This is a genomic window from Gordonia phosphorivorans, from assembly GCF_042432625.1.
GTDB classification, from domain to species: domain Bacteria; phylum Actinomycetota; class Actinomycetes; order Mycobacteriales; family Mycobacteriaceae; genus Gordonia; species Gordonia phosphorivorans.
This window is the reverse complement of sequence record NZ_JBHLWV010000024.1, coordinates 1-103,694: the sequence shown is the minus strand read 5'-3', so window position 1 is coordinate 103,694 and position 103,694 is coordinate 1. Positions and strand designations below refer to the sequence as shown.

General features: G+C 70.1%; 84 protein-coding genes, 2 tRNA genes and 2 pseudogenes. 51 read left to right on the top strand and 37 right to left on the bottom strand.

Annotated features, from left to right (window positions below; translation table 11 throughout):
* Positions 1–735 precede the first annotated feature (735 nt).
* Positions 736–1,704 (top strand): YihY/virulence factor BrkB family protein, encoded by a 969-nt coding sequence (locus ACFFJD_RS13950; protein ID WP_382365162.1) that lies wholly within the window; start codon positions 736–738, stop codon positions 1,702–1,704.
* 92 nt (positions 1,705–1,796) lie between these two features.
* The gene (locus tag ACFFJD_RS13945) at positions 1,797–2,891 is read left to right on the top strand and encodes a calcium:cation antiporter (protein ID WP_382365160.1); all 1,095 of its coding nucleotides are present in this window, start codon (positions 1,797–1,799) and stop codon (positions 2,889–2,891) included.
* Here the strand turns inward: ACFFJD_RS13945 and ACFFJD_RS13940 are convergent.
* Positions 2,867–3,178: a 4a-hydroxytetrahydrobiopterin dehydratase gene (locus tag ACFFJD_RS13940; RefSeq protein WP_382365158.1), complete on the bottom strand. Its 312-nt coding sequence runs from the start codon at positions 3,176–3,178 to the stop codon at positions 2,867–2,869. The two genes, ACFFJD_RS13945 and ACFFJD_RS13940, sit on opposite strands and share 25 nt — an antisense overlap.
* Before the next feature lie 94 nt (positions 3,179–3,272).
* Here ACFFJD_RS13940 and ACFFJD_RS13935 point away from each other — a divergent pair, with 94 nt between their 5' ends.
* The 3 genes from ACFFJD_RS13935 to ACFFJD_RS13925 all read left to right on the top strand — a co-directional run bounded on the left by ACFFJD_RS13935 (position 3,273) and on the right by ACFFJD_RS13925 (position 7,206).
* Positions 3,273–5,363, top strand: coding sequence for a sigma factor-like helix-turn-helix DNA-binding protein (locus ACFFJD_RS13935; RefSeq protein WP_382365156.1), 2,091 nt, complete (start codon positions 3,273–3,275; stop codon positions 5,361–5,363).
* A 98-nt stretch (positions 5,364–5,461) separates the two neighbouring features.
* Positions 5,462–6,193, top strand: coding sequence for a hypothetical protein (locus ACFFJD_RS13930; RefSeq protein ID WP_382365154.1), 732 nt, complete (start codon positions 5,462–5,464; stop codon positions 6,191–6,193).
* 8 nt (positions 6,194–6,201) lie between these two features.
* Positions 6,202–7,206, top strand: a complete 1,005-nt coding sequence (locus tag ACFFJD_RS13925; RefSeq protein WP_382365152.1) for an NYN domain-containing protein — start codon at positions 6,202–6,204, stop codon at positions 7,204–7,206.
* 4 nt (positions 7,207–7,210) lie between these two features.
* On the opposite strand, the gene ACFFJD_RS13920 is transcribed toward ACFFJD_RS13925, so the two are convergent.
* Entirely contained in the window at positions 7,211–7,717 is a 507-nt protein-coding gene (locus tag ACFFJD_RS13920) for a GNAT family N-acetyltransferase (protein ID WP_382365150.1), read from the bottom strand.
* 101 nt (positions 7,718–7,818) lie between these two features.
* Between ACFFJD_RS13920 and ACFFJD_RS13915 the strand changes: the two genes are divergently transcribed.
* The 14 genes and pseudogenes from ACFFJD_RS13915 to nuoN all read left to right on the top strand — a co-directional run bounded on the left by ACFFJD_RS13915 (position 7,819) and on the right by nuoN (position 23,611).
* Entirely contained in the window at positions 7,819–8,259 is a 441-nt protein-coding gene (locus tag ACFFJD_RS13915; RefSeq protein ID WP_382365148.1) for a hypothetical protein, read from the top strand.
* Positions 8,260–8,375: 116 nt separating this feature from the next.
* Entirely contained in the window at positions 8,376–8,738 is a 363-nt protein-coding gene (locus ACFFJD_RS13910; protein ID WP_382365146.1) for an NADH-quinone oxidoreductase subunit A, read from the top strand.
* Between the two features lie 15 nt (positions 8,739–8,753).
* Positions 8,754–9,308 carry a NuoB/complex I 20 kDa subunit family protein gene (locus ACFFJD_RS13905; protein WP_382365144.1) on the top strand — a complete coding sequence of 185 codons (555 nt, stop codon included), beginning with the start codon at positions 8,754–8,756 and terminating at the stop codon, positions 9,306–9,308.
* Positions 9,305–9,946 carry an NADH-quinone oxidoreductase subunit C gene (locus ACFFJD_RS13900; protein WP_382365142.1) on the top strand — a complete coding sequence of 214 codons (642 nt, stop codon included), beginning with the start codon at positions 9,305–9,307 and terminating at the stop codon, positions 9,944–9,946. The genes ACFFJD_RS13905 and ACFFJD_RS13900 overlap by 4 nt, the downstream gene beginning before the upstream one ends.
* Positions 9,943–11,238: an NADH-quinone oxidoreductase subunit D gene (locus ACFFJD_RS13895; RefSeq protein WP_382365140.1), complete on the top strand. Its 1,296-nt coding sequence runs from the start codon at positions 9,943–9,945 to the stop codon at positions 11,236–11,238. The genes ACFFJD_RS13900 and ACFFJD_RS13895 overlap by 4 nt, the downstream gene beginning before the upstream one ends.
* Positions 11,235–13,216 (top strand): annotated as a pseudogene (gene nuoF, locus ACFFJD_RS13890) (NADH-quinone oxidoreductase subunit NuoF). The gene ACFFJD_RS13895 and the pseudogene nuoF overlap by 4 nt, the downstream one beginning before the upstream one ends.
* Positions 13,213–15,591: an NADH-quinone oxidoreductase subunit G gene (locus ACFFJD_RS13885; RefSeq protein ID WP_382365138.1), complete on the top strand. Its 2,379-nt coding sequence runs from the start codon at positions 13,213–13,215 to the stop codon at positions 15,589–15,591. Before nuoF ends, ACFFJD_RS13885 begins: the two are co-directional and overlap by 4 nt.
* The gene (nuoH, locus tag ACFFJD_RS13880; RefSeq protein WP_382365136.1) at positions 15,588–16,871 is read left to right on the top strand and encodes an NADH-quinone oxidoreductase subunit NuoH; all 1,284 of its coding nucleotides are present in this window, start codon (positions 15,588–15,590) and stop codon (positions 16,869–16,871) included. The genes ACFFJD_RS13885 and nuoH overlap by 4 nt, the downstream gene beginning before the upstream one ends.
* Positions 16,864–17,373, top strand: a complete 510-nt coding sequence (gene nuoI, locus ACFFJD_RS13875; RefSeq protein ID WP_382365134.1) for an NADH-quinone oxidoreductase subunit NuoI — start codon at positions 16,864–16,866, stop codon at positions 17,371–17,373. Before nuoH ends, nuoI begins: the two co-directional genes overlap by 8 nt.
* The gene (locus tag ACFFJD_RS13870; protein WP_382365132.1) at positions 17,370–18,176 is read left to right on the top strand and encodes an NADH-quinone oxidoreductase subunit J; all 807 of its coding nucleotides are present in this window, start codon (positions 17,370–17,372) and stop codon (positions 18,174–18,176) included. The genes nuoI and ACFFJD_RS13870 overlap by 4 nt, the downstream gene beginning before the upstream one ends.
* Complete coding sequence (gene nuoK, locus ACFFJD_RS13865) at positions 18,173–18,472, top strand: NADH-quinone oxidoreductase subunit NuoK (protein ID WP_382365130.1); 300 nt, start codon at positions 18,173–18,175, stop codon at positions 18,470–18,472. The genes ACFFJD_RS13870 and nuoK overlap by 4 nt, the downstream gene beginning before the upstream one ends.
* Before the next feature lie 5 nt (positions 18,473–18,477).
* Entirely contained in the window at positions 18,478–20,403 is a 1,926-nt protein-coding gene (gene nuoL, locus ACFFJD_RS13860) for an NADH-quinone oxidoreductase subunit L (protein WP_382365128.1), read from the top strand.
* A gap of 2 nt (positions 20,404–20,405) precedes the next feature.
* On the top strand, positions 20,406–21,938 hold the full coding sequence (locus tag ACFFJD_RS13855) for an NADH-quinone oxidoreductase subunit M (protein ID WP_382365168.1): 1,533 nt from the start codon (positions 20,406–20,408) through the stop codon (positions 21,936–21,938).
* Positions 21,935–23,611: an NADH-quinone oxidoreductase subunit NuoN gene (gene nuoN / locus ACFFJD_RS13850; RefSeq protein ID WP_382365126.1), complete on the top strand. Its 1,677-nt coding sequence runs from the start codon at positions 21,935–21,937 to the stop codon at positions 23,609–23,611. The genes ACFFJD_RS13855 and nuoN overlap by 4 nt, the downstream gene beginning before the upstream one ends.
* Positions 23,612–23,617: 6 nt before the next feature.
* Here nuoN and ACFFJD_RS13845 read toward each other — a convergent pair whose 3' ends face one another.
* Both ACFFJD_RS13845 and ACFFJD_RS13840 read right to left on the bottom strand, forming a co-directional pair.
* Complete coding sequence (locus ACFFJD_RS13845) at positions 23,618–25,384, bottom strand: HNH endonuclease signature motif containing protein (protein WP_382365124.1); 1,767 nt, start codon at positions 25,382–25,384, stop codon at positions 23,618–23,620.
* 129 nt (positions 25,385–25,513) lie between these two features.
* Positions 25,514–27,703 (bottom strand): ABC transporter permease, encoded by a 2,190-nt coding sequence (locus ACFFJD_RS13840; protein ID WP_382365122.1) that lies wholly within the window; start codon positions 27,701–27,703, stop codon positions 25,514–25,516.
* A gap of 81 nt (positions 27,704–27,784) precedes the next feature.
* On the opposite strand from ACFFJD_RS13840, the gene ACFFJD_RS13835 reads away from it, so the two are divergent.
* Entirely contained in the window at positions 27,785–28,444 is a 660-nt protein-coding gene (locus ACFFJD_RS13835) for a TetR/AcrR family transcriptional regulator (RefSeq protein WP_382365120.1), read from the top strand.
* A 161-nt stretch (positions 28,445–28,605) separates the two neighbouring features.
* Here the strand turns inward: ACFFJD_RS13835 and ACFFJD_RS13830 are convergent, their stop codons facing one another.
* Complete coding sequence (locus ACFFJD_RS13830) at positions 28,606–29,625, bottom strand: LLM class flavin-dependent oxidoreductase (RefSeq protein WP_382365117.1); 1,020 nt, start codon at positions 29,623–29,625, stop codon at positions 28,606–28,608.
* A gap of 87 nt (positions 29,626–29,712) precedes the next feature.
* Between ACFFJD_RS13830 and cmtR the strand changes: the two genes are divergently transcribed.
* Together cmtR and ACFFJD_RS13820 are read left to right on the top strand one after the other, a co-directional pair.
* Positions 29,713–30,072: a Cd(II)/Pb(II)-sensing metalloregulatory transcriptional regulator CmtR gene (gene cmtR / locus ACFFJD_RS13825; RefSeq protein WP_382365115.1), complete on the top strand. Its 360-nt coding sequence runs from the start codon at positions 29,713–29,715 to the stop codon at positions 30,070–30,072.
* Complete coding sequence (locus tag ACFFJD_RS13820; protein WP_382365113.1) at positions 30,069–31,955, top strand: heavy metal translocating P-type ATPase; 1,887 nt, start codon at positions 30,069–30,071, stop codon at positions 31,953–31,955. The genes cmtR and ACFFJD_RS13820 overlap by 4 nt, the downstream gene beginning before the upstream one ends.
* Before the next feature lie 30 nt (positions 31,956–31,985).
* Here ACFFJD_RS13820 and ACFFJD_RS13815 read toward each other — a convergent pair whose 3' ends face one another.
* The gene (locus ACFFJD_RS13815) at positions 31,986–32,747 is read right to left on the bottom strand and encodes an amidohydrolase family protein (RefSeq protein ID WP_382365111.1); all 762 of its coding nucleotides are present in this window, start codon (positions 32,745–32,747) and stop codon (positions 31,986–31,988) included.
* Positions 32,744–33,259 carry a nuclear transport factor 2 family protein gene (locus tag ACFFJD_RS13810; RefSeq protein ID WP_382365109.1) on the bottom strand — a complete coding sequence of 172 codons (516 nt, stop codon included), beginning with the start codon at positions 33,257–33,259 and terminating at the stop codon, positions 32,744–32,746. The genes ACFFJD_RS13815 and ACFFJD_RS13810 overlap by 4 nt, the downstream gene beginning before the upstream one ends.
* A 94-nt stretch (positions 33,260–33,353) precedes the next feature.
* Between ACFFJD_RS13810 and ACFFJD_RS13805 the strand changes: the two genes are divergently transcribed.
* The 3 genes from ACFFJD_RS13805 to ACFFJD_RS13795 are packed head-to-tail and all read left to right on the top strand — an operon-like array spanning position 33,354 to position 38,061.
* Positions 33,354–35,240, top strand: a complete 1,887-nt coding sequence (locus tag ACFFJD_RS13805; protein WP_382365107.1) for a sphingolipid ceramide N-deacylase — start codon at positions 33,354–33,356, stop codon at positions 35,238–35,240.
* Complete coding sequence (locus tag ACFFJD_RS13800; RefSeq protein ID WP_382365105.1) at positions 35,237–36,568, top strand: MFS transporter; 1,332 nt, start codon at positions 35,237–35,239, stop codon at positions 36,566–36,568. Before ACFFJD_RS13805 ends, ACFFJD_RS13800 begins: the two co-directional genes overlap by 4 nt.
* Positions 36,565–38,061 (top strand): pyridoxal phosphate-dependent decarboxylase family protein, encoded by a 1,497-nt coding sequence (locus tag ACFFJD_RS13795; RefSeq protein ID WP_382365103.1) that lies wholly within the window; start codon positions 36,565–36,567, stop codon positions 38,059–38,061. Before ACFFJD_RS13800 ends, ACFFJD_RS13795 begins: the two co-directional genes overlap by 4 nt.
* A gap of 1 nt (position 38,062) precedes the next feature.
* Here the strand turns inward: ACFFJD_RS13795 and ACFFJD_RS13790 are convergent, their stop codons facing one another.
* From ACFFJD_RS13790 to ACFFJD_RS13760, 7 genes are all read right to left on the bottom strand, one after another.
* The gene (locus ACFFJD_RS13790) at positions 38,063–39,511 is read right to left on the bottom strand and encodes a wax ester/triacylglycerol synthase domain-containing protein (RefSeq protein ID WP_382365101.1); all 1,449 of its coding nucleotides are present in this window, start codon (positions 39,509–39,511) and stop codon (positions 38,063–38,065) included.
* Between the two features lie 10 nt (positions 39,512–39,521).
* Positions 39,522–41,030, bottom strand: coding sequence for an HAD-IB family hydrolase (locus ACFFJD_RS13785; RefSeq protein ID WP_382365099.1), 1,509 nt, complete (start codon positions 41,028–41,030; stop codon positions 39,522–39,524).
* Positions 41,027–43,279: a glycerol-3-phosphate 1-O-acyltransferase gene (locus tag ACFFJD_RS13780; protein WP_382365166.1), complete on the bottom strand. Its 2,253-nt coding sequence runs from the start codon at positions 43,277–43,279 to the stop codon at positions 41,027–41,029. The genes ACFFJD_RS13785 and ACFFJD_RS13780 overlap by 4 nt, the downstream gene beginning before the upstream one ends.
* A 74-nt stretch (positions 43,280–43,353) precedes the next feature.
* Positions 43,354–44,493 (bottom strand): acyl-CoA dehydrogenase family protein, encoded by a 1,140-nt coding sequence (locus ACFFJD_RS13775; protein WP_382365097.1) that lies wholly within the window; start codon positions 44,491–44,493, stop codon positions 43,354–43,356.
* Positions 44,494–44,646: 153 nt separating this feature from the next.
* Complete coding sequence (locus ACFFJD_RS13770; RefSeq protein WP_382365095.1) at positions 44,647–45,870, bottom strand: L,D-transpeptidase; 1,224 nt, start codon at positions 45,868–45,870, stop codon at positions 44,647–44,649.
* A 434-nt stretch (positions 45,871–46,304) separates the two neighbouring features.
* Positions 46,305–46,377: transfer RNA gene (locus ACFFJD_RS13765), tRNA-Lys, on the bottom strand.
* 80 nt (positions 46,378–46,457) lie between these two features.
* On the bottom strand, positions 46,458–47,474 hold the full coding sequence (locus tag ACFFJD_RS13760; protein WP_382365093.1) for an AraC family transcriptional regulator: 1,017 nt from the start codon (positions 47,472–47,474) through the stop codon (positions 46,458–46,460).
* 119 nt (positions 47,475–47,593) lie between these two features.
* Between ACFFJD_RS13760 and ACFFJD_RS13755 the strand changes: the two genes are divergently transcribed.
* From ACFFJD_RS13755 to ACFFJD_RS13745, 3 genes are read left to right on the top strand one after another with little or no spacing between them, the layout of a single operon-like run.
* Positions 47,594–48,088: a 2,4'-dihydroxyacetophenone dioxygenase family protein gene (locus ACFFJD_RS13755; RefSeq protein WP_382365091.1), complete on the top strand. Its 495-nt coding sequence runs from the start codon at positions 47,594–47,596 to the stop codon at positions 48,086–48,088.
* 28 nt (positions 48,089–48,116) lie between these two features.
* Positions 48,117–49,673 carry a long-chain-fatty-acid--CoA ligase gene (locus ACFFJD_RS13750; protein WP_382365089.1) on the top strand — a complete coding sequence of 519 codons (1,557 nt, stop codon included), beginning with the start codon at positions 48,117–48,119 and terminating at the stop codon, positions 49,671–49,673.
* Between the two features lie 14 nt (positions 49,674–49,687).
* Entirely contained in the window at positions 49,688–50,437 is a 750-nt protein-coding gene (locus ACFFJD_RS13745; protein ID WP_382365087.1) for an SDR family NAD(P)-dependent oxidoreductase, read from the top strand.
* A 57-nt stretch (positions 50,438–50,494) separates the two neighbouring features.
* On the opposite strand, the gene ACFFJD_RS13740 is transcribed toward ACFFJD_RS13745, so the two are convergent.
* Positions 50,495–50,719, bottom strand: a complete 225-nt coding sequence (locus ACFFJD_RS13740; RefSeq protein WP_382365085.1) for a DUF3618 domain-containing protein — start codon at positions 50,717–50,719, stop codon at positions 50,495–50,497.
* Positions 50,720–50,855: 136 nt separating this feature from the next.
* On the opposite strand from ACFFJD_RS13740, the gene bcp reads away from it, so the two are divergent.
* Together bcp and ACFFJD_RS13730 are read left to right on the top strand one after the other, a co-directional pair.
* The gene (bcp, locus tag ACFFJD_RS13735; protein WP_382365083.1) at positions 50,856–51,329 is read left to right on the top strand and encodes a thioredoxin-dependent thiol peroxidase; all 474 of its coding nucleotides are present in this window, start codon (positions 50,856–50,858) and stop codon (positions 51,327–51,329) included.
* A 7-nt stretch (positions 51,330–51,336) separates the two neighbouring features.
* Positions 51,337–51,969 carry a TetR/AcrR family transcriptional regulator gene (locus tag ACFFJD_RS13730; RefSeq protein WP_382365081.1) on the top strand — a complete coding sequence of 211 codons (633 nt, stop codon included), beginning with the start codon at positions 51,337–51,339 and terminating at the stop codon, positions 51,967–51,969.
* Between the two features lie 42 nt (positions 51,970–52,011).
* On the opposite strand, the gene acpS is transcribed toward ACFFJD_RS13730, so the two are convergent.
* Positions 52,012–52,401: a holo-ACP synthase AcpS gene (gene acpS / locus ACFFJD_RS13725; RefSeq protein ID WP_382365079.1), complete on the bottom strand. Its 390-nt coding sequence runs from the start codon at positions 52,399–52,401 to the stop codon at positions 52,012–52,014.
* On the bottom strand, positions 52,398–61,607 hold the full coding sequence (locus ACFFJD_RS13720; RefSeq protein ID WP_382365077.1) for a fatty acid synthase subunit beta domain-containing protein: 9,210 nt from the start codon (positions 61,605–61,607) through the stop codon (positions 52,398–52,400). The genes acpS and ACFFJD_RS13720 overlap by 4 nt, the downstream gene beginning before the upstream one ends.
* Positions 61,608–61,929: 322 nt before the next feature.
* Between ACFFJD_RS13720 and ACFFJD_RS13715 the strand changes: the two genes are divergently transcribed.
* From ACFFJD_RS13715 to ACFFJD_RS13700, 4 genes and pseudogenes are all read left to right on the top strand, one after another.
* Positions 61,930–62,691 (top strand): LppX_LprAFG lipoprotein, encoded by a 762-nt coding sequence (locus ACFFJD_RS13715; RefSeq protein ID WP_382365075.1) that lies wholly within the window; start codon positions 61,930–61,932, stop codon positions 62,689–62,691.
* 28 nt (positions 62,692–62,719) lie between these two features.
* The gene (locus ACFFJD_RS13710; protein ID WP_382365073.1) at positions 62,720–63,112 is read left to right on the top strand and encodes a DUF4189 domain-containing protein; all 393 of its coding nucleotides are present in this window, start codon (positions 62,720–62,722) and stop codon (positions 63,110–63,112) included.
* Positions 63,113–63,198: 86 nt separating this feature from the next.
* On the top strand, positions 63,199–63,660 hold the full coding sequence (locus tag ACFFJD_RS13705; protein WP_382365071.1) for an HIT family protein: 462 nt from the start codon (positions 63,199–63,201) through the stop codon (positions 63,658–63,660).
* Between the two features lie 2 nt (positions 63,661–63,662).
* Positions 63,663–64,370 (top strand): annotated as a pseudogene (locus ACFFJD_RS13700) (SIR2 family NAD-dependent protein deacylase).
* An 80-nt stretch (positions 64,371–64,450) separates the two neighbouring features.
* Here ACFFJD_RS13700 and ACFFJD_RS13695 read toward each other — a convergent pair.
* Positions 64,451–66,187 carry a DEAD/DEAH box helicase gene (locus tag ACFFJD_RS13695; protein ID WP_382365069.1) on the bottom strand — a complete coding sequence of 579 codons (1,737 nt, stop codon included), beginning with the start codon at positions 66,185–66,187 and terminating at the stop codon, positions 64,451–64,453.
* A 154-nt stretch (positions 66,188–66,341) separates the two neighbouring features.
* Here ACFFJD_RS13695 and ACFFJD_RS13690 point away from each other — a divergent pair, with 154 nt between their 5' ends.
* From ACFFJD_RS13690 to ACFFJD_RS13680, 3 genes are all read left to right on the top strand, one after another.
* Positions 66,342–68,129, top strand: a complete 1,788-nt coding sequence (locus tag ACFFJD_RS13690; protein WP_382365067.1) for an AMP-dependent synthetase/ligase — start codon at positions 66,342–66,344, stop codon at positions 68,127–68,129.
* 99 nt (positions 68,130–68,228) lie between these two features.
* Complete coding sequence (gene opgC / locus ACFFJD_RS13685; protein ID WP_382365065.1) at positions 68,229–69,362, top strand: OpgC domain-containing protein; 1,134 nt, start codon at positions 68,229–68,231, stop codon at positions 69,360–69,362.
* Between the two features lie 23 nt (positions 69,363–69,385).
* Positions 69,386–70,594, top strand: a complete 1,209-nt coding sequence (locus tag ACFFJD_RS13680) for a trans-sulfuration enzyme family protein (protein WP_382365063.1) — start codon at positions 69,386–69,388, stop codon at positions 70,592–70,594.
* 27 nt (positions 70,595–70,621) lie between these two features.
* Here the strand turns inward: ACFFJD_RS13680 and ACFFJD_RS13675 are convergent, their stop codons facing one another.
* Positions 70,622–72,091, bottom strand: a complete 1,470-nt coding sequence (locus ACFFJD_RS13675) for a DUF7782 domain-containing protein (protein WP_382365061.1) — start codon at positions 72,089–72,091, stop codon at positions 70,622–70,624.
* A 152-nt stretch (positions 72,092–72,243) separates the two neighbouring features.
* On the opposite strand from ACFFJD_RS13675, the gene ACFFJD_RS13670 reads away from it, so the two are divergent.
* Together ACFFJD_RS13670 and ACFFJD_RS13665 are read left to right on the top strand one after the other, a co-directional pair.
* Complete coding sequence (locus ACFFJD_RS13670) at positions 72,244–73,914, top strand: hypothetical protein (protein ID WP_382365059.1); 1,671 nt, start codon at positions 72,244–72,246, stop codon at positions 73,912–73,914.
* Between the two features lie 44 nt (positions 73,915–73,958).
* The gene (locus ACFFJD_RS13665) at positions 73,959–74,486 is read left to right on the top strand and encodes a cupin domain-containing protein (RefSeq protein WP_382365057.1); all 528 of its coding nucleotides are present in this window, start codon (positions 73,959–73,961) and stop codon (positions 74,484–74,486) included.
* Positions 74,487–74,535: 49 nt separating this feature from the next.
* Here ACFFJD_RS13665 and ACFFJD_RS13660 read toward each other — a convergent pair whose 3' ends face one another.
* From ACFFJD_RS13660 to ACFFJD_RS13645, 4 genes are all read right to left on the bottom strand, one after another.
* Entirely contained in the window at positions 74,536–75,528 is a 993-nt protein-coding gene (locus ACFFJD_RS13660; RefSeq protein ID WP_382365055.1) for a carbon-nitrogen hydrolase family protein, read from the bottom strand.
* A 41-nt stretch (positions 75,529–75,569) separates the two neighbouring features.
* Positions 75,570–75,651, bottom strand: a tRNA-Leu gene (locus ACFFJD_RS13655).
* Positions 75,652–75,676: 25 nt separating this feature from the next.
* Positions 75,677–77,170 (bottom strand): ATP-binding cassette domain-containing protein, encoded by a 1,494-nt coding sequence (locus ACFFJD_RS13650; RefSeq protein ID WP_382365053.1) that lies wholly within the window; start codon positions 77,168–77,170, stop codon positions 75,677–75,679.
* Positions 77,167–78,927, bottom strand: a complete 1,761-nt coding sequence (locus tag ACFFJD_RS13645; RefSeq protein WP_382365051.1) for an ABC transporter ATP-binding protein — start codon at positions 78,925–78,927, stop codon at positions 77,167–77,169. The genes ACFFJD_RS13650 and ACFFJD_RS13645 overlap by 4 nt, the downstream gene beginning before the upstream one ends.
* A gap of 77 nt (positions 78,928–79,004) precedes the next feature.
* Between ACFFJD_RS13645 and ACFFJD_RS13640 the strand changes: the two genes are divergently transcribed.
* From ACFFJD_RS13640 to mmsB, 5 genes are all read left to right on the top strand, one after another.
* A complete protein-coding gene (locus tag ACFFJD_RS13640) occupies positions 79,005–79,430 on the top strand; it encodes a transcriptional regulator (RefSeq protein ID WP_382365049.1) in 426 nt (141 codons plus the stop codon).
* Entirely contained in the window at positions 79,427–79,807 is a 381-nt protein-coding gene (locus ACFFJD_RS13635; RefSeq protein WP_382365047.1) for a DUF3817 domain-containing protein, read from the top strand. The genes ACFFJD_RS13640 and ACFFJD_RS13635 overlap by 4 nt, the downstream gene beginning before the upstream one ends.
* Before the next feature lie 68 nt (positions 79,808–79,875).
* The gene (locus ACFFJD_RS13630) at positions 79,876–81,426 is read left to right on the top strand and encodes a CoA-acylating methylmalonate-semialdehyde dehydrogenase (protein ID WP_382365044.1); all 1,551 of its coding nucleotides are present in this window, start codon (positions 79,876–79,878) and stop codon (positions 81,424–81,426) included.
* A gap of 6 nt (positions 81,427–81,432) precedes the next feature.
* The gene (locus tag ACFFJD_RS13625) at positions 81,433–82,605 is read left to right on the top strand and encodes an acyl-CoA dehydrogenase family protein (protein WP_382365042.1); all 1,173 of its coding nucleotides are present in this window, start codon (positions 81,433–81,435) and stop codon (positions 82,603–82,605) included.
* Between the two features lie 11 nt (positions 82,606–82,616).
* Entirely contained in the window at positions 82,617–83,483 is an 867-nt protein-coding gene (mmsB, locus tag ACFFJD_RS13620; protein ID WP_382365039.1) for a 3-hydroxyisobutyrate dehydrogenase, read from the top strand.
* A 43-nt stretch (positions 83,484–83,526) separates the two neighbouring features.
* On the opposite strand, the gene ACFFJD_RS13615 is transcribed toward mmsB, so the two are convergent.
* From ACFFJD_RS13615 to ACFFJD_RS13600, 4 genes are read right to left on the bottom strand one after another with little or no spacing between them, the layout of a single operon-like run.
* The gene (locus ACFFJD_RS13615) at positions 83,527–84,015 is read right to left on the bottom strand and encodes a MarR family transcriptional regulator (RefSeq protein WP_382365037.1); all 489 of its coding nucleotides are present in this window, start codon (positions 84,013–84,015) and stop codon (positions 83,527–83,529) included.
* Entirely contained in the window at positions 84,015–84,647 is a 633-nt protein-coding gene (gene rdgB / locus ACFFJD_RS13610) for an RdgB/HAM1 family non-canonical purine NTP pyrophosphatase (protein ID WP_382365035.1), read from the bottom strand. The genes ACFFJD_RS13615 and rdgB overlap by 1 nt, the downstream gene beginning before the upstream one ends.
* Positions 84,648–84,654: 7 nt before the next feature.
* On the bottom strand, positions 84,655–85,410 hold the full coding sequence (gene rph / locus ACFFJD_RS13605) for a ribonuclease PH (protein WP_382365033.1): 756 nt from the start codon (positions 85,408–85,410) through the stop codon (positions 84,655–84,657).
* A 57-nt stretch (positions 85,411–85,467) separates the two neighbouring features.
* On the bottom strand, positions 85,468–86,247 hold the full coding sequence (locus ACFFJD_RS13600) for a cyclic nucleotide-degrading phosphodiesterase (protein WP_382365031.1): 780 nt from the start codon (positions 86,245–86,247) through the stop codon (positions 85,468–85,470).
* A 242-nt stretch (positions 86,248–86,489) separates the two neighbouring features.
* Between ACFFJD_RS13600 and ACFFJD_RS13595 the strand changes: the two genes are divergently transcribed.
* Positions 86,490–87,374, top strand: coding sequence for a GNAT family N-acetyltransferase (locus ACFFJD_RS13595; protein WP_382365029.1), 885 nt, complete (start codon positions 86,490–86,492; stop codon positions 87,372–87,374).
* Here the strand turns inward: ACFFJD_RS13595 and murD are convergent.
* Genes murD through clpS form a run of 6 tightly spaced genes read right to left on the bottom strand, consistent with a single transcriptional unit; the run spans position 87,322 to position 92,611 of the window.
* The gene (gene murD, locus ACFFJD_RS13590) at positions 87,322–88,638 is read right to left on the bottom strand and encodes a UDP-N-acetylmuramoyl-L-alanine--D-glutamate ligase (protein WP_382365026.1); all 1,317 of its coding nucleotides are present in this window, start codon (positions 88,636–88,638) and stop codon (positions 87,322–87,324) included. The genes ACFFJD_RS13595 and murD overlap by 53 nt on opposite strands.
* Positions 88,619–89,974 (bottom strand): MurL-like N-terminal domain-containing, encoded by a 1,356-nt coding sequence (locus tag ACFFJD_RS13585; protein WP_382365024.1) that lies wholly within the window; start codon positions 89,972–89,974, stop codon positions 88,619–88,621. The genes murD and ACFFJD_RS13585 overlap by 20 nt, the downstream gene beginning before the upstream one ends.
* Positions 89,975–90,013: 39 nt before the next feature.
* Positions 90,014–90,640, bottom strand: coding sequence for a rhomboid family intramembrane serine protease (locus ACFFJD_RS13580; protein WP_382365022.1), 627 nt, complete (start codon positions 90,638–90,640; stop codon positions 90,014–90,016).
* The gene (locus ACFFJD_RS13575) at positions 90,637–91,734 is read right to left on the bottom strand and encodes a P1 family peptidase (RefSeq protein WP_382365020.1); all 1,098 of its coding nucleotides are present in this window, start codon (positions 91,732–91,734) and stop codon (positions 90,637–90,639) included. The genes ACFFJD_RS13580 and ACFFJD_RS13575 overlap by 4 nt, the downstream gene beginning before the upstream one ends.
* Positions 91,731–92,309: an oxidative stress transcriptional regulator AosR gene (gene aosR / locus ACFFJD_RS13570; protein WP_382365018.1), complete on the bottom strand. Its 579-nt coding sequence runs from the start codon at positions 92,307–92,309 to the stop codon at positions 91,731–91,733. Before aosR ends, ACFFJD_RS13575 begins: the two co-directional genes overlap by 4 nt.
* A complete protein-coding gene (gene clpS / locus ACFFJD_RS13565) occupies positions 92,309–92,611 on the bottom strand; it encodes an ATP-dependent Clp protease adapter ClpS (protein ID WP_382365016.1) in 303 nt (100 codons plus the stop codon). Before clpS ends, aosR begins: the two co-directional genes overlap by 1 nt.
* A gap of 19 nt (positions 92,612–92,630) precedes the next feature.
* Between clpS and ACFFJD_RS13560 the strand changes: the two genes are divergently transcribed.
* The 4 genes from ACFFJD_RS13560 to glgB are packed head-to-tail and all read left to right on the top strand — an operon-like array spanning position 92,631 to position 98,465.
* Complete coding sequence (locus ACFFJD_RS13560) at positions 92,631–93,947, top strand: nicotinate phosphoribosyltransferase (protein ID WP_382365014.1); 1,317 nt, start codon at positions 92,631–92,633, stop codon at positions 93,945–93,947.
* Positions 93,944–94,534: an isochorismatase family protein gene (locus ACFFJD_RS13555; protein ID WP_382365012.1), complete on the top strand. Its 591-nt coding sequence runs from the start codon at positions 93,944–93,946 to the stop codon at positions 94,532–94,534. The genes ACFFJD_RS13560 and ACFFJD_RS13555 overlap by 4 nt, the downstream gene beginning before the upstream one ends.
* Positions 94,531–96,627 carry an ATP-dependent DNA helicase gene (locus tag ACFFJD_RS13550; protein WP_382365010.1) on the top strand — a complete coding sequence of 699 codons (2,097 nt, stop codon included), beginning with the start codon at positions 94,531–94,533 and terminating at the stop codon, positions 96,625–96,627. Before ACFFJD_RS13555 ends, ACFFJD_RS13550 begins: the two co-directional genes overlap by 4 nt.
* Positions 96,624–98,465 (top strand): 1,4-alpha-glucan branching protein GlgB, encoded by a 1,842-nt coding sequence (gene glgB / locus ACFFJD_RS13545; RefSeq protein WP_382365008.1) that lies wholly within the window; start codon positions 96,624–96,626, stop codon positions 98,463–98,465. The genes ACFFJD_RS13550 and glgB overlap by 4 nt, the downstream gene beginning before the upstream one ends.
* Positions 98,466–98,498: 33 nt before the next feature.
* Here the strand turns inward: glgB and ACFFJD_RS13540 are convergent, their stop codons facing one another.
* The 3 genes from ACFFJD_RS13540 to ACFFJD_RS13530 all read right to left on the bottom strand — a co-directional run bounded on the left by ACFFJD_RS13540 (position 98,499) and on the right by ACFFJD_RS13530 (position 101,097).
* A complete protein-coding gene (locus tag ACFFJD_RS13540; protein ID WP_382365164.1) occupies positions 98,499–99,359 on the bottom strand; it encodes a tetratricopeptide repeat protein in 861 nt (286 codons plus the stop codon).
* A gap of 50 nt (positions 99,360–99,409) precedes the next feature.
* The gene (locus ACFFJD_RS13535; RefSeq protein ID WP_382365006.1) at positions 99,410–99,835 is read right to left on the bottom strand and encodes a DUF3817 domain-containing protein; all 426 of its coding nucleotides are present in this window, start codon (positions 99,833–99,835) and stop codon (positions 99,410–99,412) included.
* 68 nt (positions 99,836–99,903) lie between these two features.
* Complete coding sequence (locus tag ACFFJD_RS13530; protein WP_382365004.1) at positions 99,904–101,097, bottom strand: acetyl-CoA C-acetyltransferase; 1,194 nt, start codon at positions 101,095–101,097, stop codon at positions 99,904–99,906.
* Positions 101,098–101,185: 88 nt separating this feature from the next.
* On the opposite strand from ACFFJD_RS13530, the gene mce reads away from it, so the two are divergent.
* Complete coding sequence (gene mce / locus ACFFJD_RS13525; RefSeq protein WP_382365002.1) at positions 101,186–101,668, top strand: methylmalonyl-CoA epimerase; 483 nt, start codon at positions 101,186–101,188, stop codon at positions 101,666–101,668.
* Positions 101,669–101,790: 122 nt separating this feature from the next.
* Positions 101,791–102,762 (top strand): DivIVA domain-containing protein, encoded by a 972-nt coding sequence (locus ACFFJD_RS13520; protein ID WP_382365000.1) that lies wholly within the window; start codon positions 101,791–101,793, stop codon positions 102,760–102,762.
* A 94-nt stretch (positions 102,763–102,856) separates the two neighbouring features.
* Here ACFFJD_RS13520 and nucS read toward each other — a convergent pair whose 3' ends face one another.
* Positions 102,857–103,540: an endonuclease NucS gene (nucS, locus tag ACFFJD_RS13515; protein ID WP_382364998.1), complete on the bottom strand. Its 684-nt coding sequence runs from the start codon at positions 103,538–103,540 to the stop codon at positions 102,857–102,859.
* Between the last annotated feature and the right edge of the window lie 154 nt (positions 103,541–103,694).

Genomic DNA, 103,694 nt, shown 5'->3' with positions numbered 1-103,694 from the left:
TCGCGCAAGGCTTCCGCAACCTCGACCACTACATCTTGCGGTCCCTACTGCACTCGGGTCAGCTCACCGAACGAGTCAACGCACTCTGAAATACGAAGAGCCCGTTTACCGTCGCGCCGTCGCTGTAGTCGTCAACAAGCCGGTCGACCTCGGCGGCGGTGAGAAAGGTTTGAAGATGTTCAATCCTCCGAATCACGGTGCCCCGAGGGGCCCATCGGGCCGGTTTCCGGTCGCTGAGACACCCGGCTGTGCTGGCTGGTGGGGATGCGTGGCTGGCACGCTGAGTCCAGGAAGTTCTTTCCGATGGAAGCGGGCAACCGTCTGCCCCTTCGAAGACGACTCTCAGATGGCGCCATTCACTATTAGCCGCAAGAGTGCAGGTCAGAGACACCATATAAGATCAATCATTGATGGCTGTCTGGCGCCGGGCGTGGACTCGCGGGCGGGTGGGCCGAGGTTGCTCGCTTCGAGAGAGAGAAGAACGAACATGGCTAAAGGTCACCAGTGCCCGAACTGCGGAAGGCATACGCTTCAGCCCTACACGACCAACCAACTCCGGTGTTCGAACTGCGACACCGTAGTGAAGAAAGCCCAACTGTAACGACAGTGGCACACAGCGTCGACTTCCGGCGGCGCGGACTGGGCGCGGTGCCCCTGCGGGCCGGAAGTGGATATGCTCGGGGCCGAGCAGCCACGACGGGACGAGACGACGTGCGCGAGTAGCTGGAGGGTGCGTTGTCGGTCGTCGAGCGTCTGGACCGCTTTCAGCGCCGCTACCCCAAGACGGGCTATCCGCTGGCGGTGATCTACAAGTTCGTCGACGACCAGGGCGGCTACCTGGCCGCGCTGATCACCTACTACGGATTCGTCTCGCTGTTCCCGCTCCTGCTGCTGTTCACCACCGTCCTGGGCTTCGTGCTGGAGAACAATCCCGGCCTGCGCGATCAGATCGTCAGTTCCACCCTCAGCGAGATCCCGGTGATCGGCGGCCAGCTCAACGACCCGGCGGCTCTCAGCGGCGGCACGGTGGCCGTCGTCATCGGCCTAGTGGGTGCGCTCTACGGCGGTCTCGGCGTGGCCGTCGCCTCCCAGAACGCCATGAACGCCGTCTGGGACGTCCCGCGCAACAGCCGGCCCAACCCGATCAAGGTGCGACTGCGCGGACTGGTGCTGCTGTTCACCGTCGGCCTGACGATGGTCGCCCTCGTCGCGATCAGCATCACCGCCGCCTCCTTCGACGTGACCGGGCTCGGCGAGCTGTACACGCGCGCAGGCACCCTGCTGCTGGCGTTGGTGGTGTTCACCTTCGCCTTCATCTTCGGCACCGCGCGCAAGGTGCGGGTGCTCGACGTCCTGCCCGGCGCGGCGATCGCGGCGATCGGCTGGCAACTCCTCGAGCACTTCGGCGGCTTCTACATCGAGCGCGTCATCGCGCGCACCGAGAAGATCAACGGCGTCTTCGCCATGGTGCTGGGGCTGATCGCGTTCATCTACCTGGCCGCCGCGATGGTGGTGATCTGCCTCGAGATCAACGCCGTCCGCGTCGACAAGCTCTACCCGCGCGCCCTGCTCACACCGTTCACCGACAACGTGGTGCTCACCGAGGGCGACGAGAACGCCTATCGGCAGCTGGCGCAGGCGCAGCGGCAGAAGGGCTTCCAAACCATCGAGGTCACGTTCGATAATCCGCGCGAGAAGACCTAAGCTGGCGGGGCGCACGCAGCGCCTGCGCCGACCGGGACGACCCGGCCGCCTTCTTCCTCGCGGGGACGACCCCGCCCGGAGTCGACCCCCTCATGTCCGGCCTCGCCCGCATCGTTCTCGGTTGGGGCGCGTTCGTCGCGCTCACCCTCTCCGGCGACCTGCTCGCCGCCCCCGTCCCCGCCCCGCTGCTGATCGCGGCGCTCGCCGGGATCGTCCTGGTCATCGTCATCGCCGCCTTCGGGGTGGTGACCCAGGCCGAGTCGCTGGCCCACCGCCTCGGCGACCCCTACGGCACCCTGATCCTCACGCTGTCGATCGTGCTGATCGAGGTGGTGCTGATCTCGGCGATCCTGCTGGGGCCCGGCGCGCACCCCACCATCGCCCGCGACTCGGTGATGGCCGTGTCGATGATCATCGTGAACCTGGTGGTGGGCGCCGCGCTCGTGGTCGGCGGCCGACGACACCGCGACGGTCTCACGGTCAACCGCACCGGCACGAGGATCTACCTGGTCCTGCTGGTGCTGCTGTGCGCCGTGGCCTTCGCGCTCCCGAAGTTGATCGGCGTCGACGGCTCGTACACCGCGGCGCAAGCCGTCGTCGTCGCCGTCGGCACCCTCGGGCTGTACGCCTTCTTCCTGTACCGGCAGACCGGGCCCGACGCGGATGCCTTCCGCGAACCGGGCGCCGCAGCCGAGCCCAAGCATCCGCCGGCGGGCCGGGTGTGGGCCGAGCACCGCCGCGAGATCCTCACCCGCATCGCGCTGCTGGTGGTCACCGCGATTCCCATCGTGCTGCTCTCGCACGATTTGGCGAGCCTGCTCGACGACGGCCTGGCACGCCTCGGCGCCCCCGAACCGCTGGCCGGCCTACTGATCGCGGCGATCGTCTTCCTGCCGGAATCGCTCACCGCGATCCGGGCCGGCCGCGCCGGCGAGACGACGCGGGTGAGCAACCTGTGCCACGGCGCACTGGTGTCCACCGTGGGCCTGACCATCCCGGCGGTCCTGGTGATCGGACTGCTCACCGGCAAGACGGTGGTGCTGGCCGAGTCCGGGACCCACCTGATTCTGCTGGCCGTCTCACTCGCGTTGTCGTTCGCGACCTTCGGCGCGCGCCGGATCCGTGCCTGGCACGGCGCGCTGCACCTGCTGGTCTTCGCCGTCTACGCGCTGGTGCTGTTCGTGTAGCCCGGGGCCAGTTCGGCGATGCGTCGGGCCAGGGCGACGTCGAGTTCGGTGAGACCGCCGACGTCGTGCGTGGTCAGCGCCACCCCGACGGTGCCGTACCGAAAGTCCAGGTCCGGGTGGTGGCCTGCGGCTTCGGCCGCGTCGACGATCGCCTGCACGAAGGCCAGGCCCCGCACCATCGATCCGGTGCGGTAGTCGGCGCGCAAAACATCGCCGTCCACCCGCCATCCCGCCGGAATCTGTGCGGCGGCGTCGGCGGCGGACAATCGGCGAGGATCGGCACCCATGCCGCGATGCTACGACGCCGCGCGACCCCTGTCGACGCGCAGGGAAATCACCCGATCGATCCATCGACGACCGCCTTCGGTAAGACTGAACGGTATGAGTCCGGATTCCCCAGAAGCCCGCCTCTCCTGGCTCGACGCCGCTCCGTGGCTCACCGAACAGGGCGGCGATCCCGAGTTCTTCTGGATCGACGACCACCCCGCCGACGCCGACCCGGAGGTGGCCCGCGCCCACTGCGACCTGATCGCGGTGCTCATCGCCGAGACGCAGCCCACCGTCGCCCTCGGCGAACTGCTGCCGCTGCTGCCGGGCGGGGTGGACCTGATCCCCGACCCGAACCTGCCCACTCGCACCGCGAACTGGCTGCTCGCCTCCTCTACCTTCACCACCGATCGCATTCGCGACGTCACCACCTCGGCGATCCTGGGTAGCCGCGGCATGGGCATGGGTTCGGTGCTGCCCCTGCTGAGCCGCCTGGTGAAGCTGTCCACCCAGGCGGACCGGGTCGGCGGCGATCATTCCGATGCCCGGCGGCGCGCGGTCGACGACGTGATCCGGGATCTGGAGATCATCGCCCGCTGGTGGCGCGCGACCGGCGACGAGGACACCCCGCTGCTGAGCGAGCTGCCCGCGGCCGCACCCTCGGTGGCCCGCGACGCGCACCGGCGCCTGCACGCCCTCACCGCGGCGGCACCGGCCGTGGCCGCACGCGCGACGAGCGTCGCCGACCAACTCAGCCGACGACTGCAGGACCTGCCCGAACGTGACCTCGAGGTCTTCGTCGAACGCCGCCTCACCGAGGAGCGCACCCGCCTGGAGGCCCTCGGCGAACGGTTCGGCGTCTCCCGCGAACGGGTGCGGCAGTATGAGGCCCGCGCGCTCGACGACCTCTACGACTGGCTGGAGAACAACTCCGATGCGCAGTTCCTGATCGACTCGGCCGTGGTCGTCATGGACGCGGTCCGTCCCCTCGCGCACGTGGTGGCCGCGCTGCCGGCCATCGGCGAGGAGGTCGCCGCCGTCGGTCGGCCGCTGTGGCGGGTCCTGGTCGGAATCGGCGCCCCGTTCGAGGTCGACGGACCCTGGGCCGCCTCCCCCACGCTGCAGAGCGCGCGGGAGAAGACCCAGCAGCTCCTGCTCGACCGCGCCGACGACTACGGCGTGGTCGATCCGGCGGCCCTCGCCGACCTCACCGCCGCCGCACTGCCCGACGAGGACCCGAGGTGGCGCACCGACTGGGTCACCGCGCTGGGCCACGTGGTCAATCGCGAGGCGATCCTGACGCGCACCGGCACCATCGAGGACTATGCGGCGGCGGTGCTGTCGCTGCACGGCGAGCCGATGACCCCGGAGGAACTGGTCGCAAGCTTCCACGTGGAGCGGTCGGCCCGCTCGATGGTCAACCAGATGACCGGTGACGAACGGTTCAGCCGGGTCAGCCGCACCCAGTGGGGTCTGCGCGCATGGGGCGGACGCGAGTACGCCACCATCCGCGGCGCCATCGGCGACCTGCTCGACGAGGTCGGCGGCAGCGCACCGCTGGAACAGCTGGTCGACTCCCTCGCCCCGCGCTTCGACGTGAAACCCGCGAGCATCGTCGCCTACGCCGCCGCCCCGCCGTACCGCACCGACGACGGCATCGTCACGCGCACCGATCACGCCCCGCAGCCGCGCAAGTCGCCCGCGCAGACCCGGCACCTGTACCGCGTCGGGTCGGCGTGGAAGCTGCGGGTGACCGTCAACGCCGAGCACCTGCGCGGCAGCGGTTCGCCCCTGCCGATCGCGCTGACCACCGCGCTCGGGCTCGAGCACGGCCAGTCCCGGCAGCTGTCCTCGGCGCACGGGCCGCAGCTGGTGTCGTGGACGTCCCTGCAGCCCAGTCTCGGCAGCGTCCGCCGCTTCTTCGCCGACACCGCCGACGATCCGCCCACCGAAGTGTTCCTGGTGTTCACCGACGACGGCGGTTTCGACATCGAGGACGCCCGCAGCAGCGCCGAGGACCCCGCGGACCGGCTGCTCGCCGCCGTCGGCGCGCCCGGCTCCGGCGCCCCCGTCGCCGATCCGGCTGCGGCCAGGTCCGTGCTGGCGGTGGCCGTCGGACTGCCCGAGGAAGCCTCCGCCGACACCGTCCGGTCCGCGCTGGTCGCCCGCGGCGAGGAGGACCTCGCCGACCTCGTCGACGGGTGAGACCGCGGCGCTGCGCGCGTGGGACACTCGAAGCAACCGATCAGCCCGTAGGCAACCGATGACCCCGCAGGCAACCGATGACAGGGAGGACTCCCACCATGCCGCCGCGCCGCCGTTCCGCCGTCCCCGCCTCGCTCACCGCCGAGGATCTGGCGGTGCTCGCCGCCGCCGTCGCCGAGGGCCGCCGCGCCACGGTGTACCTGCGGGAGGGCACGCCCAGCCTGGGCCTGCCGCCCGGCAGTTCGGCCCGGGTGATCGCCGTCGAGGGCCAGACCGTGGTGGTGCGTCCCCGCGGCGTGGACGACGAGCTGCCCTACGAGGCCGACGAACTGCGCCGCACCAAGAACCCGCCGCCGGCCCCGGCGCCCAGCAAGTCGGCCGCTCTCAAGAAGACCGCCGCCAAGAAGACCGACGCCACGTCTGCCGCCCCGAAGAAGACTGCGCCCGCGAAGAAGGCGCCCGCCAAGAAGGTTGCCGCCGCCCCGGCCCCGCAGGCCTCCCGAACGCCCGTCCCCCGCACGCCGTCGGCCGGCCCGCCGAAGTCGGTGACCGTGACCCTGTTCGGCTCCCCCGACAACACCTGGTCGGTGGCCGTCGCCCGAGGCGGGCGGAAGCCACAGCGTTCGCGCGAGGTACCGGCCGACGCGGTCGAGTCCGCGGTGGCAGGACTCGGCGACACCTCGGCGATCGAGGCGGTCGGCAGCGTGCTGCACGTCGCGCGCGAACAGGCCCGCGAACGCGTCGCGGCACTCAGCCGGGAACTCGACGAAGCACGCCAGGCGCTGGCGGCCTTGTCAGACACCGATGAACGTCGCACCCCGCTGACATAGTGGGAGGCATGCGATCGACGTGTTCTCTCTACATCGACACCGGCTACCTGCTGGCGTCGGCCGCCCGACGAGTCACCGGGACCTCGCTGCGCAGCGGCATCCACGTGGAGTACCGCCGACTGATCGACTCGCTCATCGCGCTGGTGCAGGACCAGTCCGGGCTGCCACTGCTGCGCGTGCACTGGTACGACTCCGCCCACAACGGCGTGCCCGACTACCAGCAGCAGCGCATCGGTGAACTCGCGAAGGTGAAGCTGCGGCTCGGCCGCGTCGGCTACGAAGGCCAGCAGAAGGGGGTCGATCTGCGGATCGGACTCGACCTGGTGACCCACGCCCGCAACAAGACCTCCGACGTGTTCTTCCTGGTCACCGGTGACGACGACCTGACCGAGGCGGTGGAGGAAGCGCAGGTGCACGGCGTCCAGGTGGTGCTGCTGGCCGTACCGGTCAACGGCGACCGCCCGCACGGCGTCAGCAAGCATCTGCTGCGGGCCGTCGACGATCTGCAAGTGGTCGACGGCGCGATCATCGACGACGCCGCCCTCAAGGTGGAGCTCGACGCCGCGCCGGCCGCCGCCGTCCCGGCGCCTGCGGTCCCCGCTCCCAAGCCCGGTCCGTCCCCGCGGGATCTGGCGACCTCGCGACCCATCGCGACTCCGGCGAAGGCGCCGGCCCCGGTGTTGGCGTACACCTCGTCGACGGGAGCCGACAGCTATGTGGCGGCCGAGTATCAGCGGACCCCGTGCGAGGAGACCGTGCCCGAGGCCCTCACCCCGGACCTCATCGACCGCATCGCCGAACAGGTGGTCAACTCGTTCCTGACCAGCTCCGACGAGAACGCCAAGGCTGCCCTGGCGCACTCGCGCCCGTCGATCCCCCGCGACCTCGATCGGGCGCTGCTGCTGGATGCGTGCGAAGCCATCGACGTCTACGACCTGCCCGAGCAGGCGCGTTTCCGGCTCCGCAACCGCTTCTGGGACCGGCACGACGCACTGTCGGCGGCGGGCCGCTAGCCGATCAGTCGGCGAGGAAGTCGCGCTGGAAGATCGCCATCCGCGTGACGTCCTGGTAGGCGCCGTCGGCGAAGTACTCCTCCCGCAGCACGCCCTCGCTGCGGAACCCGGCCTTCTCGTAGACGTGGATCGCCGCCGCGTTGGCGTTGTCCACCAGCAGGTAGACCTTGTGCATGTTCAGGATCGCGAAGGCGTACCGCAGCACCGACCGCGTGGCGATGCCCGCGTAGCCGTTGCCCTGCGCGTCGGGTGCCACGATGATCTGGAACTCGCAATGACGGTGTCGCACATCGATGTTCACCAGCTCGACGATCCCGCAGCGGCGTCCCGCGTCGTCGATCACGAAGCGCCGCTCCGACTCGTCGTGGATGCGTTGCGAGTACCGGTCCTCCATCGCCGCCAGCGAGTAGGTCGGTTCGACGAACCAGTAGCGCACCACCTCCGGATCGTTGAACAACCCGTGCACAAAGGGCAGATCCGCTCGTTCCAGCGTGCGCAGCGCAGCCGTCATCGGGACGTCTCCTCATTCTCCTCGGGGCCGACACCGCACCGACCGCTGATTCCAGCCTAAGCCCCCCGCTCGCGGACACCGGCGAAGTAGGGTCGGCCACTATGGACCAGCCTTCGGGTGCCCCGCGCGAGAGTCGCCGCGACGACGGCGTGGTGCTCCGCGTCCTGATCTACTCCGACGATCACCGCACGCGCGCCCAGGTGCGCGGGGCGCTGGGCACTCGCCTGCACCCGGAGCTGCCGGAGCTGGAGTTCCTCGACGTGGCGACGGCACCGATCGTGCTGACCGAGCTCGACACCGGCACCGTCGACCTGGTGATCCTGGACGGCGAGACCGCCCCGTACGGCGGTCTGGGCCTGGCCAAGCAGCTGCGCGACGAGTACGACCCGTGCCCTCCGCTGCTGGTGCTGATCGCCCGTGCGGCCGATCGCTGGCTCGCCGACTGGTCCCGCGCCGACGCCAGCGCCACCCTCCCGGTGGACCCGATCGCGCTCTCGCACGAGGTCACCGCGTTGCTGCGTCGCGGACCCGCTCGGGCCTGAGCGTTCCTCCCCACTTCCGCGCCATCCGTGACTAGTGTGTGTGGCAAGTCACATGCGTGGCACTGATCACGCCGAGTAGGCCAATTCAGTTGCGGCACAACGAGGACGGAGGCGACATGAACGCATACGCACCGATCCTGATGCTGGGCGCCGTGGCCCTCGCCTTCGCCCTGGTCTCGGTGGTTCTGGCCTCCGTCGTCGGCCCGCGGCGGCACAATCGCGCCAAGCTCGAAGCCTACGAATGCGGCATCGAACCGCTGCCGCCGACGGCCGGGATGGTGCAGCGTTTTCCGGTGAAGTACTACCTCACCGCCATGCTCTTCATCATCTTCGACATCGAGATCGTCTTCCTCTATCCGTGGGCGGTGGCCGCCGACAGCCTCGGCTGGTTCGGCCTGATCGCGGTGGGCCTGTTCCTGGTCAACGTGTCGGTCGCCTACGCCTACGAGTGGCGGCGCGGCGGACTGCGGTGGGATTGACGGAGGCGAGGCGCAATGGGAATCGAAGAACAGCTGCCGGGCGGGTTTCTGCTGACCACCGTCGAGAAGCTCGCCGGCTACATGCGCAAGGGCTCGCTGTGGCCGGCCACCTTCGGGTTGGCGTGCTGCGCCATCGAGATGATGGCCACCACCTCGGGCAAATACGATCTGGCACGGTTCGGCATGGAGGCCTTCCGCGCCTCCCCGCGGCAGGCGGACCTGATGATCGTCGCCGGACGCGTCAGCCAGAAGATGGCGCCGGTGCTGCGGCAGATCTACGACCAGATGGCCGAACCGAAGTGGGTGCTCGCCATGGGTGTGTGCGCGTCCTCGGGCGGCATGTTCAACAACTACGCCATCGTGCAGGGCGTGGACCATGTGGTGCCGGTCGACATCTATCTCCCCGGCTGCCCGCCGCGCCCGGAGATGCTGCTGAACGCGATCCTGGCGCTGCACGAGCAGATCGCCGCCGAACCCCTGGGCGTGCACCGCGAGCAAGCCGCCCGCGCCGCCGAGCGCGCGGCGCTGGCCGCACCCACCACGCTGGAGCTGAAGGGGCTGCTCCGATGAGCGGGCTGTTCGGGCCGCCCGGGACCGGCGACACGTCCGGCTTCGGCGGACTGCGCACCACCGTCGCCCTGCCGGTGGCCGCGGAGCGTCCCTACGGCGGCTGGTTCGACGAGGTGGTCGACGACCTGATCGCGGGCCTGACCGCGCGCGGGGTGGACCCGACCGCGGCATTGGAGCAGGTGGTCGTCGACCGCGGCGAACTGACCCTGGTGATCGCCCGACGCCATCTGCTCGCCGCCGCGGCCACCCTGCGCGATGAGCCGACGCTGCGCTTCGAACTGTGCCTGGGCGTGAACGGCGTGCACTACCCGCAGCGGACCGGGCGCGAACTGCACGCGGTCTATCCCCTCCGTTCGATCACCCACAACCGGCTGCTGCGGATGGAGACCACCGCGCCCGATGACGACCCGCGCGTCCCGAGCCTGGTCGCGGTCTATCCGACCAACGACTGGCACGAGCGCGAGACCTACGACTTCTTCGGCATCGTCTTCGCCGGCCATCCCTCGCTGACCCGGATCGAGATGCCCGACGACTGGGCGGGGCACCCGCAGCGCAAGGACTACCCGCTCGGCGGCATTCCGGTCGAATACAAGGGCGCCACGGTGCCGCCGCCGGACGAGCGGAGATCGTATCGATGACCCAGCAGAGTTACACCGTCAGCGGCCGGGACTGGAACGATCTGGTGCAGACGCTCGCCGATCGCGGCGCCGCCGACGAGCGCATCGTGGTCAACATGGGCCCGCAGCACCCGTCCACCCACGGCGTGCTGCGTCTGATCCTGGAGATCGAGGGCGAGACGGTCACCGAGGCCCGCTGCGGCATCGGCTACCTGCACACCGGTATCGAGAAGAACCTGGAGTACCGCAACTGGGTGCAGGGGGTCACGTTCGTGACCCGGATGGACTACCTCGCCCCGTTCTTCAGCGAAACCGCCTACTGCCTGGGCGTGGAGAAGCTGCTGGGCATCACCGACGACATCCCGCCGCGCGCCACCGCGATCCGGGTGCTCCTCATGGAGCTCAACCGCATCAGCTCGCATCTGGTGGCCCTGGCCACCGGCGGGATGGAGCTGGGCGCGGTGACCCCGATGTTCCTCGGTTTCGGCGCCCGCGAAACGATCCTGGACCTGTTCGAGGACATCACCGGTCTGCGCATGAACCACGCCTTCATCCGGCCGGGCGGCCTGGCCGCGGACCTGCCCGACGGCGCCGTGGAGGCGATCGCCGCGGTGCTCGACGCCCTGCCCGCACAGATCGCCGAGGTGGAAACCCTCCTCACCCACAATCCGATCTGGAAGGCGCGCACCCGCGGCGTGGGCTACCTGGACCTGACCGGCGCGATGGCGCTGGGCATCACCGGGCCGGTGCTGCGCTCGACCGGACTGCCGCACGATCTGCGCGTCTCCGCCCCCTACTGCGGCTACGAGGACTACGAATTCGACGTCGCCACCGACACCGCGTGCGACTCCTACGGCCGCTACCTGATCCGGGTGCAGGAGATGCACGAGTCGATCAAGATCGCCCGCCAGGCGTTGGCCCGCCTGGAACCGGGACCGGTGATGGTGGGCGACGGCAAGCTGGCCTGGCCGGCCAAGCTCACCGTCGGCCCGGACGGTCTCGGCAACGCGCCCGAGCACATCGCCGAGATCATGGGCGGCTCCATGGAGTCGCTGATCCACCACTTCAAGCTGGTCACCGAGGGGCTGCGGGTGCCGCCGGGCCAGTGCTACGTGGCGGTGGAGGCCCCGCGCGGGGAACTGGGCGTGCACGTGGTCTCCGACGGCGGGACCCGGCCCTACCGGGTGCACTTCCGGGATCCGTCGTTCACCAACCTGCAGGCGGTGGCCGCCATGTGCGAGGGCGGCCTGGTGGCCGACGTCATCACGGCCGTGGCCAGCATCGATCCGGTGATGGGAGGTGTGGACCGATGAGCGAGCCGATTCCCCTGCCGCTGACGTTCTCCGCCTCGCCCGCCCACCCGCGCCTGGAGTTCGGCGGACCCGAACGCTACGACGACGAGACCGCGTCCGCCCTGGCCGCCGACGCCGCGCCGATCGTGGCCCGGTACCCGCAGTCCGGTTCGGCCCTGCTGCCGCTGCTGCATCTGGTGCAGAGCCACGACGGCTACGTCACTCGGGCCGGGATCGACTTCTGCGCCCGCACCCTCGAGCTGACGCACGCGCAGGTGGCGGGGGTGGCCACCTTCTACACGATGTACCGCCGGGAACCCACAGGCACGCATCTCGTCGGGGTCTGCACCACCACCCTGTGCGCGGTGCTCGGCGGCGACGCGATCCTGGCCGCCCTCAGCGACGGCCTGGGGATCGCCGTGGGCGAGACCACCGACGACGGCGCGGTGACCCTGGAGCGGGTGGAGTGCAATGCGGCCTGCGACTTCGCACCGGTGGTGATGGTGAATTGGGAGTTCTTCGACGAGCAGACCCCCGACTCGGCGCAGCGGTTGATCGCCGACCTGCGCGCCGGGGCGCCCGTCGTCCCCAGCCGCGGCGCGTCGTCGCTGTGTACCTTCCGACAGGCCGCCCGCCTGTTGGCCGGGGCCCCGGAGGAGGAGCCATGATCACCGTCGATCTGCCGTCCCCGATCCCCGAGCCGGCGCACGCGCCGGTGCTCAGCCGTCACTGGTCCGACGAGGAGTCGTGGACGCTGCCGAACTACTTGCGGCGCAACGGTTATCAGGGTTTGAAGGCCGCGCTGCGGATGCGCCCGGCCGAGGTGATCGAACTGGTGAAGGACTCCGGTCTGCGCGGCCGCGGCGGCGCCGGCTTCCCGGTCGGCACCAAGTGGTCGTTCATTCCGCAGCCGACCACGACGCCGCACTACCTGGTGGTCAACGCCGACGAGTCCGAGCCCGGCACGTGCAAGGACATGCCCCTGATGCTGGCCGCGCCGCACATGCTGATCGAGGGCATCCTGATCGCCGCGTACGCCATCGACGCCCGCCACGCGTTCATCTACATCCGCGGCGAAGTGGCCTCGGTGGTGCGCCGCCTCCGCGAGGCCGTCCGCGAGGCCTACGACGCCGGGCTGCTCGGCCGCAATGTGCTCGGCTCCGGGCTGGACCTGGAACTGGTGGTCCACGCCGGCGCCGGCGCCTACATCTGCGGCGAGGAGACCGCGCTGCTGGACTCGCTCGAGGGCCGCCGCGGACAACCCCGCCTGCGTCCGCCGTTCCCGGCGACGGCCGGGCTGTACGCCAGTCCCACCGTGGTCAACAACGTCGAATCCATCGCCAGCGTCCCGGCCATCGTGCGCAACGGCGCGGACTGGTTCACGTCGATGGGCACCGAACGCTCCCCCGGTTTCACCCTCTACTCGCTGTCCGGGCACGTCGCGCGCCCCGGCCAGTACGAGGCGCCGCTGGGCGTGACCCTGCGCGAACTGCTCGACCGGGCCGGCGGGATCCGGGCCGGGCACACCCTGAAGTTCTGGACTCCCGGCGGATCGTCGACCCCGTTGCTCACCGCCGAGCACCTGGACGTGCCCCTGGACTACGAGGGGGTCGCCGAAGCCGGTTCCATGCTGGGCACCAAGGCGCTGCAGATCTTCGACGACACCGTCTGCGTGGTCCGGGCCGTGACCCGGTGGACCGAGTTCTACGCCCACGAGTCGTGCGGCAAGTGCACGCCCTGCCGGGAAGGCACCTACTGGCTGGTTCAGATGATGCGGCGGCTGGAGGCCGGGGACGCCACCGAAGCGGACCTGACGACGCTGGTCGACATCACCGACTCCATCGTGGGCAAGGCCTTCTGTGCCCTCGGCGACGCCGCGGGAGCCCCGATCATGAGTTCGCTCAAGTACTTTCGCGAGGAATACCTGGCCCATTTCCCCGGCGGCTGCCCGTTCGATCCCGCGCAGTCGACCGCCTTCGCCGACGGCGGCACACCATGACCGCCCCGGACATGGTCACCCTGACCATCGACGACGTGGAGGTGACGGTGCCCGCCGGCACGCTGGTGATCCGCGCCGCCGAGCTGGTCGGCATCGAGATCCCGCGGTTCTGCGATCACCCGCTGCTGGCCCCGGTCGGCGCCTGCCGTCAGTGCCTGGTGGAGATCTCCGGGCAGCGCAAGCCGATGGCCTCGTGCACCATTCCGGTGGCCGAGGGCATGGTGGTCCGCACGCAGCACACCTCCACCGAGGCCGCCCGCGCCCAGTCCGGGGTGATGGAGCTGCTGCTGATCAACCATCCGCTCGACTGCCCCACCTGCGACAAGGGCGGGGAATGCCCGCTGCAGAACCAGGCGATGTCGGCCGGGCGACCCCGCTCCCGGTTCACCGGGACCAAGCGGATCTACACCAAGCCGGTGCCGCTGTCGTCGGAGATCCTGCTGGACCGCGAACGCTGCGTCCTGTGCGCCCGCTGCACCCGCTTCGCCGACGAGATCGCCGGTGACCCGCTCATCGAACTCGCCGACCGCAGCGCCCTGGAACAGGTCAGCGCCTACGCCGACGAACCGTTCGACTCCTACTTCTCCGGCAACACCGTGCAGATCTGCCCGGTCGGCGCCTTGACCGGCACGGCCTATCGGTTCCGGGCGCGGCCCTTCGATCTGGTGTCCACCCCGAGCGTGTGCGAGCACTGCGCGGCCGGGTGCGCGCAACGCACCGATCACCGCCGCGGCGCCGTGCTGCGCAGGCAGGCCGGCGACGACCCCGAGGTCAACGAGGAGTGGAACTGCGACAAGGGCCGCTGGGCCTTCACCTACGCCCAGGCCGCCGACCGACTCCGGGTGCCGCTGGTGCGCGGCGAGGACGGCGTCCTCGCGCCGGCGTCGTGGTCGCATGCGCTGACGGTCGCCGCCCGCGGGCTCACCGGGGCGGGGGTGCGCGCCGGGGTGCTGGTGGGCGGACGGGCCACCGTCGAGGACGCCTACGCCTACGGCAAATTCGCGCGCACGGTGCTGCACACCAACGACATCGACGTGCGGGTGCGCAGCCACAGCGCCGAGGAGACCGAGTTCCTGGCCGCGCACGTGGCCGGCACCGGGATCGGCGTGACCTGCTCGCGGGTGGAGGCCGCACCGGTGGTGGTGCTGGCCGGGCTGGATCCCGAGGAGGAATGCCCGATCCTGCATCTTCGGCTGCGCAAGGCCGTGCGGCGGGGCGGAATGACGGTCACCACCATCGCGCCGTGGCGCACGCCCGGCTCGGTGAAGACCTCGGCCACCGTGCTGACCTGCGTGCCCGGCGACGAAGCGTCGGTGCTCTCCTCGCCCGCGGTGCACGAGCTGCTGTCGACGCCCGGAGCGCTGCTGCTGATCGGCGAACGCCTGGCCGACGCGCCGGGCGCGTTGTCGGCGGCGGCCGCCGTGGCCGCGGGCACCGGCGCCGGTCTGGCCTGGGTGCCGCGGCGCGCCGGCGAACGCGGCGCCCTCGACGTGGGTGCGGCACCGAACCTGCTGCCGGCCGGCCGGCCGGTGACCTCCGAACGAGCCCGGCGCGACCTCGCCGCGCTCTGGGGCGTGACCCCGCCCGCCGCGCCCGGCCGGGACACCGCCGGGATCCTGGCGGCGCTGCGCGGCGGCGACCTGAACGCCGTGATCACCGGCGCCGTCGACCTGCACGATCTGCCCGACCCGGACGCCGGGCGCCGCGCCCTCGCCGACGCCTTCGTGGTCAGCCTGGAGCAACGCCCGTCGACGGTCACCGAGTTCGCCGACGTGGTCTTCCCCGTCGCGAGCGTCGACGAGAAGGCCGGCACCTTCGTCAGCTGGGAGGGGCGTCCCCGACCGTTCGAGCGGGCGCTGCCGGCCGCGGCCGACGGTCACGCCACCCTCTCCGATCACCGCGTGCTGCACGCCCTGGCCGCGGCGGCCGACACCGACCTCGGCTGCGACAGCGGCGCCGACATCCACCGCGAGTTCGCCGCCATCGGGTCGTGGCGCGGGGAACGGGTCACGCCGCCGGGCTCGACCGCCGCGCCGTCGTCGACGCCCGCGCCCGCCCACGCCGACACCTTCACCTTGGCCACCTGGCGTATGCTGCTCGGCGACGGCCGGCTCCAAGACAACGAGCCGCATCTCGCCGGCACCGCGCGGCGCCCCGTGGTCCGCCTGTCCCCGGCGGCCGCCGCGGCCCTGCACCTGAGCGACGGCGACCCGGTGACCTGCTCCACCGAACGGGGTTCGGTGACCCTGCCGTTGGCGATCACCGACATGCCCGATCGCGTGGTGTGGCTGCCGATGAACGCGCCGCGCGCCCCGCTGCCGCCGGCGCTGGCCGGCCGGTCCGGGATCGACGTGCGGGTGGGGGCGGCCCGATGATTCTCGCGCACACCCCCGACTTTCCCGACCTCGCCGACTTCGGCCACGACCCGTGGTGGCTGATGCTGGCCAAGGCGATCGGCATCTTCGCATTCCTGGTGGTCACGGTGCTCGCGGCCATCCTGGTCGAACGCAAGGCGATGGCGCGCATGCAGAGGCGCCTGGGCCCCAACCGCGTCGGCTGGCACGGCCTGCTGCAGAGCCTGGCCGACGGCGTGAAGCTCGCGCTCAAGGAGGGCATGACGCCGTTCGGCGTGGACAAGCCGCTGTACCTGCTGGCCCCGATCATCGCGGTGGTCCCGGCGTTCCTGGCCTTCGCGGTGATCCCGATGGGACCGTCGGTGTCGGTGTTCGGCCACCACACCCCGCTGCAGCTGACCGACCTCCCGGTGGCGGTGCTCTACGTTCTCGCCGTCACCTCCATCGGGGTGTACGGCATCGTGCTGGCCGGCTGGTCGTCGGGCTCCACCTATCCGCTCCTGGGCGGTCTGCGGTCCACCGCCCAGGTGATCTCCTACGAGATCGCGATGGGCCTGAGCTTCGCCGCGGTCTTCCTGCTCTCGGCCACCATGTCCACCTCCGGGATCGTCGCCGGCCAGCACGGCCGCTGGTACGTGCTGGTGCTGCTGCCGTCGTTCGTCATCTACGCGATCTCCATGGTCGGCGAGACCAACCGGGCCCCGTTCGACCTGCCCGAGGCCGAGGGCGAGCTGGTCGGCGGCTTCCACACCGAGTACTCCTCGCTCAAGTTCGCCATGTTCATGCTCGCCGAGTACATCAACATGGCGACGGTGTCGGCGCTGGCCACCACCCTGTTCCTCGGCGGCTGGCAGGTGCCGTGGCCGCTGAGTCTGATCGGCTCGCTCAACTCCGGGTGGTGGCCGCTGCTGTGGTTCGTCCTCAAGATGTGGTGCTTCCTATTCGTCTTCATCTGGCTGCGCACCACCCTGCCGCGGCTGCGCTACGACCAGTTCATGACGTTGGGCTGGAAGGTGCTGATCCCGTTCGCCCTGGGCTGGGTGATGGTGGTCGCGGTGATCGCGCAGGCCACCCGCGGCATGGCCGCCTGGACCTCGGGCCTGATCTTCGGCGGCGTGGGGCTGGCCGTGACCGCGGCGATGGTGGTCGCGATCGGCCGCGTCGTCGGCGCCGGCTCGTCGTCGATTCCCGACGCCGCGCCGCCGGACCCGAGCGCGCCCTTCGATCCGTTCGCCGGCGGCTTCCCCGTGCCGCCGCTGCCCGGCCAGGTCCTACCCGTGAAGGAGGCCACCGATGCCTGAACTGCCCAAGAGCGTCGCCGGATTCGGCTTGACCCTCGGCGCCATGTTCACCGAGCCGATCACCGAGCAGTATCCCGAGGAGAAGACGCCCACCGCCGCCCGCTACCACGGCCGCCACCAGCTCAACCGCTACGCCGACGGCCTGGAGAAGTGCATCGGCTGCGAACTGTGCGCGTGGGCCTGCCCCGCCGACGCCATCCTGGTGGAGGGCGCCGAGAACACCGACGACGAGCGCTATTCGCCGGGCGAACGCTACGGCCGCGTCTACCAGATCAACTATCTGCGCTGCATCGGCTGCGGGCTGTGCGTCGAGGCCTGCCCCACGCGCGCGCTGACCATGACCGACGACTACGAGATGACCGGTCCCAGCCGCGCCGAAATGATCTACGAGAAGGATCAGCTGCTCGCCCCGCTCGAGGACGGCATGCAACCGCCGCCGCACCCGATGGCGACCGGCACCCGCCCGGAGAACTACTACCGCGGTGAGGTGGGGCCGCAATGACGTCGGCCCTGCTCGCGGCCACCGAACTGACCCGCACCGGTGCCGGCGAAGCGGTCACCTTCTGGGTGCTCGCGACGATCGTGGTGATCGGCGCGCTGGGCGTGGTGCTCAGTCCGCGCGCGGTGTATTCGGCGGTCTTCCTCGCGATGACCATGATCATTCTCGCGGTGTTCTACGTGCTGCAGGGCGCCCTGTTCCTGGGGGTGGTGCAGGTGGTGGTCTACACCGGCGCGGTGATGATGCTGTTCCTGTTCGTGCTCATGCTGATCGGCGTGGACTCGTCGGAGTCGCTCACCGAGACCATTCGCGGGCAACGGTATCTCGGCGCCGGGCTCGGTATCGGGTTCGCGATTCTGCTGGTCGCGGCCATCGGCACCGCCACCCTGACTCCGTTCCGGGGCGCGCCGGACTTCAGCGGGGGCACCGAACCCGGCGGCGGCAACGCGAACATCCGCGCGCTGGCCGAACTGATCTTCGTCGACTACCTGTGGGCCTTCGAACTCACCGGGGCGCTGCTGATCACCGCCACGCTGGGCGCGATGGTGCTGGCCCACCGACAGCGCCTCGGTCCCCGCCGGGGGCAGCGCGAGCTGTCCATCGCCCGCGTGCGGGAGGGACGCCAAGTGACCCCGCTGCCCCCGCCCGGGGTGTTCGCCCGCTACAACGCCGTCGACGTCCCGGCCCGCGAACCGGACGGGCGCCCGTCGAAGGCCTCGGTGAACGCGTTGCTCAACCCGCGTTCCCTGCCGCACCTGCTCGACGAGTCACCCCGCCTGCTTACGCGCCCCGAGGAGGACACGTGAACCCGGCGAACTACCTGTACCTGGCCGCGATCCTGTTCGCCATCGGCGCCTCCGGGGTGCTGCTGCGGCGCAACGCCCTGGTGGTCTTCATGTGCGTGGAGCTGATGCTGAACGCGGCCAACCTGGCGTTCGTCACCTTCGCCCGCATGCACGCCAGCCTGGACGGGCAGGTCATCGCCTTCTTCACCATGGTCGTGGCCGCCGCCGAAGTGGTGGTGGGCCTGGCGATCATCATGATGATCTTCCGCACCCGACGCTCCGCCTCCGTCGACGACGCCGATCTGCTGAGGCGGTGATGGCGGTGACGAGCGGATTCTGGGCCGCGTTGCTGTGGTGGCTGCCCGGCCTGCCGGCGCTGGGGGCGGCCGTGCTGCTGCTCGGCGGTCGCCGCACCGACAGGTGGGGACACCTGCTGGCCACCGCGCTGGCCGGCCTCGCCGCCGTCGCCGCGCTCGCCTCGGTGACTGCGATGATCGGCCGCGACGAGACCGCGCGCACGGTCACCTCCACCGGCTGGCAGGTGATCGAGGCCGGGGACTTCCGCGTCGACGCCGCGTTGCGCCTGGACCAGCTGTCGGTGTGCTTCGTGCTGCTGATCACCGTGGTGGGCACCCTGATCCACGTCTACTCCATCGGCTACATGGCCCACGACGGCGACCGTCGCCGCTTCTTCGCGTACCTCAACCTCTTCCTGGCCGCCATGCTGGTGCTGGTGCTGGCCGACGGCTACCTGGGCATCTACCTGGGCTGGGAGGGCGTCGGCCTGGCGTCGTACCTGCTGATCGGCTTCTGGCAGCACAAACCGTCGGCGGCCACCGCGGCCAAGAAGGCCTTCGTGGTCAACCGCGTCGGCGACTTCGGCTTCGTCATCGCCCTGATGATCATGTTCGCGACCGTCGGCTCGGTGGGCTTCGGCGACGTCTTCGGCGCCGTCGACACCGCGACCGAGTCCACCCTCACCTGGATCTGTCTGCTGCTGCTGTTGGCGGCGTGCGCCAAATCCGCGCAGGTGCCCCTGCAGGCGTGGCTGCTGGACGCGATGGAGGGCCCCACCCCGGTGTCGGCGCTGATCCACGCGGCCACCATGGTCACCGCGGGCGTCTACCTGATCACCCGGTCGGCCCCGCTTTTCGACGCGGCGCCGGGGGCGCAGACCGCCGTGCTCGTCGTCGGCGCGGTGACCCTGCTGTTCGGTGCGATCATCGGGTGCGCCAAGGACGACATCAAGAAGGCCCTCGCCGCCTCCACCATGAGTCAGATCGGCTACATGGTGCTCGCCGCCGGGCTCGGGCCCGCGGGCTACGCGCTGGCCATCGCCCACCTCCTCGGCCACGGCTTCTTCAAGGCCGGCCTGTTCCTCGGCGCCGGATCGGTGATGCATGCGATGGACGACGAGACCGACATGCGCCGCTACGGCGGACTGGCCCGGCTCATGCCCGTCACGTTCGTGACCTTCGGTTTCGGTTACCTCGCGCTCATCGGCATTCCCCCGTTCTCCGGGTTCTTCACCAAGGACGGCATCATCGAGACAGCACTCGCGGCCGGAGGGGTCCGCGGGACGCTGCTCTTCGTGGTGACCGTCCTCGGTGCGGGCCTGACCGCGTACTACATGACGCGGGTGATGGCGATGACCTTCTTCGGCGAGCGCAGGTGGGCCGAGCCGCCCGCCGACACACAGTCCGCAGCACCGGAGCCGGTCGAGGCACCGGCGGTGATGACGGTGCCGATGATCGTGCTCGCGGTCGGGTCGTTGCTGCTGGGCGGTTTCCTGGTGATCGGCGGCACCCTGGCCGACTGGTTGGCACCGGTCGTCGGGGCTCCCGAACATCACGACGGTCCGCTGTCGGCCGCGGCCGTGACGGCCATCGTGCTGGTGGTGGTCGCGATCGGCATCGCGCTGGCGTGGCGCCGGTACGGTACGCGACCGGTGCCGGTGGTAGCCCCGACCGAGGTCGGTGTGCTCACCGTCGCCGCCCGCCGCGACCTGTACGGCGATGCCTTCAACGAGGGCGTCTTCGAGGCGCCGGGCCGGGCGCTCACCGCGGCCGCCGTCCTGGTGGAGGACCGCGCGGTGGCGCGCATCCCGGAGGGGCTGGGTGCGGGCGTGACCGGGCTGTCCCGGCTCAGCCGCGGCCTGCAAACCGGATTCGTCCGCTCCTACGCGGCGTCGATCCTGGTCGGCACCCTGGTGATCGGCGTGCTGACCTGGGTGGTGAGCGCACTGTGACGATGCCCTGGCTCACCGTGCTGTGGTTGATTCCGGCCGTCGCCTCCGTGGCGGCGGTGCTGCTGCCCGCGAGTGCCACCGAGGGGGTCAAACGACTGGGGGTGGGTGCGGCGCTGGTGACCGCGGGCTGGGCCGTGGGTCTCGCGGTGGCCTTCGACGCCGACGGCGGCCGGTTCCAGCTGACCGAGGACGTCAGTTGGATCCCGGCGATCGGCGCGCGCTACTCGCTGGCCCTCGACGGCATCGGGTTGGCGCTGATTCTGCTCACCGCCTGCCTGACGCCCTTGCTGCTGCTGGCCGGCTGGCACGACGGCGGCCGCTCCACCCGCAGCGTGCACGCCTACGTCGCCCTGCTCCTCGCCGTCGAGTCGATGGTCCTGATGAGTTTCGTGGCCACCGATCTGCTGCTGTTCTACCTGGTCTTCGAGGCCATGCTGATCCCGATGTACTTCCTCATCGGCGGCTTCGGGACCGACCGTCCGCATCGCGGGCCGGGCGGTCCGTCGGACACCTTCGGTTCGCGCGCCGCCGTGCGCTTCCTGCTGTACAACCTGCTCGGCGGCCTGGTCATGCTGGCCGCGCTCATCGGCCTGTACGTGGTCTCCGCCCGCAGCGGCGACGGCACGTTCTCGTTCACCGCGCTGCAGGCACTCGCCGCCGGCGAGGGCCTCGACGCGTCGTCGAGCACGCTGAACTGGCTGTTCCTCGGTTTCCTGTTCGCCTTCGCCGTCAAGGCGCCGCTGTGGCCGGTGCACGGTTGGCTGCCCGACGCCGCGGTGGCGGCCACCCCCGCGAGCGCGGTGATGATGATGGCGGTGATGGACAAGGTCGGCACCTTCGCGATGCTGCGCTTCTGCCTCGGGCTGTTCCCGGAATCGGCGGCGACCTTCGCCCCGCTGGTCTCGACGCTCGCGGTGATCTCGATCCTGTACGGCGCGGTGCTGGCCATCGGCCAGAGCGACCTCATGCGGCTGATCGCGTACACGTCCATCTCGCACTTCGGGTTCATCGTGCTCGGCATCTTCGCGCTCACCAGTCAGGGCCAGAGCGGTTCGACCCTGTACATGGTCAACCACGGCATCTCCACAGCCGCGTTGTTCCTGGTCGCCGGGTTCCTGGTGACCCAGCGCGGCAGTCGGCTCATCGGCGACTACGGAGGCGTCGCGAAGGTGGCGCCGGTGTTGGCCGGCACCTTCCTGGTGGCCGGTCTGGCCACCCTGTCCCTCCCGGGGCTGGCCCCGTTCGTCAGCGAATTCCTGGTCCTGATCGGCACCTACCTGCGCTACCCGGCCGCCGCGATCCTCGCCGCCCTGGCCCTGGTGCTGTCGGCGCTGTACATCCTGTGGACCTACCAGCGCGTGTTCGGTGGTCCGGTCCGCCAACCCGGCCCGCTGCGCGACCTGACGTTGCGGCAGAAGTCGGTGGTGGCCCCGCTGGTGGCGGCGCTGCTGGTCCTGGGCTTCTTCCCCGGCCTGGTCTTGGACTTCGTGAACCCGGCGGTCGCGGCCACCATCAGTACGGAGGTCCAGCGATGACCACCCTCGTCCTCGCCGTCGCGCCGCCGAGCATCGACTACTTCCGGTTGTCCCCCATGCTGATCGTCTTCGGGGCGGCGGTGCTCGGCGTCCTGGTCGAGGCCTTCGTCCGCGACGTCGCGGTCCGCTATCGCGTGCAGCTGGCCACCGGACTCGTCGGGGTTCTCGCGGCGTTCGCCCTGACCGTCGCGGTGGCCGTGGCCGACGGCGCACGGTCGCGGGCCACCATGGCCGGCGCGGTGATCATCGACGGCCCCGCACTGTTCCTGCAGGGCACGATTCTGCTGGTCGCAGCCGCGTCGGTGGCCTTCATGGGCGAACGCCGACTCGACCGGGTGTGGGCGACGGCGCAGGTGCAGTCGGCCGCCGGCGCCCGGATCGCGGTCGGTGGCGGTCCCGGCGCGGACGTCGGCTCCGGGGCCGACGACACCGACGATCGCGCGCTGCCCGCCGACGCCTTCACCCCCGCGGCGGCCACCATGCCCGGGTCGGTCGACGAACTGCTCGCCGGGCGCAGCCGCTGGTTCACCACGGAGGTGTATCCGCTCACGCTGTTCGCCGTCGGCGGCATGATGCTCTTCGGCGCCGCCGGCGACCTGCTGACGATGTTCATCGCCCTCGAAGTGCTGTCGCTGCCGCTGTATCTGCTGTGCGCCCTCTCCCGGCGCCGTCGGCTGCTGTCCCAGGAGGCCTCGCTAAAGTACTTCCTGCTGGGCGCGTTCGCGTCGGCGATCTTCCTGTTCGGCACCGCCTTCGCGTACGGGGCCACCGGTTCGCTGTCCCTGCACGAGATCGGGCGGTCCATCGCCGACGGCACCGCCGACCGCACCCTCGCGCTGATCGCGGTGGTGTTGGTGGTGGTCGGGCTGCTGTTCAAGGTCGGTGCCGTCCCGTTCGGGTCGTGGGTGCCCGACGTCTACCAGGGGGCGCCCACCCCGGTGACGGCGCTGATGGCCTCGGCCACCAAGGTCGCGGCCTTCGGCGCGCTCCTGCGGGTGCTGCACGTGGCCTTCCCCGGGCTGGAGAACGACTGGCGGCCGGCCCTGTGGGCGGTGGCCATCGCCACCATGGTGCTCGCCACGATCATGGCGGTGACCCAGCAGGACATCAAACGGATGCTGGCCTATTCGTCGGTCAGCCACGTGGGCTTCGCGCTGGTAGGCGCCATCACCCTCACCGACGACGGCGTGAGCAGCACCCTGTTCTACATCGCCGCGTACGCCTTCGCGGCGTTCGGGGCGTTCGCCCTGCTGGCGGTGGTGCGCGACGAGACCGGCCGGGAGGAATCGGCGCTGGATGCCTGGGCCGGGCTGGGCCGACGACGTCCCGTGGTGGGCCTGCTGATGTCGCTGCTGCTGCTGTCGTTCGCGGGCATTCCGCTCACCAGCGGCTTCCTCGGCAAGTTCGTGGTCTTCGCTGCCGCAGGCGCCACCGGGGCCTGGGCCCTGGTGATCGTCGGCGTGCTGTGCAGCGCGATCGCCGCCTACTTCTATGTGCGGGTGATCGTGTCGATGTTCTTCGCCCCGGCGCGCCCGGATGCGCCCGGGGTGCTGACGCCGAGCCCGTTGACCACGGTGCCGATCGCACTGTGCGTCGCGGTCACCGTGGTCCTCGGTGTCTTCCCCCAGCCGGTGCTCGACTTGGCCGCCGCGGCCTCGTCGTTCCTGACCTGAACCCACTCAGAACGGCGGCTCGTCGCAGGCGTCGTACTCGTCGTCGACGGCGGGTTCGGGTTCGGGCTCCGGGAGTTGTTCGGGTAGCTCGGACAGCTCGGCGAGGCGACGATCGTGGTTGGCCCTGCGTTCGGCGCGACGCCGGGCATGCTTGGCTGCGGTCCGCGTGCGGGCGCGCTGCGGACCTTCTGCGACGGTGCCGCTCGCGATTCCGGTCGCGTGTTGTCCGGCGAGTTGGTGCGTGCAGCGCAGGTCGGCCAGCCTCGGGATCAGCCACTGATTCGGCGCGAGCACCTCTACCGTCTGTCCCATCGGGGTGGTGACGCTGGAGTGATAGCGCCCGCTGGAGTCGATCCACAGGTCGTCGACGAAGCCCTCCAGATTTGTTTTCACCAAATGGTGATAGCGGCACTTGGGCAACAGGTTGCAAACGCAGGTGGGCCCGCCGAGGTCGGGTCGGACGTTGTCGAACTCGGCCACGTGGTCCAGATCGCAGGCGAACGCCGCGCGCTCGCAACCCGGGATCGAGCAGGTGCCCCACAGGAAGCGCGCGATGAGGTCGGTCAGCAGATTCGGGCGGTACGGGTCGCTCGGCAACGAGGTCTTGGCGATCACCGCGGCCGGTTCACCGCCGTTTTCGGTCTCGGGCCGTGAGTCATCGCCCCGGCGCTCGTCCGGGGTTTCGGAGCGGGGTGCTCGTCGATGCAGCGCCGCCTCATCGGGATGCTCGTGCGCACTGCGACCGTCGGCAGGGCTGGCTTCGAGCAGGTCATCGAGGCGGTGCTGGTGGATGACGGCGTCGCCACGGTTCGCGATCTCTCGCACATGCTCCGCCGAGATCGGGCCGTGCCCGTCGAGGTATCCGCACTTATCGCCACCTTCCAGCGTGGTCGCGTCGCAGAGCACGTGGACGACGATGCGGGCCGCACGTGCGTCCAACTCGACGTCGCTGATTGCCGCGGTGCAGCCCTCGCTATCGCAGGCGCACGTGAACTGCTTGCGTTGCAGGAGCGCGATGGCCGCGTCCGAGCGGGCTTGAGTCTTGGTGCGCGGATCTGCGGGGCAGCGACCGGCGATCACCGCGTCGAGCATCTGCCGTGCGAGGCGGACGTCCTCGGCGGTGGCGGTGAGGAACAGCTGCGCCATGCCCGCTTCAAGGGCCTGGTGGCCGAGGCTGCGGCCGTCTTTGGCGCCCTCGCGTTCGCGGCGCGCGGCATCGGGATCCTGTTCGGCGACATGGCGGCGGGCCATTGCGCCGGTCTTAGTGACCGAGATGCAGGTGTAGCCGCGCTGGGCACCCAGGATTTCGGCGGCGATCAGGGCGTCGATCTTGGCCATGATGTCTTCGTCGACGACGAGTCGGGTTTCATGGGCGATCCGATGGAAGCGGTCGCGGTCGATCAGGCCCAGGCGCATGGTCGCGTAGACGCGCGGCAACCGATCACGAGCGTCGAACGCGTCCAGGAGCAGGACACGAGCGGCGTACTCGGTACTTTCCAGACTCATCTGCAGCTCCAGCGCGGTCTGGGATTCCAGATCCAGGATCGACTTCTGGGTCGCCACCACATTGGTGCTGGAGGCGCGGACGCGGGAATGCATGGACAACGCGAACTGAAAGAGCTGCCAATCCAGGAAGCAGTGCCCGTTCTTGGTCGCGGCGATCGCGCCGACGACGCACGCGGTGGGCAGGTTCGCGAGGTCGGTGCCGGGACCGGGGAGGCCGCAGCCGGTCAGGTCGGCGTCGGGCCACATCGACGCGGTTCGCTGCGTCATGGCTACTCACCTCCCCAAGCGAGTCATCACACCTTTTCCTAGTTCTGGTGTTCTAGAAACATGGTATGCCCAGCCTCCGACAGATTCGGCGCCTGAACTCGACCTGTTCACAAGCCCGATGCACGTCGCCTACGGCGCGGACACCGACACACCCGCTTCGTCCTCGGCGCGCTCCTCACCGCGGGGTCGGCGCGCGGCGATCGGATCGGGAATCACCACTTCCTCGATCACCGTGCTCGGCGGCTTGAGCCGGTCGATGAGCACCACCAGGAGCAAGGCGATCAGACCCCAGATCCCGAGGACCAGGAGATTGCCACCCACCGTGTCGCCGTGGAAATACAACACCGATCGCACGGCCTCGACCGCTGCGGACATCGGCAGCACGCCGTAAAGCGACTGGAAAGCCTGCGGCACCATGTAGATCGAGATCGCACCGTTGGACGCCGGCATTCCCAGGAACATCAGGATTCCGACGATGGGGATGATCGAGAACATGCCCAACAGTCGCTCGAACACGGCGGCGACCATGGCCACGCAGGCGATCGCCACCATGCCGATTCCGAAGAGCGGCCAGAACCGGCCCTCGACCGCGCCGGTGATCGGTGCCGCGATCAGCCAGACGAGCAGGGACATGAAGGCCGAGTAGACCACGGTGAGCGGGAGCAGGACCCGCAGCGGTCGGGTGGTCGGGGCAGAGTTCGCGCCGACCACGATCATCATGAACCCGGCGAGGATCCAGCCCATCGCGATGTACATGCTGGCGATGCCGTTGCTGTCGCGGTCGGGCAAGGGGGCAACGTCGTCGACGGCCAATGGGACACCCATTTGGTCGGCCACCTTGGCGAAGACGCTGGACAGCAGCGTCTGCGCCGAAGACCCGGCGGCCTCGTTGGTGATCAGCGTCGCCGTCTGCCGTTCGGCGGAGGGAAGCAGGAATGCTGCGGCGACGTCGCGGTCCTCGACCTGGCTCCGGGCCTGCTCCTCGGCGTCCACGATGGTCAGGTCGAAGGAGCCGCCCATCTGCCGACCCAGTTGCTGCACCGTCTGCGCCGCGCCCTGACCGACGACGGCCACCGGCATGTCCTTGGGCGACGGGCTGCCCATGGCGCCGAGCATCGCCGAGATCATCATCGCGACCATCAGCAGGGGGAAGACGACGAGCGACACGTATCGCCAGACCGGGTTCTTGGGGCGGGGTCCGCCGTGGAGTGACGGCATGTTGATGGTGATGGGCTTGGGATTCGGGTTGCGATGACGCTTGATGGCGTCGACCCCGAGGGTCAGCAGCAGGCCCGCGGCGGCGCCGATCGCGAGCACCAGGATGTGGGGCCAGACCCCGGCACCGTTGAAGTAGAGCACCGAGCGCATGGCCTCGCCGACGGCGGGCACCGGTAAGAACTCGTGGAGATACCGATAGAAGGTGGGCATCGAATACACCGATACGCCCATGTTGGAAGCGGGCACTCCCAAGACCATGATGAACAGCAGGCCCACCACCACGGCCATCGCGCCGAAGATCCGGGTGAAGAACAGTTGCACCGCGCCGATGGCGAAGACCACCAGCCACGCGATCGCGAGCACCGATCCGGCGTGGCCGGACGGCAAGACACCCAGAATCGGGCCGGAGACCAACCAGACGAGCCCAGCCATGACGGCCGCCCAGCCCGCCAGGAGCGGGACGATGCGCCGGAAGCGGAGCAGTTCCGGCGAATTGCTGACCAGGAAGCTGAACGGTAGGTACCCGGCCATGGCGAGGGCCGTCGCCAAGAACATCGCCCCCATGCCCGCCATATCGCTGTCCGGCAGCGGCATCAGGTCTTCCGTCGTGACGTCGAGGCCGAGACCCACCGCGGTGGGCGTCACCAGCTGGGTCACCACCGACGACTGGGAGCTTCCGGCCGCCGTGGCGGAATACACCACTGCGGACCCGGCGTCGGCGTCGACGTCGACGGCCGCCGCGACGTCACGGTCGACGACGAGTCGAGTCGCCTCGCCTGCGTCGGCGACGACGCGCACGTCGGTACTGTCGGGCTGCTCGTTCCCCAGGGCTTCGGCGAAGGCGGCCGCCCCCGAGCCGGCCACGGCGATGGGCATGTCCCGCGGCTGCGGTGAGGTCATCGCACCGAGGTAGCCGGTGATCATCATGCCGACGAAAATGAGCGGCATGATGAAGATCGCCGCGACACGACCGATCTTCTCGGCCTTCGCACGCTTGGCCGCGGCAGCCGCCGACGCCTCGGCGTCGACGACGGCCGCGTCCGCGGAACCCGGGCCGTCGGCCACGGATTCCTCTGCGGCGTCTCGTTCGGCATCAATCATGGGTCGAGTGCTCCTTTGGTAGCTCTGAACCTTGGCTAATTTACGCCATGTGTCTTAAAATAGTCTGAGTAGGAGGTTGTGATGACGAGTCGAAGCGAAAAGGCCAGGCAGGCGTTGATGGATGCGGCCGAGGAACTCTATGCGCTACACGGCGTCGAGGCGGTCTCCAATCGCGCGATCACCGAGCGCGCGGGGTCGGCCAATCATTCCGCCGTCGCGTACCACTTCGGGACGAGAGACGGGCTGATCAGCGCCCTGTTGCGCCGCCACATGGACGAGGTGGGGCCGCTGCGCACGGCCCGGATCGAGCGCCTCGACGATGCCACCGACCTCCGGGCACTGATCGCCTGCTGGGTGCTTCCGCACGTCCACGTACTGCGCAGCACGCCGGCGCCCGCGTGGCGCGCACGGTTCTTGTTTCAGCTGCGGACGCTGCCGTCGGCCGACACCCTGACCCGAGAGGCCATGGCCGACGCCGACGACCCCGAGGCCCTCACCGCACGCATGTCCGCGACCCTCGGCGACCTGCCGCGCGGGATCCTGCACGCGCGAGCGCAGATCGCGGCCGGGGTGCTCCTGGGCGTGTGCGCCGAGTTCGAGCGCCTCGTCGCGCTCGGCGACCAGGAGGGATCCTGGGAGGAGGTCGGCGTCTTCCTGATCGACGCGATCGCCGGCATGATCGCGGCGCCGGTGTCACCGGGCGGGCATTACGATCCCCCGCGGTCTCCCCTGGGCATCTGATCCGCCGCCGGGTGCGCGAACGCCGCGGGTTCGGNGCGGGCAATATGCCCGCGGACCCCCCGATTCTCGACACTTTCTAGCCGAACCGCGTCGAACCGACCTCGGAATGCCGCTCGATGCGGCCATCACGCCGCCGCCACCGACCTGGTGGCCGGGTGTGACTAGCGCCAGCCCAGCGCCGGTGCCACGTGGGTCAGGATCGACTCGATCACGTGGGCGTTGTACTCCACACCCAACTGGTTCGGCACCGTCAGCAGCAGCGTGTCGGCCGCGGCGATCGCCTCGTCCGCGCGCAACTGCTCGATCAGCACGTCGGGTTCGGCCGCATACGACTTGCCGAAGCGGGCCACGTCGCCCTCGATGCGTCCCACCTGGTCCCGGTCGTCGCCGCGACCACCGAAGTAGGCACGATCCCTGTCGTCGACCAGCGCGAAGATGCTGCGACTGACCGACACCCGCGGCTCGAACCCGTGGTCGTGCTTGGCCCACTCGTCCCGGAAGAGCTGGATCTGCTCGGCCTGCAGCTGGTGGAAGGGCACGCCGGTGTCCTCAGTCAGCAGGGTCGACGACATCATGTTCATCCCCTGCTCCGCGGTCCACACCGCCGTCGCGCGCGAACCCGATCCCCACCAGATCCGCTCCCGCAGACCCTCCGAATACGGCTCGACGCGGAGCAGCCCGGGCGGATTGGGGAACATCGGCCGGGGGTTGGGCTGGGCGAACTGACGCCCGGACACCACATCCAGGAAGACGGCGGTGTGCTGGCGCGCCAGGTCCGCGTCGGTCTCCCCCTCACCCGGAACGTACCCGAAGTACTTGTAGCCCTCGATCACCTGCTCGGGCGATCCCCGCGAGATGCCCAGCTGCAGCCGCCCGCCGGAGATCAGGTCCGTCGCGCCCGCATCCTCGGCCATGTACAGCGGGTTCTCGTAACGCATGTCGATCACGCCGGTGCCGATCTCGATCCGAGAGGTCTTGGCGCCGATCGCCGCCAGCAGCGGGAACGGCGAGCCCAGCTGCCGGGCGAAGTGATGCACGCGGAAGTAGGCGCCGTCTGCGCCCAGCTCCTCGGCGGCCACCGCCAGGTCGATCGACTGCAACAGCGTGTCCGCGGCAGTGCGCGTGTGCGAACCCGGCGACTGCGACCAGTGCCCGAACGACAGAAAGCCAATCTTCTTCATGCCTTCACCAACCGAACCGCAGTCCGCTTATATTCCCGGGCGGTCCACACGGGCGGAACTATTCAGCCACCGCTGTATATTCAGTGAATGCTGACCATTTCTTCGCGGCTCGACGTGATGAACCGCCTGGGGCGGGCGATGGCCGATCCGACGCGTTCGCGGATCCTGATGACACTGCTCGACGGTCCGAGCTACCCGGCGATCCTGTCTCGAGACCTGGGGCTGACCCGCTCGAACGTGTCCAACCATCTGACCTGCCTGCGCGACTGCGGGATCGTGCTTGCCGAGCCCGAAGGACGCCAGACCCGGTATGAGATCGCCGACCCGCACCTCGCGGCGGCGCTCCTCGCCCTGGTCGACGTGACGCTGGCGGTGGATGAGCAGGCGCCGTGCCTCGACGTTTCCTGCACCGTGCCCGGCTGCTGTCCCACCGGAGCCGTCGAGTGAGCACGGCATGCGGATGCGAGCCCGCCGCTGCGGTCGAGACCGCGGGAGCGGCCCGCCCGTGGTGGCGAGACCCCGGGATCATGCTCCCGGTGCTCTCCGGTGCCGCCTTCCTCACCGGACTGATCCTGACCTGGACCGGTGCCGCTACTCCGGCACTGGTGCTGTTCTGGATCGGCCTGCTCGTCGGGGCCTCGACGTTCACCCCGGGCGCGATCGGCAGGCTGCTGCAGGGCAAGCTCGGCATCGGGCTGCTGATGACGATCAGTGCGATCGGCGCGGTGATCCTCGGCTATGTCGAAGAGGCCGCGGCACTGGCGTTCCTGTACTCGATCGCCGAGGCACTGGAAGACCGGGCGATGGATCGCGCCCGCGGCGGGCTGCGCGCGCTGCTCAAGCTGGTCCCGGAGACCGCGACCATCCGCCGCGACCACGGTTCGGCCGAGGTCGCGGTGAAGGATCTCGGCGTCGGCCAACGCCTGCTGGTCCGGCCCGGTGAGCGGATAGCCACCGACGGAATCGTGCGAGCCGGCCGTTCCAGCCTGGACACCTCCGCGATCACCGGCGAGTCGATCCCGGTCGAGGTGGAGCCGGGCACCGCGGTCTCGGCCGGCGCGATCAACACCACGGGCGCGCTGGAGGTGGAGACGACGGCGGCCGGGATCGACAATTCGCTGACCACCATCGTCGAACTGGTGGAGCGAGCCCAGAACGAGAAGGGCGAGCGCGCTCGCCTCGCGGACCGTATCGCCCGCCCGTTGGTCCCCGGCGTACTGATCCTCGCCCTCCTCGTCGCGGTCATCGGCTCGTGGTTCGGAGACCCGGACCTGTGGATCACTCGTGCCCTCGTCGTCCTGGTCGCGGCGTCGCCGTGCGCGTTGGCGATCTCGGTGCCGCTGACCGTGGTGGCCGCGATCGGATCGGCCAGCGAGTTCGGCGTGATCATCAAGTCCGGTGCGGCATTCGAGCGATTCGGCCTGGTGCGCCACGTCGCCGTCGACAAGACCGGCACCCTCACTCGCAACAGGCCCGCCGTGGCCGCCGTCCTGACCGCCGGAGACGTCTCCCGGGCGCAGGCGCTGGAGTGGGCGGCCGCACTGGAGCAGCACAGCTCCCACCCCCTCGCCGCAGCGATCCTCGACGCGGCCCCGTCCACCCCCGCTGCCGAGCAGGTCACCGAGCTTCCGGGACACGGCCTCGAGGGCGTCGTCGACGGCGCGCGGATCACCGTCGGCAGTCCCCGCTGGTTCGATCCGGGGACACTCGGGAACCGCGTGGCCGACCTGGAGCACGAGGGCATGACCGTCGTGATCGTCCATCGCCACGGCCTGCCGGTGGCCGCGATCGGCGTCCGCGACGAACTGCGACCGGAAGTCCCCGACGTGGTCCGCACGCTCGCCGAGCGGGGCATCGGGATGACGATGCTGACCGGCGACAACGCGCGGACGGCCCGCACCCTCGCTTCCCAGGCCGGGATCGGCGACGTCCGCTCCCAGCTGCGCCCCGAAGACAAGGCCGCTGCCATCGGAGAACTCGCCGCGCACGGATCGGTGGCGATGATCGGCGACGGCATCAACGATGCGCCGGCCCTGGCCGCGGCGGACGTCGGCATAGCGATGGGGGCGACCGGTTCGGACGCCGCCATCGAGTCCGCCGACATCGCCTTCACCGGACACGACCTGCGTCTACTCCCCCGAGCGTTCGACCACGCCCGTCGCGCACGACGCATCATTCACCAGAACATCGTCCTGTCGTTGCTGATCATCACGATCTTGCTGCCGCTCGCACTGTTCGGCGTCCTGGGCCTGGCCGCCGTGGTGCTGGTGCACGAGGTCGCCGAGGTGATCGTCATCCTCAACGCCCTCCGCGCCGCCCGCACGAGCTGACAAGGCGGGTCGCCCGGCCGCACCGATCCGCTATCTGCCCAGGTAGAGCGCCGCCGCGTTGTTCCAGAAGACGTCCTCGAGCACCTCGGCCGGAACCGACCGGGCCACGAGCGCAAGATCGTCGTCGCGGAACGGCCGGCGCGCCCGGGTCGACGGCAGGTCGGTGCCCACCATCAGTGCGGTCGGGTCCACCGCCACCACCGCCGCGATCACCGAGGCGGGGTCGAGGTCGACGCGGCCGAAGCCGGTGGCCTTGACCTTGACGCCCCGCTCCACCAGGGACAGCAGCCGGGGCACCCCGTCGGCGTGCATGCCGAGGTGATCGACGACGGCCGCGGGCAGCGCCGCGATGCGGGCGGCCAGCGCGTCGTCGACGGTGGATGCGTCGACGTAGAACTCGGTGTGCCAACCGGCGAGGTGGTGGACGCGGCGGGCCAGCAGCTCCAGGTCGTCGAGGTCCGCCGATCCCCCGCGCACCAGGTTGAATCGCACCGCGCGCACCCCGGCCTCGTGCAGTTCCCGGATTCGCGCATCGTCGGTGTCCGCGGGCAACTGGGTGACCCCGACGTAGTTCGGCCCGAGTTCGCCGAGGGCATCGACGAGATAGCCCTGGTCGAAAGCCTGGAACGATCCGGAGACGACCGCACCGCCGACCACTCCCAGCCCGTCTACACGCGCCCGATAGTCGGCGATCGTGAACTCGTCGGGCAGGTACCCGTGGTTCGCCACCAGCGGATACGCCGAATCGATGATGTGCAGGTGCGCGTCGAACAGCCGCGGCGCCGGGTTCACTCCGGCCCCGCCCCGGAGACCGCCACGCGCCCCTGGTTCACCACCTCGTCCGCGCCGAGCGGGCGCACGTGCGACCACTGCTCGGTGAAACGGCACACCGACATCAGCCACCGCCCGTCCACGCGCACGTACTCGTCGTCGTACTCGCCGACGGCCAGGGTCTCGGTCCGCGCCTGCACGTTGAGCTGGCGGAACTGCAGCGACCATCGGCCCCGCGCGGAGTCCGGGCCGGTGATCTCGATGACCGGATGCGTGCCGTGGTGCATGTCGAGGACTACGTAGCGGCCGCCGACCTGCGCACACGCGAACCGGCGGAAGATCTCCACCATCGGGGCCGCATCGTCGAAGGAACCCATCCGGCCGTAATCGATCACCGCCCCATCTGACACGAAGCAGGCGGAGAATCCATCGGGATCCTTGCCGTCACAGGCCCGCCAGTACCGGTACTTCAGGGCCTTGATCTGCTCGGCGGCCTCAAGATCGGCGACACGCCGCACGATGGATTCGGTCACGACCGCAGGGTATCGCCCGGGCCAACGGCCCCGGGGAGATACCGACGAACGACCCACGCATCTGACTAGAACGTGTTCTAGTATGTTCATGCGTATGGATGAATCTCGGGGACCGAACCGACTCATACGCACGCTCATCGTAGCCGTGATCGGCGTGCTGGCCGTCGCGTTCGCATCGCCGACGCTCCCGCCGGCGGCCCAGGCGGCCCCCACCGGCGCACCGGCCTACGCCCTGGCCGGCAACTGCTACCAGCTGACCGGCGCCAAGGTGCCCGTCGGCCGGTACTACGCCAAGGCCGCGGCCCTGGGACAGTTCCTGTTCTACGACACCGCCGGGCGGGCGCTCACCGCCGACGGCAAGAACGTGACCGCGCACCGCGACCTGTCCAATGATGCGATCTGGTCGGTCCGCGAAGCGCGCGACAAGTTCCGTCTCACCTCCACCACGCAGCGCGGGACCGCTCGCACCGTCGCCCTGACGCCGGCGCAGGGATGCCGCGCCTTCCCCGAGGCCCAGCTGAACGTCGAAGGCGGACCCTCGTCCGGGCTGGGCTCGCAGGGCGAGCTGACCGGATTCGTCGACGGTCACGCGCACCTGATGGCCGAACAGTTCCTCGGCGGCGGCATCCACTGCGGCAAGCCGTGGAGCCCCCTGGGCATCACCGTGGCCCTGACCGACTGCCCCGACCACGGCACCGACGGCTGGCCCGCCGTCCTCGAGCACGTCCTGTCCAAGCCCGGCCCACACAGCAGCGACGGCTGGCCGTCGTTCCAGGGCTGGCCCACCTGGTACTCGCTGACCCACGAACAGACCTATTACCGCTGGGTCGAGCGCGCCTGGCGCGGCGGCGTGCGGCTGATCAACAACTACTACGTCCAGAACCGGGTGCTCTGCGAGCTGTACCCGCTCGGCGACGAGACCTGCGACGAGATGGAATCGGTGCGCGTGCAGCATCGGCGCCTGCTCAAGCTGGTCGACTACATCGACGCCCAGGCCGGCGGCCCGGGCAAGGGCTTCATGAAGATCGTGCGCAGCTCCGCCGAGGCCCGCGCGGTGATCGCCTCCGGAAAGCTCGCCGTGTCCCTGGGCATCGAGATCTCCGAGCCCTTCGGCTGCCGCATCATCAACGAGGTACCGCAGTGCGACCGCGGCGACATCGACCGCGGCATGGACGAGCTCAAGGCGATGGGCGTGCGGCAGATGATCCTGACGCACAAGTTCGACAACGCCCTCGGCGGCTCCCGGATCGACAGCGACCTCACCGGTGCCGCCGTCGGCATCGGCCAGGTTCTGGCCACCGCCCTGCCGTGGCAGACCGAGCCCTGCCGCACCCCGCTGCGCGACAATCCGGCGCCCCTGGACGGACCGGATCGCTGCAATGCGCGCGGGCTGAGCGACCTGGGCGCCTACGCGGTCAACGCCGCCATCAAGCGCAACATGATGATCGACGTCGACCACCTGTCGGTCAAGTCGTTGAACCGCGTGCTCAAGATCGCCGAGGCCCACAAGTACCCGGGGATCACCAGTACCCATTCGTGGACCGACGAAGGGGTCTACGGCCGCATCCTCGCGCTCGGCGGCACCATCGGCCTCTACGGCGGCATCCCGGAGAACTTCGTCGGCGAATGGCGCGAGGTGCACGCCCGCCACGCCAAGGACGGCGCTCCGCTGGCCCTGTCGTTCGGTGCCGACACCAACGGTCTGGGCACGCAGGGCTCACCACGTGAGAACGCCGAGGCCGATCCCGTGCGCTACCCGTTCCGCTCGGAGAACGGCGCGCTGCTGCACCGCCAGGTCACGGGCACCAAGGCCTTCGACGTCAACGTCGACGGCAACGCCCACTACGGCCTGATCCCGGACTGGATCCACAGCATGCGCCTGGAAGCCGGCGCGGAGGGCGACGCCCTGGTGGCCGACATGTACCGGGCCGCCGACAGCAAGGTGGAACAGTGGGCGGCCGTGGAGGCCCACCGACGATGACCGCCCCGGCACTCTCGCGCAGCATCTCCCTCGGTTACGCCGCCGGGAGTGTCGGTACCGGTGCGTTCGGGGTGCTGCCGGGTCTGGTGCTGTCGTACTACCTCACCGACACCCTCGGGGTGGGCGCCGTCCTCGCGGCGTTCGTGGTGGTCCTGCCCAAGATCATCGACGTGGCGATCAACCCGATGATCGGGGCGCGCAGCGACCGCGACTTCGCCGACACCGGTCGGCGGACCCGGCTGATGTGGCTGGGCGCTGTCGCGATCGTGCCGCTGTTCATCGCCACCTTCGCCGTGCCGGAGAGCCTGTCCTCCGGCACGGCGGCCCTGTGGGTGCTGGTGTTCTTCTCACTCACCGCGGTGGCCTACGCGCTCTTCCAAGTGCCCTACATCGCGTTGCCCGCGGATCTGACCCCCGACTACGACGCGCGGACCAAGCTGATCTCCGACCGCATCGTGGTGCTGGCCCTCACCATCCTGGTGGTCGGCGCCGGTGCGCCCGCCATTCGCGACACTTTCCACGGCGGCTTCGGCGGCTACCTCGCGATGGCCGTGGCCACCACCGCGCTGATGGCGCTGGGCATGGCCGTCGCCACGCACTGGGCCGGACGCGCGGGCGCCGGCGCCCCCAAGCGGTCGGCGGGGCCGAACGCGCATCGCACCCGGGACGGCTTCGAGGCGCTCAAGCACAACCACCACTACCGCATCCTGTTGCTGGTGTACGTGACCCAGGCGCTCGCGACCGCCGTGATGCTCGCCGGCGCGCAGTATCTGGCCACCTACATCCTCGAGGACAAGAACGCCCTCACCCCGCTGTTCGTCGCGCTGGTGGCGCCGGCCATTCTCGTGATGCCGCTGTGGGTGCGCATCGGCGTCCGGTTCGGCAAGCAACGCGCGCTGGCCGCCGCCTCGGTCCTGTTCCTGCTGGCCGCCCTCTCCCTCGGCGTGGCCATCCTCGCCCCCGGCGTCTGGGTGTACGCCCCGATCGCGATGGCCGGGGTGGGCTACGCGGGCATGCAGACCTTCCCGCTGGCCATGCTCCCGGACGTGATCGACGAGCGGTCCGCGGGCGTCGGCCGCGACCAGGGCGGGGCCATGTCCGGGCTGTGGACGGCCGCCGAGACGATGGGTCTGGCGATCGGCCCCGGCCTGTACCTGCTGGTCCTGGCCGCGACCGGCTTCGTGTCGTCGACCGCCGACGAGGTCGCGGTGCAGCCGGACAGCGCACTCACCGGTATCACCGCCGGTTTCGCCCTGCTGCCCGCGGCCCTGATCGCGGTGAGCTTGCTGATCCTGTCCCGCTACCGCCGACGAGAGCAGTCCGCATGACACCGGAGAGTCCCGTCCATTCCGAGCGATACCGGCGCACCCTCGCCGAACTGGCCCGACGACGCGCCACCGACGCCCCCACGCACGGCGGCCGCATCCTGTCGTACGTGTACGACTCCGGGCTGGCCGAACTCGACGAGCTCGCCGGGGCCGCCGCGGCCCTGGTGCAGCCGGTCAACGGCCTCGACCCGACCGTCTTCGGGTCCGTGGCGAGCATGGAACGCGACCTGATCGCCTTCGCACGCACCGCCTTCCACGGGCCCGACGCGGTCGGGTCGGTCACCTCCGGCGGCACCGAGAGCTGTGTGCTGGCGGTGAAGGCGGCGCGCGACCATGCCGGCCTCGCGCCCGGCACCGGCTCCCTCGTGCTGCCCGCGACCGCGCACGCCGCCTTCGACAAGGCCGCACGACTCCTCGGCGTCCGCGCCGTGCGCGTCCCCGTGGACCCGGCGACCACCCGGGTGAGTGCGGCGGCGATGGCCGCGGCGATCGAGGACGACACGTTCCTGCTGGTCGCCTCCGCACCGAACTACCCCACCGGCGCGCTCGACCCGATCGGCGAGATCGCCGAGGTGGCGACGGCCCGCGCACTCCCGCTGCACGTGGACGCATGTCTCGGCGGTTTCGCGCTCGCGTGGTGGCCGCAGCCGTTGCCCGCCTGGGACTTCCGGGTTCCGGGCGTCACGAGCATCTCGGCCGACTTCCACAAGTACGGGTACGCACCCAAGGGCGCGTCGGTGATTCTGCACGCCGACCGCGACCGGCACCGGGCCGGGTTCTTCGCCACCACCGACTGGCCGGGCTATCCGATCGTCAATCCCACGCTTCTCGGTTCCCGGTCGGCCGCCGGTCTGGCGTCGGCGTGGGCCATCACCGACTACCTGGGCCCGGACGGATTCGCCGCGCTCGTGGCTCCCGTCGCCGAGGCCGCCGCCGCGCTGCGCGTCGCCGTCGAAGGCATCGACGGTCTCGCGGTGGCCGGCGCCCCCGACGGTCCGGTCTTCGCCGTGGTGGCCGACCCCGCATCGTCGGCGCCGATCGATCCGCACCGGTGGTCGGCGGCCGTCGCCGCGGCCGGGTTCACCCTGCAGGAGCAGCCGAGCTATCGCCAGCCCGACGGCACCGTGCTGCCCGCCAGCACCCACCTGACGGTGACCCCGGTGACCGCGTCGGTGCTCGACGACCTGATCGGGGCCATGACCGTCGGCGCCGAGCGGGCGCGCGGGCAGGCCCCCGCCGCCGCTCCGGACGCGCTGACCGCGCTGGCGCAGGCCTTCGTCGACGGCGCGCTCACCGTCGACGACGCCCTCGCCCTGGATTCGGCGTCCACCGCGGCCGCACTGGTGGCTGCCGGCATCGACCCGCACACCGACCCGTCCGACGCGGCGAACGCCCTGGATCTGCCGGCGATCATCGCGGCCATCGAGGCCCTGCCCCGCGAGGTCACCGCGAAGATGCTCGCCGAGTTCCTCGCGTCCTACGCCAACCCCTGACTCAGATCACCCGGGTCATCCGGGGCAGCGGCGCCGCCTCGGGATCGTCCGGGTCGCGCGCCAGGTCGATCACCTCGTTGAAGCCCTCCACCAGGCATTCGGCGAACAGTTCCGGCTCGACGATGGCCGCCGCATCGGAGTTCAGCCCGAGGCAGGCGATGCCGTTGTGGGTGATCATCGTGGCCATCACCGCGCAACCGGGCAGCGGCCCGAACGGGAACATCCGTTCCACCCGCGCCCCGGCCACGAACGTCTCCCACGGGATGCCGGGCACATTGCTGGCCTGCAGATCGTTCTGGGCGGTGGTGCCGCTGAACTGAGCCAACACCGGACCGGGCAGCCAGGCCAGCAGCGGTCCGGCGGTGTTGAACAGATCCACTGCCGGTTCGGTGCGGGCGGCGCGCACCTGCTCGCGCATGGTCAGCACCCGCTCGAACGGATCGTCGATGCCCACCGGACCGGCCAGCCGCCCCACCGCGATCCTGTTGCCGCCGGCCGGGTCGTCGGGTTGGCGCACCGAGATCGGGATGGCCATCGGGATGGCATCGACCATGGTCCCCATGCGCTCGTGATAGCGCCGGAAGCCACCGATCAGACCGGCCAGGTACACGTCGTTGATGGACGCGCGCGTCACCTCCGCGGCGGCCTTGAGCCCGCTGAACGGCACCTCGAAGGCACTGAAGCGGCGGGCCACGCCGCGCTCGGCCAACAGCGGCGAACCCGGCGGGCTGATCAGACCGGCCACGCGCGGCACGGACCGGCCGTACCGCAGCACCTTGCTCAGCGCGCGTCGCGGCGAGCGGAGCGCGAACGCACCCTCCACGGCCATGCCGGCCAGCCGCGGGACGCGCCGGGTCTCCTCGCCCAGCTGGCGCCACAGCACCTCCAGCGCCGAGGGCTCCACGGGCTCAGGTGCGGGCGGCTGCGGCTTGCCCGGAATCGGATCGCGGCTGGTCGAATGCAGCTGCGCGAGCGCCAGGATGGCGCCCAAGCCGTCGGTCAGGGCGTGATGAGCCTTGAGGAAGTAGGCCGCCTTGCCGTCGGGCAGGCCCTCGATCAGGTAGCCCTCCCACGGGGGACGCGCCGGATCCAGCGGCGTCATGCCGAGCTGCTCGCAGGTGCTGAGCAGCTCGCGCATGCTGCTGTCACCGCCCAGCCGAATCCGCCGGACGTGGTAGTGCAGGTCGAAGTCGGGGTCGACGCCCCAGCTGGGGGTGCCGGTGTGCAGCGGTGATTCGATCACCCGCTCCCGGAACCGCGGGGCCATCCGGCTGCCCCATTCGTGGGCGGCCAGCAGCCGGTCCCAGTCGGGCGTGGTGTCGTAGATCTCGAGCATGCAGATGGTCGAGCGCAGCCGCCGGTCGGCGTCGCCGCGCCACATCACCGTGTCGACCGGGCTCATCTCGGTCGCCTCGCCCCATGCGATCGGCTTGTCGCCGGTCTCGGTCATTGCTGCGTCCTCACTGGTCATCGGCATTGTCCCGCCACTCGAAGATCCCCATCGTTCTGGTCATCCGCCCGTCGTCGAAGGCCCGGACCGGCCACTCGGTGAGCGTGGTGATGAACTGCTGCCGCACCTGTTCGGCGTGTTCGTCGACGGTCTCCGGTCGCCACTGCGAGGTGTCGATCGGCGGCAGCACCTGCACTTCGACGGTGCCCGGTTTGATCAGCTGCGCACCGCGCCACATCAGCTCGCCGGCGTTGCGCAGCACCACCGGCACCACGGGCACGCCGGCCTGCATGGCGATGTGGAACGGCCCCTTCTTGAACGACCCGATGCGCGGGGTGGCCGACCGGGTGCCCTCGGGGGCGACGACCAGCGAGAACCGTTCCTCGCGGATCTTGCGGACCACCGGCTCCAACTGCTCGATCGCCTTGCCCACGTCGGCGCGGTCGATGAAGACCACCCCGCCCGCGTGCAGGATCGGCCCGAACAGCGGCAGGTCGCCGATCTCCTTCTTCGCCACCCCGGTGGCCTGCCCGCGCACCAGGTGGATCAGCACCGGCAGATCGAGCTTGGACTGATGGTTGAAGACGAACACGCACGGACGGTCCGAGGTCAGGTACTGCTGGCCGTCGAGCACTTCGACGTCGACGCCGGCCAGCGCCAGCCCCGCATCCAGCCCGGTGGACACCGCCTCCTGCATGGCCTCGGTGCGGTCGCGCCCCAGCAGGCCGCTCGCGAACCCGACGGCCGCCGAACCCAGGAACGTGCCGTAGAAGGCGCCGGTCCGCACCGCCATCGCCAGTTTGTTGGCCGACGGATTGCGCAGGTCCAGGATCGGCCAGCCGCGCGACTCGGCCACCCCGCGCAGGGCCCGCTGCGGCGACACCGCAGCCGGATGCCCCACCGCCTCCAAGTAGGGCACGTCCTCGTTGCCGTCGCTGTAGGCGAACGACGCGTCCAGGTCCAAATCCCATTCGCGGGCCAGGCGACGGACCGCGGCGGCCTTGCCCGGCCCCCACAGCGGCCGACCCTTGACCTCGCCCGTGACGATCCCGTCGACCACCTCCACATCGGTGGCCAGAGCGCGGTCGGCGCCGATCTCCTTGGCGATCGGCTCGATCTGGAACCGGGTAGCCGAGGAGGCGATCACGATGCGGTGGCCGCGCTCGCGGTGCGCGCGAATGATCTGCCACATCTGCGGCCGCAGCTTGGCCGCGGTCTCGGTCTTGAACAGCTTCTCGCCGAAGGCGAGCAGCTCGTCGTAGGTCTTGCCCGCGAAGGCCGGTTTGGTGGCCGCCAGCACCTCGGCGTAATCCTGCTCGGAGGTGCAGCCGCGCAGCCCGATCATCAGCGCATCGGTCACCTCTTCCGGGGTGAACTCGAGGCTGCGCAGGCGTGCCCGCAGGATCGCGGTGGCCGAGAAGCCGTCGATGAGCGTGCCGTCGTAGTCGAAGAAGGCGCAGATCCGATCGCCCTCGGGTGCCTGTTTGATCTCGAGCAATCGGTCCGCGAGCGCGCTCATCGGTTCTCCTCCAGTTCTGCCGCGGCCGCCTGTTCGGCCTCGATCGCGGCGATGCGCGACAACCGTTCGCGTATTTCGTGCACTTCCCGCAGCCATTCACCGCGGGCCCGGCGCTCGTCGTCCTCGGAGTCGCCGCCGACGGCGCCCCGGTTCTCGGCCAGCCGGTAGGCGCCGTCGTACAGCTCCCGGGACACCGAATCCTTGCTCTGCACCTCACCCTGCAGCGACAGCTGCCGCCCCAGCCCGAGACATTCCATGAGGAACTCGTCCTTGGGCACCGCGCCCGCGTCACGGGACGACAACAACGTCGCCACCACCAGCTGCGCGTCGAAGAAGGTCTGCAGAGTCCGGCGGGCGAACAGCTTGCCCGCATTGGCCAGCAGCGCCTCGTACACCCACTGCTGGGTGGGCACCGTGGTCCGCCATTCGGCGGCGATCAGATCCAGCTCGGCACCCAACCGGTGCAGGAACTCCTTCTTCGGCGGGAAGAAGAACTCGAACTTGAGCAGGTCGCGGATGCGCAGCGCCTCCTGCTGGGAGACGCCGAGCATCCCCTCGGGATGATCGGTGTGCACGGTGCCGTCGGCCACCGCCAGCATCGCCACCTCGACGATGGCGCGATCGACGAAGTGGTGCAACGCGCCGTTGCGGTAGTAGGCGGCGATCGCGTGATTGCCCGGCGCGATGCCCCACACCTGTTCGGTCCCGCCGTCGTAGGTCGACAGCACGCCGGCTTCGGTCAGCTCCCCCAACGTCGACAGCAGGCCCAGGCCCCGGCAGGTGGACGGATCGGGTCCGGGCAGACCGCGGTCGTCGATGTAGGTCAGCAGCGGCGCCAGGATCACTTCGATCTCGGTGGCCGTGTACGCGCGGTCGGCGGCGCCGAGCAGCGCGAAACCGGCCAGCGACGTCGAGGAGATCGGGGTGGCCGCGTTGATCTCGTCCATCACCCGGAAAGCGACCTTCTCCAGCCGGGCCCGGCCGTCGCCGGATTGGTCGAGCGCCCCGCGCAGCGAGAAGGGCTCGCCGAAGCGCACCCGCGCCTGCCCGCGGTGCACGCGCTGACCCCGCGCATAGCGCAGCAGCCATTTCAGGTCCTCGGGCCGCTTGGTTCCGCCCGCGGCCTCCTGCGCCATCGCGGTGATCTCCGGCAGTTGGTCGTAGACGATCGAGGTGGGCACCACCGTCACGTCGGCGCCGTCGACCGACTCGACGGCCTCGGCCACGTACGACAGCAGGCCCAGCATCGGGGGACGCAGCTTCCCGGTCCGGCTGCGGCCGCCCTCGATGTACCACTCCAGGTTGAAGCGCTTCTCCACGATGAACGACAGGTACGACCGCATCGCGAGCTTGTAGACCGGGTCGGAGCCGAACTGGCGGCGGATGAAGATGGTGCCGGCCCGCTGCGCGATCGGCCCCATCGGCCAGAACGCCAGGTTGTTGCCGCCGAGCACCAGGTTGGGCGGGAAGTCGTGCTCGTCGAGCACCCCGCTGAGCACCAGCGGATCCACGTAGGAGCGGTGCGAGGGCAGGAACACCAGCGACGTGGACTTGTTGAGTTCGCGGAGGCGGCCGAGCGTGTCCAGGTCCGCCGACACCGTCCAGGCCCGCTCGTAGAGGCCGCGGAAGGTGGTGTTGAAGATGTCGCGCATCAGTCGGCTCTGGGTGGCGACGAACGAACTCATCTTGTCCGTGGTCTCCTGGGCGACCGACGACACCGGGCGGCCGAGTTCGGCGGCCAGGTCGGCGATGGCCGCTTGGAACCGGGCCGACGAACTGATCTGTTCGGCCACCAGCCGCGGCACCTTGTACCGGTCGCCCACCAGCGCCAGCTCGGACCGTTCGGCCGAGAGCGCCGCGCGCATGCCGACGAACGCCGCGAACGACTCCCCCGCCGCCTGCTGCTGCTGGTAGGCCTCGTCGAGTTCGGCGATCGACGCCGACGCGCCCTCGACCACCCGCACCCGGTCGGGGTAGCGCCGACGGATGCTCGGCTGCCGCCAGGCCGGCGGCTTGCGCGGATTGGACAGGGCCACCGCGTCGGCGAGCGAGACCCGTCGCTCACCCCGTCGCACCTGCGGCAGCCACACCACACGCACCGGAACAAGCACGGTGGTGGCGGGCAGCGCGGCGAAATCGATCCGGTCCAGGGTCAGCACCTTCGCACCCGGATGGTTGGCGGCCGCCCAATCGGCGATCACTTCCCGTTCGGAGTCCGTTCGGACATCCGCCAACACGATCGATTCCACCACGCGTCCTCCGCCTTCGCTGGGTCATCCGGGCGCCGTCGGCGCCCCGGTTACCCATTGTGTCCCATGGGGACTCACAGCGAGCGCGAGATGATCTCCTTCATGATCTCGTTGGTGCCGCCGTAGATCAGCTGGACCCGGTTGTCGGCCCACATGCGCGCGATCGGGTACTCGTTCATGTAGCCGTATCCGCCGAACAGCTGCAGGCAGGTGTCGGCCACTTCCATCGCGCGGTCGGTGGTCCACCACTTGGCCATCGCGACGGTCGGGATGTCCAGTTCGCCGCGCAGATGCTTGTCCATGCAGTCGTCGAGGAAGACGCGGGCGACGTGCGCCTCGGTGGCCACCTCGGCGAGTTTGAACTTGGTGTTCTGGAACGCGAAGACCGGCTTGCCGAAGGCCGTGCGGTCCTTGGTGTACTCGACGGTCTTCTCCAGCGCCACCTCCATGCCGGCCACCGCGGCCACGGCGATGATCAGCCGTTCCTGCGGGAGCTGCGACATGAGCTGGATGAAGCCCAGACCCTCCTGGTCGCCGAGCAGGTTGGACTGGGGCACGCGCACGCCGCTGAAGTTCAGCTCCGCGGTGTCCTGGCCCTTCATGCCGACCTTGTCCAGGATCCGGCCGCGGCTGAAGCCCTCGCGGTCGGTCTCCACCAGCACCAGCGAGATGCCCTTGGCGCCTTCGGTGGAGTCGGTCTTGACCACGGTGATCACCAGGTCGGCCTGGCCGCCGTTGGTGATGAAGGTCTTGTTGCCGTCGATGACGTAGTCGTCGCCGTCCTTGACCGCCTTGGTCTTGACGTTCTGCAGGTCCGACCCGGTGCCCGGTTCGGTCATCGCGATGGCGCCGACCACCTCACCGGAGGCCAGCTTGGGCAGCCAGTGCCGCTTCTGCTCCTCAGACCCGTAGGCGAGGAGGTAGTGGGCGACGATGCCGTTGTGCAGGCTCTGGCCCCACGAGGAGTCGACCACGCGGGCCTGTTCCTCGATGAGCACCGCTTCGTGCGCGAACGTGCCGCCCCCGCCGCCGTACTCCTCCGGGATCGACATGCACAGCAGGCCCAGCTCGCCGGCCTTGGTCCACAGCTCGCGATCGACGTGGTGCTGCTCGATGTAGCGCTCGGTGTTCGGAGCGATCTCCTTCTCGCAGAAGGCGCGCGCCATCTCACGAAGCGCGGTCAGTTCCTCGGTCTCCCAGGAGGGCTTGCCCATGATGTGTTGCCTGCCTAACTAGAACTCGGTGGATGTACTTCGGAGAAATACTGCCGGGAATCCTAATCAATGGCCATTGTCAACGTTTCGGCCGACCCCCTTGGACAAGGAGGTCGGCCGAAGAGCCGTGTGCCGCGCGGTGGCGCGCGCCGATCAGCTGTTGTCGGTCGCGTTGCCCTTGAGCCACGTGGACCAGGGGATATTCCAGTCGCCCAGGCCGTCGTAACCCGACAGCGTCTCGCCGCCGGTGTAGCGGACGGTGACCGGGTCGCCGCGCAGAGTGTTACGGACCAGCCACTGCGCATCCTCCGGGCTCAGGTTCAGACAGCCGTGACTGGTGTTGGTGTTGCCCTGGGCCCACACCGACCACGGTGCGCCGTGCAGGTAGATACCGCTGTAGGACATCTGCACCGCCCAGTCGACCGGGGTGCGGTAGCCCTCGGCGGCCGAGGTCGGGACGCCGTAGGTCGACGAGTCCATGATGATGTGGTCGACGCGGTCGCCGATCATGTAGATGCCGTTGGGGGTGTCGTGCCCGGGCTTACCGAAGGAGGTGGGCATGGTGCGGATGACCTTGCCGTCCTCCTTGATCACGACGGTCTTGGTGCGGTCGTCGGCGAACAGCTCCATCGCGCGCTTGACCGTGAAGTTCGACTTGACGTTCTCCTGGCCGAACATGCCGTTACCCAGGTCGATGCCGTAGGTGTTCACGGCGATGTCCACCTTGGTGCCCGGCTTGAAGAAGTGCTCCGGACGCCAGCGGACCTCGCTGTCGCTGATCCAGTAGAACGCGCCCTTGACCTCGGGGTTCGTGGTGATCTTGATGGCGTCCTGGGCGGCCTTGCGGTTCGGGATCGGCTCGTCGAAGCGCACGCCGACGGTCTGCGCGATACCGACGTCCTCGCCCTTACCCGGCAGGATGTAGGCCTGCGTCAGGTTGTTCGGGGCCTGCGTGGTGAAGCCCTGCTTGGTGGTGGTCTGCCCGCCCACACCGACCGCCTCGGCGGTCACCGTGTAGCTGCGGCCGTAGCCGAACGGCTCGGTGCTGGTCCAGGTGGCGTTGTCGTCGCTGAAGGTGCCCTTGAGTGGCTTGCCGTCGGCCTTGGGGATGGTCACCTTCGACAGCGCGCCCTCGGAGGCCTTGACCACGATGGGCTTACCCGGCTGCACGCCGACGGCGTCCTTGTCCAGCGGGGTACCTGCTTCGTTGGTGACGGAGATGGCCGGCTTGACCATGTCGGTGAACTCACCCGAGGCGTGGACCACGTCGCTGTAGCTGGCGCCGCAGGCGCTCAGTGCGACGGCCGCGGCCGCAAGTGTGCTGACTGCCATCGTTGCGCGAAACCCGCGACGATTCCGCAGACGAGTGAACCCCATGATGCTCCAAACTGCACTAGCCGACCGCTGCTGCCGGGGCCCGCTTGCGCGGACCGGCTACCCGGTGATGTGTGTGTAGGGAGGCGTCGCCGCTGACGGACTCCCGGCCGCCGCACTTTCGCGACGACTCTCCGCGGACCAGACTACACTTTTCGCCGCCGTCGCCGCCACGCGCGAGCGTCGCGAATCACAATGGTGTAAGCCACCCCCATCCGCCCCGCCCACAACCGTCGCCCGGGCCCCGTTCGCGCCACTCGCGCACGTCCGCGACCCTCGGACACGTTCACCCCCTCCCCGTCCGACGCGAACGTGCCTGACCGACGCGAACGGGTCTGACCGATGCGGAGAGACCGGGGCCAGCAACCGGGGCCGGGCCGAGAACGGGAACGAAAAAGCCCCTCACCTGCGTTTTCCGCTGGTGAGGGGCTTTGCTGTGCGCCATCAGGGACTCGAACCCCGAACCCGCTGATTAAGAGTCAGCTGCTCTGCCAATTGAGCTAATGGCGCTTGGCCTTGCGAGAAGAAACATTAACAGGACATCCGCCGGAATATGAAATCGCCTGGTCAGAGCGGTATGGAGCAGACAATCACAGGGTCGGGGATTGCGGGCACCGTCCGGCGAGAGTGCGACGCATGGCCAGCGGAGACCGCCCGAACCAGCGGCGACAACTGCGCGTGAGAGAGCTCTGCTCGCTGTAGCCGAGTTGGGCCGAGACCGCTGAGAGCGGGAGATCTTCCACCGCCAGCAGTTCACGAGCAAGGAGCTCCCGACATTCGTCGAGAAGTCCCTCAAATGTGGTGTCTTCAGCAGCTAGACGACGCTGAAGGACCCGCGGATGGACCATCAGGATCCGAGCCACCTCTACGACGCTCGCCTGCCCCAGAGGTAACAGCTTTCCGATGAGCTCCACGACGTGTTCGTCGAGACTGAGGTAGCGATGCCGCTCACCCAAGTAGCGGGACGCCAGCGCGTAGGCCTGCGTATCCGCGCCCGCAACGTGTCGACTCAGCAATCCCGTCGGGAAGACGACCGCATTGTGTGCCGCGTTGAACTCCACCGGACACTGGAAGTAGTCGACGTAGACATCGATCGGCGAGATCCTGGCGTGCCGGAAGGTGATCCGATTCGCCCGGAAGCCCGAGTCCGTCAGCATGCCGAACATCCCGTTGATCACCCCGAGGGACAGCTCCACCATCTGCTCGCGGTGCGCCAGGCGCGTGAGGTTCACGTCAAATCCGAATCGAGACTCCCGGCCCCCGGTCACCAATTCGGCCCGGATCGCCGACGAATAGGTGTGCAAATACTTGACGACGCCAAGCAAAGCAGCCTCCACGCTGCCGGCGTTGCGAGCGAGTACCGCGATCGGCCCGAGCATCTCCAAATCCTGGAGCATCGACAACCGCAGTCCCATATCTGGCACCGCCAGCTCTTCAGCAGCTTCGCCAATAGTGAGCGCGAGTGCGGTGTAGCTGATGAACCGGTTGTAGTTCCCCACCGCCGCCGGATCGATCCCTGCACTGCGCAGAAACTCCGCTGAATCACCGCCATGGGCGGCGATCATGTCCGGCACGTGCGTCAGCGATGAGCCCCGAATCACATCCATAGTCGCGAAATGTAAAAAACTGGTCGCGAAATGTCAAGAACAAACGGTAGCCACCTGTGAATCTAGACACAGTCCCGCAGACGCGAGGACCCGACCACCACCAACAACAAGGAGTCCCCATGACCGCCATCACCGACCTGCCTCTCGCCTTGACCATGCAAACCGAGGACTTTCCCTGGGCCCACGGGATCCTGGCTCCAGGTCTTTCCATTCAGTTGCTCGTCGCCGACGTGGAAGGCGGATTCTTGGTTGCCCGCACTCGTTTCGCTCCCGGCACCATCATCCCGACCCACCTGCACACCGGCGCCGTCCACGGCTACACCACTAAGGGCAGCTGGTTCTACCAGGAGTACGGCGAGGAGAGCATGAATATCCCCGGCTCATACATCTACGAGCCCGCCGGTTCCACACACACCCTGCAGTCCAGCGACACCGAGGTGACCGAAGCGTTGTTCATCATCCACGGTGCCTTCCTCAACTACGACGAAGCAGGAAACTTCGTGGGCCACATCGACGCGGCCAACACTTTGGAGGCGTACGTCTCGATTCTGCGGGATCAGGGCGACGCGATTCCCAAGGTCGTCGTCGGTGGCAACAGCAACTACCTGCGCTGAATTGCCCTCGAGGAAGTCGGAGAACACCATGCAAGAGAACATCGGCTCGGCCCTAACCCGGGCTGCCCGATTCTTCGGGGACCACACGGCACTCGTCGACGGGAGCCATCGCTGGACGTACCGGGACCTCTCGGCCCGCGTCGAGTCGTTCAACGCTGCCCTCGACGAACTCGGGCTGACACCCGGCGACGTGGTCGGAGTCCTTACGAAGAACAGCCGCGCCCACCTGGTGGCCTGGCTGGGCGTACCCCGCTACGGTCGCGTGCTCAACGAGATCAATACACGCCTGTCACCCGCGGAGATCGCCTACATCGTTGACGATTCGCAAACCCGGGTTCTCCTGGTGGGCGACGACTTCCTCGAGATGGGACGGCAGATTCGCGAGGACTGTCCCTCGGTCACCGCCCTGGTCTACACGGGCGACGGTTCGTGCCCCCCAGACTGCCACGATTTCGAGGCGCTCCTCACCGGCGACCGCACCCCAGTGATCGTCGCGGCCGGCGGTGACGACACCGCCGGAATCTTCTACACCGGCGGCACCACCGGCCGACCGAAGGGAGTGGAGCTGACCCATGCCAATCTGGTGGCCAACGCCAAGCATGCTCTGATCAGCCTCGGCTACACCGAGCACGACGTCTATCTGCATGCTGGACCGATGTTTCATCTCGCCGACGGCGCATCCACCATCGCGCTTACGTGGGTCGGCGGCACTCACGTGATAATCGGCGGCTTTGAGCGCACGCTCTGGCTTGCGACGGTGGAGCACGAACGCGTCACGCAGGCCATGCTGGTGCCGACCATGGTCACCATGCTCTTGGCGGAGCCGCTTGGAGACTACGACATCAGCTCCCTGAAGTCGGTGCTCTACGGCGCGTCCCCCATGCCGGTATCGCTGCTGCGCACCGCAATCGACACACTCGGCTGCGACTGGTGTCAGGTGTACGGAATGACCGAGGCAGCGCCGATCGTCACCTTCCTGACCCACCGCGATCACCGCGACGGCGTCACCGACGCCACCCCGCAGGCCCAGGCCCGTCTCCGCTCAGCCGGTCGCCCGGTGGTCGGAGTCGACGTCGAAACCCGCGCCCACGACGGCACCGTACTGCCAGCCGGGCAGGTCGGCGAGATCACCGTTCGAGGAATGAATGTGATGAAGGGATACCTGAACAACGCCGAGGAGACCGCCACCGCATTGGTAGATGGCTGGTTTCATACCGGCGACATGGGCTATCTGGACGACGACGGTTACCTGTTCGTTGTCGACCGCCTAAAGGACATGATCATCACCGGCGGTGAGAACGTGTACTCCACGGAAGTGGAGAACGCGCTGTACCGCCATCCCGATGTCCTCGAGGTCGCCGTCTTCGGTACGCCCGATGCGCAGTGGGGCGAGGTCGTGACTGCCGCCGTAGTCCTCCGGAGATCAGACGCGGTGAGCGCCGACGATCTGCAGGCGCACTGTCGCGAACTCGTGGCCGGCTACAAGGTGCCTCGCCTCGTCCATTTCGTCGAGAACGGCCTGCCCAAGTCAGGCGCCGGAAAGATCCTCAAGCGCAATCTGCGCGACCAGTACTCCCCCGTCTGAGTAAAGGAACTCTCATGACACTGCCCTCCAATACTTTCTCCGGCCGTACGGTGCTCGTCACCGGCGGTACCTCCGGAATCGGTGCCGCGACGGCGCTGCACTTCGCTGGGCTCGGTGCCACTGTGCACGCCGTCGGCCTGGGCGCCGACTGCGTCGACTTTCCCACCGGAATCAACGGCAACGACGGTCTAGACATTCGTGTCACCGAATTAGATGTGACCAACCGAGCAGCGGTGGACGCCTTCTTCGCGACGCTCGACCGACTCGACGTCCTGGTCCCGGCCGCCGGAGTGACTCTCGGGCCTCCCGAACAAGAGCCCGAGGGCTTCGCTCGCGTCATCGAGATCAATCTGCTCGCAGTGCAGTACTTCATCGTGAAGAGTGCACCGCTGCTGGCCAAGAACACGGGAGCCTCGATCGTCAACATCGCCTCAATGCTCAGCATCTTCGGATCGGCCGACGGGCCCGCGTATTCGGCCAGCAAGGGGGCCATCGTGCAGCTGACCAAATCGATGGCGCAGGTGCACGCGCCAGCCGGCATCCGGTGCAATGCCGTGGCGCCCGGCTGGATCGACACCCCACTGCTGGAATCGGTCAAGACCGTCGCCCCAGAGGTCTATGCGGCACTGCTGCAGCGTACCCCGCTGGCACGCTTCGGCGACCCAGTGGAGGTGGCCCGGGCCATCGGGTTCCTAGCCTCCGACGACGCCAGCTTCATCACCGGTGCTGTGCTGCCGGTCGACGGCGGTTTCCACACGGTTTAGTCACCCAGATGCGAGCGGCCCCCGATCAGCAGATCGGGGGCCGCTCGCGCAGGTCGGTCAGTTCTTGACGATCTTGCGCACCACGATCACCACGGTGAGCGCGCCGGCGCCGATCAACGAGAACTTCACCGGCGGACTGGACAGCAGGGCCAGCGCCTTGGTCTTCAGGTCGTCGGCCAGGCGCTGGGGGTTGGCCCGATCGGCCAGCTGGTCCAGAGTCGTCGCCAGCTCTTCGCGCGCCCGCGCGATCTCCTGCTCGATGCGTTCGGTGTCGTCGGCCACGCGGTCCTCCAAAGGGATGGGTCGGATGTCGGCACGGGGTTCTCACCCGCAATACGTCGAGCGTACCCACCCACCGGGCGACAGCCGTTGACATGCTCTCGTTCCACCGCGACGGCCGTCCGGTTAGGGTGATTCCATGGCAGCCAACGGACGACTCGAAGTCGGCGACATCGCTCCCCTGTTCACCTTGCCCGATGCCGACGGCAACCCGGTCTCGCTGTCCGACTACGCCGGACGCAAGGTCCTGGTGTACTTCTACCCCGCCGCGATGACGCCGGGCTGCACGAAGCAGGCCTGCGACTTCCGCGACAATCTGGCCGAGCTGAACGAGTCCGGGGTGGCCGTCGTCGGCATCTCGCCGGACAAGCCGGCCAAGCTCGCCAAGTTCGTCCAACGCGACGAGCTGAACTTCCCGCTGCTGTCGGATCCGGAGAAGGAAGTCCTCACCGCGTACGGCGCCTTCGGCGAGAAGAAGCTGTACGGCAAGGTGGTCACCGGCGTGATCCGCTCCACCTTCCTGGTCGACGAGGACGGTCGCATCGCCGCGGCGATGTACAACGTGCGGGCCACCGGGCACGTCGCGAAGATTCGTCGCGACCTGTCCCTGTAGCCCCGCCATGACCGCCGATGCCGCGGCGCAACCGCTGGTCCCCCGCAAGCGGCCCGCGCAGGAGCGCAGCCGACGAAAGTTCGAGGACATCCTCACCGCCGCCCGCGAGGTGCTGATCGCCGACGGCTTCGACTCCCTCACCTGCGAGCAGATCGCCGCGCGCGCCGACGTGCCGATCGGCACGCTGTACCAGTACTTCGCCAACAAGTACGTGATCGTGTGCGAACTCGACCGCGTCGACACCGCCTCGGTGCGCGACGAACTGAACGCCTTCGCCGGGGAGATCCCGTCGCTGGAATGGCCGGTGCTGCTCGAGAAGTTCCTCGACCACCTGGCGGCGCTGTGGCGCACCGACCCGTCGCGGCGCGCGGTGTGGCTGGCCGTGCAGTCGACCCCGGCCACCCGGCTCACCGCCTCGCTCAACGAGCAGATCCTGGCCGAGCAGGTGGCCCGCATCCTGGCCCCGCTCACCCCGAGCCAGCGCGAGCGCCGCGAGATGATGGCGCAGGTGCTGGTGCACACCGCCTATTCGCTGCTCAGTTTCTCCGTGCAGGACGGTCACGACCACGACCTGACCGTGCAGGAGCTCAAACGCATGCTCGCCGGCTATCTCCTCCTGGAGGAGACGGCCGGCAGATGACGACTCGGCGGACGGGCGCGTGCCCGTCCGCCGAGAATCGGTCTACACCTCCAGGATCGCCACCGCGGCGGCGGTGTCGCCGTCGTGCGTCAACGAGATGTGGATCTGCACGTCGGCCAGATACTTGGCCAGGTCGCCGTGCAGCCGCACCTTGGGTCGGCCCCAGTTGTCGGCGACGATCTCCACGTCGTTGACCGCCGTCTCCGGCAGCACCGGAGTCTGCGCGTAGCGGCTCGACGACCACGCCTTGATGACCGCTTCCCGCGCCGCCCACCGGGCGGCGAGGTGCTGTGCATCCTCACCGCTGCCGGCGGCCGCGTCGCGTCGTTCCCCGACCCGGAAGCTCATCAGCATGGTCGATCCCGGCTGATCCAGCTGCTCGGCGAAGCCGGGCACACTCACCACGTCGATCCCGACGCCCACGATGCTCATCGGTACGACCCGGCCTGGTCGAGGCGGACCTGCGGATCCAGCAGCAGCGCGGCCTCGGCGTCGTGCTCGTCGACGGTCTCGTCGAACCGACGGTTCGGCGGGCGCACGTACGCCGCCTCACCACCGCACATGGCCTCCAGCAGACGCTGCTGACCGGCACGCAGCCGCTCGGCGGCCGCCGCACGGTAGGCCTCGCGCTGCTCGGCGGGCAGGCTCGCCACGAACGCCTCGGGATGGACGACGGCGATCAGACCGGACACGTGCCCGAAGCCGAGGCTGGTGAGCACACCGGCCTTGAGGCCGAACCGCTCGCCCATCGCGATCGGAGACCGCGGCCAGACCAGGTGCGGGTACTCGGCCATCTTCTCGTCGACGCAGTCCAGGCTGCGGTTGGGCGGGATGACGCCGTCGCGCAGCACCTGGCACAGGCCGATCAGCTGGAAGGCGGCGGCGCCGCCCTTGGCGTGACCGGTCAGCGACTTCTGCGAGACCACGAACAGCGGAGCACCCTCGGTGCGGCCGATCGCCGAGGCCAGCCGCTCGTGCAGCTCGGACTCGTTGGGGTCGTTGGCCCGCGTCGAGGTGTCGTGCTTGGAGACGACGGCCACCTCGTCCGGGGTCACGCCCAGCGCGGCCAGCGACGCGGCCAGCGGCGAGTCGACGCCGCCGCGCGCGGCGCCCAGCGCACCCAGGCCCGGAGCCGGGATGGAGGTGTGCACGCCGTCGCCGAAGCTCTGCGCCCACGCGACCACACCGAGCACCGGCAGACCCATCTGCGCCGCGACGTCGCCGCGGGCCAGCAGGACGGTGCCGCCGCCCGCCGACTCGACGAAGCCGCCGCGTCGACGGTCGTTGGCCCGCGAGAAGCGTCGCTCGTCGATACCGCGCGCGGCCATCTTGGCCGAGTCCGCGGTGGCCGACATGTCGCCGAAGCCCACGATCCCTTCGATACCGATGTCGTCGAAGCCGCCGGCGACGGCGAACAGCGCCTTGCCCAGACGGATCTTGTCGACGCCCTCCTCCACCGAGACGGCGGCGGTGGCACACGCGGCGACCGGGTGGATCATCGCACCGTAGGAGCCGATGTACGACTGGACCACGTGCGCGGCCACGACGTTCGGCAGCGCCTCCTGCAGGATGTCGTTGGCCTTGGCCTCACCCAGCAGCGTGTCGATGTACAGCGACCTCATCGAGGTCATGCCGCCCATGCCGGTGCCCTGCGTGTTGGCCACCAGGCTCGGGTGCACCCAGCGCATGAGCTCGGCCGGCGAGAAGCCCGCCGTCACGAAGGCGTCGACGGTGGCGACCAGGTTCCACAGGGCCACGCGGTCGACCGACTCGGCCATGTCCGGCGAGACGCCCCAGCGCACCGGGTCGAAACCGGTGGGGATCTGACCGCCCACGGTGCGGGACAGCTCGAAGCGACGCGGCACGCGGATCTCGGTGCCCGCCAGGCGGGTCACCGTCCAGTCGCCGGTGTCCCCGGCCGGAGCGACCCGGGTGCGCTCGGGATCGGCGGCGGCGAAGGCACGGGCCTGCGCCTCCGACGGCACCGAGAAGCTCAGGTCCTGATCCAGGAAGACCGACTCGAGCAGCGGCGCCGAGTTTTCCACCATCGCGCCCTCGTCGGCGTAGCGGCGAATGCCGCAGCGCTCGAGGACCGCGTCGTGGTAGCGCTCGGCGATGTCGGCCTCGGCGACCGGGTCGCCGGATTCGACGTCGTACCAGCCGGGCTTAGGTGCGGTGTCCCACTGCACCAGCCCGACGCTCCACGCCAGTTCCAGCACACCGGCGGCGGACAGCTTCTCGTCCACCTCCATCTCGAACCGGGTGCGCGCGGAACCGTACGGGCCCACCTCACCGGCACCGACGATGACCACCAGGTCCTCGGGGCGAGCGTCGAGCTCGGCCCAGTCCAGGCGGTGGCCCAGTTCGGCGCGGGCCGGCGCCGACAGCGCCGACACCCGCGTGCCCTCGGTCTCCTCGGAGCTCTCGGCGGCGCGGTCCGCGGCCGCCTGTGCCTGCTCGGCCAGCGCCTTCATGTCCAGCGAGGCACCGTCGAGGCCTGCGGTGAAGTCGGCCAGCAGCGGCTCGGTCTGCGCCGAAGTACGGGCCTGCGGCGAGCACAGCTCGACCAGGTTGGCCGCCATCTCCTCGGTGCTCCACGTGCGCACACCGGCCTTCTCGACCGCGTCGACCATCACGTCGTTGGCACCCATCAGCCCGGTGCCGCGCACCCAGCCGATCAGGGCGTGCGCCAGGCTGGTGCGGCCGTTCCACGAGTCCTCGGCACCCCAGCGGGTCACCAGGGCATCCAGTGCGGCCTTGCTCTCGCCGTACGCGCCGTCGCCGCCGAACATGCCGCGGTTGGGCGAGCCCGGCAGGACCACGTGCAGGCGGCCGGCGATGTCGTGGTCGGCGCCGATGGCCGACAGGCCACCGATCAGCCGCTCCACCGACCACAGCAGCACCTTCATCTCCAGCTCGGCGCGGGCGCCGGCGTCGGTGAGGTCACCGGCCACGCGGGGCGCGGCGAACGGGAACAGCAGGCTCGGCCGCAGCACCGGCTTGACCACCGCGGTGCTGGCACCCAGGTTCTCGGTCTGCTCGGAGCCCAGCCAGTCGATCAGCCCGTCGACGTCGGTGTACGAGGCCATGTTGGCCGGCACCACCCACAGCGCGGCGCCGATGCCGGCGTGCTCGCGATAGAGCTTCTTGTAGAAGTCCAGACGCTCGGTGTTCAGGCGCGAGGTGGTGGCCACCACGGTGGCGCCACCGGCCAGGAGACGACCCACCACGGCCGCGGCGATCGATCCGGCAGAGGCGCCGGTCACCACGGCGATGTCGTCGGCGAACTCGCCCACGACGGTGCGCGCGGCCTCCGCGGCGATGGCCGCGTAGGCCTCGGCGTGCGCGGAGTGTCCCTCGGCGCGTGCCTTCTGCGTCCACCAGTTCGCGTGATCGGCGACGGTCTGCCCGGCGCCGACGAAACGTGCGGCCACGGCCTGCGCGTCCAGTTCGGCGGATTCGGTCAGCCACAGGGTCGCCAGATCCTCGCGCGCGGTGGCCCAGCGGTCGTCGATGAGCACGGCGCGCTCGGCGTCGAAGGCCGGTGCGACGGTGCGCTGCCAGTCCGCGCCCAATTCCGCGCTCACCCGATCGGCCAGCAGACCGGCCTCCGGGTCGGCCGGGGCGGCCGACGCGGTGTCGGTCAGGCCCAGCTTGGCCAGCACGGTCTGTGCGGCCGCGGCCAGCACGCCGTCCGGACCGGTGATCTGCTCGGCGAACTCGCCGAGGGCCGCGGCGTCGACCGCCGCACCCCCGCCGGAGGCCGCCGCCGGGATCTCCACGGCGGTGCCGCGGGCGGCGCCGACGCTGCGGACCGCACGGTCGATCACCGCGTCGAGGGCGTCGACGTTGGACACCGGGCCGTCGAGCAGGTCGCCGAGGTCGCCGCCGCGCACGCTGGCGCCGTCACGGGTGCCCAGGGCGAGGGCGACCAGCGCGTGCTGCGCCCAGCCCGGGCCCAGCTGCCAGGTGCCGGTGATCCGGTCCACGACGTACGACTGCCGCTTGCCGACCGGGCCGGCCACCTTGCGGAACTGGTCGCTGACGGCGTCGGTCAGCACGTCGCCGAGCGGGCGGTAGCCGCGGGCCAGCGAGTTGACGGTGGTCGACAGCGCCGTCATGTCGGCCTCGGCGGCACCGTCGATGGCACCGAGTCCGAGCTCGGCACCGACGTCCAGCAGCAGCTGGTTGCGTCGGGAGGAGACGCCGTCGCACAGCGCCTCGATGGTGTCGGCGGTACCGATCTGATCGGTGCGCATCTTGGTCCACAGGGCGATCACCGCACGCACGGCGTCGGTGGGCCCGAAGGCGATGTCGTCCGGACGCGGGCCGGTCGCGGCCGCGGTGGCCACGGGTGCCGGTGCGGCGGCGGCCGGCGCGGCGGCCTCGGTCGTCGGCGCCGACGGCTCGTCGAGCTCGTCCGTTTCCGGCTCGGCACCGGCGTCCTGCGCGGTGAGCAGGGCGGCGTCGGACTCGACGTTGACCACCTCGGTGGCCGCGGTCGCGTAGTCCGGCAGCTTCAGGGTGTTACGCGCCAGGCCGGTGAGCGTGGGCGCGGTGGCCACCCCCACCTCGACGAAGCGCTGGGTGCCCAGACCGCCCTGTTCCGGGGTGGAGAACAGCAGATCCTGCGTCTCGATCCAGCGCACCGGGCTGGCGAACTGCCAGGCCAGCAGCTCGATCAGCACCACGCGGGTCAGCTCGGCCGGACGCTGCGACCACGAATCCCAGTCCGCGAGCACCGCGTCGAGGGGCTCGGAGGGCACCAGGTCGGCGATCTCCTGAATGAAGGCGCGTTCCAGGTTGAACAGGCGGGGCACCAGGTTCGGGATGTAGCGACCGACGAGGATCGCCGGGTCGATGTGCTCGGGCAGCAGCTCGTCGAGCTTGCCCCGGAACTCGGGCACACCGGCGCGCAGCACGGTGGAGTGGAACGGGACGTCGATCCCGGGCACCAGGATGAAGGCACGCTTGCCGCCATGCTCGGCGACGCGGCGCTCCACCTCCTCCTGCAGCAGCTCCAGGCCGCGGACGGTGCCGGCGATCGCGTACTGCGAGCCGAGCAGGTTGAGGTTGACCACCTCCAGGTACTCGCCCACCTCCTCGCCGAAGCCGGAGACGAAGCCGATGACCTGCGCGTCGTCGAGCCCGAACTGGCTCGGTCGGATGGCCGCCATGCGGTAGTCGCTGCGGCCGTGCGCGTCGCGCGGCACCAGGTGGTGCATGGCCGATCCGCGCTGGAAGACCACCTCGAGGACGGCCTCGAGGGGCAGCACCCCGGCGCATGCGGCGAGCGCGTTGTACTCGCCGACCGAGTGGCCGCACGTGATCGCGCCCTCGACGAAGCCGCCGGACTCGCGGAGCTCGGCCACCTGGGCCACGCCGAGGGTCGCCATGGCGACCTGGGTGAACTGCGTCAGGAACAGCACGCCGTCCGGGTGGTGGTAGGTCTCACCGTTCGCCACCAGCGTGGTGGGGTTGTCGCGGACCACGGCCAGGATCGAGAAGCCGAGCGCCGAGCGGGTGTGCGCGTCGGCCCGGTCCCAGATCTTGCGGGCGGCCTTGCTGCGGGCGCGGGCGGCCAGGCCCATGCCCTTGCTCTGAATGCCCTGCCCGGGGAAGGCGTACACGGTGCGCGGCGCCTCCAACAGCGCGGTCGCGGCCATCACGAGGTCGTCGCCGACCTTGGCGGTCACCTCGATCACGTCGCGGCCTGCGTCCATGCCGACGCGGTCGGTGCGCACGGTGATGGTGTCGCCGAGACGAACCATTCCGAGGAAACGGGAGGTCCAGCCGATGATGGCGCGCGGCGACGGCACCGGATTGTCCAGGTCCGCGGCGGTGACGACCTGCTGGGCGGCGGCCGAGAGCCACATCCCGTGCACGATCGGCTCCCCCAGCCCGGCCAGCTTGGCCGCCAGGAGATCGGTGTGGATCGGGTTGCGGTCGCCGGAGACGACGGCGAAGCCGGTCATGTCGGCGGGCGCGACGATCGTGGTGGTCCGCACGTGCTTGCGGACGGCGGTGACCTCGTCGACGAGGGCGCCACCGGCGCGCTGCGGATCGGTCAGGTCGGCGCTGCCGCTGCGGCCGCGGATGGCGAAGCGCTCGGTGAGGGTGGCGACGGGTGCGCCGGCGTCGGAGAGTTCGACGGTCACCTCCACCACGCGACCGGCGGAGCTGTCGAAGACGTCGCCGAGGCGGGCGAGCACGGTCAGGTCGGTGTCCGCCTCGGGGACGGCCCCGGCCAGCTCGACGGCGTGGTCCAGGTGCACCAGATCCAGCAGACCCTCCACCACGGGCGCACCGGCGTCGGTGGTGGCGGCGCCGATCACGCTGAACACGGCGGGCCAGCAGGCGGTCACCAGGGTGTCGGGCACGGCGAAGCCGAGCGGCACGGCCGGGGTGATCGGGGCGAACCGACGCGGCAGCGTGGCCGCGGTGACACCGCTGTGGTCGGCCACCGAATCGGCGTGCCAGGCGATGGTGGTCGAGGCGACCCCGTCGGCGACGGGGGTCAGCTCGCCGCCGGCGGCGACGGTCAGCAGCTCCCGCATGGCGGTCGCGGCCTCGGTGAGGCCGACGCTCGGAACTGCGCCGTCGAGGCAGCCCGCGTCCACGGTCAGCGGGATGCGCACGACGGTACCGGCCACCGGGACCGACAGCTCGTAGTGGGCCGGGTACACGTCGACGTCGGAGACCTGCGCCAGGCGCGCACCGGTCGGGCCGTGATCGGCCACCTGGCCGTCGTACACCTCCCAGCCGGCGAGATCGCCCAGCAGCGCGATCGGGTTGGCCACGATGCGACCGGCCCACGACACGTCGGTCGACTCCAGCAGCATGGTGATCGGGCCGGCCGAGGGCACCGCGCCGGTCCGACGACGGGCGTCGGCGGGCCACGAGTGCTCGCCGCCGGTGCGCAGCACGTCCACCACGTGCGCTTCGAAACGGTTCAGCAGGTCACCGACGGGCTCGTCCACCTCGGTGATACCGGCGACGGCCACCGGGCCGGGGATGATGCAGACCTCGTCGGCGCGGTAGCGCGGATCGTGGGCCTGCCACAGCGAGTCGCTGCGCCACCAGCGGCGCACATCCTTGTCCACCACCGGCACGAAGTTCACCGGCTTGCCCGGTGTGCGGCACAGCTCCAGGAAGAACGCGACGTCGGCCGGGTGCAGCACGTCGGCGTCGATGGCCGGGTAGGCGCGCGCCAGCTCGACGATCGCGGCGTGCGGGTCGTCCACGGCGCCGTCGAACAGCGACGGGAAGTCGCCCGAATCCAGCTCGTGCATGCGGGCTTCGGCGCGGTGCAGCATCTCGGTGAAACGCTGCGCCCAGGTGACGTCGGCCCACGGCAGGATCTGCTCGGAGTCGGGGCCGACGGCCAGCTCGGCGTAGCGCGCCAGCCACTGCCGGTAGGTCATGGTCGCCACGTCGCCGAAGTACGGCTTGGCGGTGCCGGCCATGGCGGCGATGATCTCCTCACGCCGCTCGGCCACGGCGTCGGCGTCGCCGGCCACCTCGTCGAGCAGGCGGCCGCAGCGCGAGGCGGTGTTGTCGATCTCGTGGATGTCGGCACCGAGCTGGCTGCGCCCGGAGGCCATGCCCGCTTCGCTGTGGCCGGCGCCGATCCAGTCGGCGCAGCCGCGGGTGTCGGCCAGCAACTGCTTCACCTCGGGCGCGGTGGTGGCCTCCAGGGTCGCCATCGCGGCGGTGCCGATCAGGATCCCGTCGAGCGGCATCAGCGGGTAGCCGTGGCGGGTGGCCCATTCGCCGGTCAGGTACTCGGCGGCGCGCTCGGGCGTGCCGATGCCGCCGCCCACGCAGATCACCACGTTCGGACGGTCGCGCAGCTCGCCGTAGGTGGCCAGCAGCAGATCGTCGAGGTCTTCCCACGAGTGGTGACCGCCGGCGCGGCCGCCCTCCACCTGGACGATGATCGGGAAGGCGGGCACCTCGTTGGCGATGCGCACCACGGCGCGGATCTGCTCCACGGTGCCCGGCTTGAACGCGACGTAGTGCAGCGAGGCCTCGTTCAGCTCGTGCACCAGGTCGACGGCCTCCTCCAGTTCGGGGATGCCGGCGGTGATGATCACGCCGTCGATCGGGGCGCCGGTGGCGCGGGCCTTCTGCACCAGGCGCTTGCCGCCCAGCTGCAGCTTCCACAGGTACGGATCCAGGAACAGCGAGTTGAACTGCACCTCGCGGCCCGGCTCGAGCAGGTCGGTCAGCCGCGCGACGTTGTCGGCGAAGATGTCCTCCGTCACCTGACCGCCGCCGGCCAGCTCGGCCCAGTGGCCGGCGTTGGCGGCCGCCGCGACGATCGCGGGGTCGACGGTGGTGGGGGTCATGCCAGCCAGCAGCATCGGCGAGCGACCGGTGAGGCGGGTGAACGGGGTGTCGACCACGGTGCGGCCGTCGGGCAGCTGCGCCAGACGCGGGGCGAACAGGGCCCACGGCGCAGAGATCTCCGGGACGTTGCCCGGGACGAACAGGTTGCGCTGGCCGCCGCGGGTGGCGACCGGCACCGCGCCCAGGCCCTGGCCGCGTACCAGCGACGACGCCAGGCGGGTCGCGATGTCGGCGGGACCGAAGTCCAGCAGCCAGCGCGCACCGCTGGCCACGACCTCACCGATCTGGGCCACCCAGTCCACGTGCTCCACCAGCACCGCGTCGGCGTAGCGGTGGGCCAGGGCCGGGTCGATGCCGCAGCGCTGGGCCCACTCGGTCACCAGGGACAGGCCGTCGGCCATGTCGGGATGGTGGAAGGGCACCGTGGTCATGACGTTCTCGAAGACCGGCGCGAACGGCGAACCGCCGGTCAGCTTGCGCTTGTGCTCGTCGGCCGAGCGTGCGGCCTCCTCCTCGCACAGCGCCTGGAAGGCGGCCAGGTGCCGCGGGGCGCCGGAGAGCACCAGCGCGCGACGACTGTTCTTCACGGCGATCGCGGGGGCGCCGATGCGCTGATCGGCGGGCAGGTCGGCGACGTAGCGCGCCAGCAGCACCTCTACATCCTTGGGGCGCGCCTGCGAGACCGACAGCATCGGCGAGGCGTCGGCGTTGCCTGCGAGGCCGCGACGCCGGGCGGTGAGGGCAGCGGCGGCGCCGATCAGCTGGGCCAGCGCCAGCAGCTGGGCGTCGTCGGTGTCGCGGGCGGCGCCGTCGACGCTCAGCGCCTCGGTGGCCAGCACGCCCTGGGAATGGCCGACGACGGCGATCGGCGGCACCGCGCCGGTGTCGAGCCCCTGCTTGGCGAGGGAGGCGATGGTGGCCAGCTGGCTCAGCAGCACGCCGGGCAGCGAGACGCTGGCCTCGGCCAGGTCGGCGTCGTCGAACGCCTGCGCGTCCTCGTCGATCGCGCGCATCCACGCGATCGGGGTGAACGAGCGGGTGCCGGCGCGGGCCAGGTCCTCGGCGACCGGCGCCAGGAGACGGGCCGCGTCGTCGACCACGGCCGTCATCGCCGCTTCCAGATCGGCGTCGATCACCACCTCGGCGAACGACGGCAGCCACGCGCCGCCCTGGCCCCCGAAACTCACGGCATAGGCCTCACCCGCGGTGAGACGGTCGAGCAGACTCGGTTCCGGTGCGGAGCTTCGGTCGTTACGCGAACGGGAACGGAACTGATCGAGGGTCACAGGCTCTCCTGAAAGGGTGCGCGGGCAAGACAGCGAGGGCTCGCTGACCGCGTTCCATGATGACAGCCAAATATGAGGCTTCCCTCATGTTTGGACCCGACCCGGGCGTATACCCACTGGTAGAACGGCGAGTAAGTGCCATCACCAGGGTTTTCGGCTTCCAAAAATCGTTATGCTTTCGTTATACAGCACGGGTGGTGCGGCAAAACGCGCCAAAACACGCGCAACCGGCCGATCGAGCGCTTGCGATTGCTACATTAATTAGCTACCACCTGCTGAAAAGGAGCACTTCATGCATCGCCGCCGCCTCCTCGGAGCAGTCATGGCACTCGGCGCAGCCGCCGCCCTGACTCTCACCGCATGCAGTTCGGATTCGGGGGACAACGGGTCCACCCCCGCCTCCTCGGACCCCGCCGCCACGGAGTTGCTGAACTCCGCCGCCGACGCCACCGCCGCGCTCACCGGAGCCCACGTCCAACTCAAGGTCGACGGCACGTTCCAGTCGATGAACGCCACCGCCGTGGAGGCCGACGTCAACACCAAGCCTCTCGCCGGCAAGGGCACCGCCACCCTGAACATGGGCGGCACCTCCGTGCAGGCGCCGTTCGTCTACCTGGGCGACCGCTTCTACGCCAACGTCAACGACAAGGGCTGGATCAACTACGGCGACGGCCGGTCGATCTACGACGTGTCGCTGCTGCTGAACACCGACACCGGTATCCCGCACGTGCTGCGCTCGATGGAAGGCGCCGCCACCGCCGGAAACGAGCAGGTCGACGGCGTGTCCACCACCAAGGTGACCGGCACCGTTCCGGCCAAGGCCGTCGCCGGACTGACCGGCGCCACCGGTGAGGGGGCCAAGGACTCCACCGATGCGGTCGACACCACCGTGTGGATCACCGAGGACAACCAGGTCGCGCGCGTCGTGGTCTCCCCGGCCGACGACCTGAAGCTCACCGTCGACGTCTCCAAGTGGAACACCACCACCGAGGTCGCCGCGCCGCGCACCGTCAGCACCCCGAGTTCCAAGCCGGCTACTCCCCCGGCCTCCGACCAGCCCACCACCGACAAGGTCGACGGCTGATTCAGCCGCCTCATCCAAGGAGAACGACATGACTATTCGTGCACGACTCACCGGGGCCGGCCTCGCGGTGCTCGGCGCGGCCTCGGTGCTGGCCGTCTCGTCCGCCATCGAACCCGCGCCCGCGCAGGCGGCCAACTATTACGGCGCTCTCGCGCTGTCTCCGTCGACCGGAGCCACCGGCCGCGCCTGGGACTACAGCGACACCACCAGCGCCCAGAACGCCGCGCGCACGGCCTGCGGCTACTCCGACTGCAAGGTGGTGGTCGCGATGGTCAACGGCTGCGGCGCCATCGCTCGCGGCGACGCGTACTGGGGTTACGGTGCCGCCGACGACCTGTACACCGCACAGTCCTACGCCCTGTACTACTCGCAGGGCGGCTACGTCTACGACTGGCTGTGCACGTCCGGCCACTCAGCCTGAGTCGCACCGCCCCACGATCGCACGCGGTACCCGGAGGACCTGATCTTTCGGGTACCGCGCGTCTTCGACCGTCACCCGAAAGCACCATGCCCACAGACCAAACGATCGATTGTCCCTTCTGCCGGATCGTGGCCGGCACCGCCCCCGCGCATCTCGTCTACGCCGATGAGCACGTTCTCGGCTTCCTGGACATCGCCCCCGTCCGCCCCGGCCACACCCTGCTGATTCCGCGGGCCCACGTCGGAGCCCTGGCCGAGCTGCCCCCGGAGACCGGCGGGCATCTGTTTCAGGCCGGCCAGCGCGTAGCCGCGGCCATGCGTTCGTCGGAGCTGGCCGCCGACGGGGTGAACCTGGCACTCAACGACGGTGCCGCGGCCTTCCAGACGGTCTTCCACACGCACCTGCACGTGGTGCCCCGCCGGCACGGCGACAAGGCGCGCCTGGTGACCGGTTTCCTGACCCGCCGCGCCGGCGATCTGGCCGGGACCGCCGAGGTGCTCCGGGGCGAACTCGGCACCGTCGGTCCCAGCGAGGCACCCCCGTGGTGACGATGACGTCCGTCGACATCGGTCGCCGGCTGGTTCAACGCGCCCGCCACATCGTGGTGTTCACCGGCGCCGGGATGTCCGCCGAGAGCGGCGTTCCCACCTTCCGCGACGCCGCCACCGGATTGTGGGCCACCTTCGACGTCGACCAGCTGGCGGCGCCGGAGGCCTGGGAGCGCGACAGCGCGCTGGTGTGGCGGTGGTACGCCGAACGGGCCGCAGGGGTGCGGGCCGTGGGACCCAATCGCGGGCATGGCGCGATCGCCGCGCTGGCCCACCAGCGGCGCGCCAGCGGCGGATCGGTCCGCGTGGTGACCCAGAACGTCGACGACCTGCACGAACGCTCCGGACTCGACGACGTCTGCCACCTGCACGGCAGCCTGTTCGCCCCCCCGCTGTGACCGGTGCGCTCGACCGGCCTCGGCCGAGACGGCGCTGCCTGCCCGGGTCGGGTGCGCCCGGGCGTCGTCCGGTTCGGCGAACCCCTCCCCGGCAACGCGTGGGAGCACGCCGAGGCGGTCTTCGACACCGCCGATCTGGTGATCGTGGTCGGCACCAGCGGCGTGGTGTATCCGGCGGCCTCCCTGCCGGAGACCGCTGCGCTGCGCGGCATCCCGGTCATCGAGGTGAACCCGGAGCCCTCCGAGCTCACGCGGGTGAACCTGCGGGTGCGGTCCACCGCGGGCCACGGCCTGCCCCTGCTGTTCGCCTGAGGCACCTGGAGAAACGACGCGGGCCCGGGTCGTCGTCACCGATGTGACGACGACCCGCGCCCGACGATCGGGAAGAGCCGTCAGCTGCGGCCGCGGCCCGCGACACGCTGCGGGCGCTTGCCCCAGTTGTCCTTCTTGCCGCCCTTGCCGTAGCCGCCCTTGTTGCCACCGCGCTGGCGCGGCGCGCCCAGATCCTTGCGGATGTCGATCGGGTGCTTGCCGATCCGCGTGTGCTTGAGGTTCGACAGCGTCTCGTTGTCGAGATCCTCCGGCAGCTCCACGAGGCTGAAATCGTCGCGGATGCTGATGTTGCCGAAGTCTCCGCGGGTCAGGCCGCCCTCGTTGGCGATCGCGCCCACGATAGCTCCCGGCGACACCTTGTGCTTGCGCCCCACGGCGATCCGGTAGGTTGCGAAGTTCCCGCCGCCCTTGGTCGAACGCTCGCGACGCTCGCCGCGGTCACGACGATCACCGCCGGGCGGATCCGGCGACATCAGGAAGCCGCCGTCGCGCGTCTCGAGCGCCAGCGCGGCGGCGATGTCACCCAGCGCCACGTCGTTCTCCCGCGCGTAGGTCTCGACGAGCCCGCGGAACATGTCCAGGTCGGTCGATTCCAGATTGCGGGTGATCGATTCACCGAACTTGACCACGCGCTGGGCGTTGACGTCCTCCACCGAGGGCAGATCGATCTCGGTGAGCTCCTGCCGGGTGGCGCGCTCGATGGCGCGCAGCAGGTGCCGCTCGCGCGGCGAGACGAACAGCAGCGCGTTGCCCGAGCGGCCGGCGCGTCCGGTGCGTCCGATGCGGTGCACGTACGACTCGGTGTCGTGCGGAATGTCGTAGTTGACCACGTGCGAGATCCGGTCCACGTCGAGGCCGCGCGCGGCGACGTCGGTCGCGACCAGGATGTCAAGGCTGCCGTCCTTGAGCTGGTTGATGGTGCGTTCGCGCTGCGCCTGCACCATGTCGCCGTTGATCGCCTGGGCCGACAGGCCGCGCGCACGCAGCTTCTCGGCGAGTTCTTCGGTGGCCGACTTGGTGCGGACGAAGACGATCATCCCGTCGAAGTCCTCGACCTCGAGCACGCGGGTGAGGGCGTCGAGCTTGCGCTGGTGACTGACCTGCAGATACCGCTGGGTGATGTTCGAGGCGGTACTGGTCTGCGCCTTGACCTTCACCTCCTGCGGATCGTTGAGGTACTTGCGGGCCAACCGACCGATGGTCGGCGGCATGGTGGCCGAGAACAGGGCCACCTGCTTGCGATCGGGGGTGTCGGCCAGGATCCGCTCGATGTCCTCGGCGAAGCCCATGCTGAGCATCTCGTCGGCCTCGTCGAGCACCAGGTAGGCCAGCTCCGACAGGTCGAGGGTGCCCTTGTCGAGGTGATCGATCACGCGACCGGGGGTGCCCACGATCACCTGCGCACCGCGGCGCAGGCCGGAGAGCTGGATTCCGTAGCTCTGGCCGCCGTAGATCGGCAGCACCTTCACCTCAGGCATTCTCGACGAATACCGGCCGAAGGCCTCGGCCACCTGCAGCGCCAATTCGCGCGTGGGCGCCAGCACCAGTGCCTGCGGCTTGCGCGCGGAGGTGTCGAGGCGAGACAGGACCGGGATGGCGAACGCTGCGGTCTTACCGGTGCCCGTCTGTGCGAGGCCGACGACGTCGCGTCCGGCCAGCAGCGGTGGGATGGTGGCCGCCTGGATGGGCGACGGGGTTTCATAACCGACCTCGTCGAGGGCGGCCCGTACCCGGTCGTCGATGTCGAAGTCGTCGAACGAGCCGGTCGCTGAACTGGTGGTGTCGGCGCCGCTCATGCGCGCTCATAAATAGTCATCGTTGGAAGATTCTACCCCGCGAGGGCCTTGTGACATGCACCACTTGACTCACTGGTAGGGTTCCGTTCACGAGGTTCACCCGAACCGAGCACTGCGAAAGCAAGACCACATCTCTCTGAGGGGATCGCACGCTATGCAGGAGTACACCACTCCCTCCACGTTGACCGTCGGCGACGACGTCACCACCATCACTCGGATTCAGGACCTGCGCCGCAACAATCCGACGTTGCCGGTGTTCCGGCGGCTCGGGGATTCCGGACACTGGCTGACCGTCACGGCGCAGCAGTTCGCCGAAGAGGTCGACGCGGTCGCCAAAGGCCTGATCGCCTCCGGTATCGAACCCGGCGACCGGGTCGCGCTGCTCAGCTCGACGCGCTACGAGTGGAGCCTCATCGACTACGCCATCTGGCGGGCCGGTGCGACCACCGTCGCCATCTATGAGACGTCCGCCCCGGACCAGGTCGAGTGGATCCTCACCGACTCCGGCACCAAACTGCTGATCGTCGAGAACGCCGACCAGCGCACCAAGCACGGCGACGTGATCGCCGCGGCGACCGCACTGAACGAGACGCTGGTGATCGACGGCGGCGCCATCGCCGAGCTGTATCGCCGCGGCGCCGACGTCGCCGACGCGGTCCTCGACGAGCGGGAGGCCGCCGGCAAGTCCAGCGACGCCGCCACCCTGATCTACACCTCGGGCACCACCGGCCGACCCAAGGGCGTGGTGCTGACGCACGCCAACTTCATCTCCGAGTCGGCCGCGGTGCGCGACTCGGTGGGCCCCGGCCTGAGCGAGGGCAAGACCACGCTGCTGTTCCTGCCGCTGGCACACGTCTTCGCCCGCGTCATCGCGGTGGGCTGCATGGAGAACGGCGTGATCCTGGGCCACACCAGCGACCTGCCCAACCTCGTCGATCACCTCGGCGTCTTCAAGCCGCACTACGTCCTGTCGGTGCCGCGCGTATTCGAGAAGGTCTACAACTCGGCACGCCAGAAGGCGGTCGACGGCGGCAAGGGCAACATCTTCGACAAGGCCACCGACACGGCCATCGCCTACAGCCGTTCGCTCGACTCGGGCGGTCCGGGTCTGGTCCTGCGCCTGAAGCACATGCTCTTCGACAAGCTGGTCTACGGCAAGCTGCGCGCAGCCCTGGGCGGTCAGTGCGAGGCAGCGGTCTCCGGCGGCGCGCCCATGGGCGAGCGTCTGGGCCACTACTTCCGCGGCGTCGGCATCCCGGTCTTCGAGGGCTACGGCCTCACCGAGACCACCGCGGCGGTCACCGCCAACAACGTCGACCACAGCCGGATCGGCTCGGTCGGCCGCCCGGTTCCGGGCGTCTCGGCCGCCATCGCCGACGACGGCGAGGTGCTGCTGCGCGGTCCGATGATCTTCACCGGCTACTGGCAGAACGACGCGGCCTCGGCCGATGCGATCCGCGACGGCTGGTTCCACACCGGCGACATCGGGCGGCTGGAAGACGGCTACCTGTACATCACCGGTCGCAAGAAGGAACTCATCGTCACCGCGGGCGGCAAGAACGTCTCGCCGGCACAGCTGGAAGACACCATCCGCGCCCATCCGATGGTGAGCCAGTGCCTGGTGGTCGGCGACCAGAAGCCGTTCATCGGCGCCCTGCTCACGATCGACGCCGAGGCGGCCCCGGGCTGGCTCGAGCGCAACGGCCTGCCGGCCGACACCTCGATGGAGGAGCTGGCCAAGAACGCCAACCTGCGCGCCGAGTTCGAGGCCGCGGTCGCCGAGGCCAACTCCAAGGTCTCCGCCGCCGAGCAGATCAAGAAGTTCGACGTCCTCGCCACCGATTTCACCATCGACACCGGTGAGCTGACGCCGACCATGAAGCTCAAGCGCAACGTGATTCACGACAGCTACAAGACCGCCATCGCGGGTCTGTACACGTAGCAACCGGTGACCACATAGGTCACAGGAGAAACACAAGTCACATCAGTAACGGCGCGTCGTCCCGACCACGGGGCGACGCGCCGTTACCGTCGGGCCACCATGAGTCGAGATCTGGCCATCGATGCCACCCGCGGCCTGGCGATCTGGAGCATGATCAGCCTCCACTTCGCCAACGGCATGCTCATCGCCCTTCCGACCCACGCCTTCCCGCTGGTCGACGGCATGAGTGCCTTCGTCCTGCTGTCCGGCTTGGTGCTGGGCCTGGTCTACCGCGGCTGGACCGAGCGGCACGGTCTGCGCTTCGCCTACCAGCGGCTGGCGCAGCGCCTCCTGGTCCTCTACTTCGCGCAGGTGGTCATCTCGCTGGTGGCGGTGGCCGTGGCCACCGTGCTGTCCGGACGCGAGTACTTCCTCATCGCCCGCCTACCCGGCGACGAGCCGTTCCTCCAGCAACTGTGGTGGGCCCTGACCCTGCGCTTCCTCCCCGGCGGCGGCAACATCCTGGTGGTCTATCTGGTCCTGATGACCTTCGCCTTCGCCGTGGTCCCGCTGCTGATGCGCGAGCACTGGCGGTGGGTGCTCGCCGCCTCGGGCGCGCTGTACCTGGTCAGCCAGGTCTCCCCCGCGTGGTGGATGTACCTCAACGCGGCCCCCGACGGCGGCCCGATTCAGAATTGGGCGGCCTGGCAGGTCCTGTTCATCCCGGCGATGGTGGTCGGGTGGCAGTGGAGCCGGTGGCAGGTGCGCGACCGCCTGGACGCCCTGCTGCCCCGGCTGGCCGCGGTCACCGTGCTGGTCGGTGTCGTCCTCGCGCACGGCCTGTGGATCGAGCGGTGGCTGTGGCGCGCGCCGGAGCTGCTGGGCAAGGTGGAGCTGGGCCCGCTGCGCGTGCTGGCCTCGTGGCTGGTGGTGGCGTGCGTCTACGCCGTCTTCGGCCGCCTTCTACAGTGGATGCGTCGCGACTGGTTGCGTCCGTTGGTCATGGTCGGGGCGCGGAGTCTGGACGCCTACGTGATCCAGGCCGTCGCGCTCCTGGCCATCCCGACCCTGCTGGCACCCCGCCCCTGGGGCGGCGGCCTGTCGACGGCCCTGGTGCTGACGATCTTCGCCGGCTGCTGGGGCTGGGCCGAATTCCGCCGGCGGTGGGGCGTGGACAAACTGCATCGTCTGCCCACGATCTTGGCCGAGGCCGCCGCGACCCCGAAACGGGAGGCGACTCTCGCACGGGCCTGACACGCACCGAGAAGGAGTTCGCCATGCACGCACCCCGGCCGGACCGGAACGATCCCGCCACCCTCGCCGACGACACGCTGAGCGTGCACGGCGGCAACGAGGCGCACGGCGAGGGCACGGCCATCCGCGTTCCGATCACCATGGCCAACTCGTATCGACTGCCGTACGACCCGTCGACGATGGACTGGTCCGACCCGAACCACCTGGTCTACACCCGCAACACCGGGGTCAATCAGGTGGCGCTGCAACGGAAGCTGGCCGCGTGGGAGCACGGCGAGGATGCGCTCGCATTGGCTTCCGGGGTGGCCGCCCTGCACGCGGTGTTCTTCACGCACCTGCGCACCGGCGACCACGTGGTGGTCTCGGACACCACGTATGAGGCCACCTACAAACTGTGGACCACGCTGCTGCCCCGCAAGTACGGCATCGAGGCGACCTTCGTCGACATCACCGATCTCGCCGCGGTGGCCGCGGCCATCCGCCCCAACACCCGGCTGATCTCGTGCGAGGTGATCGCCAATCCCACCACGAAGGTCGCCGACATCCCGGCGCTGGCCGAGCTGGCGCACGCGCACGACGTGCTGCTGATGGTCGACTCCACCTTCACCCCGCCGCCGCTGTACCGCCCGCTCGAGCACGGCGCCGATCTGGTGGTGCACTCGCTCACCAAGTACATCAACGGCCACGGCGACGCGATGGGCGGTGCGGTGATCGGGCGCGCCGAGCTCATCGAGCCGATCCGCGCCGAGGCGATGGTCGACGTCGGCGGCGTGCTCTCGCCGTTCAACGCCTGGCTGATCGTGCGCGGGTCGGTGACGCTGCCGCTGCGGCTGGCCCGCCACCAGGCGTCGGCGCTGGAGCTGGCGCGCTTCCTCGACGCCGACGACCGGATCGCCTACGTCGCCTACCCCGGACTGCCCGGCCACCCGCAGCACCGCGTGGCGCAGCGCCTGTTCGGCGATCGCGGATTCGGCGGGATCATGGCCTTCGCCCTCGACGGCGACCCCGCCCTGCAGAACCGGTTCGTCGACGAGTTGCGCGTGATCACCTCGGCGGTCTCGGTGGGGCACGACGAATCGCTGATCGTCCACGTCGGCACGAGCGGACCCCGCGTGGCCGCCTACCCCGAGGGCTTTCGCACCTTCGGGCATCTGCGCTTCTCGGTCGGCCTGGAGGACGTCACCGATCTGCGCGCGGATCTCGCCGCCGCACTCGATGCCGCCACCGCTTGACCGACGGGCCCGCTCGGGGCCTGGCGACTAGGTCGCGCGGTACAGGATCCCGCGGGTGATCGCCTCGCGGACCACCGGCATCGTGACTTCGGCGAGGGCATCGGCGTCGACGCCGTGGAAGTCCGCGAGCAGGTCGATCAGCCCGCCCAGCGGCACTTCGCCGCGGCAGCCGGCCAGCAGCGCCGTCATCACTTCGTCCACCGGCAGCACCGCTCCGGGACCGCCCGGGCGCGTCACCGCCGCCGAGATCTCCTGCCACCCGTCGGCTCCCGGCAGCGACTGCGCTTCGAGGAAGACCGGCGCGGTGCTGAGCGGGGCCGCCAGCAGTTCCTCATCGGAGACGCTGCGGAGGAAGTCGCGGCGCGCCCACCAGGCCTGCACCTCGAAGCCGCTCACCTCCTGCCCGGCCGCGGTGATCTCCTCGATCACCACGTCCGGCGCACGCTCGGTCTCCGGCTTGCGCAAGGTCACCAGGCCCATGCCGATCCCCACGATCTGTTCGCGCTCGAACCAGTCCAGCCAGTGCGCGCCGCGCTCGGCCGCGGACTCGGGGGTCTCCCCCGCGTCGGCGATCCACAGCGAGATGTAGCTGATCGGGTCGGCCAGCTCCCGCTGCACCACCCAGGCGTCCAGGCCGCTGGCCCGCACCCACTCGCCGATACGCGCCTGCCAGTCGTCGACGTCGTGCACCACCCAGTTGGCCAGCAACTGGGCCACCCCGCCGGGCTCCAGGTAGTCGGCCACCTGCTCGATCAGGCGACGGCTGATCCCGTCGCCGGCGATACCGGAGTCCCGGTAGATGTAGTCCTGGCTGCCGGTGCCCACCACGAACGGCGGGTTGGCGACGATCAGGTCGAAGCGTTCACCGGCCACCGGCTCGAACAGGCTGCCTTCGCGCAGGTCCCACGACATGCCGTTCAGCTGGGCGGTGACCCGGGCCAGCGCCAGGGCGCGCGGATTGGTGTCGGTGGCGACGATGCTCTCGGCGTGCGAGTCCAGGTGCAGCGCCTGAATCCCGCAGCCGGTACCCAGGTCGAGGGCCCGGGTGGCGGACGTCCGCACCACGGCCTGCGCCAGGGAGATCGACGCTCCTCCGATGCCCAGGACATGATCGTGCGCCAGGGTGGCCGCGCTCAGCAGCGCGTCCTGGTCGCTGACCACGAGGTACTCGTGCTGGTCGCTGCCGTGCGGCCGGATGTCGAGCACCGCGCGATAACCCGTGCCGGTGCGGACCAGCACCCCCTGCTCGACCAGCGTCGTCGGCGCGAGGGGCGCGAACGCCGCGGTCACGTCGGCCTCCGGCTCGACGGCGCCGAGCAGGAACAGTCGGATCAATGTGGCGAGGGGCCGCCGGTCGACCTCGGCCCGTTCGGTGGCCCGCAGCGCCGGCCACCACGTCCCGACGGTCAGCGCCGCACCGGCCTGCTCGCCGAGAAGGTCGGCGATGCCCGCGTCGGTGTAGTCCCGCTCCCGCAGGACCTCTCCCAGTGCGTGCACGACGGTCTCATCACGAAGCGGAAGTGAGTTCACCGGGACGAGCCTACCGGGCACCGAACGTCCATCGAGGTTTCGCTCCAAACAGACCGAAACGGACACTCAGCCTGGGTTAAGGTACTCGTGTCCATGCACGTCGGGGGAGCTGGAGTGTTGTGAAATCGACCGTCAGAGTGCGCGGTAAGCGCTGGTTGTTCGAGTCGGTGGCGGTGCTGGTCGTCGCCACGTTCGGGGTCAACGCGGCCGTCCCGGATGCCCGAGCCGCCACCATCGCCGACCACACCACCCTGTCGACGCCGGCGGCGAAGGCGAAACCCTCCCCCAAGCCCAAGGCTGCGCCCAAGGCCGAAAGCTACCAGGAGCGCCAGGACCGCATCGCGTTGTCGACGACACCGCTCTTTCCGACGCCCGCGACGCCGTGGCCCGGTACCGCCGAGCGCACGCCGGGACAGTCGCCGAAGCCGCACGATGAGCCCGAAACCCAGTGTGTGAGCGGAGAGTTCGCCACCCTCGGGGTGATCTACGAGTCGATCGTGCAGTCGGCCCTGCCCGGCTTGCCGCCGCAGGTGCGCGACGCCGTCCTCGCCCAGCATCCGCGGATCAAGGCGGAGATGGAGCGGATCACCGTCTCCACGCTCGCCCTGTCGGAGCATCCGCGAACCCTCGGCGCCAGTGACGACGATCCGTCGACCAAGTACCGCTCACCGCAGTCGCAGGCCATCGTCTCCGGACTTCTGAAGATCCGCGACGGCAAGCAGAACGAGGCCATTCCGGTCGCCAACATCACGCTGTCGCAGGCGGTGGAGTCGGCGTGGCTGTACTTCTTCCTCGGGGTGCTGGCACCGGCCCGCCTCGTCGTGGAGACCGCACCCAGCGTCGTCGACCTGCGCGGCGCGGTGATCCCGGAGCTCGGCTTCCCGTCGTACAGCATGTTGCTGTCCGTCGGCTTCGCCGTGTTCCGCATGGGAGTGACCCAGCTGTACTCGACCATCAGCGAGTCGATCCTGGACAACTGCATGGCCCGGGTGACGCCCGAGCAGAAGGCCCTCGCGGGCAAGGCCAGCGAGGACGTGGTCTACGACATCCCGATCCATCCGATCATCGCCGGCATCGCCGACCAGTTGGCGCTCGCCGATTCGGAGACCTGCACGCCCATCGGTGACCTGACGCTGGCCCGCATCGTGAACCGCGTCAGCGACTCGGCCCAGCAGCAGGCGCCCAACGCCGCGGCCAAGCGCAACATTCAGGCGCAGACCAAGCAGGTGCTGCGGCACATGAAGTCGGTACGGATTCCGCACCACCTGATCCCCGCCGACCCGGCCGACTGGAGCACGGTCGGCACCATGGCCTCCTACATCGGTGGGGCCATCCCGTACGTGGGCGGCGCACCGCTGGACATCCTGATCGGCCTCGGCCACAACCTCGGCGAGGGCGCCGACCTCGCCGAGACGGTGCCGCTGACCGAGTTGACGGTCACCAAATCCCTCACCGCCGCGTACTTCGCGTACCACCTGTCGGTGCACCTGTTCACCGAGATCGGCTCGGCTCTGGTCGAACCGATCCCGGTGGGCGACACCTTGCTGATCTCCCCGTTCCGGATCGTCGGCAACGCGTTACGACTGCCGTTGACCTACGGGCTGGTGACCTACCACGACGTGGTGCGCTCGATGTGCCTGCGCGAGGACGACACCACCGGCACCGGTCTGGGCGCGGAGAAGGACAAGCGTTCGCCTGCTCCTTCTTCCTCGACCGCCCCGCCGTCGTCGACCGCCCGCTCATCCTCGATCAGACCGTCGACGCCGCGCAGGCAGACCGTGGGCCGCTGAGCGGTACGACGGCACGCTCGAGTCGTCCGGCTAGGCTGCACGACGTGAATCAGCATGAGCTCAACGGTCTGGTCGGCGCGCGCCTGCAGGAGGCCCGCTCGGCCCGCAACCTCTCGCTGAGCGCCCTCACCACGGCGGAGGACGCGGACGCGGCACCGGAAGCGGCCGACGCCGGGCCTCGCCCCGGCGGACTCGGTGCGCTGCCCGGGCTGGTGCGGTCGTTGGCCGGGTCGGTCACCGGGCTGCTGGTGGAGCGTTTGACCGGCGCTGCGGCCGGCGGCGACGCCGACGTCCGCCGCCTGGACCGGAGCGTGGTCGACGAGGCCACCGTGGACGTGCTCGCCCTGACGCTGTCACCGGGCCGGGACTACCTCGGCGAGCACACCGCTGCGGGCACCGAGCACCTGGTGGTCACCTCCGGTCGCGTCCGCGTGTCCGGGCCATCCGGGGACGTGCTGCTGTCGGCCGGAGACAGCCACACCTGGCCCGCCGGCGCCGCCCACCGCTGCGCCGTCGACGACGGAGCGGCGACGGCCGTCCTCGTCCGCCGTCTGGCACACCCTTCCCGATAGTGGATTCCGTTCCCGCGCGGGATGAGAAGGCGCGCGGGAACGGAATCGTCTATCGGGAACCGGCCGCGGCCAGCCCGCGGGCACGACCGCGGGTGCGGTAGTAGCGCTTGGCGCACGCGTTCTGCTGGTGCCAGTACAGCCGCAGCGCCAGCGGCAGCCGCGGCATCCAGAAGCTCTCGTCGATCGGCTCGGCCGGTGCCCGCGCCCCCAGCTCCACGTCGGCCACCACCACCCCGGGCCCCTCGGAGGTGTTCCGTGCGGCCAGGACGGTGCCGTCGGCGGCGACGATCTGGGTGGCGCCCACGTAGCGCGTCAGATAGGGCGCGGTGGCGCTGAGCCCGGGCGCCAGCAGGAAGTCGGTGGCGAACTCGCCGCAGTGCGAGGCCTGCAGCACCGGTGCGCCCACGCGACGAGCGAACTCGGCCGGCGCGTTCTCCGACAGGTAGCGGTTGTACTGCCCCAGCGGGCCGAAGAGACGCTCTACCACCGGGCCCCAGTTCTCCGGCAGCGTCCACCAGTGGGTGCCGGTCATCACCAGGTCGACTCCGCGCAGGCGCCGCGCGGTCTGGTTGCGGATCAGTTCCCAACACACTGCCGCGCCCACCGCACCGTCGCCGGTGTCGAAGCGGCCGTCGTCGTCCCCGGGCCCGTAGAAGGCGTTCTCCCACATCGTCGGCAGATCCTTGTCGTGCCGGTGCACCGTGCCGTCGGGCTCGACGAAGTGATAGCGGTTGTAGATCTCACCGCCGTCGGCAATAAGCATGGAGCCGCCGATCCGCACCCGGTGGCGGGTCGCGGTGGACACCAGCAGGTCGACGGCCGGGTTGTCCGGCGGCAGCACCGCGCGGTGTGCCTGTGTCAGGAACGGCAGCGGCGAGGTCGCGAACTCCGGGACGGCGATCCACTGTGCGCCGCGTTCGACGGCCTCACCGATGAGCTTGTCGAGGCGGGACAGATTCTCCGGGACGTCACCGACGACGCCCTCGAATTGGACGGCGGCTGCGCGCACCCGACGGCCGGGGCGAAGGTATTGGTTCTCCACGCCCTGCATCATCGCTCAATCGCGATGGCTCGGGATCTCTGTGCGCGAGAAGGGACTTGAACCCTCACGTCCGAAGACACTGGAACCTAAATCCAGCGCGTCTGCCAATTCCGCCACTCACGCTTGCGCAACCAGCGTACGCGGCGAGCTACAGCTGCCAGTTCTCGGCCTGTTCCCAGCGACCCACGAGATCGCTTAGGATTCCGCCGCGGGACGTCAGCTCCGCGCACGCGCCCTGCTCCACCACTCGCCCGTCCTCGAGCACCACCACCCGATCGACCAGGGCCAGCACCTCGGGGCGCCGCGTCACCAGCACGACGGTGCGGGTGCCCCGCAGCCGCTCGAGCGTTGCGGCGACGTCGACGCCGGTCTCGGTGTCGATCAGCACCAGCCCGGCGGGCTTGTCCAGCAGCGCACCCGGCGCGTGCTCCCCGAAGGCGACCGCGGCGCGAGCCCGACGGACGGCCGTGGGCGCCGCCTGACCGTCGAGCAGAATGCTGCCGCTGCTCTGCCGCCGCAGACCCGCCAGCACGTGCAGCAGCGTCGACTTGCCCGAGCCGGAGCCGCCGACCACCGCGGTGACGCTGCCCGCGGGCAGGTCGAGGTCGATCCCCCGGAGCACCGGCGCCCGGCCCGGGTAGGCGTAACCGACGCCCGCCACGGTCACCGCGCACGGGCGGTCGGGCACCACGATCGGCGCGGCCCCGGCCTCGGCCCGTTCGGCCTCCACCAGCGCCCGCAGCTGCGCCAGCATGCTCGCGGCCGACGACAGCGGCGCACTGAGCAGCGACAGCGCGCCGGTCACCTCGACGATCCGTAGCAGCACCACCGCCATCGCCGCCGCCGTGACACCGCTGAGCTGCCCGGACAGGTACAGATGACTCACCACGGCCCCGAAGGCCAGCAGGACCGCGATCAGCACCGCCGACAGCAGCAGGTGGCCGGGAACCTGCCAGGCCAACAGGTGCAGGCTGCGCCGCCGCGAGGCCTTCACCACCGCCGCCGTCGCCCGCCGGTCGGCGCGCTCGCCCCGGCGTTCGGGCCGGGTCCAGGCGAAGTCGAGCACCGGGTCGTCGACGTCGGCGAAGGCCGTCTCCGCCGCGGCCAGCGCCCGCCGGCTGGCGGCCACCGCGGCGCACATGGCCAGGCCGCCGCCGAGCGCGACCACCGACAGCTGCCACGCCACCGGGAGCAGGAGCAGCGCCAGCAGCGGCGTCAACGCCACCGCATGGATCAGCGGTGAGCCCAACAGCACCACCGCCGACACCGATTCCGGGACCGCGGTGGCCAGCAGGTCCCGAAGTCGCGACGCACGTCGCGATTCCAGCTCGTCGAGCCCGAGGCGACGAATCGCCGCCGGGCCCGCCGTGGCGATCGCGTCGAGCAGACCGAAGCCGATCCGCAGCCCGGCACCGGCTGCCCATCCGTCGGCCAACCAGGTCAGGGCCAGCTGCAGCACCAACAGGCCCACCCACGGCCACGCCTGCGCGGGTGCGTCCCCGAACAGCGCATGCAACACCGGGATCAGGGTCATCACGGAGGACGCCTGCAGCAGCGTGGACAGGCCGGTCAGCCCGACGAAGACGAGCCGATCGCGGCGCCCGGCCGCACCGGTGACGGCGGCGATGTCGGAATAGATCACGAGCGCTCCCCCGTTTCGTCCCGATACCGCTGCGCATACCGGCCGCCGGCGGCGAGCAACTGCGCGTGCGTGCCCTGCTCGACGACCCGCCCCGCGGCGAGCACCACGATGAGGTCGGCGGCCGCCACCGTGCGCAGCCGCTCGGCGACCACCAGAACGGTCCGCCCGGCGGTGAGCCGGGACAGGCCTTGGCGCACCTCCCAGGCCGCGTCCGGGTCCGCGGCCGTGACGGCCTCGTGGAGCACCAGCACCCGCGGATCGGTGAGCAACGCCCGCGCCAACGACAACCGCTGCAGCGCCCCGGCGGAGAGCCGGTCGGCGTCGACGACGGTGTCGTAGCCGTCGGGCTGCCGCTCGATCAGCGCATCCAGGTGCGCGGCACGGGCCACCGCGACGATCTCCTCGCGCGTGGCGCCGGGACGGCCCGCGGCGATGTTCTCGGCGACGGTGCCGGGCACCACGCGCACCCACGGGTGCACCACCGCGACCTGGGTGCGCAGCTGCCGCTCGTCGTAGCGTCGCAGGTCGTGCCCGTCGAGGGTCACCGTGCCCGCGGCCGGATCCCACCATCGCGCGGCCAGGGCCGCGAGCGCCTCGCGCCCGCCCTCGGCCGCGCCCACCAGCGCGGTGATCCCGCCCGGCGGGCAGGTGAACGACACGCCGTCGAGGCGGCCGAAGCCGTCGGTCGAGGCGAACTCGACCGCGTCGAAGGCCAGCGCCGCCGGCTGCGACGACGCAGCGGCCTCCACCGGCGCGGCCGGCGGGACCAACTCGTCGGTGTCCAGGAAACGGTCCAGGGCCGCGGCCGCCGCGCGCCCCTCGCGCACACCGTTGGGCGCGTACGCCGCGGCCAGGATCCGGTCGCCCACCGAGGTGCCCAGCACCAGGAAGGCGACGAGGGCGCCGGCCGGCATCCAACCGGCGACGATCAGCGCCGTCCCCGCCACGGTCACCAGCACCATCGCGGTCATCGGCCGATTGAGCTGCAGGAGCACGGCCTTGCTGCCGAGGGTGTCGCGCTGCCAGTCCTTGAGGAAGCCGCTCATCTGTGCCAGCTCGCCCGGCAGATCCACCACGGCGTCGTCACCGTAGATCCGACTCACCGGCTGGGCGTGGATGTAGCGCTCGCAGACCTCGGGCAGCATCTCGTCCCACGCCAGCATCTCGCGCAGCCGCGGCTGATCCCGGGCGGCCAGCACCACCATCACCACCAGATAGCCGACCACCGGGACCAGCAGCACCAGGGTCAGAGTCCAGTTGACGGTGAACAGATAGCCCAGGATCGCCAGCGGCGTCACCACGGTGACCACCACGTCGACCACCGCGTGCGTCACCAGATAGTGCAGCGCGTTCACGTCGTCGTGCACCAGGGTGCGCAGGCCGGTCCGTCGCCGGGGCATGAACCACCCCAGCGGCAGCCGCACCAGTTTGTCGAGCACCGTGCGCCGCAGCGCCGAAGCGAAGTACTGGTCGTAGAAATGCAGCAGGGTGAGCAAGATCGCACCCGCGCCGAGGCCGATCACCGCCGCCCCGCCGCCGACCGCCGCCAACAGTGCCAGGCGATCACCGTCGGCGCCGTCGATCAGGTCCCGGGCGAGCTCGGCGAAGAGGATCAGCGGCAGCACCGTCAGGGCCGCGAGCACCAGCGCGAGCAGTGCGGACAGGACGAAGGCCGGTCGTGCTCGGCGCAGCACCGTCCGCCCGGATCCGCTCGCCACCGCCCGCTCCCCTTCGCCGTATCCTGCCGTGAGCGCCACCCTACCGACCCCGGCCGAGCTCCGCGGCCGACCGCCGCGGCACAGGTCACACCCGCTGAACAGGTACCGTCGAGGGTGTGGAGAACACCCCCCAGAAGGCTAAGAAGCGACACCGCCCGGCGCTGATCGCTCTCGTCGCGGTGGCCGCGCTGGTGTGCGTGGGGATGGGTTGGTGGCAGCTCGACCGGTTCGAGTCCGCCTCGGGAACCGCGCAGAACCTCGGTTACGCGCTGCAGTGGCCCGTCTTCGGGATCGCCTTCGTCTGGGCGTACCGCCGCTTCGTGATGCTCGAAGCCGATCCCGACGCGGTGGAACACGAGCGCGCCCGCAGCGGCCCCACCGAAATCCCCGCCGGCATCCTGCCGGAACGGCCGACCGCCGCCGATCCGTCGATCGCGGCCGTGGCCGACGCCGACGATCCGGCCCATGCCGACTACAACCGTTACCTCGCGGGGATCGGCGACCAGCCCGCGCCCCGCCCCTCGGAAAAGGATCAAGAGTGACCGACACGCCCGAAACCACCACCGCGTCCGAGACCGCCGAGACGCAGCAGCCCCGGGTGACCGCGTCGGCGGCCTCCATCCGGACGTCCCTGCAGCGCTTCCGCGTGCTGGCCTGGATCACCGGCGTCTGGCTGCTGGTGCTGGTGGCCGAGATGATCGCCAAGTACGGCTTCGGCGTGGAGGGCCTGGAGTGGATCGGCCCCGTGCACGGCGCGATCTACTTCCTGTACTTCCTGATGACCCTGGACCTGGCGATGAAGGTGCGCTGGTCGATCTGGAAGACGTTCCTCACCGTGCTCGCGGGCACCATTCCCCTGCTGTCGTTCTGGGTGGAGCACATCCGCAACATCGAGGTGCGCGAGCGTTTCCAGCTCTGACCTGGGATAACAAGACTACCCTCGGGTAGCACTTCCGATTACTTGGATGTCCTAGTATATTTCCGGGCATGGCTGATCTTCGTTCCATTCCCCACTTCCTCAACGGCACCCGCGTCGACGCCCCCGACGCCCGACAGGCCGACGTCTACGACCCCAACTCCGGCGCCGTCGTCGCCACCGTGCCCCTGGCCTCGACCGCCGACGTCGCCGCCGCCATCGACTCGGCGTCGAAGGCGCAGCGCGAATGGGCGAGCTGGAATCCGCAGCGCCGGGCCCGCGTGCTGATGCGTTTCGTGGACCTGGTCAACGCCGAGATCGACGAACTGGCCACCACCCTGTCGCTGGAGCACGGCAAGACCCTGGCCGACGCCCGCGGCGACATCCAGCGCGGCCTCGAGGTGATCGAGTTCGCCATCGGTATCCCGCACCTGATCAAGGGCGAGTACACCGAGGGTGCAGGCACCGGTATCGACGTGCATTCGGTGCGCCAGCCGCTCGGCGTGGTCGCCGGCATCACCCCGTTCAACTTCCCCGCCATGATCCCGCTGTGGAAGGCCGGCCCGGCGCTGGCCTGCGGCAACGCCTTCATCCTCAAGCCCAGCGAACGCGATCCGTCGGTGCCGGTGCGCCTGGCCGAGCTGTTCACCGAGGCCGGTCTGCCCGACGGCGTCTTCCAGGTGATCCACGGCGACAAGGAGTCAGTGGACGCCCTCATCGAGCACCCCGACGTCAAGGCCCTCGGCTTCGTCGGCAGCTCGGACATCGCCCAGTACATCTACACCGGCGCGGCCGCGCAGGGTAAGCGCTCGCAGTGCTTCGGCGGCGCCAAGAACCACGCCATCGTGCTGCCCGACGCCGACCTGGACATGGTGGCCGACGCCCTCCTCGGCGCCGCCTACGGCAGCGCCGGCGAACGCTGCATGGCCCTGTCGGTGGCCGTGCCGGTCGGCGCCGACACCGCCGACCGCCTGCGCGAGAAGATGGTCGAGCGCATCGCCGGCCTGCACGTGGGCCACAGCCTCGATCCCCGTTCGGACTACGGCCCGCTGGTGGCCCAGTCGGCACTGGACCGGGTCAACCACTACCTCGACCTGGGTGTGCAGGAAGGGGCCGAGCTGGTCATCGACGGCCGCGGCTCGGGCGCCGCCGAGGCCGAGTTCGAGGGCACCGACCTGACCAAGGGCTTCTTCGTCGGCCCCAGCCTGTTCGACCACGTGACCCGCGACATGTCCGTCTACACCGACGAGATCTTCGGACCGGTGCTGGTGATCGCTCGCGCCGCCGACTACGAGGAGGCGCTGGCCCTGGCCAACGACCATCAGTACGGCAACGGCGTCGCGATCTTCACCAATGACGGTGAAGCCGCCCGCGACTTCGCCGCCCGCGTCGAGGTCGGCATGGTCGGCGTCAACGTGCCGATCCCGGTCCCGGTGGCCTACCACACCTTCGGCGGCTGGAAGCGCTCCGGTTTCGGCGACCTCAACCAGCACGGTCCCACGTCGATCCAGTTCTACACCAAGACCAAGACCATCACCTCGCGCTTCCCGTCGACGGCGGTGCGCACCGGTCAGGTCAGCAGCTCCGAGGGTGCCGAGTTCGTCATCCCGACGATGAAGTAGTCGGCGATGCACGGATACACCGACGCCGACCTCTGCGCCGACGATCGGGAGATCGTTGCTGCCGCCGCCGACTTCGCGGACCGCAAGATCGCTCCCCACGCCCTGGAGTGGGATGCCAAGGCCCACTTCCCCGTCGAAGAGCTGCGCCAGGCCGGGCAGCTGGGCATGGGGGCGATCTACTGCGACGTCGAGCACGGCGGCTCCGGCCTGCGCCGGCTCGACGGCGTGCGGATCTTCGAGCAGCTCGCCTACGCCGATCCGGCGGTCGCGGCCTTCCTCTCGATCCACAACATGTGCGCCTGGATGATCGACGCCTACGGCACCGATGCGCAACGCGCGCACTGGGTTCCGCGGCTGGCCACGCTCGACACCATCGCGAGCTACTGCCTCACCGAACCCGGCGCGGGCTCGGACGCGGCCGCGCTGAGCACCCGTGCCCGGCGCGACGGCGACAGCTACGTGCTCGACGGGGTCAAGCAGTTCATCTCCGGCGGCGGCCGCTCGGACCTGTACGTGGTGATGGCCCGTACCGGCGAGGCCGGCCCCAAGGGCATCTCCACCTTCCTGGTGGAGGCCGACAGCCCGGGTCTGAGCTTCGGTCCGCCCGAGCAGAAGATGGGTTGGCACGCCCAGCCCACCGCGCAGGTGATCATGGAGCAGGTGCGCGTGCCCGCGGCGAACCTGCTCGGGGACGAGGAGGGTCGCGGCTTCGGCATCGCGATGAACGGCCTCAACGGCGGACGCCTGAACATCGCCGCCTGCTCGCTGGGCGGCGCGGAGGCGGCCTTCGACAAGGCGGCCTCCTACGTGGCCGACCGCAAGGCCTTCGGCGGCTCGCTGCTCGACGAACCCACCATCCGGTTCACGCTCGCCGAGATGGCGACCGCGCAGGCTGCGGCGCGTCTGCTGTTGGCGCGGGCCGCGCAGTCGCTCGACGACGGCGAGCCGGACAAGGTGGAGCGTTGCGCCATGGCCAAGCTCCACGTGACCGAGAACTGCCACCGGGTGGCCGATCAGGCACTGCAGCTGCACGGCGGGTACGGATATCTCCAGGAGTACGGCGTGGAGAAAATCGTGCGGGATCTGCGCGTACACCGCATCCTGGAAGGCACCAACGAAATCATGAAGGTGGTGATCGGGCGGGCGATCGCCGATCGTCACCACACCACAGGACGATGACGGAGTAGCACATGACCATTGCATTTCTCGGGCTCGGCAACATGGGCGGCCCGATGGCGGCCAACCTGGTGAAGGCCGGACACGACGTGATCGGCTTCGACGTGTCCCCGCAGGCCCGCGCCACCGCGGCCCAGCAGGGCGTGACCGCCGTCGACCGCATCCCCGATGCGGTGTCCACGGCCGACACCATCATCACCATGCTGCCCAACGGCGCCATCGTGCGCGGCTGCTACGAGGAGCTGCTGCCCTTCGTGCAGACCGGTGCGCTGCTGATCGACTCGTCCACCATCTCGGTCGACGATGCGCGTGCCCTGCACACGCTCGCGGCCGAACGCGGCCTCGAGCAGATCGACGCACCGGTCTCCGGCGGGGTCAAGGGCGCGACGGCGGGCACGCTCGCCTTCATGATCGGCGGCACCGACGAAGCGGTCGGTGCGGCCCGGTCGGTGCTCGATCCCATGGCGGGCAAGATCATCCACTGCGGCGGCTCCGGCGCCGGTCAGGCCGCCAAGCTGTGCAACAACATGTTGCTGGCGGTGCAGCAGATCGCCGTCGCCGAGGCCTTCACGCTGGCCGAGAAGCTCGGTCTGCAGGATCAGGCGCTCTACGACGTGATCACCGGCGCCACCGGAAACTGCTGGGCCATCGAGAGCAACTGCCCGGTCCCCGGCCCGGCACCGGCGTCGCCGGCGAACAACGATTTCGCCCCCGGCTTCGCCGCCGCCCTGATGAACAAGGATCTGGGGCTGGCGATGGACGCGGTGGTCTCCACCGGAGCGCGGGCTCCGCTCGGCGAGCACGCGGCGCAGATCTACCGCGTCTTCTCCGACCGCTTCCCGAATCTGGACTTCAGCGCGGTCATCAACACACTGCGCTGACCCACCGGGCACCGCACCACCGGCGACGCCGGCGACTACCGATTCAGTAGTCGCCGGCGTCGCGGCGTAGGGAGTCGATCGCGCCGATCAACGCGTGCACTTCGTCGGCGGCCATGCCGGGGCGATCGAAGACTTCCTCGTTCAGCACCACCGACGCACGCTCGACCAGCTCGCGTCCGCTGTCGGTGATCTCCACCAGCGTCACCCGGCCGTCGCTCGGGTGGGGCTCCCGCCGGACCAAGCCGGCATCCTCGAGCCGCCGGATCCCGTGCGTCACGCTGCTCACGTGCACCTGCAGCCGATCGCTGGCCTTGGTGATCGGCAACGAACCCGAGCGCGAGAAGGCAAGCAGCCGAAGCAGTTCGAACCGCGAGAAGCTCAGGTCGAAGGGGCGCAGCGCCGCCTCCACTCGAGCCAGCAAGATCTGGTGCGCACGCATCACCGAGGTCACCGCGGTCATGCCGACCGCCGAATCGGTCCACCCCGCGCGTTCCCAGTTGGCCCGCGCGGCGGCGATCGGATCGTCGGTCATCACGCGCCTCGGGCTCCGGGATCGGGGGCCAGCGACCGCAGTGCCGGCACCAGCTTCGCCAGCGCCCGGCCCCGATGGCTGAGCGAATCCTTCTCCGCCGCAGTCAATTCCGCGGAGGTGCGGCCGGCGGCCACCTCGTCGTCGGACACGAACAGCGGGTCGTAGCCGAAGCCGTTGGCACCCCGGGGTGCGGTGAGCAGACGTCCCCGCCACTCCCCGCGCGCCACCGCGTCCTCCCCGCCGGGCTGCACCAGCGCGCACACGGAGACGAAGGCCGCCCCGCGTCGCGCCGTCGGCACGTCGCGCAGCTGCGCCAGCAGCAGTTCGTTGTTGGCCTCGTCGCCCTTGCCCCCGCTCCAACGCGCCGAGAGCACCCCGGGCATCCCGTTGAGGGCGTCGACGGCGAGACCGGAATCATCGGCCAGCGTGGGCAGACCCGTCGCCGCCACCCCGGCCCGCGCCTTGATCAGCGCGTTCTCCTCGAAGCTCGCGCCGTCCTCCACCGGCTCCGGATAGGCGGGCACGTCGCCCAGACCCACCACCTGGAGACCGACGATGCCGGCCGACTCCACCACGCGGCGCAGTTCGGCCAGCTTCTTGGCGTTGTTGCTGGCCAGCAGGACCTTGGTCATCGACGGATCACTCGGCGGACGGAAGCTCGCCGGGGTACGGCAGCGCCAGCGCCTCGCGCTGGGCCACCACCAGCCGGTCCACGCCCTCCATGGCGACGTCGAGCAGCTTGTCGAGGGTGGCCCGCGGGAAGGTGGCGCCCTCGCCGGTCCCCTGGATCTCCACGAAGGTGCCGGCGTCGGTGGCCACCACGTTCATGTCGACCTCGGCGCGCGAATCCTCCTCGTAGGGCAGGTCCAGGCGCACGCGCCCGTCCACCACGCCCACGCTGACGGCGGCGATGACGCAGCTCAACGGCTGCGGGTCGGTGAGCTTACCGGCCGCACCCAGCCAGGTGACGGCGTCGGCCAGCGCCACGTAGGCACCGGTGATGGCCGCGGTGCGGGTACCGCCGTCGGCCTGCAGCACGTCACAGTCGATCGCGATCGTGTTCTCCCCGAGCGCGGCCAGGTCGATGCAGGCGCGCAAGGACCGGCCGATCAGGCGGCTGATCTCGTGGGTGCGTCCACCGACCTTGCCGCGCACCGACTCTCGGCTCGACCGCTCATGCGTGGCGCCGGGCAGCATGGCGTACTCGGCGGTGAGCCAGCCCTCCCCGGAGCCCTTGCGCCAGCGCGGGACGCCCTCGGTCACCGAGGCGGTGCACAGCACCCGGGTGTTGCCGAAGGCGACGAGAACCGAACCCGCCGGATTGCTGGTGAAACCTCGGGTGAAACTGATGGGCCGCAGCTCGTTGTCGGCGCGGCCGTCTGCTCGTGTGGTCACGCCGTCGATCCTATCCCGACGCCCGTCGATACCACCGGCCGCCGCTCATCCACCGCGTCAGCCCGGGAACGGCGGACGCACCTCGATGACCTGTCCCTGGTGCACCACCTGCAGCGGGCCCTGATAGTGCGCGCCGGCCTCGTCGAGGATGGCGTCCACGTCGCACCACGGCACGATGTGGGTCAGCGCCAGCGAACGCGCCTGCGCCCGGGTCGCGAGCATCCCGGCCTCCACCCCCGACAGGTGCAGGTCCGGCGGACGCACCGCCGGGTCATGGGTCCAGGAGGCTTCGCACAGGAACAGATCCGCGTCCCGGGCCAGCTCCACCACCACGTCGGAGTAGCCGGTGTCGCCGCTGTAGACGAGGACCTCCCCGTCGGGCCCGGTCACGCGCAGGCCGAAGGTGCACGGCGGGTGACTGACCTTGAACGGTTCGATGTGCAGCCCGTTCAAGGTGATCGGCGAGCGGTCCACCCACTCGTGCACGTCGTAGGTGTCGGTGATGTCGTCGATCTCTCCCGGATACTCCGAGGAGGCCGCGCCGATCCGCAGGGCCGTATCCGGCGGACCGTAGAGCGGGGAACGCTCGACGGCCGGGGTCGGGGCCCAGCGCCGCCACACCAGCATCGCGGGCAGGTCCAGGCAGTGATCGGCGTGCAGGTGCGAGAGCAGTACCGCCACCTTGTTCGGGTCGGCGTGTTCGAGCAGTTCGCCGAACACGCCGTGCCCGCAATCGATCAGGACCGGATCGTGCCCTTCGGCCTGCAACAAATACCCCGAGCACGCCGCTCCGGGTCCATTCACACTGCCGGAGCAACCGAGGACCGTCAACCGCATGGCCCCACTCTGCCACGCCGCCCGAATCAGGCCGCGCGAAACCCCGGCCTTGATCGAAAGTCGGTGCACCGGCGTGCGAGGGCACCGCGCACCCGACGACGCGCGGACGTCCGCGGCCCATAGCCGATGTTCTTGGGACACACTGCAATACGCTGACGACATGCATCATCGGCAGAGACGCCGAGGCCGAGTTCATTCGAGACCTGCAGACCAGCTTCGCCGGCGACCCGAACATCGGCGAGTTGTGGAAGAAGATCCTCCTCAAGCAGGAGATCGGACCGCAGGACCGCTACGCGATGAGCAGTTACCTCACCTTCTTCGAGACGCTGCACCTGCTGCACATGCGCGGGGCACTGGACTTCGAACTCACCGATGAGCTGTTCCGCAATCGCTTCTTCAGCGCCGTCGGTCACCCCGCCGTCGCCGGGGCCACCCTGTTGAAGGACCCGAACTCGTTCACCAACATCACCGCCCTGATGCACGACTGGACGCGCTACATCATGGCCAACGACATCCCGACGCCGGTGGGCTACCCGAACTATCTGACCCTCACCGCGACCAGCCGCGGCTTCGAACCGGTCGACCTGGGCCCCGACGATCTGGCCGACTTGCTCGAACTACAGGCGGCCACGCTCACCATGCTGCAGGGTTCGCCGGTGCTGCGCGAGAACAGCGCGGCGATGTTCACCGCCTGCCTGACCGATCCCGACCATCACGTGCTCGGGTGGCGCAAGGACGGTCGTCTGGTCGCCGCAGCCATCCTGTACGACGGCGGGACCAGCGCGGAGAGTATCCGCCGGTACACCACCTCCGACCCGGAGGCACTGGCCGCCTCGATCAACCTGAAGCTGGTCATCACCCGGGACGGCTTCACCCGCGCCAACCTGAGCCGCAGCTTGATTCTGCAGCTGGAGCAGATCGCCGTCGGCCGCGGCAAGGACGAGATCCTCGCCACCATCCACCCGCAGAACGCGGCCAGCCGCGCCCTCTTCGGGTCGCTCGGCTACCGCCAGATCGGCAAGGCGTCCACCGGTTACGGCACCCGCCTGATCTATCGGCGCGCGCTCACGGCGGCTACAGCCGATCGACAGCGGTCACAAACGCCGTGGCCTTCGCTTCGAAGTTGACGTATTCGTCGTAGCTGGGCGCGCCCGGGGACAGCAGCACCGCGTCGACGTCCAGCCCCGACGCCAGGCGCACCGCGTCCTCCAGGTCGGCGGCCCGGTGCACGCGAGCCGGGCGCGCGGCCGCGTAACCCTGGCCGATCTTGGCCCCGTTGGAGGGGATCTGAATCAGGTCCACCGACCGCGAGCCGGCGAGCAGGAAGTCGTCGAGGTCGCGATAGGAGATGCCGCGGTCCATTCCGCCGACGATCACCGCGACCGGCCGATCGGCAGGCATCGCCGTCAGGGCCACCACCACGCTGTCCGCGGTGGTCGCCAGGGTGTCGTCGATCCACCGCTTCCCGGCAGCCCGCCGCACCACCTCCAGCCGGTGCGGCAGCGCCGTGAACGAGTCCAGGGCGTCGAGGATCTCCGCCGCGGTGAGTTCGCGCCCGAGCGACGCCTCGACGGCGAGCACCGCCAGCTGGCCGTTCGGCTGGTTGTGCGGATACCGCATCGTCGAGGCCGGATCGATCGTCTCGATCGACGGCCACCGGTCGGTGATCGCCTCTTCGGTGACCACGGTCGGCGGGAAGTCCACGGCGGGCCCGGCCAACTCGCGCAGCTGGCGCAGTGCCTGGTGCTCGCAGATCAAGATCTGCGCGCCGCGATCGAAGATGCGCGCCTTGGCCCGCACGTACTCCTCGACGCCGCCGTGCCAGTCCAGGTGGTCCTGCCCGAGGTTGGTGAGCACGGCGATCCGCGGCGACCGCGCGATCGCGGCGCACTGCTGGCTGGAGATCTCGGCCACCACGGTGAGGCCCGCATCGTCGGGCACGTCCAGCAGCGGCAGCCCGATGTTGCCGGCGGCGACCGCGGCGACACCGAGTCGGCTCAGCACGTGCGCGGCGAACGAGGCCGTGGTGCTCTTACCCTTGGTCCCGGTGACGCCGATGACCGCATCGGCGGCCGCGGACAGGAACAGATCGGTGGCCGAGGAAATCGGCACCCCGCTCGCCCGCAGGTCGACGGCGGCCGGATGGAACCAGGGCACCCCGGGACTGACGAACACCCGGTCGCAGGTGGAGAACTCCGTCAGGTACTCGTCGCCGGAGAGCAGACGGACCGTCGGACCGAGGTCGGCGGCCTCGGCGGCGACGGCCGCGTCGACGACGACCACCTCCCGCGCCCCGCTGGCCACCGCCGTCTGCGCTACCGCGCGACCTTCCCGGCCGAACCCCCAGACGCCGATGCGGGCGTTCCCGAGCTCACCTCGATACGAGCGCATCGAACACCTTCGCGTAGTGGGCGGGGACGTTGCCCGCTCCGACGATCGGCGCCTTGTCGGCGGCGATCTCGTGCAGGCGCGGGCGCTGCCCGGCCAGCTCGGCGACCACCTCGTCGTCGCACCAGGCGTCGTCGTCCATGAGGTCGACCAGGGCCTCGGCGACCTCCGCGTAGTCGCCGACGCACTCGAACGGCTTGTGCTTGGCCAGCCCGGCCAGCTCGCGGTAGAGCGCGAGATTGGCCGGCCGGTCGAGCGGGTCGACGGCGAAGATCTCCGTCAGGCGCGCCTTCTCGATCCGCGGCGCCAGGATCACGAACACGAACAGGCACTTGGCGCATTCGCCGCACCACCGGGCACGCCGGCGGGTCGGGTCCAGCGCGAAGGACCGGTTGCAGCTGATGAACACGTCGAAGTACTCGGGGTGGTCCTTGAAGCGCTCGGCGATCTCCGACTCCGGCAGCGCCCGCAGCAGCGAGAAGTACCGGTCCGACGACATCCCGTAGGCGGCGAGCGTCGCGCGCAGCAGGGTCTCGTAGACGATGCTCTTGGACCACTGGTGGTTGATGTCGAAGCCGTGCCACACCAGGTTCTCGATATCGGCGGACTGTTCGTTGGAGAAGATCACCGAGCCCAGACCCATCAGGTCGGCGGCGAGCAGGCCCACCACGCTGTTGATGGCGGTCACCGGGATGTGTCCGTTGTACGCGCCCGCGCTGTTGAGTTCGCCGATCTTGGGGTCCAGGCGCCGACGCACGCGCACCGAGGCCATCCCGCTGACCGCGATGGTGTCGTCGATGGGCTGATACTGGTTGACGCTGAACAGCACCGGCGCGAAGCCGCCGGCCTTGAGCGCCTCGATGGTGACGATGGAGTCCTTGCCGCCGCCGACCGCCACCAGGGGCGGCGCGGCGATGTCCCAGTCCCGGGGCCGCTCGTCGGCGGCGTCGTCGGCGCGCAGCCGGTCGGCGACGATGGTCGGGACGAGCGCGTCCGGCAGATCGTTCTCGTAGGCGAATTCACCGAGCCCGCCGCGGATCACCGCGGCCAGATAATCCACCTCGAACTGCGCCACCGGGAAACGGATCTCCACCGTCGACGGCGCGGCCATCTTGTAGTAGCTCACGCACGCCGACAGTGCGAGCAGTCGCATCAGCGACGGATTCGGGACGCCGGCGGCACCGGTCTCGGTGAAGTCGAAGACCTCGGTGAAGGCGATCGGCTCGGCGTCCGGACCCTCCAACGCGTAGTGGGTCTCGATCCGTCCGTCGACGGCGTCGTAGCCGGTCAAGGCGAAAACGGTGAAGGCTTCGGGAGCAAATGCCCGGGGCGAACTCATGCGTTCCAGCCTACCCGGTGCCGCCCCCGCGACCGCTTGTCACCTGGGCCCGGCCGTCACCTGCGCGGTCCGGCCACCCGAGACCCGCTTGTCCACCCCGGACAGCATCCAGGCCGCCAGCACGCCCCCCAGCGCGCCGCACAGGTGGCCCTGCCAACTGACGGTCCCGCCCTGCGGCAGCACGCCCCACAGCATCCCGCCGTAGACCGCCAGGAGCACCAGCCCGCCGAGCACCTGCCAGATGTGCCGATTGAACAGCCCGCGCACCAGCAGATAGGTGAGCCAGCCGAAGACGATGCCCGAGGCGCCGACGGTCACCGTGCCGGCCGGCGCGAGCAACCACACCCCGAAACCGGAGACCACCCAGACCACCGCGGTGACCGCCAGGAAGCGGCCCGCCAGCAACAGCAGGAATCCCAGGATCGCACCGGGAATCGCGTTCGCGATCAGGTGGGCGAAATCCACGTGCAGAAACGGCGCCCACAGGATTCCGGTCAGGCCGGACACCGAGCGCGGCGCGATCCCCTCCTGATCCAGGGCGTAGTCGCCTGCGGCATCGATCGCCTCGACCACGAACAGCCCGGCGATGATCACCGCCATGATGAGCGCGCTGCGCTGCCAGGCGGGTCGGGGCCGGCGGTCCGCCGCGCGCGCGGGCGCCGTCATCGCCGCCCGGCCAGCGCCGAGCCGAGCACGTCCCGGTAGGCCGGGATCGCACCCACGCCGGTGGCCGCGAGCACCGCGGACACCACCGCGCGCTGGGTCACCGTCGCCGCCGCCGCGCACAGCGCCGCCACGACCGGCGCGGCCGCACTCATCCCCGGCGGCATCGGCACCGCCGTCTCCGCGTCGGCGGTCGCGGTGCCGGTGGCCACCGCGAACAGCGTGTCACCGTCCATCGGCGAATGCGCGGGACGGATCGCCCGGGCCAGGCCGTCGTGCCCGGCCATCGCCAGGCGCCGGGTATCGGCCACCGACAGCTCCGCGTCGGTGGCGATCACGCCGATCGTCGTATTGAGCACCGTGCCCTTGGCGAGCAGGTCCGCGTGCGCGGCCACCTCGGCCGGATCGGGCTCGCGGAGTCCGTGATGGTCCAGGTCGTCGCGCCCCCAGGGCAGGCCGGTCGCCGGGTCGATCACGGCGCCGACCGGGTTGGCCACCACCAGCGCACCGACGGTCATGCCGCGCGCGGGCCCGTCGGGCAGCGTCAGCGAGGCCGTCCCCACCCCGCCCTTGAGCGCCCCGGCGCGGGCACCGGTGCCCGCGCCCACACTGCCGATCGCGAAGTCCTCCGCCGTCGCCGCCAGGGCCCGCGCGCCGAAGTCCGCATCCGGGCGGCACTCCCAGGCGCCGACCGGCAGATCGAAGATCACCGCGGCCGGCACGATGGGCACCACGTGACCGAGCAGATCCATGGGCAGTCCGCGGCCCGCGCCCTCCAGCCCGGCCATCACCCCGTCGGCGGCGGCCAGCCCGTAGGCGCTGCCGCCGGTCAGCACGATCGCGTGCGCGCCGAGCACGGTGTTCACCGGGTCGAGCAGGTCCGTCTCCCGGGTGCCGGGTCCGCCGCCCCGCACATCCACCGCGGTCTTCGCGCCGTCGGGCACCCAGACCACGGTGGTGCCGGTGGCCCATCCGACGCCGGGCTCGGTGAGGCCGCCCACCGTCACCTCGTCGTCGAGCCGCTGCGCATGGCCCACCCGCATCCCGGCCACCTGGGTGAGGCGATCGCCCGCGCGCGCGGGCACCCCCGCCGTCACGGCGCCATCAACGCTTCGACGAGCAGTTCCTGGACCACGGTCAGCCACTGATAGACGTCGAAATGCCCGGCATGGGGATCCTCCGGGTCGGGGCACTGGTAGTCGTCGCTGATCCCGAGCATCGCCCCCAGCGCCAGCCGCACGTCGTTGAGCGCGGTCAGCCATTCGTGGGCCTGGTCGGCGGTGAGCGCCACGTCGCCGCCGCCGTCGGGCAGCGTCTCCAGCACCACGCGGCCGGCCGCCAGCTTGGTCTCGATGATCTGCGGTTCGTTCAGGCTGCGCAGGGCGCCGTTGAGGTCGGCCACCACGGTGCCGACCGCCCACAGCTCGTCCTGGTCGGGCCGGTGGAAGTCGGGCAGGAGCCGGCCCAGGGTCAGATCCCGCGGCGCGGTGGTGTGGCCGGTGCGGATGCCGGTGAGTTCGGCCAGCGCGTCCTGCGGCGCCGAACCGTCCCGTTCGGTGAGGAGCTCGGTGGTCGACAGCACCATCGAGGCGATCAGCTGACACTCGTAGCTCTCCAGATTGGAGCAGATCCGCAGCTGCGCGCCACTGCCCCGGCGAGTCCAGGTCCGCATCAGGAATCGTGCTGCATCGTCGCCCACAGGCCGGCCGCATGCAGCTTGCTGACGTCGGCTTCCATTTGCGCCCGGTCACCGGCCGACACCACGGCCTTGCCCTCGTGGTGCACCTGCAGCATCAGTTCGTTCGCCTTCGGCTCGGGATAGCCGAAGACTCTCTGAAAGACGTAGGAGACGTAGTTCATCAGGTTCACGGGGTCGTCCCAGACGATGGTCACCCAGGGCCTGTCCACCACCGCTACGGGTTCGGCGACCGCCGTACCGGTGCCGGTACCGGGTGCCGCTTCTTCAAGCGCCATGAGTTATAGGGTAGCGAACGTGACCAGTACCGCGCTGCTGACCGATCAGTACGAGCTCACCATGGTCTCCGCGGCGCTGGCCGCCGGGACCGCGGACCGACGGTGTGTGTTCGAGGTCTTCGCCCGACGATTGCCCGACGGCCGCCGCTACGGCGTGGTGGCCGGCACCGAGCGCCTCCTCGACGCGCTGACGGACTTCCGGTTCGGCCCGGCCGAACTCGACGCGGTGCGCGACGTGGTCGACGCGCCCACCCTGGACTGGCTGGCCGACTACCGCTTCACCGGCGACATCGAGGGCTACGCCGAGGGCGAACTGTACTTCCCCGGCTCCCCCGTTCTGACGGTGCGCAGCGGCTTCGCCGAGGGCGTAGTCCTGGAGACCCTCGCCCTGTCGATCCTCAACCACGACAGCGCGGTCGCCTCGGCCGCCGCGCGCATGGTCACCGCCGCCGCCGGACGGCCGATCATCGAGATGGGCTCGCGGCGCACCCACGAGCGCGCGGCGGTCTCCGCTTCGCGCGCCGCGTACCTCGCCGGGCTCACCGCCACCAGCAACCTGGAAGCCGCCCGGACCTACGGCGTGCCGAGCGCGGGCACCGCCGCGCACGCGTGGACCCTGCTGTTCACCGGGGCCGAGGGCAACGACGAGCGTGCCGCTTTCGCCGCGCAGATCGCCGGTCACGGCGTCGGCACCACCCTGCTGGTGGACACCTACGACATCACCGCCGGCGTGCGCAACGCCATCGACGTCGCGGGCACCGACCTGTACGCGGTGCGCATCGATTCCGGCGACCTCGGTGTGCTGGCCCGACAGGTCCGCCAGCAGCTCGACGACCTGGGCGCCACCGAGACCAAGATCGTGGTCTCCGGCGACCTCGACGAGTACGCGATCGCCTCGCTGCGCGCCGAGCCGGTGGACGTCTACGGCGTCGGCACCTCGCTGGTGACCGGCAGCGGCGCCCCCACCGCGGGCATGGTCTACAAGCTCGTGGAGGTCGACGGCATCCCGGTGGCCAAGCGTTCGAGCAACAAGCAGAGCCAAGGCGGCGCCAAGCGCGCCGTGCGCACCGCCCGCGACACCGGCACCGTCGTGGAGGAGATCCTGTACCGCGACGGCACCGCCCTGCCCGCGTCGGCCACGGGTACGCTGAACACCCGTGAACTGCAGATCCCGCTGGTCCGCGGCGGCGAGCGAGTAGCCGACGTGCCCTCGCTCACCGATTCGCGCAGCCACCTGGCCCGCGGCCTGGTGAGCCTGCCCTGGGAGGGCCTGGGCCTCAGTCACGGCGATCCGGCCATCGGAACGCGCTACCTCAACCCACCGGAGGCCCCATGAGTCGCGACGCGCATCGCGCACTGATCGTCGTCGACGTCCAGAACGACTTCTGCGAGGGCGGCGCCCTCGCGGTGCTCGGCGGCGGCGCCGTCGCCGGGGCCTGCACGCAGCTGATGCGGGAGTACACCACCGTCGTGGCCACCCGCGACTACCACATCGACCCGGGCGACCACTTCTCCGAGACGCCCGACTACGTCGACTCCTGGCCCCCGCACTGCGTGGTCCACACCGACGGCGTCGGCTTCCACCCGGAACTGGACACCACCCGCTTCGACGCGGTCTTCGACAAGGGCGCCTACACCGCGGCCTACTCCGGCTTCGAGGGCACCACCGGCGAGGGCATCTCGCTGGCGGACTGGCTGCGCGCCCACCGCATCACCGAGGTCGACGTGGTGGGTCTGGCCGCCGACCACTGCGTGCGCGCCACCGCGCTCGACGCCGCCCGGGAGGGCCTGACCACGCGGGTGCTGTTGAACTTCACCGCCGCCATCGCGACCGCCACCTGGGCGCGCGCCGGCGACGAGATGCTCGCCGCGGGCATCGACCTGGTCGGCGATCTGCTGTACACGGGTGCCGACAGCGAGTGAGCGACCTGCCCGACGTTCCCAGCCTCCTGGCCTCCGCGGTGACCGCTCTCGGCGGTTCCCGACGCGACGGCCAGGTTCAGATGGCCACCGCGGTGGCCGAGGCCATCGACGACGGCCACCACCTGGCCGTGCAGGCCGGCACCGGCACCGGCAAGTCGCTGGCCTACCTGGTGCCGGCGCTCCGGCACGCCGTCGACTCCGGTGAGACCGTGGTGGTCTCCACCGCGACCATCGCGCTGCAACGCCAGCTGACCGATCGCGATCTGCCGCGTCTGCGCGATGCGGTGACCGATCCGCTGGGCCGCGCGCCAGCCTTCGCCATCTTGAAGGGGCGGGCCAACTACCTGTGCCTGAACAAGATTCACTCCGGCGCCGCGGAGGAGCCGGAGACCGAGCTGTTCGACGCCTTCGAGCTCTCCCGGATGGGCCGCGACATCACCCGCCTGCGCGAGTGGTCCTCGGACACCGAGACCGGCGACCGCGACGATCTGAGCCCCGGTGTGGACAACCGGTCGTGGCGGCAGGTCAGTGTCAGTTCCCGCGAGTGCATCGGCGCCGTCGCCTGCCCGTACGGGGAGGACTGCTTCGCCGAGGCCGCGCGCCGTCGTGCCGCCGAAGCCGACGTGGTGGTGACCAACCACGCCATGCTCGCCATCGACGCGATGAGCCCGGCCACCATCCTGCCCGAGCACCGGGTGGTGGTGATCGACGAGGCGCACGAATTGGTCGACCGCATCACGTCGGTCTCCACCGAGGAGATCTCCGGCGTCGGCCTCACCTACGTGACGCGGCGGGCCGGAAAACTGATCTCCACCGAGACCGCCGAGACCCTCGCCGGGGTCTCCGAGCAGCTCGAGGCGCTGCTCGATGAGGCGCGGGTGGGTGAATGGACCCGGCTGCCCGGCGGCGCCGCCGAACTCCTCGCCGGTCTGCGCGACCGACTGTGGGAGGCGCGCACCGAGATCGAGCCCAGCTCCGGCGGGGCCGCGGCCGGTGACCCCGATGCCGCGGCGGCGCGCCAGATGGCGGTCAGCGCCCTGGAGAACCTGCACGACACCGCCGTGCGCATCCTCGGAGTGTTCGCCGAGCCCGACGTGACCAAGCGCCGCGACGTGGTGTGGGTGGCCGAGGAACGCCTCCGCGGCGGCGACACGCGCCGCGCGCTGTACATCGCTCCGCTGTCGGTGGCCGGGCTGCTGCGGACGTCGCTGTTCACCGATGCCACCGTCATCCTGACCTCCGCGACGCTCACCATCGGCGGCAATTTCAACGCACTCGCCCGAACCTGGGGGCTGCCCCCGCAGGAGAACCCCGACGAGACCGCAGCCGGCAAGACCGCAGCCGGCAAGACGGCAGCCGGCAAGACCGACGGGGCCAAGCCGGTGCTGGCCGACGTCGCCGGCGGCGCGCGCACGCAGTGGCGCGGCCTGGACGTCGGTTCCCCCTTCGACTACCCGCGGTCGGCGATCCTCTACGTGGCCCGCCGCCTGGCCCCGCCCGGACGGGACGGCCCGGCGCCGGCCACCCTGGACGAGATGGTCGAGCTCATCACCGCGGCCGGCGGCCGCACCCTGGGCTTGTTCTCCTCCATGCGCGCGGCCACCCAGGCGGCCGAGGCGTTGCGCGAGCGCGTGTCGTTCCCGATCCTCTGCCAGGGCGACGACACCACCTCCACCCTGATCGAGCGGTTCGCCGCCGACGAGGGGACCTGCCTGTTCGGCACCCTCTCGCTGTGGCAGGGCGTCGACGTCCCCGGACCGTCGCTGCGTTTGGTACTGATCGACCGGATTCCGTTCCCGCGGCCCGACGACCCGCTGCTGGCCGCGCGCCAGCGTGACATCGATGCGCACGGCGGCAACGGTTTCCTCGCCGTCTCGGCCAACCACGCGGCGCTGCTGTTGGCGCAGGGCGCGGGGCGGCTGCTGCGCGCCGACGGCGATCGCGGCGTAGTGGCCGTTCTCGACTCGCGGCTGGCCACCGCGCGGTACGGCGGCTACCTCATCGCCGGCCTGCCGCCGTTCTGGCGCACCACCGATCCCGCGCCGGTACGCGCCGCGTTGCGCCGACTCGACACCGGCGCCGCCCCGTCGTGACCGCCGAACTCCCCCTCTGGGAGCGCCAGGGCGCCTTTCCCCGGCCCGGCGCCGACGGCACCGACTTTCACCTCTGGGCCCCCAACGCCCGCGCGGTGACCGTCTTCGGCGACTTCGACCAGTGGCACGGGCAGGCGCACCCGATGACCCGGGGCGCCGACGGCATCTGGTCGGCCACCGTCGCGGACGCCGGCCCCGGCACGCACTACAAGTACCGCGTCACCGGCGCCGACGGCGTGGTCCGCGACAAGGCCGATCCGCTGGCCCGGGCCGCGCAGTGTCCGCCGGAGACCGCATCGGTGGTGACCGCCCCGTCGTCGTACGTCTGGACCGACGACGAGTGGCTCGCCCGGCGGGCCGAGACCGACCACACCGCCGCGCCGATGGCCATCTACGAGGTGCACCTGCCGTCGTGGCGTCCCGGACTCGGGTATCGCGACGTCGCCCGCGAGCTGGCCGACCATGCGGTGGCGCACGGCTTCACGCACGTGCAGCTGCTGCCCATCACCGAGCATCCCTACGGGGGTTCGTGGGGCTATCAGGTGGGCTCGTTCTTCGCGCCCACCGCCCGTCTGGGGACGCCGGACGACTTCCGCGCGCTCGTCGATCATCTGCACGGCCGCGGCCTGGGCGTGCTCCTGGACTGGGTGCCCGCCCACTTCCCCAAGGATCCGTTCGCGCTCGGCCGGTTCGACGGCACCCCGCTCTACGAGCACGCCGATCCGCTGCGCCGCGAGCAGCCCGACTGGGGCACCTACGCCTTCAACCTCGGGCGTCCGGAGATCCGGGAGTTCCTGATCGCCAGCGCCGTCTACTGGTGCCGGCAGTTCCACCTCGACGGTCTGCGGGTGGATGCCGTCGCCGCGATGCTCTACCTGGACTATTCGCGCGAGCCCGGCCAGTGGCGACCCAATGCGCGCGGCACCCACGAGAACGACGAGGCCGTCGCCTTTCTCCGCGACCTGAACGACGCCGTGCACCGGGCCGTCCCCGGCGCGGTGATGATCGCCGAGGAGTCGACGGCCTGGCCGGGGGTCACCGCCCCCACCGCCCGCGGCGGCCTCGGCTTCGACTACAAGTGGAATCTCGGCTGGATGAACGACGTCCTGGCCTTCGTCGCCCACCCGCACGCCGAGCGCCGCCGGGCCCACGAACGCCTGGTCTTCTCGCTCACCTACGCCACCGCCGAACGCTTCATCCTGCCGTTGAGCCACGACGAGGTGGTGCACGGCAAGGGCACCCTCTGGACGCGGCTGCCCGAGGGTTCGCAGCGCGCGGCCGGCGTCCGGGCCCTGCTGGCCTACCAGTGGAGTCATCCGGGAGCGAAGCTGCTATTCATGGGGCAGGAGTTCGGCCAACGCGACGAATGGTCCGACGTCCGCGGCCCCGACTGGGACCTGCTCGACGATCCGCAGCACGCCGGGATCGCGCGGGTCGTCGCCGACCTCAACCGGCTGTACCGCACCTACCCGGCGCTGCACGCGCTGGACGGCCACGTCGACGGCTTCTCGTGGCTCGACGCCACCGACACCACCAACAGTGTGATCGGTTTCCTGCGTCTGGGGCCCGCACCGAGCGCGCCGGGCCACACGGTGGCGTGCGTGTTCAACTTCTCCACGCGCGACCTGTACGACTATCGGCTCGGCCTGCCGTACCCCGGCAGGTGGCGGGAGATCTGCAATACCGGTGCCGCCGATTACGCCGGCCTCGGCGTGGGGAACCTCGGCGGCGTCCACACCGAGCCGGTACCCAGCCACGGACGACCGGTGAGCGCCCGACTGACACTGCCGGCCGAGTCCGCGGTGTTCTTCACCCCGGACCCGACCGGCAGTCGGTGATCAGAACCGACGGGCAGTCGGTGATCAGTTCAGTCAGTACAGCGCGACGGCGAGCTTGCGCCGTGCGGCCACCACCAGCGGGTCGGCCGGATCGAAGAGCTCGAACAGCTCCAGCAGACGCGCGCGGGCGCGATCCTTGTCGTCGCCGAAGGTGCTGCGCACCACCGCGAGGATCCGGTCGAAGGCCGCCTCGTTCTGCTGGCTGAGCAGCAGCACATCGGCGGCGGCGAACTGCGCGTCGATGTCTCCGGGCGCCGCCAGCTCCACGATGCTCGGATCGTGCGCCTGCGCCCGCATGATGAAGTCGAGATTGCGCACCGTGGCGCGCGCCTCCGGATGGTTCGGCTCCGACTCGAGGATGGTCCGGTACACCGCGAGCGCCCCGTCGACGTCGCCGTCGTTCATCAGCTGCTCGGCGGCCACCATCCGCGGATCCTCCGGCTCGGCCGCGGGCGCCGGAGCCCCGCCGCCGACCTTGCTGACGATCTCGTCGATCCAGCCCTGGATCTGTGCCTCCGGCTGCAGGCCGTTGAAGGCCGAGACCGGCTGTCCACCGGCCAGCGCCACCACCATCGGCACCGACTGCGCACCGAAGGCCTGCGCGATGCCCGGGCTGGCGTCCACGTCGACCCGCGCGAGGGTCCACTGCCCGCCCGCACGCTGGGCCATCGCGGCCAGCATGGGCGACAGCTGCGCCGACTCCGGTGCCCAGTCGGCCCAGAGCTCGACGATCACCAGTCCGCGGGTCGAGCGCTCGATGACCTCGGTCTCGAACGTCGCGTCGACCACGTCGACGACGGCGCCGCCGCCGCTCGCCGGGGCACTCGCCCCGCTGGCGGCCCGGCTGGTCTCGGCCTTCGCGGCCAACGTCGACAGGTCGACGGCACCGGCCATCGCACCGGGAGACTGCATGCCGGCCGCGGGCCGACGATTCCTCGGATTAGTCACACCGACAGTCTTTCATGCCCGTCCTCCGACTCGTCGGCCTCCGGTGCCGCGGCGGGCTCGTGCAGGAGGCCTTCCCGCTGGGCCCACCACTCGAAGAGCAGCGAGCAGAACGGCGGAATGGACGACAGCAGCGCCAGCGCGGTGACCTTCCGGTTCCACTCCAGCTCCCCCGCGGCCCGGAAGACGATCGCCACGAAGGCCACGAAGGCGATGCCGTGCAGCGTGCCGGGCACCATCGTGGCCGAACCGATGCCTCCGGCCCGCTTGACGATCATGCCGATGATCAGCAGGCCCCAGGTGATCGCCTCGATGAGGGCGATCAGGCGGAACCGCGAGGCCGGGTGCTTCATGTCCAGCCAACGCTCCGACCAGCTCCCGGTGGTCTCGGTCGTGGGGTTGTCGGTCTGGCTATCGGTACTCATCTGCGCGTCATCCATCGTCAAGGGTTCGTCGTTCGTCGGTTACGTATGTGTTCTCGGTCGGGACCGGATTAGGCCTTGGGCACACGCACGATCAGGGCATCGCCCTGGCCGCCGGCACCGCACAGTGCCGCCGCGCCCACGCCGCCACCGCGACGCTTGAGCTCGTTGGCCAGGTGCAGCACGATCCGCGCACCGGAGACGCCGATCGGGTGACCCAGCGCGATCGCGCCGCCGTTGACGTTCACGATCTCCGCATCCAGGCCCAGCTTGCGGGTGGACGCCAGGCCCACCGCGGCGAAGGCCTCGTTGATCTCGACCAGGTCCAGGTCGGTCGCCGCGATGCCCTCGCGCTCACAGGCCTTGGCGATGGCGTTAGCCGGCTGTTCCTGCAGCGACGAGTCCGGGCCCGCGACGACGCCGTGCGCGCCGATCTCGGCCAGCCACTCCAGCCCCAGCTCCTGCGCCTTGGCCTTGCTCATCACCACGACGGCGCAGGCGCCGTCGGAGATCTGCGAGGCGTTGCCGGCGGTGATGGTGCCGCCCTTGCGGAAGGCCGGACGCAGGCCGCCGAGCGACTCGGTGGTGGTCGCCGCGCGCACGCCCTCGTCGGCGGAGAAGACGATCGGGTCGCCGCCGCGCTGCGGGATCTCCACGGGCACGATCTCGGCGTCGAACGCGCCGCTGGAGGCGCCGGCCGCGGCCAGCCGGTGGCTACGCGCGGCCACCTCGTCCTGCTGCTCCCGGGTGAAGCCGTCGGTGTCGTTGAAATCCTCGGTCAGTCCGCCCATCGGCTGATCGGTGAAGGCATCGTGCAGGCCGTCGAAGGCCATGTGGTCCACGAGCTCGGTGTTGCCGTACTTGAAGCCGCCGCGGCTGCCGGGCAGCAGGTGCGGAGCCTGGGTCATCGACTCCTGGCCGCCGGCCACCACGCACTCGAACTCGCCGGCCCGGATCAGCTGATCGGCCAGGGCGATGGCGTCGATGCCCGACAGGCACATCTTGTTGATGCTCAGCGCCGGGACGTCCCAGCCGATACCGGCCTTGACGGCGGTCTGGCGCGCCGGCATCTGGCCCGCGCCCGCGGTGAGCACCTGGCCCATGATCACGTAGTCGACCTCGGAGGCCGGCACCCCGGAACGCTCGAGCGCGCCCTTGATGGCGATGGCGCCCAGGTCGACGGCCGAGAAGTTCTTGAGCGAACCCATCAGACGACCGAACGGCGTGCGAGCGCCCGAGACGATGACGGTGGTGTTTTCGGACATCTGAACTCCTGAAGAATGAGGGACCATACAGCGCCCGCAACAAGGACCTCGCAGCAGGGCACTTTTGGGTCAACGCTACCGTGGTTACATGAGCAATTCAGCATCGGAAGACGTGAACCGCACCACTGGCGCACTGCAGAATGTGGCCGACCTCGTGGTCGGCATCGACCACGTCGGCATCGCGGTGCCCGACCTGGATGCCGCCCTCGAGTGGTACCGGACCAACCTGGGCTTCGAGAACCTCCACGAGGAAGTCAACGAGGAGCAGGGCGTCCGCGAGGCCATGGTCGGACCGGCCGGCTCCACGGGCGCTCTCATTCAGCTGCTCGCCCCGTTGAACGAGCAGTCGACGATCGCCAAGTTCCTCGACCGCAGCGGCCCGGGCCTGCAGCAGATGGCCGTCCGCGTGACCGACCTCGACGCGGTCGCCGCCGTCCTCACCGCCAACGGCGTCCGACTGCTGTACCCGGCGCCCAAGCGCGGCACCGCCGACTCGCGGATCAACTTCGTCCATCCCAAGGACGCCGGCGGGGTGCTCCTGGAACTGGTCGAACCCTCCACCGCCCACTGACGCCGAGGGGCGTCGGGGCCCCCGATCGTCGAGTCACACCAGTCCCATCGTTACCAAACCGCAGCACAACACGCCGCGTGTGCTACGGCAGATCACTGTGCGGCGGGCCTAATGTTGCCTTCATGTCAGCTCCCGGTCAGCGTCAAAGCCCCTTCCCCATCGTCATGCGCGGCTACGACCGCGATCAGGTCACCGACCACATCCGTCAGCTCGAAGCCGATCTGGCGATGATGGCCTCCGACCGCGACTCGGCGCACGCCCACGCCGACGACCTGCTCGGGCACCTCGAGCAGGCGCGCGGACGTATCCGCGGCCTGCAGGACGACGTCGACGCCTTGTCGGCACCGCCGACCACGGTCACCGGCATGAGCGAGCGACTGTCCCGCATGCTCACCCTGGCCACCGAGGAGGCCGCGGAGATCCGCACCACCGCCCGCGACGAGGCCGACGAGCTGGTCTCGGTGGCCCGGCAGCAAGCGGCAGACCTCCGCAGCGATGCGAGCAGCGATGCCGCGCGCACGGTCGAACTGGCCGCCCAGCAGGCCGACAAGACGATCACCGACGCCGAGGCACGGGCCGCGGAGATCGACGCCGACGCCGAAGAGGTCCGCCAGTTCTCCCTGCGCGACCGCGCCGAGGCCGAACGCCAGATCGCCGAGATGCTGGCGACGGCCAAGGCTCGGGCCGAGGCCCTCGTCGCCGCCGCCGAGGACGACGCCGCCGGTCTGCGCGGCGCCGCCCACCACATCGCGGCCGCCCGCCTGGCCCGCTCGCGGGATCTGGCGCAGGCCGCCAATGAGGCGCACACCCAGATCCTCGACCACCTCGACGCGCTCGGCGCCCACCTCGCCGCCCTGCCCGGCGCACTGGCCCTCTCCGACGACGAGCAGGCCCTGGTGCAGACCACCGAGACCGACGACCTGGAACTGCTCAACCGCACCCTGGTGGGCCGCGATCGCTTCGAGGCCGACGCCTGGGCGCCCGGCCTGGAGAGCACCGACGTCCTCGACGCGGTCGACAGCGAGTACGACGAGGACGATCTCCTCACCGACTTCGGCGGCACCACCGACGGCCCCGCTCGGGCTTCCGCCTGAGCCCACCCCGAACACTCGGGAAAGGACTGTTCCCGCGAACCGACCTCTCGGCTCGCGGGAACAGTGCATCGGGGGTCGTTCGCGCGCAACCCGCTCAGAAGAGGCGGAACTCGGTGCTCTCCGTGCCGCGCAGACGGTCGTAATCGAGGGTCACGCACCGGATACCGCGGTCGGTCGCCAGCGTCTTGGCCTGCGGCTTGATCTGCTGAGCGGCGAAGATCCCGGCCACCGGGGCGAGCGTCGCATCTCGATTCAGCAGCTCCAGGTAGCGGGTCAGCTGCTCCACGCCGTCGATCTCCCCGCGGCGCTTGATCTCCACCGCCACCGTCTGTCCGTCGGCGTCTCGACAGAGCAGGTCCACCGGGCCGATCGCGGTCATGTATTCGCGACGGATCAGCGTGTACCCGTCCCCCAGGGTCTGCACGTGCTCGGCGAGCAGTTCCTGCAGGTGCGCCTCCACGCCGTCCTTGACCAGGCCCGGATCCACGCCCAGCTCGTGTGAGGAGTCGTGCTCGATGTCGTTCACGGTGATGCGCAGCTGCTCGCCGGCCTTGTTCTCCACCACCCACACCGCCTGCGCCTCGCTACCCTCCGGCGCCGGCTCCTCGGTGAGCCAGCACGGCGGGCTCATCCAGTTCAAGGGCTTGTAGGCACGATCGTCCGCGTGCACGCTGACCGAGCCGTCGGACTTGATCAGCAGCAGCCGGCGGGCCATCGGGAGATGAGCGGTCAATCGGCCGACATAATCGACCTGACATTCAGCAATCACGAGTCGCACGCCCGCCAGCGTAACGGTGCGCGCTCGCAGCTCGCCGACGGGGGGTGCAGATGCGAAAAGCCCCCGAACCACGAGGGTTCGGGGGCTTTTCAAGTTGTGTTCGGCGGTGTCCTACTCTCCCACACTGATTAGGGTGCAGTACCATCGGCGCTGG

What these genes read in the sequence shown, in the direction of transcription:
- ACFFJD_RS13945 (WP_382365160.1), top strand. Translation starts at nt 1,797, where the DNA reads ATGTCCGGCCTCGCCCGCATCGTTCTCGGTTGGGGCGCGTTCGTCGCG.
- ACFFJD_RS13940 (WP_382365158.1), bottom strand. Translation starts at nt 3,178, where the DNA reads ATGGGTGCCGATCCTCGCCGATTGTCCGCCGCCGACGCCGCCGCACAG.
- ACFFJD_RS13935 (WP_382365156.1), top strand. Translation starts at nt 3,273, where the DNA reads ATGAGTCCGGATTCCCCAGAAGCCCGCCTCTCCTGGCTCGACGCCGCT.
- ACFFJD_RS13930 (WP_382365154.1), top strand. Translation starts at nt 5,462, where the DNA reads ATGCCGCCGCGCCGCCGTTCCGCCGTCCCCGCCTCGCTCACCGCCGAG.
- ACFFJD_RS13925 (WP_382365152.1), top strand. Translation starts at nt 6,202, where the DNA reads ATGCGATCGACGTGTTCTCTCTACATCGACACCGGCTACCTGCTGGCG.
- ACFFJD_RS13920 (WP_382365150.1), bottom strand. Translation starts at nt 7,717, where the DNA reads ATGACGGCTGCGCTGCGCACGCTGGAACGAGCGGATCTGCCCTTTGTG.
- ACFFJD_RS13915 (WP_382365148.1), top strand. Translation starts at nt 7,819, where the DNA reads ATGGACCAGCCTTCGGGTGCCCCGCGCGAGAGTCGCCGCGACGACGGC.
- ACFFJD_RS13910 (WP_382365146.1), top strand. Translation starts at nt 8,376, where the DNA reads ATGAACGCATACGCACCGATCCTGATGCTGGGCGCCGTGGCCCTCGCC.
- ACFFJD_RS13905 (WP_382365144.1), top strand. Translation starts at nt 8,754, where the DNA reads ATGGGAATCGAAGAACAGCTGCCGGGCGGGTTTCTGCTGACCACCGTC.
- ACFFJD_RS13900 (WP_382365142.1), top strand. Translation starts at nt 9,305, where the DNA reads ATGAGCGGGCTGTTCGGGCCGCCCGGGACCGGCGACACGTCCGGCTTC.
- ACFFJD_RS13895 (WP_382365140.1), top strand. Translation starts at nt 9,943, where the DNA reads ATGACCCAGCAGAGTTACACCGTCAGCGGCCGGGACTGGAACGATCTG.
- ACFFJD_RS13885 (WP_382365138.1), top strand. Translation starts at nt 13,213, where the DNA reads ATGACCGCCCCGGACATGGTCACCCTGACCATCGACGACGTGGAGGTG.
- nuoH (WP_382365136.1), top strand. Translation starts at nt 15,588, where the DNA reads ATGATTCTCGCGCACACCCCCGACTTTCCCGACCTCGCCGACTTCGGC.
- nuoI (WP_382365134.1), top strand. Translation starts at nt 16,864, where the DNA reads ATGCCTGAACTGCCCAAGAGCGTCGCCGGATTCGGCTTGACCCTCGGC.
- ACFFJD_RS13870 (WP_382365132.1), top strand. Translation starts at nt 17,370, where the DNA reads ATGACGTCGGCCCTGCTCGCGGCCACCGAACTGACCCGCACCGGTGCC.
- ACFFJD_RS13855 (WP_382365168.1), top strand. Translation starts at nt 20,406, where the DNA reads ATGCCCTGGCTCACCGTGCTGTGGTTGATTCCGGCCGTCGCCTCCGTG.
- nuoN (WP_382365126.1), top strand. Translation starts at nt 21,935, where the DNA reads ATGACCACCCTCGTCCTCGCCGTCGCGCCGCCGAGCATCGACTACTTC.
- ACFFJD_RS13845 (WP_382365124.1), bottom strand. Translation starts at nt 25,384, where the DNA reads ATGACGCAGCGAACCGCGTCGATGTGGCCCGACGCCGACCTGACCGGC.
- ACFFJD_RS13840 (WP_382365122.1), bottom strand. Translation starts at nt 27,703, where the DNA reads ATGATTGATGCCGAACGAGACGCCGCAGAGGAATCCGTGGCCGACGGC.
- ACFFJD_RS13835 (WP_382365120.1), top strand. Translation starts at nt 27,785, where the DNA reads ATGACGAGTCGAAGCGAAAAGGCCAGGCAGGCGTTGATGGATGCGGCC.
- ACFFJD_RS13830 (WP_382365117.1), bottom strand. Translation starts at nt 29,625, where the DNA reads ATGAAGAAGATTGGCTTTCTGTCGTTCGGGCACTGGTCGCAGTCGCCG.
- cmtR (WP_382365115.1), top strand. Translation starts at nt 29,713, where the DNA reads ATGCTGACCATTTCTTCGCGGCTCGACGTGATGAACCGCCTGGGGCGG.
- ACFFJD_RS13805 (WP_382365107.1), top strand. Translation starts at nt 33,354, where the DNA reads ATGGATGAATCTCGGGGACCGAACCGACTCATACGCACGCTCATCGTA.
- ACFFJD_RS13800 (WP_382365105.1), top strand. Translation starts at nt 35,237, where the DNA reads ATGACCGCCCCGGCACTCTCGCGCAGCATCTCCCTCGGTTACGCCGCC.
- ACFFJD_RS13795 (WP_382365103.1), top strand. Translation starts at nt 36,565, where the DNA reads ATGACACCGGAGAGTCCCGTCCATTCCGAGCGATACCGGCGCACCCTC.
- ACFFJD_RS13790 (WP_382365101.1), bottom strand. Translation starts at nt 39,511, where the DNA reads ATGACCGAGACCGGCGACAAGCCGATCGCATGGGGCGAGGCGACCGAG.
- ACFFJD_RS13785 (WP_382365099.1), bottom strand. Translation starts at nt 41,030, where the DNA reads ATGAGCGCGCTCGCGGACCGATTGCTCGAGATCAAACAGGCACCCGAG.
- ACFFJD_RS13775 (WP_382365097.1), bottom strand. Translation starts at nt 44,493, where the DNA reads ATGGGCAAGCCCTCCTGGGAGACCGAGGAACTGACCGCGCTTCGTGAG.
- ACFFJD_RS13770 (WP_382365095.1), bottom strand. Translation starts at nt 45,870, where the DNA reads ATGGGGTTCACTCGTCTGCGGAATCGTCGCGGGTTTCGCGCAACGATG.
- ACFFJD_RS13760 (WP_382365093.1), bottom strand. Translation starts at nt 47,474, where the DNA reads ATGGATGTGATTCGGGGCTCATCGCTGACGCACGTGCCGGACATGATC.
- ACFFJD_RS13755 (WP_382365091.1), top strand. Translation starts at nt 47,594, where the DNA reads ATGACCGCCATCACCGACCTGCCTCTCGCCTTGACCATGCAAACCGAG.
- ACFFJD_RS13750 (WP_382365089.1), top strand. Translation starts at nt 48,117, where the DNA reads ATGCAAGAGAACATCGGCTCGGCCCTAACCCGGGCTGCCCGATTCTTC.
- ACFFJD_RS13745 (WP_382365087.1), top strand. Translation starts at nt 49,688, where the DNA reads ATGACACTGCCCTCCAATACTTTCTCCGGCCGTACGGTGCTCGTCACC.
- bcp (WP_382365083.1), top strand. Translation starts at nt 50,856, where the DNA reads ATGGCAGCCAACGGACGACTCGAAGTCGGCGACATCGCTCCCCTGTTC.
- ACFFJD_RS13730 (WP_382365081.1), top strand. Translation starts at nt 51,337, where the DNA reads ATGACCGCCGATGCCGCGGCGCAACCGCTGGTCCCCCGCAAGCGGCCC.
- acpS (WP_382365079.1), bottom strand. Translation starts at nt 52,401, where the DNA reads ATGAGCATCGTGGGCGTCGGGATCGACGTGGTGAGTGTGCCCGGCTTC.
- ACFFJD_RS13715 (WP_382365075.1), top strand. Translation starts at nt 61,930, where the DNA reads ATGGCACTCGGCGCAGCCGCCGCCCTGACTCTCACCGCATGCAGTTCG.
- ACFFJD_RS13710 (WP_382365073.1), top strand. Translation starts at nt 62,720, where the DNA reads ATGACTATTCGTGCACGACTCACCGGGGCCGGCCTCGCGGTGCTCGGC.
- ACFFJD_RS13705 (WP_382365071.1), top strand. Translation starts at nt 63,199, where the DNA reads ATGCCCACAGACCAAACGATCGATTGTCCCTTCTGCCGGATCGTGGCC.
- ACFFJD_RS13695 (WP_382365069.1), bottom strand. Translation starts at nt 66,187, where the DNA reads ATGAGCGGCGCCGACACCACCAGTTCAGCGACCGGCTCGTTCGACGAC.
- ACFFJD_RS13690 (WP_382365067.1), top strand. Translation starts at nt 66,342, where the DNA reads ATGCAGGAGTACACCACTCCCTCCACGTTGACCGTCGGCGACGACGTC.
- opgC (WP_382365065.1), top strand. Translation starts at nt 68,229, where the DNA reads ATGAGTCGAGATCTGGCCATCGATGCCACCCGCGGCCTGGCGATCTGG.
- ACFFJD_RS13680 (WP_382365063.1), top strand. Translation starts at nt 69,386, where the DNA reads ATGCACGCACCCCGGCCGGACCGGAACGATCCCGCCACCCTCGCCGAC.
- ACFFJD_RS13630 (WP_382365044.1), top strand. Translation starts at nt 79,876, where the DNA reads ATGGCTGATCTTCGTTCCATTCCCCACTTCCTCAACGGCACCCGCGTC.
- ACFFJD_RS13625 (WP_382365042.1), top strand. Translation starts at nt 81,433, where the DNA reads ATGCACGGATACACCGACGCCGACCTCTGCGCCGACGATCGGGAGATC.
- mmsB (WP_382365039.1), top strand. Translation starts at nt 82,617, where the DNA reads ATGACCATTGCATTTCTCGGGCTCGGCAACATGGGCGGCCCGATGGCG.
- ACFFJD_RS13615 (WP_382365037.1), bottom strand. Translation starts at nt 84,015, where the DNA reads ATGACCGACGATCCGATCGCCGCCGCGCGGGCCAACTGGGAACGCGCG.
- rdgB (WP_382365035.1), bottom strand. Translation starts at nt 84,647, where the DNA reads ATGACCAAGGTCCTGCTGGCCAGCAACAACGCCAAGAAGCTGGCCGAA.
- ACFFJD_RS13600 (WP_382365031.1), bottom strand. Translation starts at nt 86,247, where the DNA reads ATGCGGTTGACGGTCCTCGGTTGCTCCGGCAGTGTGAATGGACCCGGA.
- murD (WP_382365026.1), bottom strand. Translation starts at nt 88,638, where the DNA reads ATGCGCTCGTATCGAGGTGAGCTCGGGAACGCCCGCATCGGCGTCTGG.
- ACFFJD_RS13585 (WP_382365024.1), bottom strand. Translation starts at nt 89,974, where the DNA reads ATGAGTTCGCCCCGGGCATTTGCTCCCGAAGCCTTCACCGTTTTCGCC.
- ACFFJD_RS13580 (WP_382365022.1), bottom strand. Translation starts at nt 90,640, where the DNA reads ATGACGGCGCCCGCGCGCGCGGCGGACCGCCGGCCCCGACCCGCCTGG.
- aosR (WP_382365018.1), bottom strand. Translation starts at nt 92,309, where the DNA reads ATGCGGACCTGGACTCGCCGGGGCAGTGGCGCGCAGCTGCGGATCTGC.
- clpS (WP_382365016.1), bottom strand. Translation starts at nt 92,611, where the DNA reads ATGGCGCTTGAAGAAGCGGCACCCGGTACCGGCACCGGTACGGCGGTC.
- ACFFJD_RS13555 (WP_382365012.1), top strand. Translation starts at nt 93,944, where the DNA reads ATGAGTCGCGACGCGCATCGCGCACTGATCGTCGTCGACGTCCAGAAC.
- ACFFJD_RS13540 (WP_382365164.1), bottom strand. Translation starts at nt 99,359, where the DNA reads ATGGCCGGTGCCGTCGACCTGTCGACGTTGGCCGCGAAGGCCGAGACC.
- ACFFJD_RS13535 (WP_382365006.1), bottom strand. Translation starts at nt 99,835, where the DNA reads ATGAGTACCGATAGCCAGACCGACAACCCCACGACCGAGACCACCGGG.
- ACFFJD_RS13530 (WP_382365004.1), bottom strand. Translation starts at nt 101,097, where the DNA reads ATGTCCGAAAACACCACCGTCATCGTCTCGGGCGCTCGCACGCCGTTC.
- mce (WP_382365002.1), top strand. Translation starts at nt 101,186, where the DNA reads ATGAGCAATTCAGCATCGGAAGACGTGAACCGCACCACTGGCGCACTG.
- ACFFJD_RS13520 (WP_382365000.1), top strand. Translation starts at nt 101,791, where the DNA reads ATGTCAGCTCCCGGTCAGCGTCAAAGCCCCTTCCCCATCGTCATGCGC.